The 113,134-nt window shown below is 72.6% G+C and carries 100 protein-coding genes and 2 pseudogenes (2 of these 102 running past the window's edge); 54 read left to right on the forward strand and 48 right to left on the reverse strand.

What is annotated here, in order from left to right:
• Positions 1 to 16, reverse strand: the 5' end (the start) of a protein-coding gene (locus DMA15_RS04250; protein WP_125511323.1) for a GNAT family N-acetyltransferase. The gene continues 539 nt to the left of window position 1, outside the view; the window shows 16 of its 555 coding nt (coding positions 1-16); it begins with the start codon at positions 14 to 16; the stop codon falls past the left edge of the window.
• A gap of 70 nt (positions 17 to 86) precedes the next feature.
• Between DMA15_RS04250 and DMA15_RS04255 the strand changes: the two genes are divergently transcribed.
• Together DMA15_RS04255 and DMA15_RS04260 are read left to right on the forward strand one after the other, a co-directional pair.
• On the forward strand, positions 87 to 479 hold the full coding sequence (locus DMA15_RS04255; protein WP_125511324.1) for a VOC family protein: 393 nt from the start codon (positions 87 to 89) through the stop codon (positions 477 to 479).
• A 178-nt stretch (positions 480 to 657) separates the two neighbouring features.
• Complete coding sequence (locus DMA15_RS04260; RefSeq protein WP_125511325.1) at positions 658 to 2,010, forward strand: NAD(P)/FAD-dependent oxidoreductase; 1,353 nt, start codon at positions 658 to 660, stop codon at positions 2,008 to 2,010.
• On the opposite strand, the gene DMA15_RS04265 is transcribed toward DMA15_RS04260, so the two are convergent.
• The 6 genes from DMA15_RS04265 to DMA15_RS04290 all read right to left on the reverse strand — a co-directional run bounded on the left by DMA15_RS04265 (position 1,996) and on the right by DMA15_RS04290 (position 9,722).
• On the reverse strand, positions 1,996 to 4,317 hold the full coding sequence (locus DMA15_RS04265) for a penicillin acylase family protein (RefSeq protein ID WP_125511326.1): 2,322 nt from the start codon (positions 4,315 to 4,317) through the stop codon (positions 1,996 to 1,998). The genes DMA15_RS04260 and DMA15_RS04265 overlap by 15 nt on opposite strands.
• Positions 4,314 to 5,825 carry a sodium:solute symporter family protein gene (locus DMA15_RS04270; RefSeq protein WP_125511327.1) on the reverse strand — a complete coding sequence of 504 codons (1,512 nt, stop codon included), beginning with the start codon at positions 5,823 to 5,825 and terminating at the stop codon, positions 4,314 to 4,316. The genes DMA15_RS04265 and DMA15_RS04270 overlap by 4 nt, the downstream gene beginning before the upstream one ends.
• Entirely contained in the window at positions 5,822 to 6,145 is a 324-nt protein-coding gene (locus DMA15_RS04275) for a DUF3311 domain-containing protein (protein WP_125511328.1), read from the reverse strand. The genes DMA15_RS04270 and DMA15_RS04275 overlap by 4 nt, the downstream gene beginning before the upstream one ends.
• 95 nt (positions 6,146 to 6,240) lie before the next feature.
• Entirely contained in the window at positions 6,241 to 7,008 is a 768-nt protein-coding gene (locus tag DMA15_RS04280; protein WP_125511329.1) for an SDR family oxidoreductase, read from the reverse strand.
• 57 nt (positions 7,009 to 7,065) lie between these two features.
• Entirely contained in the window at positions 7,066 to 8,511 is a 1,446-nt protein-coding gene (locus tag DMA15_RS04285; protein WP_125511330.1) for an aldehyde dehydrogenase family protein, read from the reverse strand.
• Positions 8,508 to 9,722: a M20 family metallopeptidase gene (locus DMA15_RS04290; RefSeq protein WP_125511331.1), complete on the reverse strand. Its 1,215-nt coding sequence runs from the start codon at positions 9,720 to 9,722 to the stop codon at positions 8,508 to 8,510. The genes DMA15_RS04285 and DMA15_RS04290 overlap by 4 nt, the downstream gene beginning before the upstream one ends.
• Before the next feature lie 177 nt (positions 9,723 to 9,899).
• On the opposite strand from DMA15_RS04290, the gene DMA15_RS04295 reads away from it, so the two are divergent.
• On the forward strand, positions 9,900 to 10,688 hold the full coding sequence (locus tag DMA15_RS04295; protein WP_125511332.1) for a FadR/GntR family transcriptional regulator: 789 nt from the start codon (positions 9,900 to 9,902) through the stop codon (positions 10,686 to 10,688).
• A gap of 18 nt (positions 10,689 to 10,706) precedes the next feature.
• Here the strand turns inward: DMA15_RS04295 and DMA15_RS04300 are convergent, their stop codons facing one another.
• Together DMA15_RS04300 and DMA15_RS04305 are read right to left on the reverse strand one after the other, a co-directional pair.
• Positions 10,707 to 11,243, reverse strand: coding sequence for a MarR family transcriptional regulator (locus tag DMA15_RS04300; protein ID WP_125511333.1), 537 nt, complete (start codon positions 11,241 to 11,243; stop codon positions 10,707 to 10,709).
• Entirely contained in the window at positions 11,240 to 13,012 is a 1,773-nt protein-coding gene (locus DMA15_RS04305; RefSeq protein WP_125511334.1) for an FUSC family protein, read from the reverse strand. Before DMA15_RS04305 ends, DMA15_RS04300 begins: the two co-directional genes overlap by 4 nt.
• A 202-nt stretch (positions 13,013 to 13,214) precedes the next feature.
• Here DMA15_RS04305 and DMA15_RS04310 point away from each other — a divergent pair, with 202 nt between their 5' ends.
• Positions 13,215 to 13,781, forward strand: coding sequence for a DUF5134 domain-containing protein (locus DMA15_RS04310; RefSeq protein ID WP_125511335.1), 567 nt, complete (start codon positions 13,215 to 13,217; stop codon positions 13,779 to 13,781).
• Between the two features lie 115 nt (positions 13,782 to 13,896).
• On the opposite strand, the gene DMA15_RS04315 is transcribed toward DMA15_RS04310, so the two are convergent.
• A complete protein-coding gene (locus tag DMA15_RS04315) occupies positions 13,897 to 14,538 on the reverse strand; it encodes an HAD family hydrolase (RefSeq protein WP_125511336.1) in 642 nt (213 codons plus the stop codon).
• A gap of 174 nt (positions 14,539 to 14,712) precedes the next feature.
• On the opposite strand from DMA15_RS04315, the gene DMA15_RS04320 reads away from it, so the two are divergent.
• From DMA15_RS04320 to DMA15_RS04340, 5 genes are all read left to right on the forward strand, one after another.
• Positions 14,713 to 15,648 (forward strand): M56 family metallopeptidase, encoded by a 936-nt coding sequence (locus tag DMA15_RS04320; protein WP_125511337.1) that lies wholly within the window; start codon positions 14,713 to 14,715, stop codon positions 15,646 to 15,648.
• Positions 15,649 to 15,835: 187 nt separating this feature from the next.
• Positions 15,836 to 16,558 (forward strand): phosphatase PAP2 family protein, encoded by a 723-nt coding sequence (locus DMA15_RS04325; RefSeq protein WP_125511338.1) that lies wholly within the window; start codon positions 15,836 to 15,838, stop codon positions 16,556 to 16,558.
• Positions 16,555 to 17,250, forward strand: a complete 696-nt coding sequence (locus DMA15_RS04330) for an HAD-IA family hydrolase (RefSeq protein WP_125511339.1) — start codon at positions 16,555 to 16,557, stop codon at positions 17,248 to 17,250. The genes DMA15_RS04325 and DMA15_RS04330 overlap by 4 nt, the downstream gene beginning before the upstream one ends.
• A 202-nt stretch (positions 17,251 to 17,452) precedes the next feature.
• Complete coding sequence (locus tag DMA15_RS04335; RefSeq protein WP_125511340.1) at positions 17,453 to 18,109, forward strand: TetR/AcrR family transcriptional regulator; 657 nt, start codon at positions 17,453 to 17,455, stop codon at positions 18,107 to 18,109.
• 64 nt (positions 18,110 to 18,173) lie between these two features.
• Positions 18,174 to 19,544, forward strand: a complete 1,371-nt coding sequence (locus DMA15_RS04340; protein WP_125511341.1) for an FAD-dependent oxidoreductase — start codon at positions 18,174 to 18,176, stop codon at positions 19,542 to 19,544.
• Between the two features lie 30 nt (positions 19,545 to 19,574).
• Here the strand turns inward: DMA15_RS04340 and DMA15_RS04345 are convergent, their stop codons facing one another.
• A complete protein-coding gene (locus DMA15_RS04345) occupies positions 19,575 to 19,937 on the reverse strand; it encodes a helix-turn-helix transcriptional regulator (RefSeq protein WP_125511342.1) in 363 nt (120 codons plus the stop codon).
• Between the two features lie 160 nt (positions 19,938 to 20,097).
• Between DMA15_RS04345 and DMA15_RS04350 the strand changes: the two genes are divergently transcribed.
• Entirely contained in the window at positions 20,098 to 21,177 is a 1,080-nt protein-coding gene (locus DMA15_RS04350; RefSeq protein WP_125511343.1) for an NADH:flavin oxidoreductase/NADH oxidase, read from the forward strand.
• A gap of 36 nt (positions 21,178 to 21,213) precedes the next feature.
• On the opposite strand, the gene DMA15_RS04355 is transcribed toward DMA15_RS04350, so the two are convergent.
• The 4 genes from DMA15_RS04355 to DMA15_RS04370 all read right to left on the reverse strand — a co-directional run bounded on the left by DMA15_RS04355 (position 21,214) and on the right by DMA15_RS04370 (position 25,346).
• Positions 21,214 to 21,597, reverse strand: a complete 384-nt coding sequence (locus DMA15_RS04355; protein ID WP_125511344.1) for a VOC family protein — start codon at positions 21,595 to 21,597, stop codon at positions 21,214 to 21,216.
• 89 nt (positions 21,598 to 21,686) lie between these two features.
• Positions 21,687 to 22,502, reverse strand: coding sequence for a transporter substrate-binding domain-containing protein (locus DMA15_RS04360; protein WP_125511345.1), 816 nt, complete (start codon positions 22,500 to 22,502; stop codon positions 21,687 to 21,689).
• A 76-nt stretch (positions 22,503 to 22,578) separates the two neighbouring features.
• Positions 22,579 to 24,150 carry a M81 family metallopeptidase gene (locus DMA15_RS04365; protein ID WP_125511346.1) on the reverse strand — a complete coding sequence of 524 codons (1,572 nt, stop codon included), beginning with the start codon at positions 24,148 to 24,150 and terminating at the stop codon, positions 22,579 to 22,581.
• Positions 24,147 to 25,346: an ROK family protein gene (locus DMA15_RS04370; RefSeq protein WP_125511347.1), complete on the reverse strand. Its 1,200-nt coding sequence runs from the start codon at positions 25,344 to 25,346 to the stop codon at positions 24,147 to 24,149. The genes DMA15_RS04365 and DMA15_RS04370 overlap by 4 nt, the downstream gene beginning before the upstream one ends.
• Positions 25,347 to 25,563: 217 nt before the next feature.
• Here DMA15_RS04370 and DMA15_RS04375 point away from each other — a divergent pair, with 217 nt between their 5' ends.
• The 9 genes from DMA15_RS04375 (at position 25,564) to DMA15_RS04415 (ending at position 36,303) form a co-directional block, all read left to right on the forward strand.
• The gene (locus DMA15_RS04375; protein ID WP_125511348.1) at positions 25,564 to 27,414 is read left to right on the forward strand and encodes a peptide ABC transporter substrate-binding protein; all 1,851 of its coding nucleotides are present in this window, start codon (positions 25,564 to 25,566) and stop codon (positions 27,412 to 27,414) included.
• Positions 27,415 to 27,521: 107 nt separating this feature from the next.
• Complete coding sequence (locus DMA15_RS04380; RefSeq protein ID WP_125517282.1) at positions 27,522 to 28,460, forward strand: ABC transporter permease; 939 nt, start codon at positions 27,522 to 27,524, stop codon at positions 28,458 to 28,460.
• On the forward strand, positions 28,457 to 29,362 hold the full coding sequence (locus tag DMA15_RS04385) for an ABC transporter permease (protein WP_125511349.1): 906 nt from the start codon (positions 28,457 to 28,459) through the stop codon (positions 29,360 to 29,362). The genes DMA15_RS04380 and DMA15_RS04385 overlap by 4 nt, the downstream gene beginning before the upstream one ends.
• A 17-nt stretch (positions 29,363 to 29,379) precedes the next feature.
• On the forward strand, positions 29,380 to 31,425 hold the full coding sequence (locus DMA15_RS04390) for an ABC transporter ATP-binding protein (protein WP_125511350.1): 2,046 nt from the start codon (positions 29,380 to 29,382) through the stop codon (positions 31,423 to 31,425).
• Complete coding sequence (gene mmuM / locus DMA15_RS04395) at positions 31,380 to 32,318, forward strand: homocysteine S-methyltransferase (RefSeq protein ID WP_125511351.1); 939 nt, start codon at positions 31,380 to 31,382, stop codon at positions 32,316 to 32,318. The genes DMA15_RS04390 and mmuM overlap by 46 nt, the downstream gene beginning before the upstream one ends.
• A gap of 132 nt (positions 32,319 to 32,450) precedes the next feature.
• Positions 32,451 to 33,536, forward strand: a complete 1,086-nt coding sequence (locus DMA15_RS04400; protein ID WP_125511352.1) for a sialidase family protein — start codon at positions 32,451 to 32,453, stop codon at positions 33,534 to 33,536.
• 33 nt (positions 33,537 to 33,569) lie between these two features.
• Positions 33,570 to 34,247, forward strand: coding sequence for a uracil-DNA glycosylase (locus DMA15_RS04405; RefSeq protein ID WP_125511353.1), 678 nt, complete (start codon positions 33,570 to 33,572; stop codon positions 34,245 to 34,247).
• The gene (locus DMA15_RS04410) at positions 34,244 to 35,263 is read left to right on the forward strand and encodes a BadF/BadG/BcrA/BcrD ATPase family protein (protein WP_240659673.1); all 1,020 of its coding nucleotides are present in this window, start codon (positions 34,244 to 34,246) and stop codon (positions 35,261 to 35,263) included. Before DMA15_RS04405 ends, DMA15_RS04410 begins: the two co-directional genes overlap by 4 nt.
• A 95-nt stretch (positions 35,264 to 35,358) precedes the next feature.
• Positions 35,359 to 36,303, forward strand: a complete 945-nt coding sequence (locus DMA15_RS04415; RefSeq protein WP_125511354.1) for a hypothetical protein — start codon at positions 35,359 to 35,361, stop codon at positions 36,301 to 36,303.
• A gap of 95 nt (positions 36,304 to 36,398) precedes the next feature.
• Here DMA15_RS04415 and DMA15_RS04420 read toward each other — a convergent pair whose 3' ends face one another.
• Positions 36,399 to 37,436 carry a lactonase family protein gene (locus DMA15_RS04420; RefSeq protein ID WP_125511355.1) on the reverse strand — a complete coding sequence of 346 codons (1,038 nt, stop codon included), beginning with the start codon at positions 37,434 to 37,436 and terminating at the stop codon, positions 36,399 to 36,401.
• Positions 37,437 to 37,842: 406 nt separating this feature from the next.
• Complete coding sequence (locus DMA15_RS04425; protein ID WP_125511356.1) at positions 37,843 to 39,354, reverse strand: FUSC family protein; 1,512 nt, start codon at positions 39,352 to 39,354, stop codon at positions 37,843 to 37,845.
• A 292-nt stretch (positions 39,355 to 39,646) separates the two neighbouring features.
• On the opposite strand from DMA15_RS04425, the gene DMA15_RS04430 reads away from it, so the two are divergent.
• Complete coding sequence (locus tag DMA15_RS04430; protein ID WP_125511357.1) at positions 39,647 to 40,672, forward strand: HAD-IIA family hydrolase; 1,026 nt, start codon at positions 39,647 to 39,649, stop codon at positions 40,670 to 40,672.
• Between the two features lie 27 nt (positions 40,673 to 40,699).
• Here the strand turns inward: DMA15_RS04430 and DMA15_RS04435 are convergent, their stop codons facing one another.
• A complete protein-coding gene (locus tag DMA15_RS04435; RefSeq protein ID WP_125511358.1) occupies positions 40,700 to 41,641 on the reverse strand; it encodes a polysaccharide deacetylase in 942 nt (313 codons plus the stop codon).
• A 250-nt stretch (positions 41,642 to 41,891) separates the two neighbouring features.
• Between DMA15_RS04435 and DMA15_RS04440 the strand changes: the two genes are divergently transcribed.
• Both DMA15_RS04440 and DMA15_RS04445 read left to right on the forward strand, forming a co-directional pair.
• On the forward strand, positions 41,892 to 43,112 hold the full coding sequence (locus tag DMA15_RS04440; RefSeq protein ID WP_125511359.1) for a M20 family metallopeptidase: 1,221 nt from the start codon (positions 41,892 to 41,894) through the stop codon (positions 43,110 to 43,112).
• Positions 43,109 to 43,633 carry a GNAT family N-acetyltransferase gene (locus DMA15_RS04445; RefSeq protein WP_125511360.1) on the forward strand — a complete coding sequence of 175 codons (525 nt, stop codon included), beginning with the start codon at positions 43,109 to 43,111 and terminating at the stop codon, positions 43,631 to 43,633. Before DMA15_RS04440 ends, DMA15_RS04445 begins: the two co-directional genes overlap by 4 nt.
• Before the next feature lie 218 nt (positions 43,634 to 43,851).
• On the opposite strand, the gene DMA15_RS04450 is transcribed toward DMA15_RS04445, so the two are convergent.
• Entirely contained in the window at positions 43,852 to 44,910 is a 1,059-nt protein-coding gene (locus DMA15_RS04450; RefSeq protein ID WP_125517286.1) for a hypothetical protein, read from the reverse strand.
• Between the two features lie 421 nt (positions 44,911 to 45,331).
• Between DMA15_RS04450 and DMA15_RS04455 the strand changes: the two are divergent.
• The 7 genes and pseudogenes from DMA15_RS04455 to DMA15_RS04485 form a co-directional block, all read left to right on the forward strand.
• Positions 45,332 to 46,561 (forward strand): annotated as a pseudogene (locus tag DMA15_RS04455) (MFS transporter); the annotation flags it as partial.
• A gap of 569 nt (positions 46,562 to 47,130) precedes the next feature.
• Positions 47,131 to 48,138 (forward strand): pyridoxal-phosphate dependent enzyme, encoded by a 1,008-nt coding sequence (locus DMA15_RS04460; protein ID WP_276314388.1) that lies wholly within the window; start codon positions 47,131 to 47,133, stop codon positions 48,136 to 48,138.
• Positions 48,135 to 49,055: a diiron oxygenase gene (locus DMA15_RS04465; protein WP_125511362.1), complete on the forward strand. Its 921-nt coding sequence runs from the start codon at positions 48,135 to 48,137 to the stop codon at positions 49,053 to 49,055. The genes DMA15_RS04460 and DMA15_RS04465 overlap by 4 nt, the downstream gene beginning before the upstream one ends.
• A 39-nt stretch (positions 49,056 to 49,094) precedes the next feature.
• Complete coding sequence (locus DMA15_RS04470) at positions 49,095 to 50,096, forward strand: ornithine cyclodeaminase (protein WP_125511363.1); 1,002 nt, start codon at positions 49,095 to 49,097, stop codon at positions 50,094 to 50,096.
• A gap of 33 nt (positions 50,097 to 50,129) precedes the next feature.
• Positions 50,130 to 51,170 (forward strand): ornithine carbamoyltransferase, encoded by a 1,041-nt coding sequence (locus DMA15_RS04475; RefSeq protein ID WP_125511364.1) that lies wholly within the window; start codon positions 50,130 to 50,132, stop codon positions 51,168 to 51,170.
• Positions 51,171 to 51,234: 64 nt separating this feature from the next.
• On the forward strand, positions 51,235 to 52,137 hold the full coding sequence (locus DMA15_RS04480) for a methyltransferase domain-containing protein (protein ID WP_125511365.1): 903 nt from the start codon (positions 51,235 to 51,237) through the stop codon (positions 52,135 to 52,137).
• Positions 52,138 to 52,194: 57 nt separating this feature from the next.
• A complete protein-coding gene (locus DMA15_RS04485) occupies positions 52,195 to 53,346 on the forward strand; it encodes a hypothetical protein (protein WP_125511366.1) in 1,152 nt (383 codons plus the stop codon).
• On the opposite strand, the gene thpD is transcribed toward DMA15_RS04485, so the two are convergent.
• From thpD to DMA15_RS04505, 4 genes are all read right to left on the reverse strand, one after another.
• A complete protein-coding gene (gene thpD, locus DMA15_RS04490) occupies positions 53,306 to 54,235 on the reverse strand; it encodes an ectoine hydroxylase (RefSeq protein WP_240659674.1) in 930 nt (309 codons plus the stop codon). The two genes, DMA15_RS04485 and thpD, sit on opposite strands and share 41 nt — an antisense overlap.
• A gap of 102 nt (positions 54,236 to 54,337) precedes the next feature.
• A complete protein-coding gene (locus DMA15_RS04495; protein ID WP_125511367.1) occupies positions 54,338 to 55,228 on the reverse strand; it encodes an amino acid ABC transporter permease in 891 nt (296 codons plus the stop codon).
• Complete coding sequence (locus tag DMA15_RS04500) at positions 55,225 to 55,872, reverse strand: amino acid ABC transporter permease (protein ID WP_125511368.1); 648 nt, start codon at positions 55,870 to 55,872, stop codon at positions 55,225 to 55,227. The genes DMA15_RS04495 and DMA15_RS04500 overlap by 4 nt, the downstream gene beginning before the upstream one ends.
• Positions 55,873 to 55,893: 21 nt before the next feature.
• Positions 55,894 to 56,778: a glutamate ABC transporter substrate-binding protein gene (locus DMA15_RS04505; protein ID WP_125511369.1), complete on the reverse strand. Its 885-nt coding sequence runs from the start codon at positions 56,776 to 56,778 to the stop codon at positions 55,894 to 55,896.
• A gap of 340 nt (positions 56,779 to 57,118) precedes the next feature.
• Here DMA15_RS04505 and DMA15_RS04510 point away from each other — a divergent pair, with 340 nt between their 5' ends.
• The 4 genes from DMA15_RS04510 to DMA15_RS04525 all read left to right on the forward strand — a co-directional run bounded on the left by DMA15_RS04510 (position 57,119) and on the right by DMA15_RS04525 (position 61,396).
• Positions 57,119 to 57,883 carry a hypothetical protein gene (locus tag DMA15_RS04510; RefSeq protein WP_164551691.1) on the forward strand — a complete coding sequence of 255 codons (765 nt, stop codon included), beginning with the start codon at positions 57,119 to 57,121 and terminating at the stop codon, positions 57,881 to 57,883.
• A 156-nt stretch (positions 57,884 to 58,039) separates the two neighbouring features.
• Positions 58,040 to 59,455, forward strand: coding sequence for an MFS transporter (locus tag DMA15_RS04515; protein ID WP_125511371.1), 1,416 nt, complete (start codon positions 58,040 to 58,042; stop codon positions 59,453 to 59,455).
• Entirely contained in the window at positions 59,442 to 60,437 is a 996-nt protein-coding gene (locus DMA15_RS04520) for a zinc-binding dehydrogenase (RefSeq protein ID WP_125511372.1), read from the forward strand. Before DMA15_RS04515 ends, DMA15_RS04520 begins: the two co-directional genes overlap by 14 nt.
• Positions 60,434 to 61,396, forward strand: coding sequence for a Gfo/Idh/MocA family oxidoreductase (locus DMA15_RS04525; protein ID WP_125511373.1), 963 nt, complete (start codon positions 60,434 to 60,436; stop codon positions 61,394 to 61,396). The genes DMA15_RS04520 and DMA15_RS04525 overlap by 4 nt, the downstream gene beginning before the upstream one ends.
• A 10-nt stretch (positions 61,397 to 61,406) precedes the next feature.
• Here DMA15_RS04525 and DMA15_RS04530 read toward each other — a convergent pair whose 3' ends face one another.
• The 8 genes from DMA15_RS04530 to DMA15_RS04565 form a co-directional block, all read right to left on the reverse strand.
• A complete protein-coding gene (locus DMA15_RS04530; RefSeq protein WP_125511374.1) occupies positions 61,407 to 62,606 on the reverse strand; it encodes a galactosyltransferase-related protein in 1,200 nt (399 codons plus the stop codon).
• A 76-nt stretch (positions 62,607 to 62,682) separates the two neighbouring features.
• The gene (locus tag DMA15_RS04535; RefSeq protein ID WP_125511375.1) at positions 62,683 to 63,966 is read right to left on the reverse strand and encodes an extracellular solute-binding protein; all 1,284 of its coding nucleotides are present in this window, start codon (positions 63,964 to 63,966) and stop codon (positions 62,683 to 62,685) included.
• 79 nt (positions 63,967 to 64,045) lie between these two features.
• Positions 64,046 to 64,795, reverse strand: coding sequence for a class I SAM-dependent methyltransferase (locus tag DMA15_RS04540; RefSeq protein WP_125511376.1), 750 nt, complete (start codon positions 64,793 to 64,795; stop codon positions 64,046 to 64,048).
• Between the two features lie 44 nt (positions 64,796 to 64,839).
• Positions 64,840 to 66,519, reverse strand: a complete 1,680-nt coding sequence (locus DMA15_RS04545) for a WD40 repeat domain-containing protein (protein WP_125511377.1) — start codon at positions 66,517 to 66,519, stop codon at positions 64,840 to 64,842.
• Between the two features lie 3 nt (positions 66,520 to 66,522).
• On the reverse strand, positions 66,523 to 67,974 hold the full coding sequence (locus DMA15_RS04550) for an MFS transporter (RefSeq protein WP_125511378.1): 1,452 nt from the start codon (positions 67,972 to 67,974) through the stop codon (positions 66,523 to 66,525).
• Complete coding sequence (gene ribA, locus DMA15_RS04555) at positions 67,971 to 68,627, reverse strand: GTP cyclohydrolase II (protein ID WP_125511379.1); 657 nt, start codon at positions 68,625 to 68,627, stop codon at positions 67,971 to 67,973. Before ribA ends, DMA15_RS04550 begins: the two co-directional genes overlap by 4 nt.
• Before the next feature lie 68 nt (positions 68,628 to 68,695).
• Positions 68,696 to 70,048 (reverse strand): hypothetical protein, encoded by a 1,353-nt coding sequence (locus tag DMA15_RS04560; protein WP_276314327.1) that lies wholly within the window; start codon positions 70,046 to 70,048, stop codon positions 68,696 to 68,698.
• Positions 70,038 to 71,192, reverse strand: coding sequence for a glycosyltransferase (locus DMA15_RS04565; protein ID WP_125511380.1), 1,155 nt, complete (start codon positions 71,190 to 71,192; stop codon positions 70,038 to 70,040). Before DMA15_RS04565 ends, DMA15_RS04560 begins: the two co-directional genes overlap by 11 nt.
• Positions 71,193 to 71,536: 344 nt before the next feature.
• Between DMA15_RS04565 and DMA15_RS04570 the strand changes: the two genes are divergently transcribed.
• Positions 71,537 to 72,685: a dihydrofolate reductase family protein gene (locus tag DMA15_RS04570; protein ID WP_125511381.1), complete on the forward strand. Its 1,149-nt coding sequence runs from the start codon at positions 71,537 to 71,539 to the stop codon at positions 72,683 to 72,685.
• A 39-nt stretch (positions 72,686 to 72,724) separates the two neighbouring features.
• A complete protein-coding gene (locus DMA15_RS04575; protein WP_125511382.1) occupies positions 72,725 to 73,540 on the forward strand; it encodes a formylglycine-generating enzyme family protein in 816 nt (271 codons plus the stop codon).
• Positions 73,541 to 73,842: 302 nt separating this feature from the next.
• On the opposite strand, the gene DMA15_RS37000 is transcribed toward DMA15_RS04575, so the two are convergent.
• Together DMA15_RS37000 and DMA15_RS04585 are read right to left on the reverse strand one after the other, a co-directional pair.
• Positions 73,843 to 76,155: a glycosyltransferase family 39 protein gene (locus DMA15_RS37000; RefSeq protein ID WP_206302659.1), complete on the reverse strand. Its 2,313-nt coding sequence runs from the start codon at positions 76,153 to 76,155 to the stop codon at positions 73,843 to 73,845.
• Positions 76,156 to 76,317: 162 nt separating this feature from the next.
• Entirely contained in the window at positions 76,318 to 80,136 is a 3,819-nt protein-coding gene (locus DMA15_RS04585) for a WD40 repeat domain-containing protein (protein WP_240659675.1), read from the reverse strand.
• A gap of 280 nt (positions 80,137 to 80,416) precedes the next feature.
• Here DMA15_RS04585 and ppk2 point away from each other — a divergent pair, with 280 nt between their 5' ends.
• Positions 80,417 to 81,340, forward strand: coding sequence for a polyphosphate kinase 2 (gene ppk2 / locus DMA15_RS04590; RefSeq protein ID WP_240660158.1), 924 nt, complete (start codon positions 80,417 to 80,419; stop codon positions 81,338 to 81,340).
• 114 nt (positions 81,341 to 81,454) lie between these two features.
• Here the strand turns inward: ppk2 and DMA15_RS04595 are convergent, their stop codons facing one another.
• The 4 genes from DMA15_RS04595 to DMA15_RS04610 all read right to left on the reverse strand — a co-directional run bounded on the left by DMA15_RS04595 (position 81,455) and on the right by DMA15_RS04610 (position 83,353).
• Positions 81,455 to 81,844 carry a VOC family protein gene (locus DMA15_RS04595; protein WP_125511384.1) on the reverse strand — a complete coding sequence of 130 codons (390 nt, stop codon included), beginning with the start codon at positions 81,842 to 81,844 and terminating at the stop codon, positions 81,455 to 81,457.
• Between the two features lie 78 nt (positions 81,845 to 81,922).
• Complete coding sequence (locus tag DMA15_RS04600; RefSeq protein WP_125511385.1) at positions 81,923 to 82,354, reverse strand: peptidoglycan-binding domain-containing protein; 432 nt, start codon at positions 82,352 to 82,354, stop codon at positions 81,923 to 81,925.
• A 58-nt stretch (positions 82,355 to 82,412) separates the two neighbouring features.
• Positions 82,413 to 82,874 (reverse strand): hypothetical protein, encoded by a 462-nt coding sequence (locus DMA15_RS04605; RefSeq protein ID WP_125511386.1) that lies wholly within the window; start codon positions 82,872 to 82,874, stop codon positions 82,413 to 82,415.
• Positions 82,871 to 83,353 carry a hypothetical protein gene (locus DMA15_RS04610; RefSeq protein WP_125511387.1) on the reverse strand — a complete coding sequence of 161 codons (483 nt, stop codon included), beginning with the start codon at positions 83,351 to 83,353 and terminating at the stop codon, positions 82,871 to 82,873. The genes DMA15_RS04605 and DMA15_RS04610 overlap by 4 nt, the downstream gene beginning before the upstream one ends.
• A gap of 221 nt (positions 83,354 to 83,574) precedes the next feature.
• On the opposite strand from DMA15_RS04610, the gene DMA15_RS04615 reads away from it, so the two are divergent.
• From DMA15_RS04615 to DMA15_RS04625, 3 genes and pseudogenes are all read left to right on the forward strand, one after another.
• Complete coding sequence (locus DMA15_RS04615) at positions 83,575 to 84,543, forward strand: AraC family transcriptional regulator (protein ID WP_125511388.1); 969 nt, start codon at positions 83,575 to 83,577, stop codon at positions 84,541 to 84,543.
• A 44-nt stretch (positions 84,544 to 84,587) separates the two neighbouring features.
• Positions 84,588 to 85,226, forward strand: a pseudogene (locus tag DMA15_RS04620) (dioxygenase); the annotation flags it as partial.
• A 106-nt stretch (positions 85,227 to 85,332) separates the two neighbouring features.
• Positions 85,333 to 86,847, forward strand: a complete 1,515-nt coding sequence (locus DMA15_RS04625) for an FG-GAP-like repeat-containing protein (protein WP_125511390.1) — start codon at positions 85,333 to 85,335, stop codon at positions 86,845 to 86,847.
• 84 nt (positions 86,848 to 86,931) lie between these two features.
• Here DMA15_RS04625 and DMA15_RS04630 read toward each other — a convergent pair whose 3' ends face one another.
• Positions 86,932 to 87,888, reverse strand: a complete 957-nt coding sequence (locus DMA15_RS04630; protein ID WP_125511391.1) for a GNAT family N-acetyltransferase — start codon at positions 87,886 to 87,888, stop codon at positions 86,932 to 86,934.
• 168 nt (positions 87,889 to 88,056) lie between these two features.
• Positions 88,057 to 88,473, reverse strand: a complete 417-nt coding sequence (locus DMA15_RS04635) for an ATP-binding protein (protein ID WP_240659676.1) — start codon at positions 88,471 to 88,473, stop codon at positions 88,057 to 88,059.
• Between the two features lie 306 nt (positions 88,474 to 88,779).
• Here DMA15_RS04635 and DMA15_RS04640 point away from each other — a divergent pair, with 306 nt between their 5' ends.
• The 6 genes from DMA15_RS04640 to DMA15_RS04665 all read left to right on the forward strand — a co-directional run bounded on the left by DMA15_RS04640 (position 88,780) and on the right by DMA15_RS04665 (position 95,299).
• Positions 88,780 to 89,955 (forward strand): alpha-hydroxy-acid oxidizing protein, encoded by a 1,176-nt coding sequence (locus DMA15_RS04640; RefSeq protein WP_125511392.1) that lies wholly within the window; start codon positions 88,780 to 88,782, stop codon positions 89,953 to 89,955.
• 88 nt (positions 89,956 to 90,043) lie between these two features.
• Entirely contained in the window at positions 90,044 to 91,564 is a 1,521-nt protein-coding gene (locus DMA15_RS04645; protein WP_125511393.1) for an MFS transporter, read from the forward strand.
• A gap of 164 nt (positions 91,565 to 91,728) precedes the next feature.
• Complete coding sequence (locus DMA15_RS04650; protein WP_240659677.1) at positions 91,729 to 93,096, forward strand: ricin-type beta-trefoil lectin domain protein; 1,368 nt, start codon at positions 91,729 to 91,731, stop codon at positions 93,094 to 93,096.
• 111 nt (positions 93,097 to 93,207) lie between these two features.
• A complete protein-coding gene (locus tag DMA15_RS04655; RefSeq protein ID WP_125511394.1) occupies positions 93,208 to 94,020 on the forward strand; it encodes a hypothetical protein in 813 nt (270 codons plus the stop codon).
• Between the two features lie 62 nt (positions 94,021 to 94,082).
• Entirely contained in the window at positions 94,083 to 94,568 is a 486-nt protein-coding gene (locus tag DMA15_RS04660) for an Lrp/AsnC family transcriptional regulator (protein ID WP_125511395.1), read from the forward strand.
• A 47-nt stretch (positions 94,569 to 94,615) separates the two neighbouring features.
• The gene (locus DMA15_RS04665) at positions 94,616 to 95,299 is read left to right on the forward strand and encodes an HAD family phosphatase (RefSeq protein ID WP_125511396.1); all 684 of its coding nucleotides are present in this window, start codon (positions 94,616 to 94,618) and stop codon (positions 95,297 to 95,299) included.
• Positions 95,300 to 95,458: 159 nt separating this feature from the next.
• Here the strand turns inward: DMA15_RS04665 and aspA are convergent, their stop codons facing one another.
• Positions 95,459 to 96,862, reverse strand: a complete 1,404-nt coding sequence (aspA, locus tag DMA15_RS04670; protein ID WP_125511397.1) for an aspartate ammonia-lyase — start codon at positions 96,860 to 96,862, stop codon at positions 95,459 to 95,461.
• A 104-nt stretch (positions 96,863 to 96,966) separates the two neighbouring features.
• Entirely contained in the window at positions 96,967 to 98,004 is a 1,038-nt protein-coding gene (locus tag DMA15_RS04675) for an asparaginase (RefSeq protein ID WP_125511398.1), read from the reverse strand.
• Positions 98,005 to 98,145: 141 nt separating this feature from the next.
• On the opposite strand from DMA15_RS04675, the gene DMA15_RS04680 reads away from it, so the two are divergent.
• The gene (locus DMA15_RS04680; protein WP_125511399.1) at positions 98,146 to 98,601 is read left to right on the forward strand and encodes an Lrp/AsnC family transcriptional regulator; all 456 of its coding nucleotides are present in this window, start codon (positions 98,146 to 98,148) and stop codon (positions 98,599 to 98,601) included.
• Between the two features lie 162 nt (positions 98,602 to 98,763).
• Positions 98,764 to 99,819: a chitinase gene (locus DMA15_RS04685; RefSeq protein WP_206302913.1), complete on the forward strand. Its 1,056-nt coding sequence runs from the start codon at positions 98,764 to 98,766 to the stop codon at positions 99,817 to 99,819.
• Here the strand turns inward: DMA15_RS04685 and DMA15_RS04690 are convergent.
• Positions 99,723 to 100,619 carry a lysophospholipid acyltransferase family protein gene (locus DMA15_RS04690; protein WP_240659678.1) on the reverse strand — a complete coding sequence of 299 codons (897 nt, stop codon included), beginning with the start codon at positions 100,617 to 100,619 and terminating at the stop codon, positions 99,723 to 99,725. The two genes, DMA15_RS04685 and DMA15_RS04690, sit on opposite strands and share 97 nt — an antisense overlap.
• Positions 100,616 to 101,374, reverse strand: coding sequence for a GNAT family N-acyltransferase (locus DMA15_RS04695; protein ID WP_125511400.1), 759 nt, complete (start codon positions 101,372 to 101,374; stop codon positions 100,616 to 100,618). The genes DMA15_RS04690 and DMA15_RS04695 overlap by 4 nt, the downstream gene beginning before the upstream one ends.
• Positions 101,375 to 101,990: 616 nt before the next feature.
• Between DMA15_RS04695 and DMA15_RS04700 the strand changes: the two genes are divergently transcribed.
• Together DMA15_RS04700 and DMA15_RS04705 are read left to right on the forward strand one after the other, a co-directional pair.
• Positions 101,991 to 103,235 carry a CaiB/BaiF CoA-transferase family protein gene (locus DMA15_RS04700; RefSeq protein ID WP_125511401.1) on the forward strand — a complete coding sequence of 415 codons (1,245 nt, stop codon included), beginning with the start codon at positions 101,991 to 101,993 and terminating at the stop codon, positions 103,233 to 103,235.
• A complete protein-coding gene (locus DMA15_RS04705) occupies positions 103,232 to 104,404 on the forward strand; it encodes an acyl-CoA dehydrogenase family protein (protein WP_125511402.1) in 1,173 nt (390 codons plus the stop codon). Before DMA15_RS04700 ends, DMA15_RS04705 begins: the two co-directional genes overlap by 4 nt.
• 27 nt (positions 104,405 to 104,431) lie before the next feature.
• On the opposite strand, the gene DMA15_RS04710 is transcribed toward DMA15_RS04705, so the two are convergent.
• From DMA15_RS04710 to DMA15_RS04720, 3 genes are all read right to left on the reverse strand, one after another.
• Positions 104,432 to 104,992 carry a YbaK/EbsC family protein gene (locus DMA15_RS04710; protein WP_125511403.1) on the reverse strand — a complete coding sequence of 187 codons (561 nt, stop codon included), beginning with the start codon at positions 104,990 to 104,992 and terminating at the stop codon, positions 104,432 to 104,434.
• A gap of 44 nt (positions 104,993 to 105,036) precedes the next feature.
• Complete coding sequence (locus tag DMA15_RS04715; protein ID WP_125517301.1) at positions 105,037 to 105,621, reverse strand: XRE family transcriptional regulator; 585 nt, start codon at positions 105,619 to 105,621, stop codon at positions 105,037 to 105,039.
• 169 nt (positions 105,622 to 105,790) lie between these two features.
• Complete coding sequence (locus tag DMA15_RS04720) at positions 105,791 to 106,528, reverse strand: DapH/DapD/GlmU-related protein (protein WP_125511404.1); 738 nt, start codon at positions 106,526 to 106,528, stop codon at positions 105,791 to 105,793.
• A gap of 178 nt (positions 106,529 to 106,706) precedes the next feature.
• Here DMA15_RS04720 and DMA15_RS04725 point away from each other — a divergent pair, with 178 nt between their 5' ends.
• Entirely contained in the window at positions 106,707 to 107,240 is a 534-nt protein-coding gene (locus DMA15_RS04725; protein WP_125511405.1) for a gamma carbonic anhydrase family protein, read from the forward strand.
• Between the two features lies 1 nt (position 107,241).
• Here the strand turns inward: DMA15_RS04725 and DMA15_RS04730 are convergent, their stop codons facing one another.
• A complete protein-coding gene (locus DMA15_RS04730; RefSeq protein WP_125511406.1) occupies positions 107,242 to 107,907 on the reverse strand; it encodes a DedA family protein in 666 nt (221 codons plus the stop codon).
• Between the two features lie 126 nt (positions 107,908 to 108,033).
• The gene (locus DMA15_RS04735) at positions 108,034 to 108,492 is read right to left on the reverse strand and encodes a DUF4442 domain-containing protein (RefSeq protein WP_206302660.1); all 459 of its coding nucleotides are present in this window, start codon (positions 108,490 to 108,492) and stop codon (positions 108,034 to 108,036) included.
• A gap of 81 nt (positions 108,493 to 108,573) precedes the next feature.
• Between DMA15_RS04735 and DMA15_RS04740 the strand changes: the two genes are divergently transcribed.
• The 4 genes from DMA15_RS04740 to DMA15_RS04755 all read left to right on the forward strand — a co-directional run.
• A complete protein-coding gene (locus DMA15_RS04740; protein WP_125511407.1) occupies positions 108,574 to 109,545 on the forward strand; it encodes a hypothetical protein in 972 nt (323 codons plus the stop codon).
• Between the two features lie 65 nt (positions 109,546 to 109,610).
• Positions 109,611 to 110,552: a hypothetical protein gene (locus tag DMA15_RS04745; protein WP_125511408.1), complete on the forward strand. Its 942-nt coding sequence runs from the start codon at positions 109,611 to 109,613 to the stop codon at positions 110,550 to 110,552.
• A gap of 100 nt (positions 110,553 to 110,652) precedes the next feature.
• Positions 110,653 to 111,753, forward strand: coding sequence for a hypothetical protein (locus DMA15_RS04750; protein WP_125511409.1), 1,101 nt, complete (start codon positions 110,653 to 110,655; stop codon positions 111,751 to 111,753).
• Between the two features lie 122 nt (positions 111,754 to 111,875).
• A protein-coding gene (locus DMA15_RS04755) for an MFS transporter (RefSeq protein ID WP_125511410.1) crosses the window boundary here: on the forward strand, positions 111,876 to 113,134 show its 5' portion. 76 nt of this gene lie beyond the right edge of the window; 1,259 of the gene's 1,335 nt are visible here — the first part of the coding sequence; it begins with the start codon at positions 111,876 to 111,878; its stop codon lies beyond the right edge, outside the window.

A 113,134-nucleotide genomic window follows, 5' to 3' on the forward strand; every position in this document is an offset into this window, starting at 1 on the left:
GTGGGGCGGTGTCCATCGACTTCTGGCTCCGATCTGGCGCGGCCTGCTGCTCCGCCGAGCCTAACGCGCCGCTAAGGTGCGTCCGCATGGTGCATGTACTGAGCAGCAGGACCCTTCTCCACCCCACAGACCCGGAGCGTTCGCGCGCGTTCTACGGCGGCGCGCTGGGCCTCGCCGTCTACCGCGAGTTCGGCACCGGACCCGAGCGCGGGACCGTCTACTTCCTCGGCGGCGGCTTCCTCGAACTCTCCGGCCGCTCCGAGACCCCGCCCCCGCCCGAGCTGCAGCTGTGGCTCCAGGTCCCGGACGTCCACGCGGCCCACGCGGAGCTTGCCGAGCGCGGCGTGGAGGTGGTCCGGCCGCCGGTCAAGGAGCCGTGGGGCCTGATCGAGATGTGGATCAAGGACCCGGACGGCCTGCGGATCGCCCTCGTCGAGGTTCCGCACGATCACCCCATCCGCTACCGGCCGGGAATCTGAGCCGGGGCGATCAGGCCGTGTGAAGCACGTCACACGATTCATCCATTCCGGATGCAGGGGTACAAGGCCACGGGTACGGTCCGCAGAAGATCCAGAAGATCTTCCGGCGGCCCCGGCGGCGCCGACAGCCGCGACACAGCCCTGAAGACGATCTCCCACAGTCTTGGAGTGACATCACATGGCAGCTCCCCGGATCCTCATCGTCGGCGGCGGTTTCGCCGGCATGGAGTGCGCCCACAAGCTGGAGAAGAAACTCGCGCCCCACGAGGCGGAGCTGCGGCTGATCAGCCCGATGGACCACCAGCTCTATCTGCCTCTGCTGCCGCACGTCGCCTCCGGGGTGCTCACCCCGCAGTCGGTCGCGGTGCCCCTGCGCCGGATGCTGCGCCGCACGGCCATCGTGCCGGGCGGCGCCATCGGCATCGACCCCAAGGCGAAGGCCGTGATCGTCCGTAAGATCAACGGCGAGGAGGTCGTGGAGCGTTACGACTACCTGGTCCTGACCCCGGGCAGTGTGACGCGCCAGTTCGACATCCCCGGCGTCGACAAGTACGCGGTCGGCGTCAAGACGCTCGCCGAGGCCGCCTGGATCCGCGACCACGTCATCTCCCAGCTGGACCTGGCCGCGGCCAGCTCGCACCGCGAGGAGCGCGAGCAGCGGCTGCAGTTCGTGGTGGTCGGCGGCGGTTACGCGGGCGTGGAGACGGCCGCGTACCTCCAGCGGCTGACGTGCGCCGCCGTCAAGCGCTACCCGGGTCTGGACGTCTCCCAGATCAAGTGGCACGTGGTGGACGTCGCCCCGAAGCTGATGCCCGAGCTGGGCGAGCGGCTCGGCGAGAAGGCGATGGAGATCATGCAGCGCCGCGGCGTGAACGTCTCGCTCGGGGTCTCCGTGGCCAAGGTCACCGAGGACACCGTCACGCTCACCGACGACCGCGTCCTGCCGTGCCGCACGCTGATCTGGACCGCGGGGGTCGCGCCGAGCCCGCTCATCGCCACGCTCGGCGCCGACACCAACAAGGGCCGCCTGGTCGTCAGGCCGGATCTGACGGTGCCGGGCCTCGACGGGGTCTTCGCGCTCGGCGACGCGGCGGCCGTGCCCGACCTCGCCAAGGGCGGCGACGCGGTCTGCCCGCCGACCGCGCAGCACGCCATGCGCCAGGGCTGGGCCGCCGCGAAGAACGTCCTCGCGGCGCTGCGCGGCTTCCCGCTCACCGACTACCGGCACAAGGACATGGGCCTCGTCGTGGACCTCGGCGGCATCCAGGCGGTGTCGAAGCCGCTGGGCGTGCAGCTGACCGGGCTGCCCGCGCAGGTCGTGGCGCGCGGCTACCACCTGGGGGCGCTGCGCACGCTGACCGCCCGCTTCCGCACGGCCGCCAACTGGGGGCTCAACGCGGTCGCCGGCGACGACTACGTCCGCACCGGCTTCCAGGCCCAGCGGCCCGCCACGCTCAAGGACTTCGAGATGACGGACGCCTATCTGTCGCGGGAGGAGATCGGCGCGCGGGTGGCCTCAGCCGGGCTGTGACCGCCCCGCGGGCCGCAGGGTGAGGGTGGCGACCGTGTGCTTCTCCACCCGCGGCCGGGAGTAGAGCAGCGGGAAGGAGCCGTCGGCCGCCCAGGCGTCGAACAGGTCGGCGTAGTGCGGGCTGCGCGGATCGCCCGACTGGCCCGGGGAGTTCATCGCCACCGAGTTGTCCCAGGCGCCGACGTCCACGACCAGGCGGAAGGTGGCGCCCGTCGTCTGCCGGAAGCCGGGGCCGTAGGCAGCGGCGCCGACCGTGTCGCCGCTGCCGCCGCGCGGGGCGGGCCCCACGGACGCCCACGGCGGGGCGGGGCGGCCGTCGAGCAGGGCGGCGACGGGGTGGTGCGGGTGGGCGTGCAGGAGCGCGCCCCAGGACCAGTGGGCGGGGTCAGGGCCGAGCAGCGCGGAGACTTCGCCGACCGCGGCCGTCAGCGTGGCGTGCAGCAGGCCGGGGTCGGGGTCCGCGGCGAGCAGGGGCAGATCGACGCGGGGGTCGGCGGTGGCGTCCCCCACGGGCAGGATCCGCGCCAGTGCCCCGGGGCCGTACCCGGCGGCGCCCAGTGCCCGGTTCAGCAGGGCGGGGCGCAGGTGCCGCCGGTACCAGACCTCGAAGAGCGCGGCCGCCGCGGAGTGCGGCGCCAGGCGGGTGTCCCAGCCGCGCAGCAGGTCGAGGGCGGCGGCGACGGTGGCGTCCTGGCCGCGCACCCCGGCGAGCAGCGCCTGGACGCGGCGGGCGGGAAGGCTGACGTAATCCGTCTGGAGGCGTACGCAGTCCTCGACCGTCCAGTCGTCGCGGGCGGCCAGTTCCTCGGAGATCCGCTCGTGGCGCGTGGGGGCGTACCAGTCGTACGTGACGGTCTTGAGGGCGCTCGGGTAGTCGGGCGGCAGGTTCATCTGGTTGGCCGTGGCGAACCAGCCCTGCTCGGGGTCGCGGGCCGAGGGCAGTTCTTCGCTGTCGAGGAAGCCGTCCCATTCGTAGCGCCCGTCGCCCGGCACCGGGAGCGTGCCGTCCCATCCGCGGCGCACCGGGACGCGGCCCGCGGGGTGCCAGCCGATGGTGCCGTCGGGGGCGGCGTAGACCTGGTTCTCGCCGGGCGCGCCCCAGCGGCGCATCGCGGTGACGAAGGCGTCGGGGTCGCGGGCTGCCAGGTAATCCATGCTGCCGAGGTAGGGGGCCATGCCGGGGCCGAGCCAGGCGGCGCGGACGGCGAACGCCGCGTGGCGCTCGGGGTGTTCGCGGATCACGGGCCCGTGCCGGGTGAACCACAGCTCGGCGGTGACCGGTTCGCCGCCGCGCACCGGGATCTCCTCGGTGACCAGGGTCATCGGCTCCCAGCGGTCCTGGTACCAGTACTCGTGCGGATCGGCGGGGTTGGTGCGGTAGACGTACAGGTCCTCCTGGTCGATCGGGAAGATCGTCAGGCCGAACGCGAGGTGGCCGTTGTGGCCGATGGAGATGCCGGGCAGGGCGGGCTCCCCGGCCCCGATGACGTCGATGCCGGGGGCGGAGAGGTGCGCGAGGTAGCGCAGGGCGGGCAGGGTGATGCCGCGGTGCGGGTCGTTGGCGAGCAGGGGGCGGCCGGTGGCGGTGCGGGAGGGGGCGATGACCCAGTTGTTGGAGCCGTCGAGGCCTTGGCGGGGTGCCGTGCCCGCGGCCCATGGCGGGACCGTCGCGAGGGTGTAGACGCGCAGCACGTCGTCGGGGATGACGGACAGGTCGAGGCCTTCGGGGACGCGCAGCCGGTGCGGACTCGGTTCGCGGGGCCTGCGCAGCTCCTCGGCGTCGGGGCCGTGGTCGCGCAGGGTGAGGGCGCGGGCGACCTCGTCGTGGAGGTTGTACTGGAGGCCGTGGCTGCGGATGCGGGCGACGTCGGACGGGTCCCAGTACGCCGGTTCGTACCCGAGCAGGCCGAATTCGGGCGGGCTCTGGGCGGGGTCGCGGCGGCAGAGCGCCACGTAGGCGTTGATGCCGTCGACGAACGCGGTCGTGACGCGCTCGGTGCCCTCGCCGTAGGCCCGCCATTCCTCGGCCATGTCGCCGCGGTAGAGGAAGAGGCGGGCGGCGCGGTCGTGTTCGGCGTAGGCGTCGCCCAGCACCTCGCCGAGCAGGCCGAGTCCGCGGCGCCGCCACAGGTCCAGCTGGAAGAGGCGGTCGCGGGCGGCGTTGAAGCCCTGGGCGAGGAACAGGTCGTCCCGCGAGGCGGCGTACAGGTGCGGGACGCCCCACCGGTCGACGAGGATCTCCACCGGCTCGGCGAGCCCGGGGACCTCGAACTCGGTTGCTCCGCTGCCGGTACCGGTATCGGTCATCGGCCTGCCTCCACCTTGACGTGTTCGACCGCGGGGCGCGCGGGGGCCGGGCCCGGGGCGAGCCAGGTGACCGCCACCGTCACCGCGAGGTTGGCGGCGAGCGCGATGATGCCGCCGTTGATGCCGTGGTACGGGTCGTTCTCGGTGCCCCACAGCCCCAGCATCACCGCGAGGCCCACCAGCATCCCCGCGACGGCTGCCCGCGCCGTCAACCGGCGCCAGTACAGGGCGAGGAGCACGACGGGCACCAGCTGTGCCAGACCCTCGTACGACAGGACGGACAGTTCCACCAGGGTGTTGGGGTAGAAGAGGCTGCCCGCGAGCGCCACGAGTCCGGCGAGGACGCATACCGCCTGGGAGAGCCGCTTGGCGCGGATGTCACGTGCCTCGTCCGAGGCGGCGGGGGCGGGTCGCCCGCGCGGGTCGGAGCCGTTGCCGCCGCCCAGGACTGTGCGGCCCCACAGCGTGCCGATGGACAGCATGAAGACGCTCATCGGGACGATGGCCGACAGCGCGCCCGCGACCCCGATGACGGCCACGACGGGCGCGGGCAGCGAGTCCGTGACGAGGCGGAAGAGGGCGAGGTCGGGGTTGCCGAGGGTCGGCAGCACGAAGAGCGCGGTGGCGCCGACGACCATCGGCACGAAGAGCAGCAGCTGGTACCAGGGCAGCAGGAGGGCGTTGCGGCGCAGGGCGTTGGGGCTCTTGGCGCTCAGATAGCCCGCGACCGTCGTGGGGAAGATGGTGATGGTCACGGCGTTGAGGACGACGGTGCTCAGGAACCACAGCGAGTCCCGCCCGCCCGATGCGTGCCCGGGGAAGGTCAGCCACTCGGGCTTCTCGGTCACCATGCGCTGCATGAGGTCGCCGACGCCGCCGAGGTAGTGCGTCGGGATGTAGACGGCGAGGAAGACGACGGCGAGGATCACCAGGACGTCCTTGAAGGCGCTCACCCAGGCCGAACCGCGCAGCCCGGAGACGAGGATGAACACCTCGGCGACGACGAAGGAGATGACGGCCGCCACCTTCAGGTCGACGCCGCCGTACGTCATGGCGTTCACGACCACGCCCATGCCCTGGATCTGCACCTGGATGTAGGGCACGATGAAGAGCGTCGCGACGACCGCCACGAGGATGCCCACCGGCCGTGACCGGAAGCGGAATTCGGCGATGTCGGCGATCGAGATGAGGCCGTGCCGGGAGGCGTACGTCCACAGGGCGGGGCCCACGACGTAGGCGACGGCGAAGCCGACGGTCAGATAGGCGACGAGGTAGAGGATCGGCGCGCCGAAGGAGTACGACCAGCCGGCCGTCCCGAGGAACGAGAAGCTGGTGTACGTCTCGCCCGCCATCAGCAGCCAGATGAAGAGCACGCCGAGCCCCCGGCTGGACACGGACCACTCGGCGAGGCCCTTGGACCTGCCGCGCGCGCTGAGCACGCCGATGGCGATGGTGGCGACCATGGCGAGCCCGAAGACGGTGGTCGCGATCGCGGCGGACCCGCTCATCGGCCCTCTCCCCGGGGCGGGTCGAGTGCGTCGTCGTCGGCGGGGATCGGCTCGACCGCGTTCAGCCGGTAGGCCGGGTCGAGGCGGGCGGCGAGCCAGATGACGAGAGGGCTGACGATCGTCGCGGCGATGACCCAGGCGAGCAGGAAGGGGACGCCCAGGACGCGCGGCTCGACGCGGTTGGCGACCAGCGGCGCGGCGCCGTAGAGCACGAGGGGCACGAGCAGCAGCCACAGGGAGGGGCGGGCGGCGCCGCGGAGACCGGGCAGGCCGTCGAGGGGGTCCGCCGGGGGCGGGCCTGGGTTCTCCGGGCGGGACATCGTGCTCCTTCTCGGTCATGCGGGTCATGCAGGTCGTGCGTGGCGTGCGTGCCGTGCGTGCCGTGCGTGCCGTGCGTGTTGTACGTGGGGGGGCGTCACACCGAGGGGTCGTACCGCCCGTCGACCGCGGTCCAGCCGCCGTCGACGGTCAAGACACTGCCGGTCACGAAGGTAGCCGCGTCGGAGACGAGGTAGGCGACGGCCCCCGCGATCTCCTCGGGCCGCGCCCACCGCTTCAGCGCGGAGGCCTCGGCGTACGCCGCGAACCAGGCCGGGTCGGCGGCGATCTGATCGGTCAGCGGGGTGCGGACGACGCCGGGCGCGACGGCGTTGAACCGCACCCCCTGCGGCCCCCACTCGGCGGCGGCCGTCCGCAGGAGCTGGATGAGCCCGGCCTTCGACGCGGCGTAGGCGCCCTGCCCCGGCTCGACCTGGAAGGCCCGCATCGACGCGAACCCGACGACACTCCCCCGCCCGCGCGCGGCCATGCCGGGGGCGACGGCCTGGATGAGCGTGAGATAGGCGCGCAGATTGAGCCCGATGACCCGGTCGAACTCCTGGAGGCTGTAATCGGCGAGGCGCTTGCGGACGTTGACGCCGACGGTGACGACGAGTCCGTCCAGCGGGCCCCACGCGGCGACCGCCTCCCGCACGGCTTCGGGGTCCAGGACGTCGAGGGGGCAGGGGGTGGACCCGGGGGCCAGCCGTGCCGTCTCCGCCGCGCCCGCCTCGTCGCGGTCGGCGACGATGACGTGCGCGCCCTGCGCGGCCAGCGCGCGCACCGACTCGCGGCCGATGCCGCTCGCACCGCCGACGACCGCGACGCGGCGCCCGTCCAGGCGGAACAGATTGGCGTACTCCATCGTGTCGCTGCCTCTCTCACTCGCCGGTGTCACCGGTGGCGGGTGCGGGCCGGCCGCTCAGGGCCGGACGACCGCCATCCGGGTCACGGTCAGTTCCTCGATCGCGAAGCGCGGGCCCTCGCGGCCGACGCCCGAGGCCTTCACCCCGCCGTAGGGGGCGATGTCGCTGCGGTAGCCGGGGACTTCGTTGATCACGACGCCGCCCGCCTCCAGCTCCTCCACCGCGCGGAAGGCGGCGCCCAGATCGCGGGTGAAGACCGCCGCGTGCAGGCCGTAGCGGCTCGCGTTGACGACGTCGTACGCCGTCTCCAGATCCGGCACCGAACGCAGACAGACCACCGGGCCGAAGATCTCCTCGTCCCAGGCGGGCTCCCCGTCCGGCACGTCCGCGAGCAGCGTCGGTGTGAGGCAGCGGCCCTCCCGCGTGCCCCCGGCGACCACGCGGGCGCCCGCCGCCCGCGCCCGCCGGATCCAGTCGGCGACCCGCTCGGTGGCCGCCTCGTCGATGAGGGCGGAGACCCGGGTGGCCGGATCGCGCGGGTCGCCCACGACCACCGTCCGCAGCCGCTCCGCGAGTTTCCTCTCCAGGGCCTCGGCGACCGCGTCGACGGCGACGACCCGTTGCACGGAGACGCAGGCCTGCCCGGACGCGTAGTACCCGCCGCGCACCACCGCGTCCGCCGCCGCGTCGAGATCGGCGTCCGCGGCCACGACGAGCGCGGCGTTGGAGCCCAGCTCCAGGACGACCTTGCGGGGCGCGGCGTCGCGGGCGATGCGGTGGCCGACGGCCGCCGAGCCGGTGAAGGAGACCGCCGCGACCCCGGGGTGCGTGGTGAGGGTGCGGCCCACCTCCGCGCCCCCGGTGACCAGTTGGACCGCTCCGACGGGCGCGCCCGCCGCGGCGAGGCGTTCGCGGACGAGGTGGACGAGGCGCAGGGTGGCCAGCGGGGTCGACGGGGCCGGTTTGACGATCACCGGGCACCCGGCGGCGAGCGCGGGTGCGATCTTGTGGGAGGCCAGCAGCAGGGGGTAGTTGAAGCCCGCGATGCCGACGACGACGCCGACGGGCCGCCGCGTCCAGAACCCGAAGAGCCCTTCGCCGGACGGCTGGACGTCGAGCGGCACGGTCTCGCCGTGCAGATGGGCGACCTCGTCGGCGGCGGCCTGCCAGGTGGCGACGGTCCGCAGCATCTCGATGTCGCAGTCCACGCGCGGCTTGCCGGTCTCCAGGACCAGCAGGTCCACGAGTCCGGGCAGCTCGTCGGCGAGCGCCGCCGCGACGTCGGCGAGCACCTGCCGCCGTATGTGGGAGGGCAGTGCGCCGACCGTCTTGCGCAGCCCGGCGGCGTGCTCGACGGCCTGCCGGGCGAGTGCCGCGTCGCCGACGGGCGCGTGCGCGAACTCGCTGCCGTCGTAGGGGAAGGTGACGGCACGGCGGCCGGGCGCGGGGACCCAGGAGTCCCCGACGGGCAGTCCGTCCGGGGGGAGGGTGTACGTCGTCATCGGGCGCCCCCGGTGAGGAAGGCGTGGGCCGCGGCCGCGTACACGCGCGTGTACTCGCCGATCTCGCGCACCTCGACGTACTCGTCCTTCTGGTGGGCGATCCACTTGCCGCCGGGGCCGTAGACGACGGTGGGAAGACCAGCGTCGCGGGTGAGGATCGTGCCGTCCGTGGTGCCGGGGACGGCGCCGAACGGTGGCGGGGCGCCGTGGACCTGGCGGTGCCCGGCCACCAGCGCGCTCACCACGGGGTGGTCCTCGGCGATCTCGACGGCGGGCCGGTCGTCGACCACGGTCAGACCGATGTCCACACCCTCCGTGGAGGCCGCGGCGCGCGCCGACTCCCGTACGCGGTCGATGAGTTCGGCGTGGTCGGTGCCGGGGATCGTGCGTATGTCGACGCCGACGACGCCGTGCGCGGGGATGACGTTGAGCTGGTCGGGGTCGCCGCCGAGCAGCACGGTCGGGGTGACGGTGACGCGGCCCGCGTGGGGATGGGTGCCGTAGCGCTCCCGCGCCCACGCCTGGACGTCCGCGAGCGCGTCGACGACGCGGGCGCCCGCCACGATCGGGCTCCTCGCCTCCTGCGGCATCGCGCCGTGCGCCATGACGCCGTGCAGGTCGAGGCGGAGCCGGATGCCGCCGCGGGCGGAGGTGCACACCTCGTACCCCTCGGGTTCGCAGACGATGACGGCGTCCACGGACCGCGCGAGCGGCGACGCGGCGAACGCCTTCGCGCCGAGCATCAGCCCTTCCTCGTCGCAGAGCACGCCCACGACGATCCGGCCGGGGAAGGGCCCGGCGAGCTGGAGGGCGCGTACGGCGTGGATCATGGCGGCGACGCCGGACTTCATGTCGGCGGCGCCGCGTCCCCAGAGCTTGCCGTCGCGGATCAGCGCCCCGTACGGGTCGACGCTCCAGTCGGCCGGGTCGCCCTCGGTGACGACGTCGATGTGCCCCTCGAACATCAGGGTCGGCCCGTCGCCGCCCCCGCCCTCGACGACGGCGACGGTGTTGGGCCGTCCCGGGGCGACCTCCACGACGTCGTACATCCACCCGAACGTGTCGAAGAGGCGCTGGACGAGGAGGGCGGCGGGCTGTTCGACCTCGGTGGCGCCGGTGGCGTTGACGGTGCGCAGCCGTACCAGATCCTGGGTGAGGGCGATGGCGGCATCGGTGTCGACGTCGGGGACGGTCGGGGGTGCGGTGGCCATGGAGAACCTCCAAGTCGTCCGGCTGACCGCGTGGTCGACCGTCGGCGCCGCTCGGGGCGCGTCCTCCGGTCAGCTGGTCAGACCAGTTGAATTCCCGTACTCTGCCCGCACGTTCAGACCCGGGTCAACCGTCAGATCTTGGTCGGCCCGCGGCTATCAGCCACCGTGGAGGAGGACATGGCCGCCGACGACGATCTCTTCAAACCCGTGCGGCCCATGCGTGCCTACCAGCGCGTGGCGGAGCAGATCGAGGAGCGCATCCTCAGCGGTGAACTCCCTCCGGGGGCGCGGCTTCCCGGGGAGCGCGAGCTGGTCCGGCGGTTCGGTGTGGGGCGCTCCACGGTCCGCGAGGCGCTGCGCGTGCTCCAGTCGACGGGGCTGATCCGCTCGCGTCCCGGTGATCCGCTGGGCGCGGAGGTGCTCGGCGTCTCGACCGGGAACCTGAGCCAGGCGCTCGGCCGCCTCACCCGCTCCGGTCTCTCCTCGCTCGGTGAACTGGTGCAGTTCCGCATGGTGCTGGACGCCGAGAGCAACCGTCTGGCCGCGCGTCTGCACACCGAGGACGATCTCGTACGGATGCGGGAGCGGATCGCCCGCATGGAGGAGCTGAGCGCGTCGCCCGCCTCGCTGCGCGCCTTCAGCGAGGCGGACGCGCTGTTCCACCGCGCGATAGCGGAGGCGAGCCGCAACACGCTGCTCGGCCTGTGCGCGCGTGCCGTGCACGAGGCGGTCGTCGAGGTCATCGAGAAGAAGATCGCGGGGGTGGCGGACCCGGCGCCGTGGATGCGCCGCTCGGTCGCCCACCACCGCGAGGTCCTCGCGGCGATCGAGGCGGGCGACAGCGCGGGGGCGGCCCGCCTCGGCCGGGCGGCCCTGTACGAGTACTACGCGGAGCACGTGGAGCCGGAGACCAGACGGCTGCTGACGGCGGCGACCGCCGACGACCTGCCCGGCCCGGGGCCTTGAGCCACGCCTGGGCCCGGCTCAGCCCCTCCGTACGCCGAGGCGCCCCTCCAGTTGGGTCAGCAGATCGCCCAGGAGTCCGCTCAGTTGGCCCTGGTCGTCGGCATCGAGGGTGGACAGGACCACCGTTTCGTACGCGAGCTGTTCCGGGAGGATCCTGTCGACCAGGTCGCGGCCCGCTTCGGTGAGCCGGACATGGGCGACCCTGCGGTCCCTCGCGTCGGCCCTGCGGTCGACCAGTTCCCGCTCCTGGAGCTGCTTGAGCCGCTTGGTGACCGCGGCGCCCGAGGAGAAGGTCTCGCGGGCCAGCTCCCCGGGTGTCAGCTCGTGCCCCGTGCGGCGCAACGCGCCGAGCAGGTCGAACTCGGCGCGGGTCAGGCCCGCCCGGCGCAGCGGGGCGTCCTCGGCCTGCTGGAGGAGGGCCGCGCAGCGGTTGATGCGGCCGATCACCTCCATCGGCCCGGTGTCGATGTCGGGGCGCACCGCCTGCCACTGCCGCACCACCGCGGCCACGGTGTCCCCACCGAGGCCCGCCACCGGACCGTTCTCTGCTCTCATGCTCGTGCGCCCTCCCAGGCGTCGGCGGCCTCCGCGCGGGGCCGCGTCCCCTGACCGTTCTCGTCACTTCGTCGTCGGACCGTCGCCGCGAGCGTACGGTGTCCGGCGCGTTCGGCCGCGATCACCCGCTGTTCCGGCAGGGCGCGCGGCCACCACTCCCCCGCGGCCGCGTCGGCGGCGGCGCGCAGTTCGACGAGGGCGGCGGTGAGCGCGCGCCGCGCGGGTTCGACCGTGCCCGCCCGGGCGAGGCCGGCCTCGGCCCGCTCCCTGGCCCGGTCCACGGCCTCGACGGCCTGTTCGATCTGGTCGGCGGCGCGCCGGTTGGTGACGAGGACGGCCGCCACGACGCCGAGCACGGCCCCCACGAGCGTGTCCACGACGCGGTCGAGAATCAGCTCGCCGGGCTGCTGGAACCGTGCGAACTCGGTGACGAGCAGCGCCATCGGCGTCACGCATACGGTGCCAAGCCAGTAGTTCCGGCTGATCAGCGCCTCCGCGCCGAAAGCGAGGGCGAGGCAGCTCACGATCAGTTCCGCGTGGCCGAGGTGGGCGAACGGGGCGATGGCGGCGAAGGCGAGCACGCCGACGAGGTTGCCGACCACGCGCTGCACGCCCCGGTTCCAGGTGAGCGTCACGTTGGCCTGGTAGAGGGAGGCGGCGGTGACCAGGGCCCAGTAGGGGCGGCCGACGCCGAGTGCGAGCGACCCGTATCCGGCGAGCGCGCAGCCCAGGGCGGTGCGCAGCGCGATGGGCAGCAACGGGGAGCCCGGCGCGAACCGGCGCCACAGCGGCACCTTGGGTCCGGCGAGCTCCGCGGCCACGCCGAGGAGTTCGTCGCGCTCGCCGGGGCGTACGTCGCCGGGACGCGGGACGGCGCCGGTGCCGCGCAGCCCGGCAGCCCAGGAGCGCAGCGCCGCGGGGTCGGCGGCGGTGGGCGCGGCCAGGGCCTCCTCGGCGCGGATGACGAGGCGGGCCAGGGCGCGCCGGGCCTCGACGGTCCTGGGCCCGGTGGCGAGCAGCGACTGCCAGGCGGCGTGCACGGCCCCGGCCGCGGCGGCGCGGGCCCGTTCGACGGCGGGCCCGGCCTCCGCGGCCTCGGTGTCCCCGGCATCCGTGGCCTCGGCGGCGGTCTCGGCGGTGACGGTCTCGGCGTACGCGGCGACCGCGGCCAGGGCGCGCGCGGTGGCCCGGCGCTCGGGCCCGTGCGGCCGTACGAGCGCGGGTGCCATGCCGACGAGCCAGGCCACGGCACCTCCGGCGAGGGTGAGCGCGAGGTGCCCAGGGACCTGCCCGAGGTCCTGCGGGGCGAAGAGGGTGGCCGAGCTGATGAAGGTGAAGATCAGATGGCCGGGCGGTCCGATGCGGGTCGCGTCGCACACCGTCTTCTGCGCGGCGGCCAGCAGCGCGCCGACGGCGACGAGGATCACCGCGGAGCCGGTCAGCGAGGCCGTGACGAGCGCGGCGGCCACGCTCGCGGACATCCCGGCGACGACCCAGGCCAGGGCGCGCGTCCTGGCGGCGTACGGGAGGTTGTGGGCATACAGGGCGCAGAACGAACCGGCCATCGTGTACATCACGAGGTCGAGCCGGCCGAGGGCCAGCAGCGTCAGGTTCGGTATCGCCGTGGCCACGACCACGCTGCACGCGGGCTTGAACCAGATGTCCGACGGCTTGCCCGGGCGCAGCACCCCGGCGAGCGGGAGCCGCCGGAGACGGACGGGACGGGTGGGGCGGGGGGAAAGGTGCGGGGACGGCGGCGTACTGCTCATACCTAAAACATTAGCAAGTGTTTTACCCACAAAAGACCTGCTCCGCCGAGCGGCCCCGTCCCGCCTCACCGAACGGCACGACCCGCTCCACCGCACGGCGTCTCGCTCCCCCTGTGCGCCCCGTGCACCCCCGTGCGCTCGCGTACGGCTTAGCGAGCCTGGGCATCGACCCGACGACACCGTCGACAGGGGGAGGTGCGCGGTGCACGGACCGGCGCAGGCCGCCTGGCTGCTCGTCGCGCTCTGCGCGGCGACCGGGGCCTACTGTCTGCTGCGGATGCGCAGCCGGATCGAGGAACAGCGCCGCACCGCGGGCGGCGAGGCGCTCATGGGGTTCGGCATGGCGGTGATGGCCGTGCCCGCCGCGGTGATCGCGCTGCCGCGCTGGGCCTGGCTCGGGTACGCCGCGGTGTTCGGGGCGGCCGCGCTGCACGCGCTGTGGACGGCACGCGCCAACCGTCACCACCTGCACCATCTCGTCGGCGCGTGCGCCATGGTCTATATGTCGCTCGCGATGATCACGACCCCCGGTGCGCACGCGGGTCACGGGGGCGCGGGCCTGCCCGTGCTGACCGGCGCCCTCCTGCTCTACTTCGCCGGGTACGTCCTGTGGTCCGGAGCGCGCCTCGCCCCCGCGGGGACCGTGGCGGCGGGCCGGGGTGGCAGCGGCGGCCCGCCTGCCCTCGGCTGGGGCGACCGGCCCGAGCTGGCGCTGGCGTGCAGGCTGTCGATGGGGATCGGCATGCTGGCGATGCTGCTGACGCTCTGACCGCGCCCGGAGCCGCCTCGCTGACCGCGCCCGGAGCCGCCTCGCTGACCGCGCCCGGAGCCGCCTCGCTGACCGCGCCCGGAGCGGCCTCGGCGCGCGCTCCCCGGCCGGGGCCTCAGTGGCCGATCAGCGCGGCCAGCGCCGTGAGGCTGTCGATCTGCCAGTCCGCCGCCTCGGCCACGGCCGGGTCGTCCGCCCACAGGTGCCCCCACGGGCCGCGGCGGATGTGCGCGGTGCGCAGCCCCGCCTGCTTGGCGGGGAAGACGTCGTGCGCGGGGTGGTCGCCGACGTACAGCGTCTCGCGGGGCCCGGCCTGGGCCACTTCGAGCACCCGCGTGAAGAAGGCGGGGTCCGGCTTGGCGACGCCCCAGTCGCCCGAGGTGACGACGAGGTCGGCGGGCAGGTCGAGGTCGCGCAGGAGTTCGGCGGCGCGCGCGGTCGCGTTGCCCGCGACGATGACGCGGACGCCGAGCTTGTGCAGACCCCCGAGGGCGGGCCGCACATCGGGGTAGAGGTCGCTCTCGGCCAGGTGCTCGCCGCGGCCCGCCGTCTCGCGGGCGTGGTAGGCGGAGGCGATGTCCATGTCCGGGCTGATCAGCCGCAGCGCGTCCTGGCTGTCCCCGCCCTGTGCGACGACGGCGCCGACGAGCGCGGAGACGGTGTGCCGCGGCATCTTCAGCCAGTCGGCCCAGGATGCCCAGTAGCGGTCGTCTTTGGTGAGGGTCTCCCCCACGTCGAACACGATGGTCTCGATCATCGTCCGACACTACGGCGTCCCCCGGCCCGCGCGGTGGCCGCCACTCGGCGGCGGCACGGAGCGACCCGATCGTGGCCCTTTTCGTACCCGACGTGCCCACATCGGCCGTGGCGTCCATCACTTGAGGAGGCAGCCCATACCCCTCGGCGGCCCGGCCCTCATAGGCTGGGCGCCATGATGGTCCCCGTCGCACTGTTGCTGCTGGGCGCCCTGACCGCAGTCGTCGCCCCGCGGATGCTCGCGCGGGCCGACTGGCCGGAGCGCGAACCGGTGGTCGCGCTATGGGCCTGGCAGTGCGTGGTGGCGGGCGTCCTGCTCTGCTGCGCGCTGTCGATGACGCTCAGCGCGGCCGCCGCGTGGCAGGCCGTGCGCGGCCATGTCTTCGCGCCCGCGCCGCACGCCGTGGTCGAGGCGTACGCCCTCCAGGCACCCGGCCCCTGGGCCGCGGCCACCGCCGTGGCGCTGGCCTGCGGCGGGGTGTGGACCGCGGCGATGCTGACCCGGGAGATCGCCCTGACGCGCAGCCGCCGGGCCGGGCGCCGCGCCGAACTGCTCCTGCGCGCGCCGCTGTTGCCCGGCGAGGAGCCGGGCGCCGACCGGCTCGTGGTCCTGGAGGGTGAGCGCCCGGACGCCTGGTGGCTGCCGGGGCAGGCGCCCCAACTGGTCATCACCACGGCCGCGTTGCGTCGCCTGAAGGGCCGTCAGCTCGATGCCGTGCTCGCGCACGAGCAGGGGCACGCGCAGGCGCGGCACGACTGGCTCCTGCACTGCTCGGGGGCGCTGGCCGCGGGATTTCCGCAGGTACGGGTCTTCGCCGCGTTCCGCGATCAGATGCACCGCCTGGTGGAGCTGGCCGCCGACGACGTGGCGTCCCGCCGCTTCGGGCGGCTGACGATCGCGCTCGCCCTGGTCGAATTGAACGAGGACCGCGGTGTGTTCGGCCCCTGCCCGACCCCGCAGGCGCACGTCCCGCACCGCGTCCACCGGCTGCTCTCCGCCCGCCCGCGCCTCACCGCGGCCCGCAGAGTGCGCCTGACGGCCACCGCGGCGCTGGTCCCGGTGATCCCCGTCCTGGTCACCTTCGTACCCGGCCTGCGCGCGCTGGGCTAGGTCGGGCTCTGCCCCCTGGTCCGGCCCGCCCCTTCGCGGCGGCCCTGCGCGCCTCCGGCCAGGTCCGGCGGCACTCGCCATGAACGGCCCCCGTCCTCGTGGGTACCCGGCGTCGAGCCGTGCCCGCTGCCGCCGCGCCGTGGCACGGAGATGGTTTCCATCCTCTTCCGTCGGCGAGGATCCCCTTATGCACCCCCCGTCACTCGACTCCCCGACCCGACCGCCCACCTACCGGGCCACGCTCGCCGCGGCGCTGTTCTGCGTGCCCTCCGTCCTGCTGCTCCTCCTCGTGGAGTTGGAGTGGGGCCCGCTGATCTCGCTCGACAAGGGCATCGCCCGCACCACGCACCGCTGGGCGCTCGCCGACCCGGAGCTGACGCGGACCAGCCGGATCCTCACCGACTGGGTGTGGGACCCATGGACGATGCGCGCACTGTGCGCGGTGGTCGTGATCTGGCTGGTGGCGCGCGGTGCCCGCTGGCTCGCGCTCTGGCTCGCGGGCACCTGCCTGGTCGCCTCGGTGGTGCAGCAGTCGCTCAAGGCGGCGGTGGACCGCCCCCGTCCGGTGTGGCAGGACCCGGTGGACATGGCGCACTACGCGGCGTTCCCCTCCGGTCACGCGATGACGGCGGCGGTCGTGTGCGGGCTGCTCCTGTGGCTGCTGCGTCTGTACGGGGTGGGCCCCGTGGCCTGGCGCGTGGCCGTGGTCCTCGCCGTGCTCTCCGTGGCCGGGGTGGGAGTGACCCGCGTCTGGCTCGGCGTCCACTGGCCGTCGGACGTCCTCGGCGGCTGGCTGCTCGGCGCCCTGACGGTGGCGCTGGCCATCGCGACGTACGCGTACGGGCCCGGCAGGCGGCGCGCGAGCGGCCTTGACCGCCCGGCGGAGGCTCCCGGAGGATCCGGCCCATGACGATCAAGGGCGTGCTCTTCGACTTCTCCGGGACCCTGTTCCGCATCGAGCCCACCGAAGCCTGGCTGCGCGCCGTGGCCGGCGAGCTAGGGGTGCCGCTCGCCGACGGGGAGTTGGCACGGGCGGCGGCGGGCCTGGAGCGGGCGGGGGCGATGCCCGGCGGGGCCCTCCCGGTCGCGGTGCCCGCGCACCTCGCCGAGCTGTGGGCGCACCGCGACCGCAGCGCCGAGCAGCACCGGGCCGCGTACACGGGGGCCGCCCGCGAGGTGCCACTGCCGGATCCGTGGCTGTACGACGCGCTGTACGAGCGGCACATGACTCCGGAGGCCTGGCGTCCGTACGGCGACGCGGCGGAGGTGCTCGCCGGGCTGCGCGAGCGGGGTGTCCGGGTGGCGGTGGTCAGCAACATCGGGTGGGACCCGCGCCCCGTCTTCCGCGCCCATGGGCTCGACGCGTACGTCGACGCGTACGTCCTGTCGTACGAACACGGCGTCCAGAAGCCGGATCCGCGCCTGTTCGCGCTGGCCTGCGAGGCGCTGGGCGTCGACCCCCGGGACACGCTGATGGTCGGCGACGACCGGCGGGCCGACGGCGGCGCGGCCGGGCTCGGCTGCGCGCTGCACTTCGTCGACCATCTGCCGGCCGACCGGCGCCCGGACGCCCTGCGGCCGGTGCTCGACCTCGTCGGGTGAGACGCCGAAAGGGCGGGCCATGAAGGCGCAGGCGCCCCTTGCGGCCGGAACCCCGGCCGCGGAACCACCTGTGAGCAGGCAACACTCCCCCGCGGTGTTGCCTGCCCCAGGCAGGATCGACCCACGCGGGACCCCGCGAAGGGCCCCGTACGGGACTCACTGAGTATATTGGCTCAGAGCCAGTCAACGCAGGAGTTACAGAATGTCCCCGCGTAGCCCATCGGTCAATGAAGAGTTGCGCAGGCGTTCCCGCGAGCGGTTGTTGCAGGCCACGGTGGAGCTGGTGGGCGAGCGGGGCTACGAGGCCACGACCCTCGGCGACATCGCCGACCGGGCGGGCGCGGCCCGCGGTCTGGTGTCGTACTACTTCCCCGGGAAGCGTCAGCTCCTCCAGTCGGCCGTGCACCGGCTGATGCACCGCACGCTGGACTCCGCGCTGGAGCGGGAGCCTCTCCCCGAGAGTGGCGGGGAGAGGCTGGCGCGGGCCATCGACGCGATCCTGGGCCTCGCCCGCGATGAACCGCTGCTCATGCGCACCCACATGGCCGGGATCCTCCAGGCCGAGGGCTTCGTGCAGTGCCCCGAGCAGCGGCGGCTGGCCGAGCTGCTGCGCGAGACCGTCGTGCGGTACGGATCGGGCGACGTCGACAGGGACTATCCACTTCTGCGCGCCCTGCTCATGGGCGCGGTCTTCGCCCTGCTCATCCCGGGCGCGCCGATGCCGCTCGCGACGCTGCGGGCCGAACTCTTCCAGCGGTACGGCCTGGACTGGGGGCTCGGCGTCCCGCCCAGCGGCGCGCCACCCGCTCCCGGCACGGAAGGCCGGCCCGAGGGGGAACAGGCGGGCCGGGCACCCTGACAGCGGGCACTCCGGGTGCGATCCTGAAACCGTCCCGGGGTCGCCTCGCGGAGGGAGCACCACCGTGCTGCACGTCGCCGTCGTCGGTTCGGGTCCCAGCGGGGTGTACGCCGCGCAGTCCCTCGTCGAGCAGGACCGGGTGCCGGGGGTGCGGGTCGATGTGCTCGACCGGCTGCCCTGCCCGTACGGCCTCGTGCGCTACGGCGTCGCGCCGGACCACGAGAAGATCAAGTCCCTCCAGAACAACCTGCGTACGGTCCTGGAGCACGAGCGCGTGCGCTTCCTCGGCTCCGTCGAGATCGGTCCCGGCGCCCTGCCCCCGGCCCGGCTCCTCGGCCTGTACCACGCGGTGGTCTACTGCGTGGGCGCGGCGGCGGACCGCAGGCTCGGGGTGCCGGGCGAGGATCTGCCGGGCAGTCATTCGGCGACGGAGTTCGTCTCCTGGTACAGCGCGCACCCCGACGTGTTGACGGACGGGTTCGAACAGGACGGTTTCGTACGGGGCGTGGAGTCGGCCGTCGTCATCGGCGTGGGGAACGTGGCGGTGGACGTCGCCCGGATCCTGGCCCGCGGCGTGGCCGAGCTGCTGCCCACCGACATGCCGGACGCGGCGCTCGGTGTCCTCGCGGGGAGCGGGGTGCGCGAGGTGCACATGGTGGGGCGGCGCGGCCCCTCGCAGGCGCGGTTCACCACGAAGGAGCTGCGGGAGCTGGGCTCGCTGCCGGACACCGAGGTCGTCGTGGACCCGGCGGAGCTGGCGCTGGATCCCGCGTACGCCGACCCGTCCGCGCTGCCCGCCGCGAACCGCCGCAACATCGAGGTGCTGCGCGGCTGGGCGGAGCGCCCCCCGCGCGGTCTGCCCCGGCGGATCCGGCTGCGCTTCTTCCTGCGGCCGGTGGCCCTGACGGCCGGGGCGGCGGGCCGCGTCGCCGGGGCGCGGTTCGAGCGCACACTGCCGGACGGCCGGGGCGGGGTGAGCGGTTCGGGGCGGTACGAGGACATCCCGGCCCAGCTGGTCCTGCGCTCGGTGGGCTATCGCGGGGTGCCGCTCGCGGGGCTGCCGTTCGACGCGGAGCGGGGCACGGTGCCGCACGCGGGCGGGCGGGTGCTGCGGGACGGGGCGCCGTCGCCGGGCGAGTACGTCGCCGGGTGGATCAAGCGGGGCCCGACCGGTGTCATCGGCACCAACCGTCCGTGCGCCAAGGAGACGGTGCGGTCGCTGCTGGACGACGCCCCCGATCTCGTACGCAGGGACGTGCCGGAGGATCCGCTGGCGGGGCTGCGCGCGGCGGGTCTGCGGCCGGTGGAGTGGCCGGGGTGGCTGGCGATCGAGCGCGCGGAGGCCGCGCTGGGGCGTTCCCTCGGCCGGGGCGTGGTGAAGATCCCCGACTGGGCGGGGCTGCGGCGGGCGGCGCAGGAGCAGGAGCAGGGGTAGGAGCAGGGGTAGGGGCAGGGGCAGGGGCAGTCAGGCTTCGTCGGTGCCGAGGCGCTCGGCCTGGCGGGCGGCCGCGGCGAGGACGCTGTCGAGGAGGCCGGGGAAGAGCGCGTCCAGGTCGTCGCGGCGCAGCACGCTCAGCTTGGCCGTGCCCCGGTAGATCTGCCGGATCACGCCGTTCTCGCGCAGCACCCGGAAGTGGTGCGTGCTCGTCGACTTGGTGACGGGCAGGCGGAAGTGCGAGCAGGGCAGCTCGGCTCCCTCCTCGCGGGCGAGGTCCCGGACGATCCGCATCCGCATGGGGTCGGCGAGGGCGTGCAGCACCGCTTCGAGCCGGATCTCCCCCGGCTCGGGGTGGGCGAGCGTCCTACCGCTCGCGGTGGCGGTCGTCATGACGGCTCCCCTTCGTCCGGTGTGCCCATTTGGGCCGGTGCTCTCTGGCCTCATTGTACGAGAGTCGCCGTAGTTCGTCGGTCATCGTAGTTTGACAATCGCCGTACTACGAGGTCTATCGTACGAGCAGCCCACAAGACCGTGAGGAATGGAGTCCGCCATGAGCGCCCTGTTCGAGCCGTACACCCTGCGATCGCTGACGATCCCGAACCGGGTCTGGATGCCCCCGATGTGCCAGTACTCGGCGCTTCCGGAGGGGCCGGACGCGGGTGCCCCGCTCGACTGGCACTTCGCGCACTACGCGGCCCGTGCCGCCGGTGGCACGGGCCTGATCATCGTCGAGGCGACCGCCGTCAGCCCCGAGGGCCGCATCAGCCCGTACGACCTGGGCATCTGGAACGACACCCAGGTGGAGGCGTTCCGCCGGACGACGGCGTTCCTCAAGAGCCAGGGCACCGTCCCCGGCATCCAGATCGCGCACGCCGGACGCAAGGCGTCCACCGGCCGCCCCTGGAAGGGCGGCGCCCCGGTGGGCGCGGAGGAGTACGGCTGGCAGCCCGTCGCGCCCAGCCCCCTCGCCTTCGACGAGCGCCACCCCGTGCCCACGGAGCTGACCGTCCAACAGATCCACGAGATCGTCGGGCAGTTCGCCGAGGCCGCGCGACGCTCGCTCGACGCCGGTTTCGAGGTCGCCGAGATCCACGGCGCGCACGGCTATCTGATCGGCGAGTTCCTCTCGCCGCACAGCAACAAGCGCACCGACGCGTACGGCGGCTCGTACGAGAACCGCACGCGGTTCGCCCTCGAAGTGGTCGACGCCGTACGGGCCGTGTGGCCCGAGGACAAGCCGCTGTTCTTCCGCATCTCCGCCACCGACTGGCTCCAGGAGGCGGGCTGGACGGCCGACGACACCGTCCGCTTCGCGACGCAGCTCAAGGAGCATGGGATCGACCTGCTCGACGTGTCCACGGGCGGCAACGCGGCGGGCGTCCGCATTCCCGTCGAGCCGGGCTACCAGGTGCCGTTCGCCGCGCGGGTGAAGGCCGAGACGGAGCTGGCGGTCGCCGCGGTCGGCCTCATCACCGAGGTGGAGCAGGCCGAGAAGATCCTGGCCAACGGCGAGGCGGACGCGGTCCTGTTGGGCCGGGAGCTGCTGCGTGACCCCTCGTGGGCGCGGCGCGCGGCGCGCGAACTCGGCGGCGAGGTGCGGGTGCCGGACCAGTACCACCGGTCGGTCTGAGCCCGCTCCGGCCGCTCACGCGGGGCGTCACGCGGGTCACTCGGGGATGGCCGCCAGCGTGAAGGAGTGCCCCGCCGGGTCGGAGTAGGTGCGCGTGTCCCGCGGGCCGCTGTTGTTCTTCGTCTCCACCGGGCGCGCGCCGAGACCGATCGCCTCGCGCTCCGCCTCGTCCATGTCGTGCCGGGCGACCATGATCCTCAGGTGCGCCTGCTGGGAGTCCTCGGGGCGGGGCCAGCTCGGCGGGATGTAGTCGCGCTCGCGGTGCACGGCGAGGCAGACCCCGGCGTCGTTCGTGACCTCGACGTAGTCGGGGTCCTTGCTCAACTGGACCTCCGCGCCGAGCAGTCCGGCGTAGAACTCGGCCAGCTGCTCGGGTTCCGAGCAGTCGAGGACGAGTACGGTGCGCTTCTCTACGGTCATGGTGTGCGGGTCCCCCGCGCCGCCCCCGCCAAACGGCGGTTTCCCCCGGCGCGGCGGCGGAGACCGGCTTCACGGCCTCGCGGGCGGCGTCACTTCATCCACTCGGCCTCGTAACTCGCGTACGTCCCGTCGTGCGTGGCGAGGTGCACGAACTGGTCGACGTACGCCTTGAATTCGTCGTCGCCGCGCGGCATCGCGTACGCCTTCTCCGAGAAGGTGAAGGGCTTGTCGGGGTGGAGGGAGCAGAGTTCGGGGTGGATCCTCGCCTGGTAGCGGGTCTCGCTCGCGTCCGTCATCATCACGTCCGCCCGGCCGTCGACGATCTCCTGGAAGATCGTGGTGTTCTCCGGGTGGAGCGTGAGCGTCGCCTGCTTGATGTTCGCGCGCGCGAACTGTTCGTTCGTGCCACCGGGGTTGACGATGACCCTCGTGCCCGGCTTGTCGATGTCCTTCAGCGTGCCCGCGCCGAACCCGCCCTTGTCGGCGCAGCGCACGATCGGTGTCTTGCCGTCCTCGCGCGTGGGCTCGCTGAAGTAGACCTGGCGGGCGCGCGGCAGGGTGATCGAGACGCCGCCGACGCCGATGTCGCAGCGGCGCGCGGCGACGTCCTTGGTGAGGTTCGCCCAGCTCGTCCTCACGAACCTCGGCTTGGCGTCGAGGCTCTTGGCGAGGTCGCGGGCCATCTTGATGTCCACGCCGCTGTACGTCTCGTGCACCGGGTCCAGCTTGGTGAAGGGCGCGTAGTCGCCGGTCGTGCAGACCTTCAGTACGCCCTTCCGCGGCACGGAGTCCAGGAGGCTGCCGTGGTGGCGGTCCGGGCGCGCGCCCGCGTCGGACGAGGCGGGCGCGGCCGCGGTGAGGGCCAGCAGACAGCCGAGGGCGGACAGGGCGGCGGCACGCTTCACGGGGACTCCTCTGCGCTACGGAGGCGGCTCGAAGGGATCACCTTCGCAGACCGGTTCCCGTGGGCGCACCCCCTTCTCACACAGCGAGCGGTGGCAGCCGGACCGGGGTCAGATCGGGTGCCCCGTCGGCGTAGGCGTCCTCGTCGAGCGGGTACAGCGGCCGCTCCACCCGGTGGTGTCCGAGGCGCGGCAGATCCTGGTCGACGCCGCCCGGGGTGAGGGCGAGCAGCCAGTCCGCCGCCATGTCGTACAGCTCGGGCTCCAGATAGCCGATCTTCACGGCCACGATGTCGTACGTACGAGGGTCGATGCCGAGGCCGCCCTCCCGTGGGCCCATGAAGTCGGCCAGTGTGTGGAACGGCTTGCGGCGTTCGACGAGGATCACGGTGAGGCCGCCGGTGCGGACGGCCGCCATGTCGACGCCGCGGTCGTAGGCGCCGCCCTCCGCGCGGTCCTTCTGGTCGGTGGCGCGCTGCAACGCGATGACGGTGCCGTTGAGTTCGTACGGCCCGCCGTGGCGCGGGTCGACCTTGCCGCCGACGCTCAGCGCGACCTCCGCGCCCACGCCCGCCACGAAGCAGCGGGCGACGGCGGCCGGGTCGGTGATGCCGGGGTGCAGGGCGCTGACCCGCCCGGAGCGGATCGCCTCGTTCTCCAGGAGCTTGCCCAGCATGTACGCGAGGTCGCCCGCGCCGCCCGCCGTCGGGTTGTCGCCCGAGTCGCTGATCAGGAAGGGCCGCTTGCCGGAGGCCACGGCCCGCTCGACGCACTCCTCGGCGCTGCCCGTCGGGCCGACGAAGACGAAGTCCCGGCGGGCGTCCCAGTAGCGGCGGGCGAGCTTCCCGGCCTCGGCGGCGGCGAGTTCGGCGTCCTCGCCGGTGACGACGATCGCGGCCCTGCAGCGCGGTTCGTCGGCCCAGGCGTAGCCGACCCACAGCGCGGCGTCGAGGAGGCCGGGCAGCTTCTCGATCTCGGCGAGCGAGGCATAGAGGGACTTGGCGGGCTCCAGGCGGGTGCTGGTCTTCTCGCCGGGCAGCAGCACCGGCACCTGCACCCAGGCCCGGTGCGGGCGCGTGCCGTCGCGCAGGCAGCGCACGAGGTTGCGGGCGGCGCGCTCGCGGGTCTCCCAGGCGTCCTCGTGCGGGGCGAGGCGGTGGGCGGTGAGCAGGTCGACGGGCTCGGCGAAGCGGCGCGAGACGTTGCCGTGCAGGTCCATGGCGGCGGAGATCATCGGGCGGCCGGTGCCGTCCGGGGTGCCGACGGAGTCGAGGGCGGCGCGCACCGCTTCGGTGAGGTCGGCCTCGGCGTCGGTGAGCCCGATGACGCTCATCGCGCCGTGGATGTCGTGGACGAGGCCGTCGAGCGGGCCCGCTGCCCTGATGCGGGTGACCAGTTCGTCCTTGAGGGTCAGATACGACTCGGCTTCGACCGGACCGCCGGGCAGCGAGGTCGCGTGCAGCAGGGGCACCCATTCGACGGCCGCGGCGAAGTCGGAGTCGGGGCGCGTCCACGTGTAGCGGTCAAGGAGGTCCTGGCCGCGGGTCTGGCGGAAGTCGTCCGTGGTGGAGCGGTGCGGGCAGAACGTGGAGGACTCGATGCCGATGCCGCCGATGCCGATGCGCAGACGGCGGGTCGCGGTGGGGGTCATGCGGGTGCGCTCTCTTCCTGGGCCGCGGGGGTGGCAAGCGCGGCCGGGGTGGTGGGCAGGTGGGTGCGCAGGGCGGTGAGGCCCGCGCCCAGGAGGCCCGCGTCGACGCCCGTGACGGTGGTGGTGATCTCCAGGTCGGCGGTGGCCAGCGGCAGGCACCGCTCGTAGAGCACGCCGCGCACGGCGGCTACCAGGGGTTCGGCGGTGGCGAGGACGCCGCCGAGCGCCACGGCCTGCGGGTTGAAGAAGTTGACGACGACGGACAGGACCGTGCCGATGTGCCGGCCGGCGGTGCGGACGAGGGTGGTGGCCCGCGGGTCGCCGTCCGCGACCAGGCGCAGCAGGTCGCTGGTGTCGGCGACCTCGACGCCCTGGAGGGCGAGTTCCCTGATGAGGGCGGCGCCGCTCGCGACGGTCTCCAGGCAGCCGATGTTGCCGCAGCTGCACGGGCGCTCGCCCGCGGCGTCGACGCGGACGTGGCTGATGTCGCCCGCGCTGCCGTTGGCCCCGTCGTGCGGGCGCCCCGCGGAGATGATGCCGCTGCCGATGCCGCGCCCGGCCTTGACGACGACGAGGTGGTCGAGTCCGGGGCGGGCGACGCGGTGCTCGCCGACCGCCATCATCGTCGCGTCGTTCTCTACGGTGACGGGGATGCCGAGGCGCTCGGCGAGGACGTCCCGGAGCGGGTAGCGGTGCCAGCCGGGCATGCGGGACGGGCTCAGGACGCGGCCCGTCGCGGGCTGCACCGGGCCGGGGAAAGCGACGCCGAGCGCGCGTACGGCACGGCCCTCCTGGTGCTGGCGGGCGACGAGCCGGTCGACCTGGCCGCAGAGCCAGTCGACGGCGGACTCGGGTCCCGCGGTGATGTCGTGCGGCAGGTCGACGGCGTCCGAGACGGTGCCGCCGATGTCGACCACGCCGAGCCGTGCGTGGTGGCTGCCGAGGTCGGCGGCGACCGCGACGCCGCCGTGCGCGGCGACCCGCAGGAGCCTTGGCCTGCGCCCGCCGCGCGAGGCACCTTCGCCGGACTCGCTGAGGAGCCCCGCGTCGACCAGTTCCTGCACCCGCAGGGAGACCGTCGAGGGGGCGAGGCCCAACTCGCGTACGAGGTCGGCCCGGGAGGTGGCCGCCCCGGAGGAGACCAGGTGGACGATGTGCTGTGCCGACCCCGGTTCGCCTAGTGGTGTTCCGGCCATGGCGCCCCCAGTTGCTGGTTGTTGCTTCGATCTGTTTGTTCGACAACCAGACGAACACTAGGTCTCACCGAACCAAGTGCGCCACCCACAAAGGGTTTTGCGCTTCTCATCGAATGAACCTATTGACTTGTTTTTCGCGTGCGGCCTAGCGTTCGGGCGCCGCCCCGTCGTTCTCCGGCCCGGGGGCAGGCCCCGTCCCCCTTGGAGGCCCATCGCCATGCGTTCACTCAGGTCCGCGGCGGCAGTCCTGCTCACCCTCACGGCGGTGACCGGCTGCACCCGCGAGGGCGGCCGCATCGACATGGGCCCCACCGGCGGCACTCCCGTCGAGGGCGGCACGGTGACGATGGCGCTGCCCCCGGCCGCCACGCCCAACTGGATCTTCCCGATCGGCGCCCCCGGTTACGGCGGCTCGTACAACAGCGGGATCTACTCCCTCTTGTTCACGCCGGTGTACGACGCGGTGCAGGAGAAGGGGAAGGCCGGGCTGGCCTCGCACGGGCCGGGCACGCTGGGCCTTGAGCCGGCGTACAGCGACGACAACAAGACGGTGACGGTACCGCTGCGCGAGGGCGTGAAGTGGTCCGACGGGAAGCCGGTCACCGCCCGCGACCTGGAGTTCTGGTTCCGCCTCGTCAAGGCCAACAAGGCGGAGTGGGCGGGCTATTCGGTCGGCACCATGCCCGACAACGTCAAGCGGTTCGAGACGCTCGACGACCACACCGTGCGGCTGCACCTGACACGCGCGTACAACCCCGACTGGTTCACCGCCAACCAGCTCACCCTGCTGCGGGCCCTCCCCCAGCACGCCTGGGACGCGAAGACCGACGGCGGACCGATCGGTGACTGGGACCGCACGGCCGAGGGCGCCAAGGCCGTCTTCGCCCGGCTCATGAAACATGCGAAGAGCCTCGGTTCGTACGGCTCCGACCCGCTGTGGAAGACCGTCAACGGCCCGTGGAAGCTCGCCGGCTGGCGAGACAGCGGTCAGGTCACGATCGTGCCGAACGAGAAGTACACCGGGCCGGAGTCGGAGCGCCCGCACCTGGACAAGGTGGTCTTCAAGCCGTTCACGACGGCCGACTCCGAGTACAACGTGCTGCGTTCGGGCGGCGTCGACTACGGCTACATCCCGCCCTCGGTGATGGCGCAGAAGGAGAAGTTCGAGGGCAGGGGCTACCGGGTCGACCCGTGGGAGGGCTGGGCGGCGACGTACATCGTCTACAACTTCAACTCCACGCACGCCGGGCCGATGATGGATCAGCTCTACATCCGGCAGGCCATGCAGCACCTCGTCGACCAGGAGGCGATGAGCGACGTCATCTGGCAGGGCAGCGCGACCCCGACGCTCGGCCCGGTGCCGGCGAAGCCGAAGAGCCAGTACCTGTCCGAGGCGATGGAGGAGAACCGGTACCCGTACGACGTGGCGAGGGCCCGGCGCCTCCTCGCCGCGCACGGCTGGCGCGCCGAGGACGGCACGGCCCGCTGCGTACGCCCCGGGACGGGCGAGGACCAGTGCGGCAAGGGCATCGAGCAGGGCACGGCGCTGGAGCTGACCCTGCTCTCCCAGTCCGGCTCGACCGAGACGACGAACATGATGCAGGAGCTGAAATCGTCGCTCTCCAAGGCCGGGATCGACCTGACCGTGCGTCAGCAGCCGCTGAACTCCGTCCTCGGCAGCTCCGTCCCGTGCCGGGCGAAGGACCCCGGCTGCGACTGGGACATGTCCTTCTTCGGGACGGCCGGCAGCTGGTACTACCCGCTCAACCCCAGCGGCGAGCAGCTCTTCTCGACCGGCGCCTCCGCCAACTTCGGCAACTACAGCGACAAGAGGGCCGACCGCGTCATCCGGGCGGTGCAGTACTCCCCCGACATGAAGGCCGTGCACGAGTACGGCGAGTACCTCGCGGAGCAGCTTCCGGTGATGTGGATGCCCAACCCGGCGTATCAGGTCTCGGTGATCCGCAACGACCTGCGCGGCGTCTCGCAGAATCCGACCGTCAGCTTCGCGCCCCAGCACTGGTACTACGTCAAGAAGCACGCCGAGCGGAAGGGTGCTGAGAAGTGAGCGGCAGCAGCAGCCCCAGCGGCTTCAGGAACCCCGTCGGACTCAAGAGCCCCGTCGGCTTCAGGGACCGCGCCGGTTTCAGGGGCCTCACCGGCTTCCCCGGCTTTCTGGTCAAGCGCCTCCTCCAGGCGGTCGTCGTCCTCTTCCTGGTCTCGGTCATCGTCTTCGTCCTTCTGCACCTGCTGCCCGGCGGCCCCGCGCGCGCCATCCTCGGCCCGAAGGGCACCCCGCAGCAGATCGAGCACTTCAACCACCAGCAGGGGTACGACCGTTCCCTGCCGACGCAGTACGCGATGTATCTGAAGCGGCTGCTCACGGGCGACCTCGGTGAGTCCTTCAAGCTCAACTCGCCCGTCCTCGACCTCCTGAAGCAGCGCCTGCCGAAGACCCTGCTCCTGACCGTCCTCTCCACCGCCCTCGCGGTGGTCGTCGCGGTCCCGCTCGGTCTGCTCCAGGCGGTGCGGCGCGGCAAGGCGTCGGACTACGCGCTGACGGGGCTCGCCTTCCTGATGTACGCGACGCCGGTGTTCTTCCTCGGCCTCATCATGATCATGCTGTTCGCGCAGGTCATGCCCATCTTCCCGGCGGAGGCACCGCAGGGCGAGACGGTCGGCGAACTCCTCGGCGACGTCACGGGGCTGGTGCTGCCCGTGGTCACCATGGCCTTCGGCATCATCGCGATGTTCAGCCGCTATATGCGCTCGGCGGTGCTCGACAACCTCACCGAGGAGTACGTCCGCACCGCGATGGCCAAGGGCCAGTCGAGCCGCCGGATCATGGTCAGGCACGTTCTGCGCAACGCGCTGATCCCCCTCGCGACACTCCTCGGCCTCTACCTCCCGACCCTCTTCAGCGGCGCCCTCATCGTCGAGTCGATGTTCAACTACCCGGGCATGGGGCTGCTGTTCTGGAACGCGGCGCAGGGCTCCGACTTCCCCGTCCTGCTCGGCGTGACGCTCGTCGTCGGAGTCGCCACCGTCGTCGGCTCACTGCTCACCGACGTCCTGTACGCCGTCCTCGACCCCCGGATACGGAGCGTGGCATGAGTACCACGGCAGCCCCCGTCACCGCCCCCGGCCAGGAGGAAGCGGCGCCGGCCACGCCCTCGCTCGCCCGCCGCACCCTGCGCGTCTTCACCGGCAACAAGCTCGCCCTCACCGGCGTGGTCGTGCTCGCCCTGCTGCTCGCGTTCAGCTACCTCGGCCCGCTCCTGCACTCCACCGAGCAGATCCACACCGACCTCTCACGGGCGAACCTCCCGCCCGGCAGCCCGGGCCATCTCCTCGGCACCACCGACCTCGGCTACGACATGCTCGGCCGGCTGATGGTCGCCGGGCGCACCTCGCTCGAGATCGGCCTCGCGGCGGGCCTGTTGGCGACGCTCTTCGGCACGGTCTACGGCGCGATCGCCGGGTACTTCGGCGGCTGGGTCGACGCCACGATGATGCGGGTCACCGACGCGGCGCTCGCCATCCCCGCGATGTTCCTGCTCGTCGTCGTCGCCGCGATCGTCACGCCCGGCAAGGGCGTCCTCATCATGATCATCGCGGCGGTCGCGTGGCTGTCCCCCGCCCGCCTGGTGCGCGGCGAGGCCCTGGCGCTGCGCGACCGGGAGTACGTCCAGGCCATGCGGATGATGGGCGGCGGCGGGGCCCGGGCCGTCTTCAAGCACATCGTGCCGAACGCCATCGGCACGGTCATCGTCAACTGCACGTTCCAGATCGCCGACGCGATCCTCTACGTCAGCTACCTCGCCTTCCTCGGCCTGAGCATCCCGCCGCCCTCGGCCGACTGGGGCTCGATGCTGTCCGCCGGCATCACCTACACCCAGAACGGCTACTGGTGGCTGATCTTCCCGCCGGGCATCGCGATCGTGCTGGTCGTCGCCGCCTTCAACTTCATCGGCGACGGACTGCGGGACGCGTTCGAAGTGCGGCTGCGGAAGTGACCAGGGAGAGCAGACAGATGACCGAGCCCCTCCTCACCATCGACGGCCTGCGCGTCGACATCGCCTCGCGCGAACGCACCGTCCACGCCCTCGACGGCGTCTGCCTCACCCTCGCCCCCGGCGAGGCCCTGGGCATCGTCGGCGAGTCCGGCTGCGGCAAGACCATGACCGCGCTCAGCGTCCTCGGCCTGCTGCCGCCGGGCGGCGAGATCACCGGCGGACGCGTCCTGTTCGACGGCCGCGACCTCGCCGCCGCTCCCGCGCCCGTCCTCCAGGACGTACGCGGGGACGCCATCGGCATGGTCTTCCAGGACCCGCTCACCTCCCTCAACCCCACGATGACGATCGGCGCGCAGGTGGCCGAGCCGCTGCTCCTGCACCGTCCGGACATCGGCAGGAAGGAGGCGTGGGCGCGGGCCGAGGAGATGCTGCGCCTGGTCGGCATGGCCCATCCCGCCGAGCGCATGAAGGCCTACCCCCACCAGCTGTCGGGCGGCATGCGTCAGCGCGTGGCGATCGCCATGGCCCTGGTCTGCGAGCCGAAGCTGCTCATCGCGGACGAGCCGACCACCGCGCTCGACGTGACGACGCAGCACCAGATCCTGGAACTCGTCGACGACCTGCGCTCCCGCCTCGGCATGGCGATGATCCTGGTCACCCACGACCTGGGCGTCATCGCCCACCGCGTGGACCGGGTCGCGGTGATGTACGCGGGCAAGGTCGCCGAGGAGTCGGACGTACGCGACTTGTTCGCGCGCCCGCGCCACCGCTACACCGAGGCGCTGCTCGCCGCGCTGCCCGAGCGGGCGGCCGCCAGCGGCACCGAACTGCACACCATCCCCGGCCTGCCGCCGAACCTCGCGGCGCGCCCCACGGGCTGCCGTTTCGCGCCGCGCTGCACCTTCGCCACCGAGGAGTGCCGCGCGGAGGAGCCGCCGCTCGCCGATGACGAGGTGCGGGGCGCGGAGCACCGGTTCGCGTGCTTCCATCCCGTACCGGACGAGGCCGCCTCGCAGGACGAGGTCGTGGTCCCGCCGGCCGTTCCCCCGGCCGCCGCCCCCGGGGGCGTCCTCCTCGAACTCGACGCCCTGGTCAAGGAGTTCCCGCTCAAGGGCGGCCCGTTCTCGCGCGGCCGGGGCACGGTCAGCGCGGTCGGCGGGGTCTCGCTCACGATCCGCGAGGGCGAGACGTACGGCATGGTCGGCGAGTCCGGCTGCGGCAAGACCACGCTCGGGCGGATCGTCGCGGGCCTGGAGGCCCCGACCGCCGGTGCGGTGCGCTTCGGGGGCGCCGATCCGTCGCGGATGCCGCGGGCCGAGCGGCGCGCGCACCGGCGCCGCGTCCAGCTGATGTTCCAGGACTCGACCGCCGCGATGGACCCGCGCATGCGGGTCGGCGAGATCCTGCGCGAGCCGCTGGTGATCCAGGGCGTGGGCGGCCGCGCCGAGCAGGAGGCGCTGGTCGCCGAACTCCTCGACGCCGTCGGTCTGCCGCGCGGCGCGGTGCACCGCTACCCGCACGAGTTCTCCGGCGGCCAGCGGCAACGCCTGGGTCTGGCGCGGGCGTTGACGCTCTCGCCCGACCTGGTGGTCGCCGACGAGCCGGTCTCCGCGCTCGACGTGTCCGTGCAGGCACAGATCCTGAACCTGATGCGGCAGCTCCAGCGCGAGCGCGGCCTGACCTATCTGTTCATCTCGCACGACCTGGCCGTCGTACGCCATCTGGCGGACACGGTCGGCGTGATGTACCTCGGCAAACTGGTGGAGTCGGGCCCGGCCGCACAGGTGTACGCGCATCCCCTGCACCCCTACACACGCGGCCTGCTCGACACCGTCAACCTCCCCGACCCGCAGGCCGCGTCGGGCACGCAGCCGGCGCCCCTGGAGGGCGAGACCCCGTCCGCGGCGCGGCCCCCTTCGGGTTGCCGCTTCCGCACCCGCTGCCCCCTCGCCCAGGAGGTGTGCGCGACGGCCGAGCCGCCCGTGACCACGCCGAACGGCCCGGCCCACCAGGTGGCATGCCACTTCCCCCTGGCCGCGCCTCGGCTAGCGTCGGCGGTGTGAGACTCCCCGATGTCCTTGCGCAGCGCCCGGTCGTCCTGGACGGCGGCCTGGCCCACCAGCTGGAGGCCGCAGGCCACGACCTGAGCGACGCCCTGTGGTCTGCGCGGCTGCTCGCCGACGAGCCCGCGGCGATCGAGGCGGCCCACCGCGCGTACTACGAGGCGGGCGCCGAGGTCGCCATCACCGCGAGCTACCAGGCGACGTACGAAGGGTTCGCGCGGCGCGGCATCGATGCGCGCCGCACCACCGAACTGTTGTGCCTGAGCGTGGAGTTGGCGCGTCGCGCCGGGTCCGGGCTCGGCCGTGAGGTGTGGGTGGCCGCGTCGGCGGGCCCCTATGGCGCGATGCTCGCCGACGGCTCCGAGTACCGGGGGCGGTACGGCCTCACCGTCGACGAGCTGGAACGCTTCCACCGGCCCCGTCTGGAGACCCTCGCCGCGGCCGACCCGGACGTCCTGGCCCTGGAGACGGTCCCCGACGCCGACGAGGCCCGGGCGCTGCTGCGCGCGGTGCGCGGTCTGGGGGTGCCCGCCTGGCTGTCGTACAGCGTCGCGGGCGGCCGCACGCGCGCGGGCCAGCCCCTCGACGAGGCCTTCGCGCTCGCCGCCGACGTGGACGAGGTGATCGCGGTCGGCGTGAACTGCTGCGATCCGCGCGAGGCCGCCGCTGCCGTCTCGCTGGCCGCGCGTGTCACCGGCAAACCCGTGGTCGTCTACCCCAACAGCGGGGAGGAGTGGGACGCCGGTGCCCGGTCCTGGCGCGGCCCCTCGCGGTTCGCGGCCGGTCAGGTGGAGGGCTGGCGGGCGGCGGGGGCGCGGCTCGTCGGCGGCTGCTGCCGGGTGGGGCCCGCGGTGATCACGGAGATCGCGCGGGAGCTGACGGCGTCGGACTGAGGCCGGGCAGCTGGGGCCGGAAGGCCGGGACACGGTGGTGACCTGCGGGAACGCCGCTCGGGAGGGTGACTGTCAGTGGCGGGGTGCAGACTGGCAAAAGCCTGAGACAACGACGTCCCGGAGGTGGCCGCCATGGCCGATGTTCTGCTCACCGTAGGCACCCGCAAAGGCCTGTTCATCGGCCGCAGGCGCGAGGGCGCCTGGGAGTTCGACGACAGTCCGTACTTCAACGCCCAGGCGGTGTACTCCGTCGCGATCGACACCCGGGGCCGCACGCCGCGCCTGCTCGTCGGCGGCGACAGCGCGCACTGGGGCCCGTCCGTGTTCCACTCCGACGACCTCGGCCGGACGTGGGCGGAGCCCGCCAAGCCCGCCGTGAAGTTCCCCAAGGACACCGGGGCGTCGCTGGAGCGGGTGTGGCAGCTGCACCCCGCGGCCGCCGAACCGGACGTGGTGTACGCGGGCACGGAACCGGCCGCGCTGTACCGCTCGGAGGACCGCGGCGAGAGCTTCGCGCTCGTCCGTCCGCTCTGGGAGCACCCCACGCGCTCCAAGTGGGTGCCGGGCGGGGGCGGCGAGGGGCTGCACACCGTCCTGACCGACGCCCGCGACGCCCGCGCGGTGACGGTCGCGGTCTCCACCGCCGGGGTGTTCCGCACCCTCGACGGCGGCGACAGCTGGGCCCCGTCGAACAAGGGCGTCTCCGCGGTGTTCCTGCCCGAGCCGAACCCCGAGTTCGGGCAGTGCGTGCACAAGGTCGCGCGGGACGCGGCCGACCCGGACCGGCTGTATCTGCAGAACCACTGGGGGGTGTACCGCAGCGACGACGCGGGCGCGCACTGGACGGACATCGGCGGCGGCCTCCCCTCCGACTTCGGCTTCGCCGCGGTCGCCCACCCGCACCGCGGCGGCACGGCGTACGTCTTCCCGATCACCGCGGACAGCGACCGGGTCCCCGCCGACCGCCGCTGCCGCGTCTACCGCACGGCGGACGCGGGCAAGAGCTGGGAGCCGCTCAGCGCGGGCCTGCCCCAGGAGGACCACTACGGCACGGTGCTGCGGGACGCCATGTGCAGCGACGACAACGACCCGGCGGGCCTCTACTTCGGCAATCGCAACGGCGAGGTGTACGCCTCGGCGGACGACGGCGACAGCTGGCGGCTGCTCGCCTCGCACCTGCCGGACGTGCTGTGCGTGCGGGCCGCGGCCATCGGTTGATCGACGCCGCCGCTACGGCAGTAGGGTGACGCCGTGGCACCACGACCCTTGCATGAGATCGTCGAAGCCGGCTGGGCCAAGGCCCTGGAGCCGGTGGCCGAACGGATCGCCGGGATGGGGGACTTCCTGCGCGCGGAGATCGCCGCGGGACGCACCTATCTCCCGGCGGGAGCGAACGTGCTGCGCGCGTTCCAGCAGCCCTTCGACGACGTCCGCGTCCTGATCGTCGGCCAGGACCCCTACCCCACGCCCGGTCACGCGGTGGGGCTCTCGTTCTCGGTCGCGCCCGACGTGCGGCCGCTGCCCGGCAGCCTCATCAACATCTACCGCGAGATGCACACCGACCTGGGCCTGCCCCCGCCGTCCAACGGCGACCTCACACCCTGGACCCAGCAGGGCGTCCTGCTCCTCAACAGGGCGCTCACCACGGCCCCGCGCAAGCCCGCAGCGCACCGCGGCAAGGGCTGGGAAGAGGTCACCGAGCAGGCGATCCGGGCACTGGCGGCGCGCGGGAAGCCGCTGGTGTCGATCCTGTGGGGGCGTGACGCGCGCAATCTGCGGCCGCTGCTCGGGCAGTTGCCGTCGGTGGAGTCCTCGCACCCCTCCCCCATGTCGGCGGACCGCGGCTTCTTCGGCTCGCGCCCCTTCAGCCGGGCCAACGACCTGCTGGTGCGGCAGGGGGCGCAGCCGGTGGACTGGCGGCTGCCGTGACCGGCGCGGCGCGGGCGCTCACCGGCGCGGCGTGGGTGCTCGGCGTCGACTCGGGGGGCTCGGGGCTGCGAGCGGCCCTCACCCCGGCGGACGGCACGCCCGGCCGGGGCCAGACGCTCTCGCCGGAGCCGGTCAGCTCCACGGAACCGGTGCGCACCGGGGCGCGTGGCATCGACGCCGGGCACTTCATGGAGTGCGTCCTGCCCCTGGCGAGGGCGTTGCTGGAGCGGGCGGGCGGCGGGCGGATCACGGCCGTCGCCATCGGCGCGACGGGAATGGCGACCCTCGGTGAGGAGCTGCGCGCCGAGCTGCCGTCCGCGCTCGAAGAGAGCCTGGGCGTACGGCGCCTGGCGCTCGCCGCCGACGCCGTCACCGCGTACGCGGGCGCGCTCGGCGAGCGCCCTGGAGCGGTCGTCGCCGCGGGCACCGGCATGATCGCGATCGGCACGGACCTCATGGCCTGGCGCCGCGCCGACGGGTGGGGCCATCTGCTCGGGGACTGCGGAGGCGGCGCCTGGATCGGCCGCGCGGGGCTCGAAGCGGCGCTGCGGGCGCACGACGGCAGGCGGGGCGGTTCCCCGGCGCTCCTCGCGCGCGCGGAGAAGTTGTTCGGGCCGCTGGCCGGGCTGCCGGGGCAGCTCTACCCCCGCGCCGACCGGCCCGCGGTCCTCGCCTCCTTCGCGCCCGAGGTGGCCGGCTGCGCGGCGCGGGACGCCGTGGCGTCCGGCATCCTGCGGGACGCGGCGCGCCACATCGCCGAGGCGGCCGCGGCCGTCTGCCCGCCGTCCGGGAGGTGCGAAGTCGCCCTCACCGGCGGCCTGTTCAAGATGGGCGAGCCGCTGCTCGCCCCGCTCCGCGAGGAGCTTGCCGGTCAACTGCCGCACGCACGGACGGTTCCCGCGGCCGGTGACCCGCTGGCCGGGGCCCTGCGCATGGCGGCCGATGCCGCCGGGGGCCGGTTGCGGCTGCCGCTCGACACGGGCCTGCTCTCCGTCCACGGAGAAGGCGACAGTTGACCTCTACGTAATTCATCAGACAAAAACGGACTTATACCGCCCACCCGTACCCTCCCCGAACAGCGGGGCTCCGCAAGCCAGTAGCATGCGGGCGCATGAGCTCCCCCACTGGGCCCGCATCCGGCCTGCCCGTACGAATGCCGCGCCCCCGTCAGCCGGGCCGGCACCGCCGTCCGGAGCCCGTCGCGGCTCCTGAGGGCGCGCCCGCACTGGTTCTCGCCGTGCCGGGCGCCCCCAGCACCACCACGCGCAGCCTCGCCGAGGAAGTCGTGAGCATCGCCCGCTCCGAGCTGCCCGGCCTCGACGCCAGAATCGGTTACGTCGACGGTGCGGAGGACGCCACCGTCACGTCCTTCCCCGAGTTCCCCTCGCTCAGCTCCGTGCTCGCGCACGCGAGCGCCGAGCGCGCCGCCCGCGTCGAGCGTGCCCGCGCCGCCGGTGCCGAGGTGGCCGAGCCCGACGGTCCCGTCGCCGTGGTCGTGCCGCTGCTCGCGGGCCCCGACAGCGCGCTGATGCGCCGCATCCGGCAGGCCGTCGTGGAGAGCCGCGCCGCCGCCGAGCTGACCGATGTGCTCGGCCCGCACCCGCTGCTCGCCGAGGCCCTGCACGTGCGCCTCTCGGAGGCCGGGCTCGCCCGCGCCGACCGCGCCCGCCTGTTCACCGTGGCCACCGCGGCGGACGGCATCGTCCTCGCCACGGTCGGCGGCGAGGAGGCGGTGCAGGCCGCCGGGATCACCGGCATGCTGCTCGCCGCGCGTCTCGCGGTGCCGGTGATGGCCGCCGCGCTCGACGAGGAGGGCGCCATCGCGGCCACCGCCGAGCAGCTGCGCGGTTCGGGCTCGGCCCAGCTGGCGCTCGCCCCGTACCTGATCGGCCCCGAGCTCGACGCGGGTCTGCTCGACGCGGCCGCGAAGGAGGCGGGCTGCTCGGTCGCCGAGCCGCTCGGCCCCTACCCGGCGATCGGCAAGCTGGCGCTCTCCAAGTACACGACGACGCTCGGCATCACCCCGCAGCAGCCCTCGGGCGCGCCGGTGCACTGAGCCGTTTTTCGTCCGTACGCCGATGGGCCCGCCCCGATGTGGGGGCGGGCCCGTTCGCGTACGTACCGTCCGCGTACGCGGCCGTGGGGGCCGCCTCAGTTGAAGATCACGCAGGAGGCGGCCGGTGCCTTGATCGAGCCGGACCTGCGCGGGATCCCCGTGCCGTGGTCGATCGTGAACCAGGTGACGTCGCCGGAGCGCTCATTGGCGGCGTACAGATGGCGCCCTGACGGATCGATGGCCAGGTCACGCGGCCAGTGCCCGCCGCACGGCACCGTGGCCGCCAGCCGCGGCGCCTCGCCCGCCTCGTCGAGCGCGAGGACCGAGATGACGTCCGCGCCGCGCGTGGCGGCCCACAGGAACCGCCCGTCGGGCGCCACGACGACCTCCGAGGGGAAGACGTCGCCGTCCGGGGCGTCGGCGAGGACCGCGACCTCGCTGAGCGGCTTGAGCGTGCCCTCGTCGGCGTCCCAGGCGCAGACGGTGAGTGTGGGGGTCAGCTCGTTGAGGACGTACGCGCGGTCGCCGCGCGGGTGGAAGGCCAGGTGACGCGGCCCGGAGCCGGGGCGCAGCGCCACCTCGCGGTGGAGCGTGAGCCCGCCCTCCCCGAGCACGCACACGCGCACGGAGTCCGTGCCGAGGTCCACGCTGACGGCCCAGCGGCCGCTCGGGTCCGCCACCACCTGGTGGGCGTGGGGGCCCTGCTGGCGCTGCGGGTGCGGTCCGGAGCCCGTGTGCCGCAGCTCGCCCGCCGGGGCGGCAAGGGTGCCGTCGGCGCGCAGCGGGACGGCGGTGACGCTGCCCGAGCGGTAGTTGGCGGTGAGGACGTGGCCGTCGTGGAGGGCGAGGTGGGTGGGTGCCGAGCCGACCGGCACGGGGCGGCCGGCGAGTTTCGGCTTGTCCCCTTCGAGCCGGTACGCGGCGAGGGCGCCGTCCGAGGTCTCGCTGACCGCGTAGAGCGTGTCGCCGGTGGGCGCCAGGGCGAGGTAGGACGGGTCGGCGACCGCGTCCGTGGCGCCGAGGACGGTGAGCGCGCCGGTGTCCTCGTCGACGGCCGCGGTGAGGACACCGAGGCCCCCGGCGGCGGTGAAGGATCCGATGTACGCCCGTCCGGCGCGGTTGCCGTCGCCCACTGCTGTCCCCTCTCGACCGGAGCGGCGCGTCCGTGGCGGCGCTCGTGCGGCCGACGCTAGCAGGGGGTCTAGACCAAGCGCGGGTGGCGGGCGCCGGGCGTACCGGCCGGGGCCGCCGTGTCGCGGGGCACGCGGGCGTGGAGCAGTCGTGTCACAGGTCACGCGGGAGAGGGGCGGCCGGTCGGAACAATCGGGTCCGGTCGGCCGTTCCTACAGGTGTGGCTGCGGAGGGGACAGTGTCCCCGGGCCTCACCTATAGCCCATGGGGACGATCGTTCGGCTGAAGCCCCATGGAGCCTTTCGCCGAGAGGCGACCGCCCTCCGCGTGCCGCCTTCGACGACCCCGGCTGGTCTCCCCCGTCCAGCCGGGGTCTTCTCATGTCCCGGCGCACTCGCCGGGTGGCGCTCAGGCCCCGATCAGCGGGGTGCGGGTCGGGCTGTGCAGGGGGTCGGCCAGCTCCGCGAGGGCCTTTTCCAGGCCGTGCAGATGGGCGAGCGCGGGCTCGACCACGGCGCCCTGCGGCACGGCGGCGGGCCGCACCTCCCGGCCGCGGGCGCCCTGTGCCGGGGCCGTCAGCGCCTCCACCGCGACCTCCACACGCCAGCAGGCGGCGGCGAGCCGGTCGTCGTGGGACGCCTCGGGGTCCGCGGCGATGGAGGCGAGGCCGCGGACCTGGCGGGCGCAGTCGTCGAGGAGCAGGAGCACCTGGCGTGCCCGTTCCTTGCGGGCGCGCAGCGGGCTGAGCGGGTGGACGAGCGGGGCGAGGGAGAGCCGTACCTTCCCCAGGAGCTGTTCCAGTTCGGCGACGCGGGGCGCGGGGTCGGCCGTCTCGGAGCCCGCGAGGCGAGCGGCCGCCTCCGCCGTGCAGGTGTGCACGCACCGCAGGGCGCGCTGGATCCAGGCGTTGGTGGTGGCGTGGGTGGTGACGGGCAGGACGAGCAGGACGGCGAGCGCGGCGCCGAGCGCCCCGACGCCGGTCTCGGCGACGCGCAGGGCGAGCAGGGCCGGGTTGAGGACGCCCAGGAGGCCGTAGAGGACCCCGGCCATCACCGTGACGGCGAGCATCATCCACGTGTAGGAGACGGCTGCCGTGTAGAAGATCCCGAAGACGCTGATCGCGACGATGATCGCCGAGGGCACGGGCGCGCCGTGCAGCGGGACGGCGACGACGAGGCCGAGGGCGATGCCGATCACGGTGCCGAGCACCCTGCGGAAGCCGCGGACCAGGGTCTCGCCGCTGGACGCGGTGTTCACGAAGACCCACCAGGTGGCGCCGACGGCCCAGTACCACCGCTCGTCGGAGAGCACCTGCCCCACGGCGAGCGCGAAGGCGCCGCCGGTGACGGCCTGGATCGCCTGGCGCGTGGTGGTGCGGGCGAGGCCGGTGCCGGCGGGCGCGGCGGGGATGACGGGGGGCGGCAGCCGGCGCTCGTAGCACCAGGCGGCGAACCGCACGGCCGAGGAGGCGCACAGCGACAGCAGGACGGCGGCGTACAGCTCGGGGAGCTGCGCGGGGACCGTGTGCAGGAACTGCGTGGCGAAGAACATCATGAACGCGAAGACGCCCAGCGAGTGCCCGCGCGGGCCCCACCGCCGCGCGTAGACCCCGGCGCCCATCACGGCGAGGAAGGCGACGTCGCGTGCGACGGGCACGTCGTGCAGCCCGGCGGCGAGAGCGAGAACCGGAAAGCCGACGACCGGGAGCAGGGCGGTGGTGGCCGCCTGGGCGCGTACGGTCGAGTCGGTCACGGTGAAGAGGGCGAGCAGCGCGGCGAGCCCGCCGGTGATCGCCGCCACCAGCGAATGCCCGGCCAGGCCGCACACCGCTACGGCCAGCGCGATGCCGAGGACGGCCCGCGACGCGAAGCGCAACCGCGTCCGCCCCGGATCCGGCGCCACGAACATCCTCTTCAGCACGGCTGTCCCGCCCCTTCCCTGAGCTGCCCAATATGTCCGCATGAAAAAGGCGCCACGGAAACCCGCAGCGCCATCGACAGACCCATCACACCATCCGGACACCCCATGGCTCAACCGGATGTGATCTGACTGTGCCAATGGCCCACCTCTTTTCACCCGCTCGGAGCTGCGGGAAGGCCAACGGATCACACCGGTGCCGCGCCCGCTCCCCAGTCGGGGGCATTGTGCGTCTTGTCCGCCCTTGTCATGATGGCGCCTGCCGAGCGGTCTCCGACTGACCCAGGACGGTGCCATGACCCGGCGGTTGGCCGTGGACGACGAACCCCTCCCTCTCTTGCTGGCACAGGAGTACGACGCCGCGCTCCTCGATCTCGACGGCGTCGTCTACGTGGGTCCGTACGCGGTGGAGCACGCCGCGCCGTCGCTCGCCCGCGCCGAGGCCCTCGGCATGCGTCTGGCCTACGTCACGAACAACGCCTACCGAACGCCCCTGGCGGTCTGCGAGCACCTGCGCGGGCTCGGTCTGCCTGCGGCGGAGGACGACGTCGTGACCTCGGCCCAGGCCGCCGCCCGCCTCGCCGCGGAGCTGCGGCCGCCGGTCGTGCGGGTCCTCGCCATCGGCGGCGAGGCGCTGCTGGCCGCGTTACGGGCGCACGGCCTGGAGCCCGTCCGTTCGGCCGACGACGAGCCCGACTGCGTCGTCCAGGGCTTCGCGCCGAGCGTCAGCTGGCGCGAACTGGCCGAGGCCTCGTACGCCGTGGGACGGGGGCTGCCCTGGATCGTCACCAACGCCGACCCGAACGCGCCCACGCACCGGGGCACGGCGCCGGGCAACGGCGCTCTCGCCGACGTGGTGCGGGCCGCCACCGGCGCCACCCCCATGGTCGCGGGCAAACCGTCCGCCGCGCTGCTGCGGGAGGGCGCCGCCCGGACCGGCGCCCGGCGCCCCCTGATGGTCGGCGACCGGCTGGACACCGATGTGGAGGGCGCGCGCAGAGCGGGGTTCGACAGCCTGCTGGTGCTCACCGGCGCCACCACGCCGCGGGAACTGCTCACCGCCCCCGAGTCCCGGCGCCCCACCCATGTGGCGGCCGACCTGCGCGGACTGCTGGCTCCCGCGCGCCACGTCGAGGAGGACGCCGGAGGTCATCGGTGCGGTGGCTGGCGGGGCAGGGTGCGCGACCGCGAACTGACGCTGACCGGGCGAGGGGACCCCGGGGACGCCTTGTGGGCGGCGTGCCGGGCCGCGTGGTCGGCGCCCGAACCCTTCTCCACGGCGACGGCCTTGGCGACGCTGGCCCGGTGCGCGCGGGTGTGACACGTACTCCCTGGGCGTCCAACCCGCTCACGCCGCGGGAAGGCCGTCACCTAGCGCCGCCTCCCGCCGCACATGGTCGGCGACCTGCGCGTGCGTCGCGTACCAGACGTCCTCGTGCCCGCAGACGTGCTCCAGCAGCTGCTGCAAGACGACGGCCCGTGACCGGTGGCCGATGACGTGCGGGTGCATGGTGATCTCGAACAGCCCGCCCTCGGCGTAGGCGGCGTCGAACTCGTCCTGCCACAGCCCCAGTACGTGGCGCGGCACCGTGTACGGGCGTACGGCGCTGTAGCGGTCCATGTTGAAGTAGACGGCGTCGTCCCGGATCCACTCGGGCGGTATCTCCACGAGCCCCGTCGGCTTCCCGTAGGAGAGGATCTCGTACGGGTCGTCGTCGGCCATCAGGGAGGAGTCGTACGACAGGCCGAGTTCGAGGGTGATGTCCAGCGTGTGCTCGCTGAAGTCCCAGGAGGGCGTGCGGATGCCCACCGGCCGCTGCCCGGTGATGCGTTCGAGAACGTCCGCGCAGCGGAAGGCCAGCTCCCGTTCGTCGCGGCGGCCGAGTTCCATGTTCCGCTCGTGGATCCAGCCGTGGATGGCGACCTCGTGACCGCTCTCCACGTACCCCCGGGCCTCCCCCGGGCGAAGGAGCGCGGAGACGGCCGGCATGAAGAACGTGGCGGGCACGGCATACCGTTCGAGCAGCCGGAGGATACGCGGAACGCCCACGCGGGCCCCGTACTCGCCCTGCGAGAGCTTCCCCGGCATCACCTCTCCGTCCCGCAGCGGAATCGTCTCGTGGTCGGGGTCGAAGGAGAACGCCACGGCGGCCCTGGCACCCTGCGGCCACCGGGCAGGCTTGAGGCCACGCCCGGCGCGCACCCGCTCGACATGCCCGCGCCACTCCTCCTCCGGCCACTGCCAGGGGGCCCGTGGTGCCGTCCCGTTCTCCGCGCCGGACTCGGTCATGGCCGTCCCTCGCTCCTTTGCACGGCTCGGTGGGTGAGCCATAGGGGTGAGCCCGGTGGGTGGGCCATACGAGCATGCCAGCGCCCCGCGCCTCGGACAGGAGCGCGAACAGGACAACGCCTCGCGGCAACACGCTGACCGAAACGCGGACTTCGGCGAAGAGGCCATCTGCCCGGGAGCCGGACGGTTTGCCTACTGTTGTGGCGTCCTGTTGTGGACCCGGCGTTGTTGTCGTGGAGGAGAGTCGCTCATGCGGAGCGGTGACGTGACCCTGGACGAGGCCCGGCGCTTCCTGCCCGACGCCGTGGCGTTACGCCGTTCCCTGCACGCCCGGCCGGAGATCGGCCTGCACCTGCCGCAGACCCAGCAACTCCTCCTGGAGGCGCTGGACGGGCTGGGCCTGGACGTGCGCACCGGCCGGCGGCTGTCCTCGGTGACCGCGACGCTCGACGGCCCGCGGGAGGGCCCGGTCGTCCTGCTGCGCGCGGACATGGACGCCCTGCCCCTGACCGAGGCCACCGGCCTCGATTTCGCCTCACGGGTCCCCGGTGCCATGCACGCCTGCGGCCACGACGCCCACATGGCCATGCTGGTCGCCGCGGCCCGGCTGCTCGCCGCGCGCCGCGACGATCTCGCCGGACGCGTGGTGTTCATGTTCCAGCCCGGCGAGGAGGGCCACCACGGCGCCCGCCACATGATCGACGAGGGTCTGCTCGCCGGGGACGGCCGCGAGGTGGGTGCCGCGTTCGCCCTGCACGTCATGCCGGGGCTGCCGAGCGGTGGCCTGTGGCTGCGTCCGGGCCCGCAGATGGCCGCCTCCGACAAGGTGCGCATCGTCGTCCGCGGCCGTGGCGGGCACGCCTCCTCGCCGCACACGGCGTGCGATCCCGTGCCCGTGGCCTGCGAAGTCGTCCTCGCCCTGCAGACGGCGGTGACCAGGACGGTCGGCGTCAGCGACCCGGCCGTCCTCACGGTCAGCACCCTCTCCGCGGGCTCGATGCCCGGCATCATCCCGGAGACGGTGGACCTCGCGGGGACCCTGCGCACCTTGTCGCGCGAGACACGCGCACAGGTGCACGAGACGATCGCCCGGGTCGCCCGAGGCGTGGCCGAGGCCCACGGGGCGACGGCGGAAGTATCGATCGAACAGGGCTATCCGGTGACCCGCAACGACCCGGCGTTCACCGACTTCGTGCTGCGTACGGCGGCGCGGGTGCTCGGCGCCGAGCACGTCCACGTACTGCCCGCTCCGGCGATGACCGCCGAGGACTTCTCCTACGTCCTGGACGCGGTACCGGGCGCCCTCGCCTTTCTGGGGGCGTGTCCGCCCGGACTCGAACCGGGGCACGCTCCCGCCCTGCACTCCGACCGGGCGGACATCGACGAGGACGCTCTCGCGGCGGGGATCGCCTGTCACGCGGCCGTGGCCCTGCACCGGCTCGGCGCCGCCACCGAGGAGCGTGTGTCATGAGTGACCTGCGGATCCGCCCCGCACGCCGCGACGAACTGGATCGCGTGGAGGGCCTGTGGCTGGAGGCGAGCCGCTGGCTCGCCTCCCAGGGGATCGACCAGTGGCAGTACCCGCCCCGGCGGTGGCGCATGGAGGGGGCCATCCTCGCCGGTGACTGCCATCTCGCCTTCCGGGACGGCCGACTGGTGGGGACGGTGACCGTGGAGCGGCAGGCCGACCTCGAATGGTGGGCGGACGACGAACCCGATTCGGCTCTGTACGTCCACGACCTGGTGGTGAGCAGAGTGGCCGCCGGGCAGTCGGTGGGCGCGCAGTTGCTGAAATGGGCGGGCCGGCTGGCAGCGCGGGGGGAGAAACCCTGGCTCAGGCTGGAGGCGTGGAAGTCCAACCACCTGCTGCACCGCTACTACCTGAACCAGGGGTTCGAGCTGCTGCGGATCGTCGATCTGCCGCACCGCAATTCCGGTGCGCTGTTCCAACGGCCCACAGGTGTCGCCGTCGCTCCAGGGCGCGAGGGGTGACGGCTCGCTCTTCGTACTGTCCCACTTGTTAACCCGTATTGATTCATCCGCGAGTTGACGGAGTAACGGGAGAGAGACTGGAGGGAGCAAGGCTTGTTCGCGACCGCAATGTGCCGCCGGGTGCCCGGAGGATCGGCCTCCGTTCGGCGGACGCGGTGCGCTCCACCATAAGGAGCCGTCTCATGGGGCATTCGTATCTCGACCGGCCGGCCGTGGTGTCAGAGGGACGCGGTGACTTTGCGGACCCGGTGGCGGTCCGTCTCGGCGATGATGAGGTCGCCCCCCTGTGTCACGCGCACGGCCCGTGGATAACGCAGCAGCGCTCCGGCGGCCGGGCCACGCTCCCGGTCGTCACCGGGAGGTCCGCCTGCCACCGTCGTGATGCTCCCGTCGGGCAGGACGACGCGGACGCACTCGTTGAGGGAATCGGCCACGTAGAGATTGCCCTCGCCGTCCAGGTCGACGCCGCGCGGCTGGTGGAGCGGGCTCTCGGCGGCCGGCAGAACACCGGCTTCGTACCCGGGTTTCCCCGTTCCCGCCACGGTGGTGACCAGGCCGTCGGGCGACACCACGCGCACCCGGTTCGACCAGCAGTCGGCGATGTACAGGCGGCCCGCGGCGTCCGTGACGAGGTCGATGGGGTGGTGCAGGTCGCTGTCGACGGCCCGTACGCCATCGGGCCCGAAGCCGGGTTCTCCGGTGCCCGCGACGGTGGTGATACGGCCGTCGGCGCTGATGGCGCGGACCCGGTGCCCTTTCCACTCGGCCACATAGAGAGTTCCCGCGCCGTCCAGGGCCAGCCCCCTGGGTTCGTTGAGCGTCGCCCGGACGGCCGGGCCCCCGTCCCCGCCGTACCCGGGCTCGCCGGTCCCCGCGACGGTGGTGATGGAGCCGTCCGGTGCGATCCTGCGCACCCGGTGGTTCCAGTAATCGGCGACGTACAGATGCCCCGCGGTGTCACAGACCAGGCCCCCGGGCTCGTTGAGCGCCGCCCTGGCGGCCGGGCCCCCGTCCCCGCCGTACCCGGGCTCGCCGGTCCCCGCGACGGTGGTGATGGAGCCGTCCGGTGCGATCCCGCGCACCCGGTGCCCTTTCCACTCGGCGACGTACAGAGTGCCCGACGCGTCGACGGCCAGGGCCCGGGGCTGGTTCAGCGCCGCCCGGACGGCCGGGCCGCCGTCTCCCCGTGAACCGGCCTCGCCGGTGCCCGCGAGGGTGAGGATGACACGGTCCGCGAGGTGCGCGGCCCCGGTGCCCGTACCTGTACTGCCCGTCATACCCGCCTCCTGGCCAAGCGTGGGAACGCAATTCCGCTGTGGATTCGAGCGATATCGCGGATCGTCGACTCACCGTAGAGACCGTTTGCCGGCATGGATAGAGAGCCCTTGATCAGGGTCGGGCGATTTCCGGTCACCGGCCGCACGGTTCCCGTCGACCGATTTTCGCTCACCGGTAGGAAAACAGAGGGGCCCTGGTGCAGTAGAGGGGCTGTCGTTAGAATTGGTGAAATCGTGCACAGGCCGTCTCAGGGACCGTTGATGATGCTCCAGAAGATATGACCCACCGCTCTCGATCATCGACGGAGCGGTCAGCGGTGTGACACCGAAGCGGAGTGGATGTCCCGCCGGTCATGCCGGATCGCCCGCACCCACTCGGCCCGGAGTACCACGCGTTCGCGGGCCATTCCCGGGGACTGGCATGAAAACTCTCCACGCATACCGCAGCTTTCCGCTCGCGGTACGGCTGCTGTTCGTCAATCAATTCGGGGTGGACATCGGGTTCTACCTCCTCATCCCTTTTCTGGTGACGTATCTCGGCCATGACCTCGGGCTTTCGGCCGCCCTGGTCGGGCTGATTCTCGGTGTGCGGAACCTCAGCCAGCAGGGCCTGTTCGTGCTCGGCGGCTCCGCGGCCGACAGACTCGGCCCCCGAGGCGTGATCATCTTCGGTTGCATGCTGCGCACGGTGGGGTTCGCGCTGTTCGCGGTCGGTTCCACCCTGCCGCTCCTGCTCGCCGCCTCCGCGCTGAGCGGTCTTGCCGGGGCGCTGTTCTATCCGGCGGTGCGGACCTTCCTCGCCCAGGAGGCCGGGCACCGCAGGGCCGAGGCCTTCGCGCTGCTCAACGTCTTCGCGACCGCCGGTTCGCTGCTGGGCCTGACCCTGGGCGGCGTGCTGCTCCTGGTCGACTTCCGCCTCTGCGCCCTCGTCGCCTCCGGGGTGTTCGCCGTGCTGTGCGTGGCCCAGATGTTCGCGCTGCCCGCGCGCCGGCCGCCCCGTCGCAGCACCACGGTCCGCAAGGACTGGCGGGAGGTCCTGGGCAACCGGACCTTCATCGCGTTCGCCGTGGCCATGGCAGGCATGACGAGCCTGGAGAACCAGGTCTATCTGCTGCTGCCCGAGGGAGCCCGCGCGGCGACCGGACGCGAGGAGGCGGCCGGCGCGGTGCTGGTGATCGGGGCGCTGGCCAACATGGTCTGGCAGCTGCGCGTCACCCGGGCGCTGGCACGGCGCGGCGGCGGCCCGGAGTGGATCACCCGCGGCATCGTCCTGACGGCGTTCGGTTTCGTGCCGCCGCTGCTGGTGTGCGCGGCCGGGACGCCGGACGACTGGGGCGCGGCGGTCCGGAACGCCTGCCCGGTGATCGCCGGGGCGCTGCTGGTCTATTTCGGCATCATGATCGTGCATCCCCTGGCGATGGAGTTGGTGCCACGGTTCGGCCCGGCCCGGTTGACCGGCACCTATTTCGGCATCTTCTACGTCTTCTCCGGGCTTGCCGCCGCCGGAGGCAACGCGCTCGTGGGCTGGACCCTGGACCTCGGCAGGCAGACCGGCCTGACCGTGCTGCCCTGGCTGTGCTGCCTGGGTCTCGGCCTGATCTCGGCGACGGCGGTCGCCTGGCTGCACCGCACACGCGCGCTCCCCGCCCCGGACGCGGCGCGGGTGCCACCGCAGCCGTCCGGGCACGACGGCGCCACCCGGCGGCGCACGCCCGGGAGCCGCCCGGACGGCTCACGGCGCTGCCCGTCGCCGTGCCCGCTCGCGCGCGGAAGGACCCGGGCCACGCCGTACGTGCCGCGCCACTGCACGACGGCTCGCCCGGTGCTCCGCTGCGGGCAACGCTGCTGCGGGAGGTGCTGCCGCCGCCCGAGGCACCGGGGCGCGTCCTGGTGGAGGTCGATGCCCTGGCGGCTCGGCCTGCGGCCCGGGTGCGGGTACTGCCGTGCGCCCGCGTCGGCCCGGCGGCGTACTTAGTGCGCCCTCCGGCGCCGACTGTCCGGCGGCACACCGAAAGCCCAGGAAAAACAGGGATCACCACGGCATCACTATTGGCATATGCCGTCAATGAATGGCCGTGACATCAAGATGTGGCGCATTCCATTCCTTGTGCCGCCGCGAACGTGGCCATAGCCTGGAAAAAGTCCGGCTCGGCGAGGCAGTGCTGCCACGGAGGTGTCTTGGAACTCTTTCCGGATCAGTCTCCTGACAGCTCGGATTCAGTGAGCAGTTCCTGGTCTCCAAGCCCGGTGGTTCCGCTGGGCATCGTATTCGACGACGTGCCGAGAACGATCTGGCTGAAACTCGAATCACATAACCCCTACGGTTCCATAAAAGGGCGCACCGCATTCGCACTCTGGCAGAGCGTCAAGGACCGTATTGATCCCCGAATCGGCTTGATCGAGTCGACGTCGGGAAATCTCGGTCTCGCGCTGGCCGGTTTGGCCGCATCCTTGCAGGTCCCTTTCACCGCCGTCGTGGACCCCCGGGTGAGCCCCTCGGTGCGGAACACCATGCGCGCCCTGGGCGCCAGAGTGGTCACGGTCGACCGGCCGGACGGAGCCGGTGGGTTCCTGCTCAGCCGCCTCGCCCATGTCGGGCAGCGGGTGCGCTGCGAACCGGGGCTCGTATGGCCGAACCAGTACACCAACCCCGCCAACCCGGCCGTCCATGCCCAGTGGACGGCGCCGGAGCTGCGTGCGCAGCTGCCCGCGAGGCCGATGAGCGTCCTGGTCGCGGTCTCCACCGGTGGCACGCTGGCGGGTTTCCGGGACTACGTGGTCGCCCACGAACCGGCCTGGGAGCTGGTGGGGGTGGACGTCGTCGGCTCGGTGGCCCTGGGCGACGCGCACGGTGAACGTGTGCTTTCGGGAATCGGGGCGAGCCGCAGGTCAACCTTCCTGCCCCATGGGTACCGACCGGCCGTGCACGTCGATCCGCCGGAAGCGGTCAGCGCGTGTCTGTGGCTCGAGGAGACGACCGGGATCGCCGTGGGCTCCAGCTCCGGCGCGCTCGTCGCGGCGGCTCTGCGGCTGTTTCGCGAAGGCCCCGGACGCACCGACGTCGTCTGCGTGTGCCCGGACGGCGGGGACCGCTACCTCGACACCGTCTACTCACCGCTGTGGCGCTCCCAGCACGCCCTGACCCCGGTCGACATAGCCGACGGCGTCACCACCTCGGGCCGCCCCGGCCCGGTGGCCCCCGTCCAAGGTGAGGTGACGCTGCGTTGAGCACGGGCGAGAGGGACTGGTACCGGCGTGCCGGGGTGCGCGGCGGCCCCCGGCGCCGTCTGACGGACGAACTGGAGACCGGGCGGACCTTCTTTCCGACGGCTCTGGTGCCCTACCTGGACCACCCGCGGGTGGTCGAACTCGGCGAGGCGAGCCGGCGGGAACTCCTCGCCCGGCACCTCTTCCAGTACCTGGACTTCACGGCCCAGTTCGAGACGCGCGTGGTGAACCGTGCCACGGAACGCATCGCCGGCAACCGGTGCGGAGTCGAGACGGACGCCGAGGTCCGGCTGGACGCGTACCGCATCTACTGCGACGAGGGGTACCACTCCCTCTACAGCTTCGACGTCGTCCAGCAGGTCGCCCGCGCCTCAGGGGTGGCGCCGCTGCCCTACGACTTCGGGCCGTTCCTGCAACGGCTCGACGCGGTCGGGACCGAGGCGCTGCCGTACGAACCGGCCCTGGCCCAGCTGCTGCAGGTCGTGGTCTTCGAGACGCTGATCACGGCGGTGCTGAGCGACATCCCCAAGGACCGCGATGTGCTGACCGTCGTCCGGGACATCGTCAGGGACCACGCCAAGGACGAGGGCTGGCACCACGTGTTCTTCTCCCACTTCTTCCGTGAGCTGTGGACCCAGGAGTCCGCCCGGTCACGTGGCCGCATCGCGCGTTGCCTGCCCGATCTGATCCGGTGCAGTCTGCTCCCCGACCTGCGGCCCGTACGCGCGTCGCTGGCCGCCGCGGGACTCGCGCCGTGGGTCGTCGAGGACGTCGTGCACGACTCCTATCCACCGGCCTCGGTCGACCAGGGCATCCGCAGGGCGTCCCGGCACGCCGTGCGGCTCTTCGAGGAGGTCGGGGCCATGGCAGTGCCGGGCGGTGCCGAGGCGTTCGAGGCCGCCGGTCTGCTGCCGTGAACCGCACGGGCCGACGACCACACAGTCCGAGAGGCGACGATGGCGGAGCAACTCCTTTTTCTCGACAGGGAAGCGGTGCTGGCGAGCCTCGCGCACGTGGACGCGTGCGAGGAGGTCGCACAGGTGCTGTGCCGGCATGCCGAGGGCCGGGTGGAGCTGCCCGCCGAGGGCTACCTTCCCTGGGCCAACGGCGAGGGGGCCTACTGCCGTTCGCTCGCCATGCTCGGGGCGGTGGAGGTCGACGGCGGTTCCCCGCTGCGGGGCATGAAGCTCATCAACGCCGCGACGAGCAACCCGTCCCACGGAAGGGAGCGGGCCGCGGGCCTGATCATGCTCTTCGACCCGGATACCGCCCGGCCGCACGTGCTGGCCGAGGCCGGGTGGCTGAGCGCGACCCGGACGGCCGCCTACACGATGGTCAGCCTGCGCCATCTCGGCCCCGAGCGGTGGGACGCGACCACGTTCCTCGGCTGCGGCATGCTCGCCCGTGTCCATGTCGGGCTGCTGGCCACGGCCTTCCCCCGCATGACGCGCGTACACCTCTACGACACCGAGCCGCGGCGCGCCGAGGAACTGGCCGGCTGGATCCGTGAGCGGCACCCGCACTTCACCGTCCGCGTGGAGCCGGGCGCCCGGCCGGCGGTGGCCGCCGCGCAGGTGGTGGTGACGACGACCACCGCCGACCGGGGCTACCTTCCGGCGGCGTGGCTCGCGCCCGGCACCTTCGTGGCCCATGTGTCGCTGGCCGACCTGCTGCCCGACGCGTTCCTGGAGGCGCAGGGGGTGTTCGTGGACGACGTCGCCCTGGTGGCCGACAACCCGCGCAGGATCCTGGGGCGGTTGATGCGGGAGAGCCGGATCACGGCGTTGAGCGGCACCCTCGGTCAGGTCCTCATCGGCGAGCGGCCTCCCGTCCGGCCCACCGCGTCCCACGTCATCAGCAACCCCTTCGGCATGGCCGTCCTGGACGTCGGGCTGCTCGGCGCGGTGCACGAGGCCGCCGTCCGCCTGGGCCTCGGCCAGAAGCTGACCCTCTACTGAACCGAGCCCTGACCCTCCGCTGAAAGGGACCGCATGGACGACGTCTTCTCCCGGCCCGGCCCCGCTCCCGCGCACGGCCTGTTCTCCCTCGCCGAGTTGGAACCCGCCGTGATCGGAGAACTGGCCGCGAGATCGGTGGAACTCTTCCGGGACAAGGAGGCACACGACCGGCCGCTCGCGGGCAGCGCCGCGGGCATCCTGTTCACCAGGACCTCCACCCGCACCCGGACGGCCTTCACCGTCGGTGCCATCCGGCTGGGCGCCGTCCCCGTCACCTACGGCCCTCAGGATCTCCAACTGAACACCGGTGAGTCGGTGGCCGACACGGGGCGCGTCCTGGGCAGCATGCTCGACCTCCTGGTCGCCCGCACCTCCGGCCCGCTGGACGAACTGCGTGAGCTGTCCCGCCAGGGCGGCCTGCCGGTGATCAACGCGATGGCGGCCGAGGAGCACCCCAGTCAGGGCCTGACCGACCTCGCCACCCTGCGCCTGGCGCTCGGGGACCTCACGGGCGTGAGCCTGCTCTACATGGGCGAGGGCAACAACACCGCCGTGGCCCTGGCCCATGCCCTGGCGGCCGTACCGGGGGCCCGGGTCACCTTCAGTACGCCGTCCGGCTACGGGCTGCCCGACGAGGAGTTGGCGAGGGCGTCGCGCCGAGCCGCGACGGTGGGCGCCACGCTGGAGGAGGTGCACGACCCCGCGCTGCTGCCCGACCGGGTGGACGTCGTGTACACCACGCGCTGGCAGACGACGGGCACCTCTAAACCGGACGCCGACTGGCGTGAGACGTTCCGTCCGTTCCACGTGGACGCCGCCCTGCTCGCCCGCTGGCCCGAGGCCCTGTTCATGCACGACCTGCCCGCCCACCGCGGGGACGAGGTCGCCGGTGAGGTCCTGGACGGGCCGCGCTCCCTGGCCTGGACGCAGGCGGCCATGAAGCTCGCCGGGGCCATGGCCGTCCTGGAGTGGGTGAGCGGCCCGGACACCGACGTCAAGCGCGGCCGGGACACCGACGTCAGGCGCGGCCCGGACACCGACGTCAGGCGCGGCCCGGACACCGACCGGAAATGACGTGCCGCGCACCGCACACCGCGCACCCTTCCCCGCCCACCCCCGCACGGATCGAGGTCCTGCCATGAAGCCGACCCGTGTCACCGCCTACCGGCATCTGACCCCCCATGACCTGACCCCGCCCTCGTCCTCGCACGTCTTCTTCGAACCGGCCGACACGGAGATCGGCGTGTGGGTGGCGCAGGACCTCATCGACGAGGGCTGCGCCGTCCTGGACCTCGGCTCCGGCAGCGGCGCCGCCGCGGCGGCCATGGCCCGCGCGGGAGCGGCCCGGGTCCACGGCGTCGACTCGGGGGAACACACCGTGGCGTGGGCGCGCCGGCACTACGCCGCGTACGACGGCGACCGCCCGGTCACCTTCGCGCTCGGCGACTTCACCGCGCTCTCCCCCACCGAGCTGCTGGCCACGGCCCCGGTCCCGCTCCGCCGCCCGCTGGTCGTCACGAGCAATCCGCCGTACGTTCCCCTCTCGCCCCGGGTCGACGCCCTGCGCCGGTCCGTCGGCGGGGGGACGGACGGGCTGAAACTGATACCCGCGGTCATCCGGCACGGCCGTGCGCTGGGAGACGGCCTCGGCATCACCATCGGCAGCTACTCCAGTCCCCGCAAAGCGGTCGACATGCTGGAATCGGCCGGTTTCACGGTGCACGCCGTCACCCTGTGCCCGCTGCCCCTCGGGGAGTTCACCCGGGACCACCCCGACCAGATGCTCCTCCTGGAGAAGCAGGACGAGGCGGTCCTCTGGCGCTCGGGTCCATATCCGCCCGCGTACTTCATCGTCGGCCTGGCCTGCCGCAAGGGCGGTGAGGACCGGCTGACCGGCGACGGGCTGATGGAACTCCTGCGTACGGCCGCCCGTTCCCGCACCACGCGTCTGGAGACCCTGGACGAAGCGGCCTTGCCGCACTGGCCGGGTCTGGTCCGCGTCGTGGATCTGCCCACGCCCGCAGTCCGCCGGCACTGGTGACCTCCGCCCGCCCGCTCCCGGGGCACGTCGTGCCCCCCGCACGCAAAGAGGCCGTTCATGAACACCGCCCGGATCGCGCCCGTCTCGCCCGTCAGCGTCACCACCGGTGCCGTCGAGCACAGCGTCGACTTCATACGTCCACGGCTGCTGGCGAGCGGGCACGGCCGGGTGTCCCTGTATGCCGGCGTGCAGATCAACGGCGCCCCACACCTGGGCACCAGCGTCATGCAGACCTCCGCGTTCCTGCTCGCCCGGACGGCCCGGGAGAAGTTCGGCGTCGACGTGACACTGCGGTTCGGCGCGCTGGACAACGCGGCCTGCGAGACGCGCCGGTGCCCGCGCACGGGAACCCGGTACGAGCGTTCCTTCCGCCATGCCCTGGGCGGTGAGCGCATACAGGAACTGATCCGGACGTACTACGGAGGCTTCTTCGCCGCGCTGTCCGCGATCACGGGCGTCCCCCACGAGATCGAGACCTACACACAGCAGCAGAGCCGGCCGGAGTTCCGGCGGGAGTTCCTTGAGTCGCTGACCCGGATGGACGCCCTGCGGTGGGTGCTCGCGCCCTCGCACGGCAAGGTGCCCATGAGCCCTCCGTGCCCGCGGTGCGGCTGGGCGCAGAAGCAGGGCGAGCACACGGAAGTGCTTACGGCCGGACCCGACCACGCGGAGCTGGCTGCGGTCTGCCTGGACCACGGGGGTTACGTGGCGCGGGTGCGCGCCGACGGGGCGAGCGGGGCGGAGGGGGGCGACGAGACCGGCGGGGCGTACGAGGCGTACATCGGCTCGGGCACGCTCCACCGCAACCTGCTCAAAGAGCGGGTGGCCGCGCGGGAGGACGCGCTCGCCGTGGTGGTCAAGGGAGCCGACTGGGCCGCGGGGTGCCGTCTGCTCGACGAGGCGTTCCTCTGTTATCCGCAGGCGGTGCTTCCCGCGCGCCTGTTCACCCCGGTGGTGCTCTCGGCGTCCGGGGCCAAGCTCTCCAAGTCGCTCATCCGCGCGGGCAGGACGGAGGCGACGGCGGGCAGCGAGCCCTGGATGCTCGACGCGGGCGCCTGGCCCGGGACGGTCGAGGAGTACGCGCGGCTGCTGCTCGGCCTGGTCAAGCTGATGCTGTCCGAGCCGCGCCACTTCGAGCGCGGCTACACCACGCTCGAAGTGGCGCGGCTCATCGACGCGGCAGGTCTGCGGATCGGGGCACCGGCGTGAAGTCCCGGTCGGCGAGGTATCCCGGGCGTGCTTCCGGAGCCGCGTACGGCGTGGTCAGTGGGTTGTCGACGCTGTTGTAGACGACGAAGAGGTTCGTCCTGGCGAACGGAGAAACGTTTCCTCCGGAGGCGTGCAGGCAGTTGCAGTCGAACATGACCGCGGAACCGGCCGCTCCGGTGAACTGGCGGATGCCGTGGCGTTCGGCCAGTGCCGTCACCGCGGCACGGTCGGCCGGGCCGGCCGGGAGGTTCTTTCCCAGCAGCGAAAGCTTGTGATAGCCCGGTGGCGTCTGGCCGACGGAGGGTACGAAGGTCCGCTGGGACCCGGGGATGATCATGAGCGGGCCGTTGAAGGGGAGGTTGTCCGTGAGGGCGACGGAGAAGCTCAGCGCGCGGGGCGCGGGCATGCCGTCCTCGGAGTGCCAGGTCTCGAAGTCCGAGTGCCAGCCGAACTTGGAGCCGTCGAAGGCCGCCTTGTAGTTGATCCTGCTCTGGTGGACGTAGACGTCCGAACCGAGGACCTGTCGAGCGCGGTCGGCGAGGCGGCCGGAGTGGACGAGGCGCCTGAAGACCTCGCTCAGCCGGTGCACCTCGAAGACGGAACGGATCTCGTCGGAGTCCGGTTCGGCCACCACCCGCTCAGAGGAACGCAGTGCGGGCTCGGCTGCCATGCGGCGCATCTCCGCACGGCACTCGCGGGCTTCGGCGGGGTCGAGGAGCGCGCCGAAGGCGAGGAATCCGTCACGGTCATAGGCGGCCACCTCCTCGGCGGAGAGCGGGCCTTCTTTCCCGTCGCCCCACACCACCGGATGGTGACGCTGAAAGGGCGCCGACCTGGTGACGGAACGGGTGGGGTAGAGATCGTCCACGAATTCGACAGATTCGGTCACAGTGATTCCTCCGCAGCCGGGCAGTGGATACGTTTTCCCTGCCCGTGGCATCCCCGAAGAAACTCTCCTGAGACCGCGCCCGTCGAGTCCGCGCCATTCCTGTCACGAATTGCGTGCCGCGAGGTGCCGGGCCACACGGGAAAGAAGGAGACACATGATGATGTACAGCGAACCGACCACGCAGAGAACGGGGAGGTAGGGGTAGCCGGAAGGAGTCGCCGTGTTCTGCGCCAGGAGTTTTCCCGCGTAGAGAAGCTCCTCGTACATGATGAAGAAGCCGAGCGAAGTGTCCTTGAGTGTCACCACCATTTGGCTGATTATGCTCGGCAACATGGTCCGCACCGCCTGCGGCATGACCACCGCCGTCATCACCTGCGTCTTGCGCATTCCCAGCGCGTACCCCGCCTCGAACTGGCCTCTGGGAACGGCTCCGACTCCCGCCCGCAGGATCTCCGCCTGTGCCGCACCGTTATAGAGGGCGATACCGATCACCAGGGCCCACAGCGTGGGGCTCCCAAAATTGTCCGCCACCCATCCGCCCGGGCTCCCGAAGTCCCTTCGCAGGACGTCGGCGACAGTGGTGACGTACGTACGCAGAAGGTCGGTGGCGTACAGGGCGAAGACCGTGATGATCACCGGAACCGCGCGGAAGAACTCCACCAGCGCCCCGGCCGGCCAGCGCAGGACGCGATGTGCGGAGAGTCGCCCGGCCGCGAACAGGAAACCCAGTGCCAAGGAGAGCACCACGGAGAGGACGAACGCCTTGAAGGTGTCCACCACGCCGGCGAGGATGCGCAGCTGCACGCCGCGATATTGGAATGCCTCCCACATCCGCGCGTCGAACTGCCCGGCGTCCGAGAACCGGAGGAAGGCCCAGCAGACAGCGCCCCCGGTCACCAACGCCACCAGCACCGCGTACCAGGTGTGGCGGCGGCGGGCGCGCGGGCCCGGGGCCTCGAACAGGGCGGACGCCGTCCGGGGACCGGACTTCATCCCGGCACCGCCAGACGACGCTCCAGCAGATGGAAGCCGGTACTGATCACCGCGATCAGCACCAGGTAGGCGGCGGTCACCCACAGGAAGACGAGCGCGACCGCGTATCCGCGCTCCACCAGGGTCTTCTCGGTGCTGAACAGTTCATAGACGCTGAAGCCACCGGCGAGCGCGGAGTTCTTCACCAGAGTGATCACGACATTGCCCAGCGGGGGGACCGCCGCCCGCCCGGCCTGGGGAAAGACGATCAGTGCCGCCGTCTGCGCCGTGGACATGCCGAGGCTGCGGGCGGCTTCGGCCTGTCCCAGCTCCACGGCATTGACGCCCGAGCGCAGCGCCTCGCACACGAACGCGGACGCGTAACCGCCCATCACCAGTACGGCGAGCGTGAAGTATCCCGCTTCGGTGAGGCCCAGCATGGGCAGCCCGAGCGTCACACCGAAGAAGAGGACGGTGAGCGGGGTGTTGCAGAGCACCGTCACCACCGTCGCGCCGAGGCCGCGGCAGAGCGGCACCGGACTGACGCGGAAGGAGACGAGCACGATGCCCAGGGCGAAGGCGAGCAACGTGCTCAGGCACATCAGTCGGACGGTGCCCACAAAGCCCTGCCAGAAGAGACCGGCGTTGTCGGTCAACACCTCCATGGGCGCCTCCAGGCTGAGGGATCAGTACCGCTGCACCGGTGGTGGAGTCGGCGCCGGGACACCGGAACGGCCGAGGGTGGCTTGGTACGCCCGGAGCCAGTTTCCGTTGCGGACGTGGTGTTCGAGAGCGTCGTTGACGGCGTCGCGAAGAGCCGCGTCCCGCCGTCCCAGTCCCACCCCGTAGGGCTCCTCCGAGAAGGGCCGGCCGAGGACGCGTAGACGTCCCTGGTTCTGCGCGGCGTAACCCTTCAGGATCGTGTCGTCGGCGGTGACCGCGTCGACCACGTTCATGATGAGATCCTGCACGCAGTGCGCATAGCTGTCGTGGGAGACGACGGTCGCCCCGAATTCCGGCTTGCGGATGCGCTGGAAAGGGGTCGATCCGGTCACCGTGCAGACTTTTTTGCCGCGCAGTTCCTTTGGGCCACCGATGGTTCGATTGCCTTTGTCGACCAGCAGGTCCTGCCCGCCCAGATAATAGGGCCCCGCGAAGGAGACGTGCTTTTTCCTTTCACTGTTGATCGTGTAGGCGCCCACGTACAGATCGACGTCCCCCTTCGCTATCGAGAGCTCCCGCACTTGCGGGGCGACCGTCTTCCACTCGATCTCGTTCGGCGCGAATCCCAGATATGCCGCGACCATTTTCGCGATCTCGACGTCGAATCCCGAGCGCTGTCCCGTCACCGGGTCCTCGAAGCCCATGAAGGGGTGGTCGGACTTGACGCCAATGGTGAGGGTCTTCTTCGCGATGGCGCGGGAGTCTTCTCCGACGGGGTACTCAAGGCGGGGAGCGCTCGCCGTCAGCGCTCCGACGCTGCCCGGAACACTGCCTTCTCTTCCGCACCCACCCAGAACAGGGAATAACAGCAGTATCAGGAGACTCAGGCGACGAACCCGTGCTCCCACCTTCCCTCCTCAGGACGATGTGGGGCGTGCACCGGAATGAAAGCAGTGTCCCGCTCAGTTTAGCGACGCTGATGTGCCGCGCTACCCGGCGTCTTTCGGCTCCCCCGGGTCAGCCGGTCTTCCGCCAGCTGCCTCCCTTCTCTAGGCGGTAGGCCCCGGTGAGCCGGCGCTCGTCGGCGCCGGTCCGCGGCGTGACGCCTGAGGGGGCGGGGGTGGTCGGCACGCGGTGTCCTCAGTCCCGGGCCGGGGGCTTGTCGGCGGTCAGCGGGACGGTGCGGGTCCTGACGCCCTAGCAGGCGGCGGCACTGGGCGACGGCTCCGCCGGCACGCTCGGCACGCAGTGCGGACCTGGGGCCTCAACCACAAGGGCCAACTCGGCACCGGCACGGGCAAGAGCGACGAGACGAACGAGAACCACAACACCCCGGTCGAGGTCCCGGGCCTCACCGACGTGGTCAGGATCGCCGCCGGTTGCGACTACAGCCTCGCCGTGAAGTCCGACGGCACGGTATGGGCCTGGGGCGACAACTCCAAGGGCCAGATCGGCATCAACAAGGACGACTCCGACGTGGCGTTCAGCAACAAGCCGGTCCAGGTCCAGGGTTTGCCCACGAGCCAGAGCGGCTCGGCCGACCCGGCCGGGCCGGGCGGAACGGAGACCGGGACGGGCACGGGCACGGGGACGGGCACGGCCGAGGGAACGGGTCCTGGCGTGCAGGACATCGTCGCCGGTTACGACCACGCGTACGCCCTCTACTCCGACGACAAGGTCTACGGCTGGGGCAACAACGAGAACGGGCAGCTCGCCGACGGCACGACGATCAACCGGACGAGCGCGCACGAGGCCATCGAACTGCCCTCGGTGAAGGCGATCTCGGCGGGACGCGGGTACGGCCTCGCCGTTCGCACCGCCGGGAGCGGCGCCAGCAACGACATCATCAGCTGGGGCCTGAACGACCACGGCCAGCTCGGCGGAGGCGACGACCACACCCATGACCTCACCGACAACGACGAGTTCGTCACGGTCTTCCCGCAGGAGGCGGAGACGGCCAACCCGTTCACCCGCGTCACCGCGGGCAACAGCCAGTCCGGCTACGCCTACTGAGTAGGCCCGACCAGTCGCGCCCGGCGCGGGCCCGCCCCTCCACACCCAGTGGCGGGGCGGGCCGCACGCCGGGCACGATGATCTGATTGACGCGGCGAACGGGCTGTGCGAGCCTCCCGGTGATCCATCTCCGGGAATGCCGCCAGGAGGGCGTCGATGACCAGCACGGTGGCGCCGCCGGGGGTGCTCTCCCCTCCCTACCGTGCCTGCACTCTCGCACTGAGCAGCACCTTCGTACTGGTCGCCTTCGCCGGCCTCGCGCTGAGCACGGTGATGCCGATCGCCGTCCAGGAACTCGACGGACTGGGCCTGTACGCCCTCGCGTTCGGCGGCTTCCTCACCACCGGCATCATCGGCACCGTACTGGCGGGCGGCTGGGCCGACCGGCGCGGACCGGCGCCCGCCCTCTGCGCGGGGCTGCTCTGCTTCGCGGGCGGCGCGCTGCTGTCCGGGCTCGCGGCCACCATGCCCGTCTTCCTGGTCGGCAGGTACCTCCAGGGGTTCGGCGGCGGCGCGGTGACCGTGGCGCTCTACGTGGTCGTCGGCCGCGCCTATCCGACCGAGCTGCGTCCCCGGATGTTCTCGCTGATCACCGCGTGCTGGATCGTCCCGTCCATGGTGGGGCCGCCGGTCGCGGGAGCCGTCGCCGAGAGCCTGTCGTGGCACTGGGTGTTCCACGGCATCGCCTTCCTCGCCGTGCTCGCCCTGGTGCTGCTCGCCCGGCCGCTGTCACGGCTGCGGACGGTCGGCTCCCCGGAAGAGGAGGGCGGTGACGCGGAAGACGGGCCGGTCAGCGGCCTTCGGGTGGTGCCCGCGCTCGCGGTGGCTCTCGGCGCGGGTCTGCTGCAGTACGCGGGCACCCCGTCGGCCCCCTACCGCCTGCCGGCGGCGGCCGTCGGCCTCGTACTCCTCGTCGTCCAGCTGCGGCCGCTGCTGCCCGCGGGCACCCTGCGGGCGCGGCGCGGCATCCCGTCCCTGGTGCTGCTGCGGGGCGTCGCGGCGGGCGCGTACTTCACCGTCGAGACCTACATCCCGCTGATGCTCGTGAACGAACGGCAGTGGTCGCCCGGGGCGGCGGGCATGTCGCTCACCGGAGCGGCGCTCACCTGGTTCGCCGCCTCTTGGCTACAGGGTCGCCCCCGGCTGCCCTGGCCGCGCGAGCGGGTCGTCCTCGTGGGTGCGCTGATCCATGGCGCGGGCGCGGCCCTGACGCTGAGCGGCACCCTGCGGGCGATGCCCGCGGTGACCGTCGCCGTCGGTCTGATGGTCGCGGGCTTCGGGATGGGGCTGCTGCTCCCCGGCGTCGGGGTCCTCACCCTCGAACGCTCGCCCACGGACCAACAGGGCCGGAACTCCGCCTCGTTGCAACTGTCCGACAGCCTGTCCAGCGTGCTGCTCGTCGTGCTGTGCGGGGCCCTGTTCAACATGGCCCATGTGCGCGCCGGACAGGACACCGCGGCCTTCGCCGCCGTGTTCGGCACCGCCCTCGCGGTGGCCGCCGCGGCCGGACCGGTCGCCCGCAGGATCACCCCGCCACCACACCCGGAGGAGAAGAACCTTGCGACGCTATGAGCTGGTGGGCAGGCGCGACATCCGTCTGGTCGCCGACGCGCCGGTACCGGTGCCCGGCCCCCTGGAAGTGCTGGTGCGGGTGCGGGCGTGCACCGTGTGCAACCGCAGCGACCTCGCCTATTACCACTACTACGGGCTGCGCGAGCACTGTGCCCAGGGCTGCTACGGCCACGAGGTCGCCGGAGTGGTCGAGGCGGTGGGCCCCGGCGTGACCCGGGTCGCGCCGGGGCAGCGCGTCTTCGTCCGTACGCCGCTCACCACCGGCTACGCCGAATTCGCGCTGGCCCGTGAGATCGCCGTGGGCGCGCTGCCGGACGCGGTGCCCTTCGAGCAGGGCGCGATCCTGCAACTGCTCCCGCTCGCCGTGCACGCCACCCGCGGGGTGCGGCTCGGGGACCGGGTGGCCGTCGTCGGGCAGGGCCCGGTCGGCCTGATGGCGCTGCGGATGGCCGCGCTGCGCGGCGCCTCGCACCTCACGGCAGTCGACCTGGACGACTGGCGCCTGGAGCGCTCGGCTCTCCTCGGCGCCGACTCGACCCGGCGGGTCGACGGCAGCGCGGCCCAACTCGCTGACGTCGGCGGCGATTTCGATGTGGCGATCGATGCCGTGGGCACCCCGACCACGCTCAACGCCTGCGTGGGACTCGTACGGCAGAACGGGCTCGTCGTCATGCTCGGCACCCACCATGTGGACACCCACGTCACCGTCGACCTGGTGACCTGGGAGCGCAAGGGCCTGCGGGTGCACAGCTCGGCCGAGCCCGTCGACACCGCGCGCGCCGAGGCCCTGCGGACCGCCGAACGGCTCGCCGGTACCCGGGAGTTGTACCTGCCCGAGATCCTGACGCACACCTACGCCCTGGAAGACCTGCCCAAGGCCATGGAGCAGCTGTCGGCGAGCCGCGCCCTGTACCCGGACGCCGGGGTGTCCCCGTACGACGGCCCGCCGCGCGAGACGCTGAAGGTGGCGATCGTGCCGTGAGGTGGGGTGTCGCCGGGTACGGCGACCTCGTGACCCGCCGCGTGCTGCCCGCTCTGCGCGCGCTGGGCGAGGAGCCCGTGTTCCTGTGGGGGCGCGATCCGCTGCGCGCGGCGCGGATCGCCGCGCGGTGGGAGATCGCGGGGTCCGGCAGTGATCCGCGGGGTCTGTCGGCGGGGACGGACGCGGTGTACGTCGCGACGCCCGTCGTGCACCATGTGCCGCTGGCCGCGGCGGCGCTGGACGCCGGACGCGCCGTACTGATCGAGAAGCCCCTGGCGGGCTGCCTGCGCCCAGGGGTCGACGGCCTCCCCACAGACATGGGGCGGCCGGGCGCGGGGGTCGCGTACTACCGCAGGCTCGCCCCCGTACTGCGGGAGGTGCGCCGGGAGTTGGCCGGGTGGGAGCCGGACCGGGTGGAGGTGCGCTTTCGGTGTGCGTTCGAGCCGGGGCCCGACCACCCGATGCGCTGGCGGACCGACCCCGCGGTCTCCGGTGGCGGGGTGCTCGCCGACGCGGGCTGCCACCGCCTGGACCTGCTCCTGGCCGTGTTCGGGCGCCCGGCGGCGGTGGCCGCACGGCTGGCCGGGCACTTCGACGCCGGTGCCGAGCGCCGCGCCGAGGTGGAGCTGAGCTGGTCGGGACTGCGCGCGTGGTGCCTCTTCGAGTGGAGTGCCGAGCCGCCGGTGGACCGTATCGCGTTCCACGGCGGCGGCCGCTCCCTCGTACTGGACCCGCTGGACTCCGGCCAGTTGCTCGCCACGGGCCCCGAGGGCGAGCGGCGGCTGCGGCGTGAACCGGACGCCAACCCGCATCTGCCGCTGGTCGCCGACTTCGTCGCGGCGGTCGCGGCCGGGCGGCCACCGGTGTGCCCGGTGGCCGAGGCCGCGCTCGTCGACGATGTCATCGTGGCGGCGTACCGTTCGCACGCACTGGGCGGCAGCCCGGTCGTCGCCTGGTAGGCACCGGCCCTCAGGTGGTGGCGGAGGTGAACTTCCCCAGGTCGCCGTATCCGTGCCCGCCGGTCCAACTGCCCAGCTCGATGTGGGCGTTGAAGGGCCGACCGTCGTCCCGCGTCATCGCCGGCCGGGGGTGGTCGAGGTGGAGCAGCACGTCGTCGTAGCGTCGCAGCGGGGCGGCGGCGGCGAGGCGGGCGACCACGTCGTCGTCCTCGCCGCCCCACCCCTCGTACCGCTCGTCGAAACCGCCCACCGCGTGGAAGACGTCGGTGCGCAGCCATACGCAGCCGCCGGGCGGCTCCCGCAGCAGCAGGCCGCGCAGCACGGACGGCGGCACATCGGCGGCGCCGCCGTCGTTGCGCAGACCGATGGCGCGCAGGGTGGACGGCGCGTCGAGCGAGAGCGACCAGCGGAACGGCAGGTGGGTGCCGTGCCCGTCCTCGCGCAGCCGCGCCGTGTTGCGGGCGACGAAGTGCCGGTCCACGAGGATGTCGGCGTCCAGGACGCACACGTACCCGCCCTCGGGCACCGCCTCCCGGGTCGCCTCCATGACGCCGACGTTGACCGCCCAAGCCTTGTTGAACAGGCCGTCCTTGCGGGCGAAGACATACCGGTCCGCGACGCCGTCCAGCGCCTCGCGGGTGCGGGGCTCGCCGTCGGTCTCCACCACCGTGACCCGGTGGCCGGGCCCGCCCTCCTGGTCGGCGAGGGCCCGCAGACAGGCGAGCAGGTTCCTGGTCCGTGTGCCGCCCGCACGGTCCCGGAAGGGGATCACCACCTGGACGTCCCCGGTGCCGGGCCGCGGCCGGGTGCCGGGCGCCCTGGGTGGAAGCGGTGGCGGCTGTGCGGTGTAGTCGGCGCCGAGGTGGTAGTCGATCCAGATGTGCCGGTCCGCCTCGGCCACCGCCGCCGCCAACTGTCCTTGTTGCTCCGGGTGTTCGCGGAGCAGGGCGGTGAGGCCCCCGCGCAGGTCGTGCTGTGCGGCGGCGCGGGTGGGGTCGGCGAGGACGTCCTCGTACGCCGCCCGGGCCGCGCCGGTGACGAAGGCGGCGAGTGCGGCGTCGACCGTACGGTAGTGGTCCTCGCTCTTGGCCCAGTAGTCGGCGGCGATGGCGGGCACGGCCGGGTCATGGGCGAGCACGGCGTAGGCGGTGAGCCGTTCGGCGAGCCGGTCGGCGGTCGGCGGGGTCGGCTGCTCGGGTGGTGTGGGCACAGGTCTGCTCCGATCGGCGCGGTGGGTTACAAGTAGCGGGAGCCGCGCAGGTGTTCGCGCAGGGGGACGGGGTCGCTCATCGATGCCCCTCGTTCGCCCCGTTCAACCGCTCCTCGATGATCCCGTTCGCTCTCCTGCCCGCGGCCCTGACGGGGGCGCCGGTGAGCACCTCGGTGAGGAGGGTCTTGACCGGGTTCGGCTCGGCCTCCACCAGCGGCCAGCGGGGATCGACCGGAGTGGTGTGCCCGTTCTCGGCGGCCCGCGCCTGCACCTCGACCACCGGGTTGTCGACCTCCTGCGCCAGCGCGAGCCGGTTGGGCAGGGTGCCGTTCGCCTCCGCGACGAGCTTCTGCGCCCTGGGCCCGCTGAGCCGTGCGACCCAGTCCGTCGCCAGCGCGGGCTGTGCGCTGCGGGCCGACACCGCGAGGTTCGAACCGCCCAGGAAGACGCTGCCCGGTCGGTCCTTCGAGAGTCCCGGCACCGGGAACATGCCCAGCTTCCCCTTGAGTTCGGGGTTGATCCGCTCGGCGTCGGCCAGTTCCCAGGGCAGCCCGACCATCTGGCCGACCTTCCCCTTGGCAAGCTCCTCGTACTGCAGCGGGTGCGCCTCGTCCCGGTCCTTCGGGGCCTGTGACAGGGACTGGAGCGTGCGGTAGTACTTCAGCGCCGAGGCGGCCTCGGGGGTGGCGAGCCCGCCGTTCCAGCGGTTGCCGTCGTGCGTGGCGAGGCGGCCGCCCCGGTCGTGCAGCAGGCCGGAGAGCACGTACCAGTTCCGGCCCGGCAGGTAGAGCGGCTGGAAGCCGGGGTCCTGCCGGTGCGCCCGGGCCAGCGCGCGCGTGGTGCGCAGCCATTCCCGCTGGTCGCGGGGGACGGTGAGGCCCGCCTTGGCGAAGAGGTCCGTGCGGTGGATCACGACGCGGGAAGCGGCGTACAGCGGCACCCCGTACTGCCGCCCCTGCCAGTTCCCCGACTCGCGCAGCGACGGTATCCACTGCTCCGAGCCCAGCTCGCCGGCGCGCGCGCTGAGGTCTTCGAGCAGGCCCGCGGAGGCGAGGGAGGGCGTCGTGGTGGTGCCGGTCTCCACCACGTCGGGGGTGTCGGCGGAGCCGAGCGCGGTCTCGAGGCGCTCCTGGATGCCGACCCAGCTCTGCAGCTGGACGTCCACCTCGACGCCGGGGTGGGCCGCCTCGAACTCGTCGACGAGCTGGTCCACCATGGGGGTGGGCACCGAGCCCCACATCAGCCAGACCCGCAGGCGCTGGGGCGCGGTGTCCGCAGGTGCGGCCGAGGCGTGCGCGGTGAGGAGGGTCAGCAGCAGGGAGGCGGCCAGCGCCCCTATGTACCGGATACGTCTTGTCATGTGGTCTCTCGTCAATTCCTGTCGAGGGAGTCGTCAGCGGGCCGTCGAGGGTGCCGTCAGCGGGCCGTCGAAGGAGCCGTCAGCGGACCGGCTTCTCCGCGCGGAGCGTGAGGTACATGGGGACGGCCCGGCGCGCGGTGCAGGTCCCGGGGTCCTGGAAGTTGTCCGGCACGGGCCGGCCCTCCGAAAGGCCGGTGAGGGTGAGCCCGGCCTCCAGCAGGTCCCGGACATAGGTCTCGACGGTGCGGTGGACCTTGCGCACGGAGGAGTCCAGCCACTCGCAGGCCCGCTCCCCCTCGTCGAAGTAGCCGCGCACCCGCATCTCCGACGGCACGCCGTCGTGGAAGTCGCCGTCGTAGGCGCAGGTCACCACGGGGTGTTCGACGGAGAGCACGAACCGCCCGCCGGGGGCCAGGGCGGTCCGTACCTCGCGCAGCAGCGCCGGAAGGTCGTCCAGGTAGTGCACCACCATGCGGGCGGTGACCGCGTCCCACGCCCCCGGTTCACGGCACGTCCAGGCGTTCAGGTCGGCGCGCTCCAGCATCGCCGGGGCCAGCCGGGCGGCCGCCGCCGCGAGCATCCGTTCGCTGCCGTCGACGCCGTGGTAGCGGACCGCGCCGGCCCGGAGCGCGGCCTCCCCGAACTTCCCGTCCCCGCAGCCGAGGTCGAGTACCGAGCGCCCCTCCAGATCGCCGAGGAAGGCCAGGACGTACGGCTCTTCGAGGGTGGCGTTGCCCTCGTCGACGACGGCCCGGGTCTCCTGGTAGCGGGGAAAGACCTCGGGCGCGTCGTAGAAGTCGGGTCCGTATTCGAAGGTCGCGGTGGACATGGCTCTCTGCCTCTTCCTGTTCTTCCCGGCGGATGGAGGGTGGTTCAGCGGGACACGCGGTAGACGCGGCCGTCGTACGAACCGGCCAGGAAGCACTCCGTGTCCGCGTCGTAGAACAGCGAGGAGATGCCCGCGGTGGTGACCCGGGTGATCGTGCTCCAGGCGTCGGCCCGCACGTCGTAGACGGCGACGAGCCCGTGGTACGAACCGGTGGCGACGTACTGCCCCTCGGGGTCGGCGGCGACGCACTTGATGGAGTGGTCGTGCGGGGTGGCGATGACCGTGGGTGTGAAGCCGCGCCACAGCCGCAGCTTGTAGTCACGGCTCACGCTGGCGAAATCGCCGCCGGGCAGCGGCGCGCAGCCGTTGGCGATGCGGTCGTGCGCCTCGGGGACGTGGTGCACCTGAGTCAGCTCGTCGACGGAGAACCAGGTGGTGCTCGCGTCGGCGCAGACGGAGAAGATCCGGCCGTCCGAGACGGAGATGCCCTTCACGGCGTTCTGGTGCAGCTGGAGCGTCGCCTCGTGGCGGACGGTGCCGTCGGGTGCGACGGAGAGGACGATGCCCTCACCGGTGTACGCGCCGATGACGACGTGCGGGACGCCGTCGCGTTCGAAGGCCGCGCCGCAGTTCAGCGGTGAGCGGTGCTGGTACAGCACCTCGCCGGTGAGCGCGTCGAAGACCTTGCCCATCTGTCCGCCGGTGAACACGCGCCCGGCGGCCGGGGTGAGGAAGTTGCACAGGCTGCCCGTCTCGCTGTGCCGTTCCCCGTCGATCCACAGCACTCCGGCGTCGCCGATGGTCAGGGTGCGGCCCCCGCCCACGGTGACGGCGTTGACGCAGGGGGTCTGCTCCACGCCGTCGAGGCTCCACTCGTCGGCGCCGATCCGGTACGTCGCGTACGAGGATCCGAAGGTGGCGAAGGCGAGGGTGTCGCTGTCGAGGAAGGCGCACGACCGCGGCCAGACGTCGGAGGGCAGGGAGGCCTCGGCGACCTGGGCGAGGTCCTTGGAGGTGTCCCATACGCGCAGGGTCCGGTCGTAGCTGAGGCTCACCAGGAGGTTCCGGTCGGCGTTGTGGACGAGGCGCTTGATGCCGGCCTCGTGGGCGGGGCGGGTCTCGGTCCGGTCACCGGTGATGACGATGATCTCGCCCTCGTCGTTTCCCGCGTAGATCACGCCTTCGCGGGTGATGGCGACGGTGTCGGTCTCGACGCCCGCGAGGTCGACCTCGCCGATCATGCCGCCGCCCGCCAGGGACCAGCGCTTGATGGTGCCGTCATCGCTCGACGACACCAACTCGTCGGCGCCCGCCGCCCATTCGACCGAGATGACGTCGGCGGTGTGCCCCTCGAACGTGGTGAGCAGCGCCCCGGTGAAGTCGTACACGCGGACGTGGTGGTCGCGGGACGCGGTGGCGATCAGCTCCTTCGTGGGATGGAAGACGGACATCTCGACGTCGTCCTTGTGGTCGGAGAGAACGGCGACCAGGTTCAGGTCGGGGAGCGACCACAGGCGGGCGGAGTAGTCACTGGAGGAGCTGACGAGGTAGCGGCCGTCCGGGCTGAACGAGGTCTGGTTGACGAGGTGGTCGTGGTTGACCCGCGTGAGCGGCTGCTTGGTCGCGGCGTCCCAGAGGATGAGCTGGTTGTCGTAGCCGGCCGTCGCGACGTACCGCGTGCCATGGGCGGCGACACCGCTGATGGGGCCGTAGTGGCGAATCATGGTTCATTCCTCTTTCTCGTGTGGTTCGTCGTGTGGCTTCTCGTGTGGTTTCTCGTGTGGGGCGGCGGAGACCGGGGCATGCGGGTGGTCGGTGGCGAGGTCCTCGGCCCGGGGGCTGCCGAGCAGGTCGGGTGCCAGCCGTCCGGTGAGCCGGTAGCCGAGCCCGCCCAGCGCGACGAGGGCGGCGAGGACGGCCCACAGGACCGCGCCGTGCCTCTCGATCAGGGCGCCGACGAGTGCGGGGCCGGTCACCGCGGACAGCGTCCAGGTGAGGTTGAACAGGGCGAGGAACCGGCCGCGCGCCCGCGGTGGGCCCGCGGTCGCGGAGAGGGCGACGGCGGCCGGGGTCGCGGCCATCTGCCCCGCGGTGAAGAGCACGACCGCGAGGATCACGGTCACGATCGCGGTCCTGCCGCCGAGGGCCGGGACCGCGGCGAGCAGGCCGACGGCGCCCAGGATCAGGACGGCCGCCCAGGAGATGACGCGGCCGCGTCCCACGGCGCCGAGCCTGCTGGTCACGTACGTCTGGCAGCCGACGATGAGCAACGAGCTGAGCATCAGCGTGGTGGAGGGCAGCCAGGCGGGCAGGTCCCGCACCTCCACCAGGTAGACAGGCAGGATGACAGTGGGGATGAGCCAGCCGAAGGTGAGCGCGGCCTGGGAGGCGAGCAGGCAGAGCAGCACGCGGTCCCGCAGGATCGTTCCCCAGCCCGCCTGCGGCTCCGTGGTCTCCTCGGCGGTCCGGCCCGTGGCGGCCGGGTCCCCTACAGGCGGCCGCGCCGCGTCCTCGCCCGGTGGGGGCCCGTCCCCGTGCGGACCGGACCGGTCCCCGTGCGTACGAGGCCGGGTGGGCCGCATGAAGAGCAGGGCCGTCAGCACGCTCGTGCCCGCGTTGAGGACGACGATGAGTACGGGCGCCCCGGACCACCCCGTGGCCAGGACGGCTCCGCCGGCCGCGCCGCCGAGCGCGATGCTCGCGTTCTTGCCCGCGGCGGTGAAGGCGTACCAGCGGTCCAGCTCCGCGCCCTTGGCGAGGTCGGCGACGAAGGCGGGCCATGACGCCCAGTACAGACGCTCCGCGCAGAGCACCACGAGCATGCTCGCCACCAGGGAGGGCAGCGATTCGACCAGGAGGTAGCAGAGGTAACCGGCGGCGGCCAGCACGTTGTTGGCGACCAGACAGGCGCGCGGGCCCCAGCGGTCCACGGCGCTCCCCGCCAGGGGCGCGAACGGCACGGACAGCAGCGTCGCCACACTCGTCCCCCACCCCACCTGGGCCACCGTGAGGTCGGTGCTGAGGAGGAAGAAGAGGAACGACAGCGGGATGAACATCCCCACGCCGAAGGTGTCCAGGGACGTGGCCGCCACGATGCGCCCGTGCCCCGTCAGGTCCGGCAGCCCCAGGCGTCGCCGCCACTGCCCGGCCGTACTGTCCGGGCGTACCGGCGCTGTCATGCCTGGGGTGTGCCCGTCAGGGCGATGTGGTGCCCGGCCCGCACCTTGGCCTCGATGTAGCGCCGATTGCTGTTGTGCAGGAATACGCCGGTGTGCCTCAGCTCCTTGACCGTGATGCCGCAGGCCGCCAACTGCACCCCTTTGTCGGGGTTGTTGGTGAGGAGCTGGATGGAGGTGACGTCGAGCGCCTTGAGCATCTGGGCGGCGACCCGGTAGTCGCGCAGGTCGGCCTCGAAGCTCAGCTCGCGGTTCGCCTGGAAGGTGTCGAGGCCCTCGTCCTGCAGCAGGTAGGCGTCCAGCTTGTTGTAGAGGCCGATCCCTCTGCCTTCCTGTCTCAGATACAGCAGGATCCCGCCCTGCTCCGCCAACAGGGCGAGGGCTTCCTGGAGTTGGGGGCCGCAGTCGCAGCGCCCGGAGCCGAAGACGTCCCCTGTGAGGCACTCCGAGTGGACCCGCACCGTCGGTACCGGCTCGTGCTCGTCACCGAAGACCAGCGCCAGATGTTCGCGGTCGTCGAGGAGGCCGGAGAAGGTCATCATGCGGGCCGTCACAGGGCCCGCGCCGCTCTCCACCGGCACGGCGACCTCGGCACGGACGGTGCAGTGCGGTACGTCGATCTGGTGATTCTCTCCGGCGGGTACAGCCGTGGTCATCGCATTCTCCATCCGGTGTTGTGCTGGTCATCCGGTGTGGTGCCGGTCGTGTGCGGTGAACCGTCCGGTCACGCGGCGTCCGCGAGGGACGGGTCCTGCCAGATCCGCTCCGCCGCGGGAAGGGTGGCGAGCCGTTCGGCGGGGACCGGGGGCGGCGGCCCGTAGGCGCGGCGGTCGCCGAGGCCCGCGGCGAAGCCGTGTTCGGCAAGGGTCGTCAGCCGGGCCGCGTGCAGCTCGGTCCACAGGCGCTGCTCGGCGGGGAGCGCCGTGCCCCCGAGGACCAGGCTGCGCAGTGCCACCCGTACGAGCCTGGGCGACGGCGGGCCGTGGGGGTGCGGGTGTGGCGAGGTGTGGGCCCCCAACACGTAGGCGCAGTACCAGACTTCCTCGCAGAGCCAGAGCAGGCCGTCGGGGGCCTGGAGTCCGGCGCGGGCCGCGTCCCAGTGCGTCAGGCTGCGCCCGGCCATTCCGGTGTCCGCCAGGTAGGTGCGCAGGGGAATGAAGCGCGGCTCGCCGTTCGGGGTCCCCGCCTGGCCGGTGAGGACGATGTGGGCTCGTCCGCGCAGGCGGTGTACGAGTACTCCGGGCAGCCGGGGCGGTCCGCTGGGCGCGTTCTGGGCCTCGGGGCGGCCCGCGTCCACGGGGAGGCCGTGGTCGGAGACGTCGTCGGCGAAGCAGGCCGAGTGCCGGGGGCCGTAGGTGTCGTTGCCGATGAGGCTGGGGTGCCCGGTGTGCTCGACCAGGTGCGGCACGGAGATGAGCACCTGCCGTCCGCGCGCGCCCAGTTCGCGGGCCAGGACCACGTCGTCGGGTTCGGGATCCGCCCCGTCGGGGTGGGTGGCGCGGAGCAGGGCGGTCACGTCCCGCCTCGGCAGGAGCAGCGCCAGAGTCGGTGTCCACTCTCCGGGCACGGCGGGCACCCAGCGTTCGTTGCGGAGCGCGGCAGCCCGCGTCGCGGCCCCGTTCCACGAGTCCCAGTTCGCGTAGAAGGCCAGGGGGGTGTCCGGGTGTTCGCGTACCGCCGACTCGACGCGCTCGATGAAGTCCCGGCACAGCTCCACGTCGTCCTGGAGCACGAGGTGGTGGGTGGCGTCGGGGCGGATCGCACCCCAGGCGGCCCACGCGGTGCGCAGCGTCGTCGGCGGGCCGTCCGGCCGCGGGTCGTGGACGGTGCGGGCGCCCCACCGGCTCAGTGCGCGCGCCAGCCGCGCGGCCTCCGTCCGGCGGCGGGGGTGGGCCATCACCGCGGCACTGATCACGGCACGGGGGGTGACGGGCACGGCCCCGGTGGTGTCAGTGGGGTCGATGGTGTCGGTGGAGTGAGTGGGGCCAGTGGGGTCGATGGTGCCGGTGATCTCGGTGGCACCAGTGCTGTAGGCGCTGTAGGTGCTATTGGTGCTGTCAGCGGCGTCACTGGTCATGTGGGCGCACCTCCGCTCCGGCAGGCCCGGTCCCGGAGACCGCGCGGACGCTGTGCCAGCCCCGCTCCCCCCGCGCCCACTCCCACAGGGCGCGGTACACCGCCGCGGAGCCGACGAGGTGCCACGGCACGACGAGCGCCCAGGCCAGCCCGTCCGCCCGGTCGCGGTACTCGGCGTTGCGGCGCGCCCCCAGGACGCACAGCGCGTCGGCGACGAGCAGGCCGGCCGTCAGCCGGCGGGCGCGCGGGGAGACCGTGGCGGCCGCGGCGAGAACCGGCAGCGCCGCCCTGGCGGCCAGGCTTCCCACGGTGACCGCCCCCAGGACGCGGCCCCGTGCGGGGAGTTCGGACCAGTTGACGGCAACGGCCCGCAGCTGTCCGCGAGTCCAGCGCGCCCGCTGGCGCAGGGCGGCGTCGGCGCGCTCGGTGGAGCTGACGCCGGACGGCGTGCGCAGGAAGCCGGTACGGACGCCGTGGCCCATCAGCCACAGTGACCAGTGGTAGGACTCCTCGACGTCGTCCGAGCGGATGGGGCGCACCCGGTCCCAGGTGGCCGCCCAGGCGTAGACGGAACTTCCGGCGACCACATGGACCCCGGCCGACCTGGCGAGTCCGCGCACGGAGGCCTGCCACACGGCGTCCTCGGCCGCCCTGACGCGGGCGGTGAGCCGCACCCCGCGCTCGCTGACCTCATCGGCCTGCACCAGCGCGTAGCCCTGCTCCAACGCCCATACGGCTTCGGCGGGTTGGCCGGGACCGGGGACGACATCGGCGTCAACGACGGCGATCACCTCACCATCGGCGTACGGGAAAGCGTGATTGAGCGCGGCGCCCTTGGGCCGCATGCTCGGAAGCCTCAGGATCTCCCAGTCGAGATCGGGACGGTCCACGGCCGCCCTGACCCGCACCGCCCGCTCCCAGTCCTCGGCGCCGCCCGGCCCGTCCTCGACGAGCCACAGCACCTGGAGCAGTTCCGGGGGGTAGTCCAGCGCCGCCACGGCGCGGGCCGACCGGGCGAGAGTGGCCTCCGTCTCCCGGTAGAAGGGCATCAGCAGGGTCAGCCGCCGGGAGGGTCGCCACCGCGCGGGCAGCCGGTCCACCGCGTACGGAGCCACCGGCCAAGTGGGAACCAGAATGTCGGTCATATGCACTCTGGTCTCAAGAGAAATGGAGACACTTTCTTTTCCTTCCGCAGGAGAAGAAACGCTTCGCCGGGCAATGAGAAATGCAAGATCATCCGCTGGCGCCCCGAAACCTAGCACCCCGTCTCAACGTCTTGTCAACCTTGAACATCGAACAACTCCACAGCGGAACCAGGCTGGTTGACCGGCCAGTTGGACGACTCTAAGGTGATCCGCCGCCTTACGAACCGACCGCCAGGGGCGCAGTTCTGAACAACTCGGACAACCACCAGGACCTTTTACAACAACCTTTTAAAACAACCCTTCAATAAGTTGCCGATTCCGCTTCCGGAAAGGAGCTGCGTTTCATGGCCCGGCCTCACGTCCTTCTCTCGGCTGCCGTGTCGTTGGACGGCTGCCTCGACACCCGCCCCGGTGAGGGCAGGCTGCTGCTGTCCGGCGAGGAGGACTTCGAGCGAGTCGTCTCGGAACGTGCCTCCAGTGACGCCGTCCTGGTGGGGGCGGGGACGCTCCGCGCCGACGATCCCCGTCTGCGCGTGCGTGCGCGGGCCCCGCGCGAGCACCCCTTGCGCGAGCACCCCTTGCACGAGCACCCCTTGAAGGTCACCATCACCCGGAGCGGCGACCTCGATCGGGCCTGGCGGTTCTGGCACCACGGCGGGCCCAAGGCCGTGTACGCGGTCGGCGCCGAGGCCCGGCGCAGAGCCGTGGCGGCCCTGGGCGACCTCGCCGAGGTGTACGAGGTGACGGGCAGCGGCACTTGGGAAGCCGTACTGGACCACCTCCACACGCTCGGAGTGCGGCGGCTGATGGTGGAGGGCGGCGGGCAGATCCACACCCAGCTGCTGCGGCAGGGCTTGGCCGACGAGCTGCAACTCGTCGTCGCACCACTGCTCGTGGGGCAGGCCGACGCGCCGCGCATGCTGGGGCCCGGCCCCTATCCGGGCGGCCCGCCGCACCGGCACACCCTGGTCGACACCCGGCGGATCGGTGACGTGGTCCTGCTCCGGTACGCGCTGAACCGGCGCCCCGGCACCGACGAAAGGGCCACCGCGGCGGACCTGGCCTGGCTCGCGGAGGCCTGTGAACTGGCCGCCCTGTGCCCGCCTTCGCGGAGCGCGTTCTCGGTCGGCGCGGTCATCGTCGCGGCCGACGGGGAGAGGCTCGCCCAGGGCCACTCCCGCGAGGGCGGCGACTCGCGCGTGCATGCCGAGGAGGCCGCGCTCGCCAAGGTGGCGGGCGATCCGCGACTGCGCGGAGCGACGATCTACAGCAGTCTGGAACCCTGCGCCAAGCGTGCGTCGCGTCCCCGCTCGTGCGCGCGGCTGATCATCGACTCAGGTCTCCGGCGGGTGGTGACGGCCTGGCGCGAGCCCGACACGTTCGTTGTCGCGGCCGACGGGGCCGGACTGCTGCGGGCCTCCGGTGTGTGCCTGGCGGAGATCGAGCAACACGCCGAAGCGGCGCGGGCGCCCAACGCGCACTTGCCGCAATGACTCCGGCCGGCGCGCACTGAATCGAACCGAGGAGAAGCCATGCAGAGGGAGCAGGTCACGCAGGTGGGGCAGGCGGGGCAGGTAGAGCAGGTGGGGCAGGTAGAGCCGGCGGACTGGGTCGAGATCCCGGCCGGGTTGCTGCGCCGGGGCACCCCGGCCGACGAGATCCCGGAGGTGGCGCGCCGCTATGCCGACACCGGCGTACCGGTGGAGTGGTATAGGAAGGAGGCCCCGCGCACGGAGATCCGCCTCCCGGCGTTCCGGATCGCCCGCACCCCGGTCACGGTCGGCCAGTGGACGCTCTTCGCGGCGGCCACCGACAGGCCGATTCCGCGGGCGCCCGCGGACCACCCGGTCGTCGGGGTCACCTGGGAGGCGGCGACGGCCTACTGCCGGTGGCTCGGGGAGCGGCTCGGCGGCCAAGAGGTGCGACTGCCCACGGAGGACGAGTGGGAGCGCGCCGCCCGGGGCGACGACGGCCGGGAGTTCCCCTGGGGCGCGGAGTACCGCACGGGACTGGCAAATCTGGTGGACCTCGGCATCGGCACCACGACGCCGGTCGGTTCGTTCCCCGAGGGCGCGAGCCCGTTCGGAGTGCTGGACATGGCGGGCAACGCCGACGAGTGGACCTCCACGCTGTACGCCCCCTACCCGGGCGCTCCCGACGACGTGCCGAGCGTCGAGGACTGGGCGTACGATCCGCACGTCACCCGGGGCGGAGCCTTCCGCCACGACCGGGATCTGGCCCGGTGCGCCCGCCGACACGGCGTCTACGAGCGGGACTTGACGGAGATCGGCGTGGGCTTCCGCCTGGCGGCACCGGCCGAGCGGTCAGCGCGAGGACGCGCCGGCTGACCGGATGGCGTGGGGCGCGCCGGTGGCGCGGGTGGCGTGGGGGTGCGCTGGCTGACCGGGTGGCGTGGGGCGCTGGCTGACGCGGGCGGCGTCGGGGCGCGCTGGCTGACGCGGGCGGCGTCGGGGCGTGGTGCGTCGGTGCGTCGGTGCGTCGGTGCGTCGGTGCGTCGGTGACATCGTGGCGGCCGCCCCGGTGTTGGCCGGGACGGCCGCCGCTCCCCCGTTTCCCCCGTGTCCCCCGTGTCCCCCGTGTCCCCCGGTCTTTTGGCCCCTTGGTCTCATGATGAAGCGTCGTACGCAGGTCAGGGCTTGCCCGCGTCCGTCGCGTCCGCCGCGCCCACCGCGTCGTCCGCGGCACAGTGGTAAAGCGTCGGCGAGCGCCCCTCACCGGCGCGACCCTCGGCGCCGTAGGTCGCGGGATCGACCTCGGCGCATGCCGACCTCACCCATGCGCTGATCTTCGAGTTCTTCGCTCCCGCCTCGCTGGCCAGCGCGAACCTGACGTCACCGGTGGCGACGAGTTCCTGGTACTCGGCGAGCGAGAGGGCGTCGCCGTGCATGCCGGCGACGGGAAGGACGGGCACGACCTTGGCATAGATGTACGGGGCCGCACCCATCGCTGTCTCGGCGGACATGGCGTATTCCGCGTCGCCCTTGTGCTTCTGCACGTAGGCGAGGAGCTTGCTCTCCGCGGCGGTCAGCGAGGTGCTCGTGCCCCGCCCGAAGAGCCTCCCGGTGCCCGCGCTGTCGGGGCGCGGACCGGCCGACGCGTCGAACGCCGAGCCCGCGTAACGCTCGTTCAGCACGGACAGGGACCATGCCGTCGGCGCGGCGAACATGGCCACACACCCCGCCAGCAGCCCGACGATCCCGGCCCGGCGGACGTTCCCCGGCGGGAAGCCGAGGGCCAGGACGGCGACGAGCGTGGCCACGGCGACGAGAGGGATGAGCCAAGGAGCGAAGTCCGTGTAGTCGTAGGCCAGATGGACCGTCCAGGCGACTTCGAGGGTGATGGCCGCGGGCAGCACCCAGGCCCTTCGGCCACCGGGCGAGACTCGGTGCGCGCGCCACAGGGCGACGGTCCCGGCGGCGGCCAGCGCGGCGATCGGAGGCGCGAGGATGGACAGGTAGGCGGTGTGGAAGAGGTCGCCGAGGGCGCTGAGCACGAAGGCCGCCGTGACCAGCCAGCTGCCCCACATCAGGAATCCCGCGCGGGCCGGATGGGTGCGGACGCTCCCGCGGTACGTCGCGAGGCCCATGACCAGGGCGATCACGGCGAGCGGATAGAGCCAGCCGATCTGCGGGGCCAGGGGGTTGCGCAGGAGCTTGAGCCAGAGGGAGGCGTCGGAAATGGGCTTCGAAGGCCCCCAGGTGCCACCGGGATGCCCCTGCTGCCCCTGCTGTCCTTGCTGCCCGCCTTCGGCTCGCCCCTGCTGCCCGCCTTCGGACTGCCCCTCACGCCCCTGCTGCCCCTCTTCGGGAGCCCCGCCATCCGTGCCACCACCCGTGCCGCCGGGAGGCGCGCCGGACGGTGCGGCCGTCGTCGGCTGCCGCCCGGCGCCTCCCTTCTCGGCGCCCCCCTTCTCCTGGCCGCTCCCGGGCTGCCCCGGCCCACTGCTCGCGGGCGGGGCCGTCGGCGCGCTCCGTGCACCGTCCTTGTTGCCGCCTCCGTCGCCGCCTCCGTCGCCATGACCGGACGCGGACGCTCCGTGCGCGGCGCCGGACGCGACCGCTCCGCCATCGATCAGCCCGGCGTGTACGCGGTTGAAGCCGTTGTAGCCGAAGACCATCGCGGCGGCGCTGTTGTTGGTCGAACCGTCCACGTAGGGGCGGCTGTCCGCCGGAGTGAAGGTGAGCAGGGCCACCCACGACAGCGACACCGAGAAGAGCACCACGCCCGCCACCGCCAGCCGGCCGAGGCGCTGCTTCATGTGCGCCGGAGCCGCCACCAGGTATCCGACGAAGAAGGCGGGGACGGCGATCCAGGCCTCCATCATCTTCATCTGGAAGCCGATGCCGATCCACAAAGCGCTCAGCAGCAGCGGCCTGAGCCGGGCGGTGCCGACCGCCTTCTGATACTGGTCGGCGGCGAGCACCAGGCACATGGTGAGTGAACCGTCCGGCATCGCGTGGCCGAACATCGAGGCCGCCACGGGCGTGACCGTGAGCAGGCCGGAGGCGAGCAGCCCGGCGGCGGGCCCCTGCCAGCGGCGTACCAGCCGGTACATCACCAGCACGGAGATCACGCCCATGACGCACTGCGGCAGGGTCAGGGCCCAGTCGTGGAAGCCGAAGATCCGTGCCGACAGGGCCTGCGGCCACAGGAAGCCGCCGATCTTGTCCATGGTGAGGGTCGCGGCGGGGTCGACGGTGGTAAAAAGGAACGCCTTCCAGCTCTCGGACATGCTGCGGGCGGCCAGGGAGTAGTACGGGGCGAACCCGCTGCTGGTGATGTTCCAGGCGTAGAGCAGCGCGGCGAGCGCGGCGATCCCCAGGAGTCCCGGCCGGGCCCAGCGCGGCTGGTCCGGCGGCGAGCGCCAGAACCGTCCGCGGCGCGGCGGCGTCGGGGCAGCCGAGGGCGCGGTCCTGCTGGAGGTGCTGGTCAGAGACGTCATGGTCGCTGCTGGCTCCTTGCTGGCTCCTTGTTCCCGGACACGGCCGCCAAGTGGTCGACGTCTCGTTGTCTACCGGCCCTCGGTTGTCCGGCGCCGGGGACCCGGCACCGGACAACAAGCGCCGGACAACCTCCGGTGTCCGGACCGCTCCTGTCGGCCGCCTCAGCGCGTGCACGCCCGGCGCGGTGACTGCTGGTAGGGGTCGTGCAGATACCGGGCGCGCTCCTCGGGGCTGAGGTCCCTGCGCAGGGACCGGCAGATCCTGCTGATCGCCTCGTCGGCGCTGAGGAGCACGTCCCACAGGCGCAGCGCGCCGTCGTCGCCGCCGCTGGCGACGGTGCGGCCGTCCGGGCTGAACGCCACCGTCCGGACCGGGTCCGCGTGGCCGGGCAGCATGGCCTTCTGCAGGCGGGTGGAGGCGTCCCACAGCCGCACCACCCCGTCACGGCCGCTGCTGGCGACCGTGCGGCCGTCGGGGCTGAAGGCCACCGCCTGTGCGCCGCGCCGGACTCCGGTCAGCTCGCCCCGGGCGCGTCCTGTCGCCGCGTCCCACAGTCGCACTATGCCGTCGTCGCTGCCACCGGCGACGGTGTTCCCGGCCGGGGCGAAGGACACCGACCGCAGGGGGGACTTGGCTCCGCCGCGGACACCGGGAGCGCCACGGGCGCCGCGGACCCCCCGGGCCTCGCCGGTGGCCGTGTCCCACAGGCGCAGCGTGCCGTCGAGCCCCCCACTGGCCAGGGTGCGTCCGTCGGGACTGAACGCGACCGACGCCACGGCTCGCCGATGCCCCGTCAGCACCTTGCGCCGCTCACCGGTCGCCGCGTCCCACAGCCGTACGGTCCCCTCGCGTCCCCCACTGGCGACCGTACGGCCGTCCGGACTGAACGCCACCGACTGCACGCCTTCCTGATGAGCCCTCAGCACATCCCGCTGCTCCCCCGTGACCGTGTCCCACAGCCGTACGGTCCCCTCGCTCCCCCCGCTGACGACCGTGCCGCCGTCCGGACTGAACGCCACCGACCGCACGGCCCCCTCGTGCCCGTCGAGCGTGGTGCGCACCCTGCCGGTCACCGCGTCCCGCAGCCGTACCGTCCCGTCGTCCCCGGCACCGGCGACCCTGCGGCCGTCCGGGCTGAACGCCACCGTGTTCACCGCGCCCCGGGGCCCGCTCACCGTGATGCGCGCCTTGCCGGTGGCGACGGCCCACAGCCGTACGGTCCCGTCGCGCCCCCCGCCGACCACCGTGCTGCCGTCCTGGCTGAACGCGACGGACCGCACCCCGCCGCCCTGCCCGCTGAGCACGGCACGCCGCTCCCCGGCCGCCGTGTCCCACAGCCGTACGGTCCCGTCGAGGCCGCCGCTGACGACCATGCGGCCGTCGGGGCTGAACGCCACGGACTCGGCGTCACGCCCGTGTTCGGTGAGGGTCACGCGGTCCTCGCCGGTCTTCTTGTTCCACAGTTTCACCGCGCCGTCGCGGCCGCCGGTGGCGACGGTGCGGCCGTCCGGGCTGAACGCCACCGCGTTGACGGGCCCCTTGTGCCCGTCCAGCGTGGTGCGCGTCCTGCCGGTGTGCGGGTTCCACAGCCGCACGGTGCCGTCCTCGCCCCCACCGGCGAGCGTGTCGCCGTCGGGGCTGAACGCCACCGTCCGCACGACACCCCGATGTCCCGTCAGCGGTCGCATGTGCTCGCCGCTCGCCATGTTCCACAGCCGTACCGTGCCGTTGCGCCCCCCGCTCGCCACCGTGCGGCCGTCCGGGCTGAACGCGACCGACCGCACCATGCCCTGGTGTTCCGTCAGCACGGCCCGCTGCTCGCCGGTCCGCGTGTCCCACAGCCGTACGGTCCCGTCGTGACCGCCGCTCACCACCGTGCGGCCGTCGGGGCTCAACGCGACCGAGTTCACCACCCCCTTGTGCCCCTTGAGGGTGGCGCGCGCCCGGTCGGTGGCCGTGTTCCACAGCCGTACCGTGCCGTCGTGACCGCCGCTCGCCACCGTGCGGCCGTCCCTGCTGATGGCCACCGAACCCACTTCGCCCTTGTGGCCGGTGAGCCGCTGCTGGAGAGGGCGCGAGGCCGCGGCCAGGAGGCTGGTGGTGGCCTCGGCGGTGGGGCGGATCCGGTAGGCGTAGACGGCCAGGAGCGAGGCCAGGTCGGACTCGTCGGCGAGGAGGATCGACGCCTGGGCCGCGAGCTGGCGGGACAGGGCGCTGCGCTGTTCGGCGACGGCCTCGCGACGGTGGCCCTCACTGGTCCGGTACTGGTCCCAGGCGATCAGGCCCGAGACGAGGGCGATGACGAGCAGCACGGAGAGGGTGACGGTGAACCGGCGCAGGCGCCGCGTGGTGCGGGCCGCGGCGCGCCGCTCGCGGTCGCGGGCCGCGGTGCTCGCGGCCAGGAAGTCCCGTTCCAGCGCGGTCAGGGTGCTCTCGGGCGCGAAGTGCTCCTCGGCCGCCGCCAGCCGCGTGCCGCGGTACAGCGCGCCCGGGTCCCGGCCCTCACGGTCCCAGTCGGCGGCCGCCTCGCCGAGCCGCTGGTGCAGCAGCAGCCCCGCCCGGTCCTCGTCGATCCAGTGCCGCAGCCGTGGCCAGGCGTGCAGCAGCGCCTCGTGGGTCAGTTCGACGGTGTCGGTGTCCAGGGTGATCAGCCGGGCGCGGGCCAGCGCGTCGACGACCGCCTCGACGCCGGCCCGGTCCTCGCTCAGGGAGTCCAGGTCGGCGCGGGCCAGGCGGCGTCTGGTGGCGTCCGCGTCCTCACCGATCGCCACGAGGCGCAGCAGGACGGTACGGGCCAGGTGCCGCTGCTCGTCGGTGAGCCCGGCGTGCACCGCCTCCGCGGTCTGGGCGAGGGCGTGCCGGATGCCGCCCGCGGCCTCGTACCCGGCCAGGGTGAGGGTGCTGCCGCGGCGGCGCCGCCAGGTCTCGCGCAGCGCGTGGGAGACCAGCGGCAGCACCGTGGCCCTGCCGGTGGCGTCGGCGATGACACGGGCGAGGAGCGCCCCCTCCACGGTGCAGTCGGCGCGGGCCGCGGGCCTGCTGATCGCGCGGCGCAGCTCGTCGGTGGTCATCGGCCCGACGAGCAACTGGGCGTCGCGCAGGGCCTCGACGAGGTCGGGGTGCTGGGCGCAGCGCGCGTAGAAGTCGGCCCGCACGCCCAGGACGACGCGGGTGCGGCTGTTGGCGGCCTGGGCCGCGGTGAGCAGCGCGGCGATGAACCGGGCGCGTTCGTCGGCGTCGGCGCAGAGGGTGAACACCTCTTCGAACTGGTCGACCACCAGCAGGAGTTCGGCATCGGGCGACGACCGCTCCGCCAGCGCCTTGAGCACGGTGAGGTGCAGGGCCCGGGGGTCCGTCGCCAGCTCCCTGTGCAGGGCGGTGGCCGAGCCGCCGCTGACGGCGGCGAGCCGGGCGGCGCACTCCTCCAGGGGGTGGGCGCCGGGCGCGAGGAGGAGGGTGGCCCACTCGGTGGCGGACCCTTCGTGGACGCGCGGCAGCAGACCGGCGCGCAGCAGCGAGGACTTCCCCGCCCCCGAGGCGCCGAAGACGGCGAGGAAGCGGTGGGCGCGGACCCGGTGGACCAGGTCGTCGGTCAGCTGCTCACGCCCGAAGAACCAGGCGGCGTCCTCCTGCTGGAACGCGGCGAGCCCCACGTAGGGCCCGCGCTGCTCACGGTCCCCGGCGTCGGATGGTTCCGCTTCGGTCGCGGCGGCGGCGAGCCGGGCGCTGAGGGCGTGCCACCGGGCCTCCCACGCGGTCGCGTCCCCGCCGCAGGCCCGTACGTAGGCGAGCGTGACCGGCAGACTCGGCAGCCTGCGGCCGCCCGCCGCGTCGGCGAGCGTCGTCGACGAGTAGTGGGCGTCGCGCGCCAGCTGCCGGTAGGGCGGGCTGCCCGCCTTCTCCCGCATCTTCCGCAGGTCGGCCGCGAACGCGGTCAGCTCGCCACCGTCGGCCTCCAGCGGACGTTCTCCGCGCGGCACAGCTACCACCCCCGGCCCGCCGTTGCTCGGAATGTCATTGTCCAAGGCGGACGGCCGCACTCCAGCCACCGGATCCGGACAACCCGCTTCCACCCGGCGGGGCGTCCCGGCGTCCCGCCGCCCCGGTTGGGGCGGTCTCCGCGCGGTTGCAGCTTGATATGGGGGTACACAGGTTTACTCGGGGACGAGCGACGGCGCGACGAGAGGAGACGATGTGGCATCGGACGAGGCTGAGGCCGCGGCGGAGGCAGAAGCGGCGGCGGAGGCCGAGGGCGAGCACCTGCTGGACGGGCTGCGGGTGGACGAGGCCCGGCCCGAGCGTCCGGTGCTGCTCGACAAAGAGGGGGAGCCGCTGCGGACGTGGCAGGAGAACTACCCCTACCGGGAGAAGCTGCGGCGCGGGGCCTATGAGCGCCGCAAGCGTTTCCTCCAGATCGAGCTGCTGAAGCTGCAGAAGACGGTCCGCGAGCAGGGGCAGCGCATCGTGATCGTCTGCGAGGGCCGGGACGCGGCGGGCAAGGGCGGCACCATCAAGCGCTTCACCGAGCGCCTCAACCCGCGAGGCGCTCGCGTCGTGGCGCTGGACAAGCCCACGGAGCGCGAGGCGGGCCAGTGGTACTTCCAGCGATATGTGGCGCAGCTTCCGTCGGCCGGGGAGATCGTCTTCTTCGACCGCTCCTGGTACAACCGCGCAGGCGTCGAGCCCGTGATGGGCTTCTGCACCCCGGAGCAGCACCGCCAGTTCCTCCAGCAGGCCCCGCTCTTCGAGAAGATGCTCACCGATGACGGGATCGTACTGATCAAGTTCTGGCTCTCCGTCTCCCAGGCGGAGCAGCGCACGCGCTTCGCGATCCGTCAGGTGGATCCCGTGCGCCAGTGGAAGCTCTCCCCCACCGACCTGGCCTCCCTCGACCTTTGGGACGCGTACACCAAGGCCAAGGTGGAGATGTTCCGGGCGACGGACACGGTCCATGCCCCGTGGTCGGTGATCAAGTTCAACGACAAGCGCCGGGGCCGTCTGGAGGCGATCAGGCACCTGTTGCTGCGCATGGACTACGAGGCGAAGGACAAGGAGGCCGTGGGCGAGGCGGACCCGCTCATCATCGGCCCGGCCGACACGCTCCTGGAGGCGGGCGAGGACCCCACGGACCTGTCCCCCAGCAGGATCGCCCACTACGAACAGGGGCCCGGCCAGCATCCGTGACGCGGGCCGGCCGGCATCCGTGCCGCGTTCCGGCCCGCGTCACGGCGCGTGGGCCGGAATCCGGCGGTGGACCGAACATCTCGCGTACGAAGGCCCGGGTTTCGGGCCCCGGCGTCACGCGTCCTGCGGATACCAGCGCAGCTCCACGGTGTTGCCGTCCGGGTCCCGCACATAGAGGGAGAGCGCGGTGCCCCGGGCGCCGAAGCGCTCGCCGGGGCCGTCCAGCACCTCGAAGACGCCGGAGTCGATGACCTCCTGCCAGTCGAGGGGCTCGACCACCAGGCAGATGTGGTCGACGTTGGAACCCTCCGTCCGCCCCTCGGGCGCCTCGACGACGTCGATGATGGTGGTGGGGCTCACCCGCACGGACGGGAAGGGCGCCTTGCCGGCCCGCCACTCCTCCACCCGCACCGGTTCCAGCCCCAACGCGCCGGTGTAGAAGGCGAGGGAGCGCTCGATGTCGGCGACGTTCAGGACGAGATGGTCGAAGGCGATCACGCGCATGGGTCTCTCCACGAGGTTCTGGCACCGGGGCGCCGCTGGTGTACGGCCCGGGGGGCCTGCCCCGTCCGCAGAGACACCCTACGGATGCAGCGCCGCCCAGGTGTTGGGGCCGACGAAGCCGTCGGCGGTCAGGCCCACGCTCTGCTGGAAGTTCTTGACCGCGGCCAGGGTGGCGTCGCCGAAGATCTTGTCGACGGTGACGCTCTTGTAGCCGTAGACCTTGTTCAGGATGCACTGGAGGTGTCCGACGGCGTCGTTCGCGTGGCCCTTGCCGAGTTCCGGGTGGGTGCCGGTGTAGGGGCAGTAGCGCCACTCCCCGCCGGTGGCCTGCTGGACGCGCGCGCCGGTGCCGGACGCGGCCGTTGCGCCGCTCTTCGCGGAAGGGCTGGCCCCGGCCAGCGCCACGGCGGGGCCTGCCAGCAGCGCGCAGCCGAGCAGCGTGGCGGCGAGCGTACGGGCGCTGCGGCGCCGGTCGGGGCGGCTGGGGCGGTCGGGTCGGTGTGAGGTCACGGTGAACTCTCCCGGACGGTGGTGGGCGTACGTGGGTGGGGGAAGCGAGCGGAGCGGCTCAGAACCACGGGCAGCGGGGCAGCCCGGGGTAGGGGTGCTTCTGGGTCTCCACGACCCGGGCCGGGACCATGCCCCAGCCCTTGATGCCGGGCAGGCTCACGACCTCGTCGCCCTGCGTGTAGTACCAGACCTTGTTCCCGTCGGGGGCGGCGTCGCCCTCGGTCCAGCACACGAACCAGCTCGGCGAGAGCTTGAGGCGGCCGGTGACCGGCGCGTTGAAGGCGGGGCGGCCGAACGTGTCGGAGACGAGGTTGTCGCAGTACAGGTCCAGGCTGAAGGCGTTGCCCAGGGTGTCCCTGTGCGGCTGGTTCTGCCGCAGCGAGCAGGTGGCCGCCGCGTCGGCCGACCCGGCGCGGGGCGCGGCCGGACTCGCCTGGGCGGCCGGGCCCGGCGCGGCGGCGAGGGTCAGACAGAGCGCGGCCCCCGCGAGGGCGGTGCGGCGCTTTCCCCGGGCGCTCATGACCACGTGCACTGGTCGAGGCCCGGCACCGGGTGCGTGGCCGAGGCGAGTTCGGCGGCCGGGAGGTAGCCCCAGCCCTTCGCGGTCCTGCTGCCGGAGACCGTGTCGCCCTGCGTGTAGTACCAGATGTCCCCTCCCTGGTACGGGCTGCCGCGCTTCCAGCAGACGAACCAGCTGGGAGAGAAGGCGATCTGGCCGTTGACCGAACTCTCGGTCGTGGACTGCACACGGATCGAGCCGGTGTTGTGCGGACACACCACGTCCCCGAGGAAGTGCATCCCCGTCCAGTCGGTGTGCCGTGCGTCGGCGCGCGTCTGGCAGCCGGCGGAGGCGGTGGCCTGTGAGGCGGGTGACACGGTCAGGGATACGGCGCAGGCGACGGCGCTCGCGAGAAGCGTCCGTCGGACCGGCCCGCCCCAAATGGGGTTCCTGCCGGGCGGGTTGTGGTTCCGGGCGTGTGCGCGTGGTCCGACGGGCATGTCGCAGTCTCCTGGCGGCTTGATTCCGTATCGTTCCGCTGTGGCGCGTACGCGTCCGATCGTGGCGAGCGGCGCTGACACGTCCCTGACGTCGGCATGATCTTCGTACGGCATACGGGTACGCGCGTTCCGGCCACGGAGCGCTCGTCCCCTCCCCGGCGGTGACCGCGCGTGCCATCGTGGCGGCCGTGGCGGACGGCGTCGGGACGAGGAGCGTACGCATGCGCACAACGGTCTTGCCCGGTGAGGGGAACAGCGGGGAGCCGACCGGCGCGGGCATGCCGACGCACCGCCTGGAGGTGCCGATGCCCAACGCGCTGCCCTTCGCCATCGGCACGTTCGACACCATGGGTCCGATGGCGCGGGCTCCGTTCCCGCACCGGCACACCTTCCACGAGATCGTCCACGTCACCGGCGGCACCGGCAGGCACGTCGTCGACCTCACCGGCTTCGCGCTGCGGCCGCCCAACCTCTGCTTCATCGCGCCCGGTCAGGTCCACCACTGGGAGGGCGTCACCGGCCTCGCGGGGCACGTCATCCTCTTCACCGACGACTTCCTCCTGGACCATCCCGCCGACCGGGACCTCCTGCGGGGGCTCGCCGAGCGCTCCTGGCTCGAACTGCCCGACGAGGCGGCCGAGCGGACCGCGCGGCTCGTCGCCGAACTGGACGGCGAGTACCGCACGGGCGCCGAGGGGTTCCCCGGCGTGCTGCGGGCCCTGCTGCACATCCTGGTGGTGCGCGCCGCGCGGCTGCCCGCGCGGCAGCCCGCCGCCCTGCCGCCGCCCTCACGGCCCGGCTCGGTGGCCGCGGAGTTCGTGGCGCTGCTCGGCACCCCCGAGGGCCTGCTCGGCACCCCGGCGGGCGCCCCGCACTCGGTGCGCACCTGCGCGGAGCACCTGGGTGTCTCGGTGAGCTATCTCAGCGAGGCGGTGAAGGCGTCCACCGGCCGCACCCCCGGCGAACTGATCCGGCAGGCCCGGGTGCACGAGGCCAAACGCCTGCTGCTGCGCACGGAGTTGTCGGTGCGTCAGGTCGCGGCCCGGGTCGGGTTCGGGGATCCGGCGTACTTCTGCCGCTTCTTCCGCCGCGAGACCGGCGCGAGCCCCGGGGACTTCCGGCGCGGCACCGGCGATATTCACCACGACCACCGGCTCCAGTCCATCGCCCGGCCCCGCTCCCGCGCATAGCTTCTTAGCCGATCCGGAACCCACCCCACCTTTCAGGAGGAGCGATGGACGACGAGACCGGCACCGCAAAGGGACCGAGCCGCAAGACCGTGCTGAGAGCCGCCGCGGCGGTCGGCATCTCCGTCCCCGTGAGCCTCATGGGGGTGCCCGCCCTGGCCCGCACCGCGGGCGCGCGGGGCGAGGCACCGGCGCTGACACCGTCCTGCGACGACGGTGACGACCCGACGCCGCCGCAGATGGAAGGCCCGTACTTCAAGCCCAACTCCCCGCGGCGGACCTCGCTCCTGCAACCGGGGACGCCGGGAACGCGGCTGACCGTCACCGGATACGTCTTCGGACGCTCCTGCCGACCGATACCCCAGGTCCTCATGGACTTCTGGCAGGCCGACACCTATGGGACGTACGACAACGCGGGGTACCGCTTCCGCGGGCACCAGTACACCGACGCGTCCGGCGCGTTCCGGCTCACCACGGTCGTGCCCGGCCTCTACCCCGGCCGCACCCGCCATCTGCACGTCAAGGTGCAGGCCCCGGGGCGGCCGGTGCTGACGACGCAGCTGTATTTCCCCGGTGAGCCGCGCAACAACACGGACCCGATCTTCGACTCCCGGCTGCTGATGAACGTGCGTACCGTCGGGAACGCCAAGGAGGCCGACTTCGACTTCGTCCTCAACGTGCCCCAGTGATCGGACGGTTGCGGGGAGTGCCGCACCGCAACGCCGTACAACCTTCGGGGATGGTCACAGGTCGTCTGAACCGCACAGCCGATCTTTGACCAAGGGAAGTCGTATGCCGCGCAGCAGCCGAACAGTCCGTCTCACCCTGCCCCTCGTCGCCGCGTCCCTGCTCGTGGGCGGCGGCCTCTCGGCCCTCGCCCTCGGGCAGGGCAGCGCGGGGGCCGCCGCCGGCGCGGGCCGCGCGGACGTGGCGGCCAAGCCCTCGGACGACTTCAACGGCGACGGGTACGCCGACCTCGTCGTCGGCGCCTCCAGCGGCACGGTCTCCGGCAAGGCCGAGGCGGGGTACGTGGTGGTGACGTACGGGTCGAAGAACGGTCTCGACCCGGCCCGCAAGAAGGTCATCAGCCGCTCCACGAGCGGGGTGCCCGGCGCGGCCACGGCGAAGCAGCACTTCGGTGCGACGTTCACCAAGGGCGACCTGGACCGCGACGGTTTCGCGGACCTGGTCGTCGGCGTGGGCGGCAGGGACGCGTCGGAGGGCTCGGTGATCCTGTGGGGTTCCGCCTCCGGCCTGACCGGCGGCACCAGGATCGCGACCTTCGGCCGGTCCCCGCAGGCGGGGGACTTCGACGGCGACGGCACCACCGACCTCGCCCTGTTCGCCGGGGTGCCGTCCTACGGCGACGACCCGGCCTCCCAGCCGGCCCGCCTCTGGAAGGGCCCGATCGCGCGCACCGGGACACCGGCCAAGACCCTCGACTTCATGGACAAGTCGCAGTGGGACCGGGGCAGCGACCAGCGCCCCGACCCCACCTGCGCGGACCTGGACCGGGAGTGTGAGAACGGCCCGCGGAGCCTGTCGGGTCCGGTCGCCCCGGAAGCCGTCGGTGACCTCAACGGCGACGGGTACGACGACATCGCCATGGACCGCTATGCCGGCGACGGAGAGTGGGGCTGGGGTCTCCTGTACGGATCGCCCACGGGCTTCAAGCGCGAACGGGTGCACGGCGGCTCCGGTGCGATGGCCATCGGCGACATCAACGGCGATGGTTACGACGACCTGGTGAGAGGCGACTCCGACTACCCCGACTACAACTCCAGGGTCTACGTCTCCTACGGTTCGGCGGACGGCCTCAAGGAGCCGGCGCAGAAGTTCGACCAGAACACGCCGGGCGTGCCGGGCGCCGAGGAAGAGGGGGACAGCTTTGGCAGGTCGGTGGCCGTGGGCGATGTGACGGGCGACGGATACGCCGATGTGGCGGTGGGCGCCGTGGGCGAGGACGTCGGCACCGTCGCCGGCGCGGGCTCGGTCGTCCTGCTGCGGGGCAGCGCCGACGGCCTCACCGGCGCCGGGGCCCAGGTCTTCCATCAGAACACCGCGGGCGTCCCGGGCGTCGCCGAGAAGGACGACCTGTTCGGGTCGGCCACCGCGCTGCTCGACGTCACCGGTGACGGCCACGCCGATCTCGCCGCTTCCGCCGTGTCGGAGAACGCGCGGGCCGGCGCGGTGTGGTCGCTACGCGGCACGGCCACGGGCCTGACCGCCGCCGGCTCGGTCGCCTTCGGCCCCAAGGACGTCGCGGCCCCGAACACCGCGGCGCAGTTCGGCAGCCCCCTGCGCTGACCCCTGGGGGGCCGGTACTTCGCGCCGCCCGCCCGTGGGGCGGGCGGCGCGCTTGCACCCGGTCCGAGATCACCCCCGTGGGTCTCAGACCGGGCGGATCAGCTCCCACGTGTCGACCGCGTGGTCGAGGGCCATGCCGTGGCGCTCGTAGAGGGCGAGCGCGCCGCTGCTGTTGTCCGTGTCGACGCCGAGGCCGATCCGGTCGCGGCCCGACCGCGCGTAGTGCCCGAAGGCGTGGCGCAGCAGGTGGCTGCCGATGCCTCGGCCGCGGGCCTCGGGCAGGACGCCGAGGTTGCCGATCCAGGCCATCGACGGGCGGTCGTCGTGGGTGCGCAGCACGGCCGCGTCGCCGACGCCGTCGACGTGGGCGATCCAGATCAGCGACCAGTCGGCGCGCTCGGCGTCGATGTCGTCGAGCCACTGGGGGTAGCTGCGCGGCTGGAAGTCGAAGTGCTCGGTGAAGCACTCCTGGAGCAGTTGGTGGGCGCGCCTGCGGTCCTCTTCGGCCGAGCAGTCCCGCAGCGTCACGCCGGCCGGGGGCTCCGGGAACGGGTCGCTCGCGGCGGCGATGTGACGGGCCATCACGTGATAGCGCCGCACGGTACGCCAGCCTCGTGCGCTCAGCGCCGAAAGGTCCATGGTGGGCGTGGTGTTGAGGTGCAGGTGCAGCACGGCGCGGGCCGCTCCGTTGGCCGCGGCGCGCTGTGCGGCGCGGTCCTCCATCAAGTCGAAGAGGTGCAGGGCGCCTTGCGGCCGGCCGGGCAGCACGTAGTGGTCGACGTCGATCCGCTCGCCGCCCGACTCGTCCCACAGCAGGGCGTATCCCACGAGGCGCTCCCCCTCGAAGAGCAGCCAGGAGTCGCGCTCCAGGTCCACCTCGGGGTGGTTCAAGTCGGCGCGCACCTCGGCCAGTTCGGTGTCGGCACGGCCTGTCTCCAGCAGGTCGACCTCATTGAGCAGCGCGCACACCACAGCCGCGTCGCCGGGCGTCGCCGCCCGCACGGTCAGACCGGGCGGCGGCGTGAGAGAGGTCGTCGTCATGCGCCCACTCTCCGCTGCCGCGCCCTGTGCCCGCAACGGACTTTTTCCCGGCACCCGCCGGGCCGCCGGGCGGTCGGCGCCCCCTGCTGCGCGGGTCCGTCCGCTGCCCCCGTCAGGCCAGGCGGTCCCGTCAGGTCAGGCGGACCCGAGGTCGGGCGGTCCGTCAGGTCAGGCCAGCACCGCCCGCACCGTCTTGCCGCCGCGGCGCGCGGTGACGACCTCCAGGCGGTGGGTGAGCTGGCGCACCATGGCGAGCCCACGGCCGCTCTCCCGTTCACTGCTCGGTTTGCGCACGCGTGGGCGGACCGGGCTCGTGTCGTACACCTCGACGATCACCCGGTCGCCGGAGACCTCCACGCGCAGGCGGCAGCCGCCGCGCGCGTGCTGGACGGCGTTGGAGACCAGCTCGGAGACGACAAGCGCGGCGTCGTCCACGCGCTCGGCGGTCAATTCGGTCTTACGGCGGTGCGGCCTGACAAGGAACGCGCAGGTCAGCCTCCGTGCCCGCCCCGCCGAAGCGGCTTCCTGCGGCAATGCGTACTCCACCCTGGCGGTGGGCCGATGGGCGCGCTGGTGCGCACGCATGGCAACTCACTTCCCCTCCCTGGAACAACCGGTACACCCGCGATCTCTGTCGCCACCGGGGCCGCGGCGTGTCTTGCGCGACCGGTCCTGCCCCACGGTGATGCCCCACTCGACTGATCGCCAATCCGCCCGTCCAGTGCGCCCTACCGCACCAGGCGGATACGCCCTCACCCCCGCCCCGGTGGCTCTTGTTGTTGTCATGTGCCCCGGTCGTGGGCGTTGACGTTGACATCGGGATCAAAAAACACTGACCCGGGCCGCCCTCTCGCCCGGCCGACCCGATCCGCCCCCGGAAAGGCCGCCCCCATGAACCAGCCGCCCCGCCCCTACAAGGACTACCAGGACGAGATCTACCTGGACGGACTTCGGGGCGTGGTCCCCGAATTCCCCATGACATACGCCGAGTTGGAGTCCCGCGCGCAGTCCGCGCTGCCGCCGTCGGTCCTCTCGTATGTCGCGGGCGGCGCCGGGGACGAGCGGACGCAGAACGCGAACGTCACCGCGTTCGACCGCTGGGGGCTGATACCTCGGATGTTCGTCGGCGCCTCGCGGCGCGACCTCTCCGTCGATCTGTTCGGCATGACACTGCCCTCTCCCCTGTTCATGGCGCCGATCGGGGTCCTCGGGATCTGTACGCGGGACGGGCACGGCGACCTGGCCACCGCGCGTGCGGCGGCGAGGACCGGGGTGCCGATGATCGCCTCGACGCTGTCCGCCGACCCGATGGAGTCGGTCGCCGCCGAGCTGGGGGAGACTCCCGGCTTCTTCCAGCTGTACACGCCGACCGACCGCGCGCTCGCCGAGAGCCTGGTGCGCCGCGCCGAGCAGTCCGGGTTCAAGGCGATCGTCGTCACGATGGACACCTGGATCACCGGCTGGCGCCCGCGCGACCTGGCCACCTCCAACTTCCCCCAGCTGCGCGGCCACTGCCTGGCCAACTACACCAGCGACCCCGTCTTCCGCGCCCTGCTATCCACCGACCCCGAACACGACATGCAATCCGCGGTCATCAAGTGGGTGCAGGTCTTCGGCAACCCGCTCACCTGGGACGACCTGCCGTGGCTGCGCTCCCTCACCTCGCTGCCGCTGATCGTCAAGGGCCTGTGCCACCCCGAGGACGTCCGCCGCGCCAGGGACGGCGGGGTGGACGGGATCTACTGCTCCAACCACGGCGGCCGCCAGGCCAACGGCGGGCTGCCCGCGCTCGACGTGCTGCCCGCGGTCGTCGAGGCCGCCGACGGGCTGCCCGTCCTGTTCGACTCGGGGGTGCGCGGCGGAGCGGACATCGTCAAGGCGATCGCGCTGGGCGCCTCCGCGGTGGGCGTCGGCCGTCCGTACGCGTACGGCCTGGGCATCGGCGGCACCGACGGCGTCGCGCACGTCCTGCGCTCGCTGCTCGCCGAGACGGATCTGCTGATGGCCGTCGACGGCTACCCGACCCTGGCGGACCTGACCCCGGAGGCGCTTCAGCGGGTCCTCTGACTGGACGGTCACGGGCAACGTGATCATTGGACACCTACACGTTTCATGTGAGACATTGATGTCTCATTCGAACTTGGAGTGTTCCACCATGACCCCGCAGCGTGACGCACGGCGCTGGGCCGTCCTCGCGATCCTCTCCGGCAGCCTGCTGCTGATCGCCATGGACACCACGATCCTGAACGTCGCCTTCCCCTCCCTCGTCACTGATCTGCGGCCCAGCTCCGTGCAGCAGCTGTGGATCATCGACGTGTACGCCCTTGTGCTGTCCGGACTCCTGGTCACCGCGAGTGCCCTGGGTGACCGGTGGGGACACAAGCGGCTGCTCCTGATCGGCTTCGGCGTCTTCGCCCTCGCCTCGCTGCTCGCCGTCTTCGCGACCGCTCCCTGGCAGGTCATCGCCGCCCGCGCACTGCTCGGCGCGGGTGGCGCGGCGATCATGCCCGCCACCCTGTCGATCCTGCGGCACGTCTTCACCGACGCCCGCGAGCGCGCCCTCGCCTACGCGGTGTGGTCCGCCGTCTTCGGCGGTGGCATGGCGTTCGGCCCGGTCGTCGGCGGACTGCTCGTGGAGCACGACGGCTGGCACTCCGCGTTCCTCGTCAACATCCCCGTCGCTCTGGTGATCATCGCGCTCGGCGCGTGGATCCTGCCCGAGTCCCACCAGCCCCGCGAGGGCCGCTGGGACTGGTGGGGCGTGGGCCAGTCGGTCCTCGGCATGCTCGCCCTGGCGGGCGGCATCAAGCAGCTCGGCAAGGGCGGCCCCGCCGACCCCGTGGCCTGGGCCCTGCTCGTCGTCGCCGCGGTGACGCTCACCGTCTTCGTCCGCCGCCAGCTGCGCCTGGAGCACCCGCTGCTCCAGGTCCGCCTCTTCGCCTCGCGGCCGTTCGCCATCGCGGCGGCCTCGATCTTCCTCGGCATGATCGCGCTGGGCTCGGCGCTGTTCCTGATCACCCAGTGGTTCCAGTACGGGCAGGGCTATACGCCCCTGGAGGCGGGCGTCCACCTGCTGCCCGCGCCGCTGGGCCTCGTCCTCACCTCGCTGGTGACCCCGGTGCTGATGCACCGGCTGCCGATCCGGCACGTCATGGGCGGCGGACTGCTGCTGATGACCGCGGGCCTCGCCCTGCCGTGGCTGCTGCAGCTGTCGGGGCCGCTCGGCTACGGCGACATCGCCGTGGCACTGGCCGTGCTCGGCTGCGGCGTCGGCATCGCGACGACCGCCGCGTCGGTGACGCTGATGGCCGCCACCCCGGCGAAGGACGTCAGCGGCGCCGCGGCCGTGGAGGAGACCTGCTACGAACTGGGCGCCGCCATGGGCGTGGCCATCCTCGGCAGCGTCGCCACCGCGCTGTACCGCGTGAACCTCCCCGACCTGGGCCTCGCGGACGACACCTCGGCGGCCGTCGGCGACTCGATCGGCGAGGCCGCGCGGGTGGCGCACGAGCTGACCGGGCCCGCGGGCAACGCCCTGCTCTCGGGGGCGGCCGAGGCGTTCACCTCCGGGATGACGCCCACGTTCCTGATGGCGGCCGCACTGCCGCTGGCCGCCGCCGCGCTCACCTGGGCGAAGATCCCCAAGGGCCTGCGGCCCACGGAGGACGCGCACTGAGCCGGTGGTGGCCCGGCGCCCCGAGCGGCGCCGGGCCGCCACCCAACTGGCACCATCGGCCCCTCACTTCACGCCTATCATCTGTTCGACCCCGGGACGCCCCAGCGGCGGCCCCGGGGTCGACACATGTGGTGCCGCCTTCGCAGCGAGAGGACGACGGGGACTTGAGTTCGATACGGAAGCGCTCCGCCCGCAGACGCCGCAGGGCCATGGCCGCCGTCGGCGCCGCCGCGGCCGTCGTGGCGGGCCTCCAGCTGTCGCCCACCGCGTTCGGCACCGACGACGCCGCCGACGCCGACAACAAGGAGCGCGCGGCCCCGCGCCGGACCGCCGCGCCCACGCGCGGGGCGGCGAGCCACGCGGAGCGGCAGGACTTCGGCTTCTCCGCCTCGGACGGCACGCGCTTCAAGGACGGCGTGATGTCCCTGGAACCGGCACCCTCCGCGCGCCCGACGCCCTCAACGCCGTCGACGGCTACGCCCCGGCGCGTCGCGGCCGCCGCCCCGCACGGCGAGGGCTGGCAGTCGGGCGGCGCGGCCAAGCTCCTCGGCACCGGCTACACCATCAAGTTCTACGACGAGAGGGCCGCGGACTGGCTCGGCCCCTACGTCAAGAGGTCGGCCGCCGAGCTGCGGCGCGTCACCAACCTGCCGATCACCGTCGACACCCGGCCGGTCGGCTGGGACTACGTCAGGCCCAGGGGCGAGGTCGTCGTCGGCCTCCTGCGGCGTCCGTGCGTACCGCCCGCCGACGGCGGCAGCGCGGGCTGGAAGGTCGTACGCGACGGATCGGGCAGCAAGAATCTGAGCTGCGGCTTCTACGCCTCCTCCCTCCCCGCCACCGTGACCAGCGGCCACGCCTACATCGACGACGAGTTCTTCACCGCGGCCGGCAGGCCCGCACCCGCCATGGGCGAGACCTATCTGCGCAACCACATCAGCCACGAGCTGGGGCACACGATGGGCCTCGCGCACGCCAACCGCAGCGCGGCGCGCGGCGACTGCGTCAAGGGCACCGACTCCGGCCAGCTCCCGGTGATGTGCACGCCCGCCAACGCCTACCAGGACAAGCGGGCAGGCGCCTATGTGCAGCAGTACGACGTGCAGGGCCTGCGCCATCTGGCGCGCGGGGGCGGCGCCGCGCTGCCCCCGCAGGGCAAGATCACGGGCATCGGCCGCAAGTGCCTGGACGTCAAGGGCGGCAAGGCCGCCAACGGCACGCCGATCCAGCTGTACGCCTGCAACGGCGGCGTCGCCCAGTCATGGATCGTCCAGAAGGACGGCACGTTCCGCGCGCTCGGCAAGTGCCTGGACAACTACCGCAACGCGCGCACCGACGGCAACAGGATCGGCCTGCGCGACTGCGGGGGCGGCGCGTCCCAGCGCTGGTCGGTGAGTGCGGGGGGCCAGATCGTGCACGCCGCGTCGGGCAAGGTCCTGGAGGTCAGGGGCGGCAGCACCGCCAACGGCACCAGGGTCCAGCTGCACGCGCCGAACGGGAACAAGCGCCAGGTCTGGGTCACGCCGAGGTAGCGCCCCCGACGGCACACGGTCAGCGTCCGGTCTGCGCCCGGTTAAGATCGCAGAAATTGGGCTCGACCAGCGAGGAAACGAAGAACTGTGCAGGTCAAGGGGAGGGACATCGTGACGGCGGCCGTGGGGGCGGCGCTCACGATGGTGTTGGCGGGCTGCGGTGGCAATGGCGGCGATGACCGCTCGGGCGCGGGCCGCGACCAGGGCAAGGCCGCGCAGGACGAGCGGAAGGACGCCCGCGCCGTTCTGACGGCCGCGGCGAAGAAGACGGCGGCGCAGTCCTCGTACAAGACGGTCCAGACCGGGCAGGGCGGCACCGACCGCGCCGAGATGCTGTACCAGAAGAAGCCCGCCGCCTCGGTCATCAAGGCGGAGGTCTCGAAGTCCGCGGCCAACCCGAACGGCGTCAGCCACATGCTCTCCACGGGCGGCTCGACGTATGTGAAGACGGACAAGGTGCCGGGCAAGAGCTGGTACAGCATGGATCTCGGCGGGGGTGAGGACGGCGGCGGCGCCCCGCGCGCGGCCGGGTACGTCGCCGAGTTCGCGGGCGCGCTCGCCGCGACCGAGTCCACCGAGTGGGTCGCCGAGGAGAAGGCGGGCGGCCGGACCGCCGACCACTACCGCGGCAAGGTCGTCCTCGACGAGCTGGCGAAGTACACCGGCCCGGCGCTGTCGAAGGACCGCAGGGACCTCTACGTCACGATGGCGAAGAAGCAGGGCATGAAGTCGGTCGTCATCGACATGTGGGTCGGCAAGGACGATCTGATCCTCAAGTCGCGGGAGACCGGCGAGGGCAAGAAGGGCCGCGAGGTGATCAACGAGGAGTACTCGGACTTCGGCGCCGTGCCCGCGATCTCCGCGCCGCCGGCCGGGTCGGTCGCCACCTGGGACGAGTTCATCGCGGCCCAGGCGCGGCCGTAACGGACCGCCCAGCGGCTACAGTCACCAGCGATCAACCTCGCTCACCTGGGAGTACCTCGGACATGGCCGTCGACGAACTCGACACCCGCATCCTGCGGCTCCTCCTCGAACAGCCCCGCACCAGCGTGCGCGAGTACGCGCGCGTGCTCGGCATCGCGCGGGGCACGCTCCAGGCCAGGCTCGACCGGCTTGAGCGGGACGGGGTGATCACCGGCACGGGCCCCTTCCTCTCCCCCGCGGCGCTCGGCCACCCGGTGCTCGCCTTCGTCCACATCGAGGTCACCCAGGGGTATCTGGACGAGGTGGGCGACGCGCTCGCGGCCGTACCGGAGATCATCGAGGCGCACTCGATCACGGGCGGCGGCGATCTGCTGACCCGTGTCGCGGCGCGGGACAACGGCCATCTGGAAGACGTCATCCAGCAGTTGATCAAGCTGCCCGGGGTGGTCCGTACGCGGACGGAGATGGCGCTGCGGGAGCGGGTGCCGCACCGGCTGCTCCCGCTCGTCGAGTCGGTCGGCAGGGCGGCGGCCTCCGGGCAGCGCTGAGGCCCTCCCCCACTGCGACGACCTGGGGCTTTGGCATCCTGGACGGCATGAGCAGCTTCGGCAGGACCTCGGTCATCTTCGATCTCGACGGCACCCTCGTGGACAGCGAGCCCAACTACTACGAGGCCTCGCGGGCCCTTCTCGCCGAGTTCACCGGCCGGGAGTACACCTGGGCCGACAACGAGCAGTACGTGGGCATCAGCTCGCACGAGACGCTGGCGCAGTGGCGGCGGGAGTACGGGATCGACGCCTCGGTGGCCGAGCTGATCGCCGACCTCGACCGCCGCTATCTGGAGCTGGCGCGGGCCGGGACGCACGTCTTCCCGGAGATGCGCGAGCTCGTCGAGCGGCTGCACGAGGCGGGCGTGCCGATGGCGGTGGCGTCGGGCTCGTCCCGCGCGGCCATCGAGGCGATCCTCGCGGGCACGGGCCTGGACGCCCGGCTCACCACGCTCGTCTCCGCCGAGGAGGTGCCGCGGGGCAAGCCGGCGCCCGACGTGTTCCTCGCGGCGGCCGCGCTGCTGGGCGCGGACCCGGCGGACTGCGTGGTCTTCGAGGACGCGGCGCCGGGAGCGGCGGCGGCGAGGGCGGCGGGCATGCGGTGCGTCGCGATCCCCTACGTGTCCACCCACGCCGACGACCCGGCGTTCGCCCACGCGGAACTCCTGCTCCCCGGCGGCCACCCGGATTTCACGGCCCAGGCGGCACTGGAGGTACTGGGACTCGGTTAGGGGCGCGGGGGCTCTGTAGGAGGCGCGGGGGGCGCCCCGTAAGGGGCGCGGGGCTGTGACATATGCGGCTCCGCCGCGCGGGCGCGACCAGCAGCAGGCGCCCCGTAAGGGGCGCGGGGAACTGCGCGACCAGCCACGACCAACCCGCAGCGAAGAAGATCAGGCAGCCCCCGCCACCCTCTCAGGAGTAAGCAGCTCCGCCAGCCGCTCCGGAGGCAAAAGCCCCTTCTCCAGAACGAGTTCGGCAACCCCGCGCCCCGTGACAAGCGCCTCCCGCGCAATCTCCGTAGCGGCCGTATACCCGATGTACGGATTCAGCGCGGTCACCAGACCGATCGAGGTCTCCACAGAGGCCCGCAGCACCTCGGTGTTGGCAGTAATCCCCTCCACACAACGCTCGGCAAGCGTCAGACAGGCGGCCTTCAGCGAGGTGATGCTCTTGGCGAGGGAGTGCAGGATGACCGGCTCGAAGGCGTTGAGCTGAAGCTGACCCGCTTCCGCGGCCATGGTGATGGTGACGTCGTTGCCGATGACCTCGAAGCAGACCTGGTTGACGACCTCGGGGATGACCGGGTTGACCTTGCCCGGCATGATGCTCGAACCGGCCTGCACGGGCGGCAGGTTGATCTCGTTGAGCCCGGCACGCGGCCCGGACGACAGCAGCCGCAGGTCGTTGCAGCTCTTCGACAGCTTGACGGCGATCCGCTTCAGGACGCCGGACAGGTGGACGAAGGCACCGCAGTCCTGGGTCGCCTCGACCAGGTTGGCGGCGGTCACCAGCGGCATGCCGGTGAGCGCGGCGAGGTGGCGGCGGGCGGTCTCGGCGTATCCGGCGGGGGCGTTGAGCCCCGTGCCGATCGCGGTGGCGCCGAGGTTGATCTCGTGGATCAGCTCGACGGCCTCGGCGAGCCGCATGCGGTCCTCGTCGAGCATCACGGCGTACGCGGAGAACTCCTGGCCGAGCGTCATCGGCACCGCGTCCTGGAGCTGCGTACGCCCCATCTTCAGGACGTCCCGGAACTCCAGGGCCTTCGCCGCGAACGCGTCCTGCACCACGGACATGGCGCGCAGCAGCCCGTGCACCGCGCTGATCGTCGCGACCTTCACGGCGGTCGGGTAGACGTCGTTGGTGGACTGGCTGAGGTTGACGTCCTCGTTGGGGTGCAGGTGCTCGTACGCGCCCTTGGGGTGGCCGAGGAGTTCCAGCGCGCGGTTGGCGACGACCTCGTTGGCGTTCATGTTGGTGGAGGTGCCCGCGCCGCCCTGGATGACGTCGACGACGAACTGGTCGTGCAGGTGCCCGGCGCGGATCTCCCGGCAGGCGGCGGCGATCGCGTCGGCCTTGGCCTTCGGGAGCAGACCCAGCTCCTCGTTGGCGCGGGCGGCAGCCTCCTTGACGGCGGCGAGGGCGTCGATGAGCTGCGGGTACACGGAGATCGGGATGCCGGTGATGGGGAAGTTCTCCGTGGCGCGCAGGGAGTGGATGCCCCAGTACGCGTCGGCGGGAACATCACGCTCACCGAGCAGATCGTGCTCACGGCGCAGGGCGGGGCTGGTGCTCATGGTGCTGCTTCTCTTCCGGGGCCAAAGCGCCCCGTAAGGGGCGCGGGGAACTGCGCGACCAGCCACATCCGGCCCGCAGATTGGTACGTGTTCCAGCGCAACGCTCAGGCAGCCGCAGCCGCACCCGCCCCGGCCGCATCCAAGACCCCCGAACCCTCACCGACGACCCGGCGCAGAAGAGCCGCACGCTCCCCCGGCCCTGAGGCCGAGAGAAGCGCCGCGAGCACAGCGCTCCGCGCCTGCCCCGCACGCAACGTGCCGGTCAGCACGGCCCCCGCCCCCGCGAGATCAACGGCCCCACCGTGCGTATAGATCTCGGTGACGGGCCCCGCGGGCACACGCGTGGTGAGCGCCACGAGGACGCCCCGCTCGACGGCGTCCGCGACGGCGGCGACGAACTCCGGGGTCGCGTTGCCCGCGCCGGTGGCGACGAGCACGATGCCCTGGGCGCCCGCTCCGACCGCCGTCTCCACGAAGAGCGGGTCGGCGTCGACGTGGTGCATGACCATGTCGACGCGGGGCAGCGTGGCGGTGGTGGCGGGCAGCGGCAGCGGTTCGGGGCGCTCGGGGCGGTGCGCTATCGAGACCTTGCCGAAGCCGACCTTGCCGACGGGCGGTCCGGAGGGGTCGGCGAAGGCGTCGGCGGCGAGGGTCTGGGTCTTCATGGTGCCGCGCGCGGCGTGCACCTTGCCGTCGAAGACGACCAGCACACCGAGGTCGCGCACAGTTGCCGCGGTGAGCAGCGCGTCGTACAGATTGCCGGGCCCGTCGCCGTCCTCGGCGCCGAGCGGCTTCTGCGCGCCGGTGAGGACCACCGGGCGGGGGTCGTGGTGGTGCACGTCGAGCAGGAAGGCGGACTCCTCCAGGGTGTCCGTGCCGTGGGTGACGACGATGCCGTCGACGCCGGGGTCGGCGAGTACCTCGTGCACGGTGTGCAGCAGGGTGAGCTGCTGGGCGGAGGTCAGCCGCGGGCTGTTCACGTTGAACAGGTCGATGACCTCGGAGGTGATGCCGTGGGGTATCGCGGCCGTGGCCATGACCTCGCGGCCGGGGGCGTCGGCGGCGAAGCCGGTCCCCTGCCAGCGGCTGGCGATCGTCCCGCCGGTGCTGATGACGACGATCCTTCGCGCCTGCGCTTCCACGTCTGCGTACCTCCCAGGAATCAAGAGGTTCAACAGCCCCCCGAGCGGTGGCCGACCTCCACGCAACGATAGATCGAACACCGCGCAATGTGTTTGCCGAATTCCGCTCGTCACGCAATACAGAGGGTGGATAATTGCGCCATGGACGCGATCGATCGCAATATTTTGCGCGAGCTTCAGAACGACGGACGGCTGACCAATCAGGAGCTGGCCCAGCGGGTCGGCCTCAGCGCGTCCCCGTGCATGCGGCGCGTACGCCAGCTGGAGCTGGACGGCGTGATCCAGGGGTACCGCGCGGTGGTCGACCCGGAGGCGCTCGGCCGGGGCTTCGAGGTGCTCGTCTCCATCGAGGTGCGGCGCGACCGGGAGACGGTCGAGGCGTTCGAGGCGGCGCTCCAGGAGATCCCGGACGTCATCGAGGCGTACCGCCTGTTCGGCAGCCCCGGCTGCCTGCTGCGCATCGCCGTCGCGGACCTCGCGGCGTACGAGCGCCTGTGGATCGAGCGGCTCACGGCGCTGGCGGGCGTCACCGAGGTCAACTCGCAGATCATCATGAAGCGGATCAAGGAGCCGAGGGGCCTGCCGGTGGACGGCTGACGGCCGGCCCTTCGCGGGGGGGGCGCCTGGCCGCGACCCGGGCCCCCGACTTCCCCGCCCCTCTTTGGTACAGACCTATTGACGGCTGGTCCAGTCCTTCCTAGCGTGACGCAACGCACCACGCACGTCTCCTCCCCCCTCGCACCCAAGGAGCACAGCGTGATCGGTCGGACGTTACGCCTGCTGGGAACCGCCCTGGCAGTGGCCTGCGCCGCACAACTCCCGGCCGCCGCGGCGGCTCCCCCCGCCCCCTCCACTCCCCTCGCCGACACCTGCGCGGTCAAGTCGAAGCCGACGGGCAAGGTGCTCCAGGGCTACTGGGAGAACTGGGACGGCGCCGCCAACGGGGTCCATCCGCCCTTCGGCTGGACCCCGATCACCGACTCCCGCATCCGCCAGCACGGCTACAACGTGATCAACGCCGCCTTCCCCGTGATCCGCTCCGACGGCACGGTCCTGTGGGAGGACGGGATGGACTCGACGGTGAAGGTCGCGACCCCCGCCGAGATGTGCCAGGCCAAGGCGGACGGCGCCACGATCCTCATGTCCATCGGCGGTGCCACGGCCGGCATCGATCTGAGTTCGAGCCGGGTCGCCGACCGCTTCGTCGAGACGATCGTGCCGATCCTGAAGAAGTACAACTTCGACGGCATCGACATCGACATCGAGACGGGCCTCGTGGGCAGCGGCAACATCAACCAGCTCTCCCCCTCCCAGGCCAACCTCGTCCGCATCATCGACGGCGTCCTCGCGCGGATGCCCGCGAACTTCGGGCTGACGATGGCCCCGGAGACGGCGTACGTCACCGGGGGCAGTGTCACGTACGGCTCGATCTGGGGCGCGTACCTGCCCATCATCAAGAAGTACGCGGACAACGGCCGCCTGTGGTGGCTCAACATGCAGTACTACAACGGCAGCATGTACGGCTGCTCCGGTGACTCCTATCCGGCGGGCACCGTCCAGGGGTTCACCAAGCAGACCGACTGCCTCGACAAGGGCCTGGTCATCCAGGGCACGACCATCAAGGTCCCCTACGACAAGCAGGTCCCCGGCCTGCCCGCCCAGCCCGGCGCGGGCGGCGGCTATATGTCACCGAGTCTCGTGGCCCAGGCGTGGAACCACTACAACGGCGCCCTGAAGGGCCTGATGACGTGGTCCATCAACTGGGACGGGTCGAAGGGGTGGACGTTCGGGGACAACTTCAAACGGTTGACGTAGGCCGTGTCGGACGGACCGGCCACCGAGCGGTGCGCGGCGGCGGCAAGCTCCCGCCGGTCCGTGCCCCGCAGCGGGGCGTGCGCCGTGATCCGGACGGTGAGGCCGCGGGCGGCGGCCACGCGGCGCAGCGAGGCGGTGAACTCCTCGTCGCCGAGGAAGGCGGCCGCGGCGCTCGGGGCGCCGCCCTGGCGGTAGGCGACCGTCACCGGGCGCACGGGGGCGCCCGCGTCGGCCGCGGCCTGGAAGACGGCCCGCCGGAAGCGTCCGCCCCCGGCGGAACACCAGGTCGTCGCCTGAGGGAAGACGAGAACGGACGTGCCACCACGGAGCGCCCGCGCCAACTCCCCCACCGTGCGAGGGAGTTGGCGCGGGCTGCCGCCCCTGTCGATGAACCGCGTCCCCGCCCGCCGGGCCAGCGTGCCGATCACCGGCCACTGGCCCACCTCCCGTTTGGCGAGGACGCTCACGGGCTCGACGGCGAGCAGCGCGACGGCGTCGAGCCAGGAGATGTGATTGGCCACGACGAGCGTGCCCACGCCGCCGTCCCCCGCGCTCAGCCGCTCGGCGGAACCCGCCTCCAAACGCACCCCGAGCGCGCCGAGCGCCGCCCGCGCCTCACCGCGCAGGACCCGGGGGTCGGCGAGCCGGTCGCCCCGCGCGGCGGCCCGGGTGAGGGTGTACGTCAACGCGGCGTACCGGCGCGCGAGTTCGCCCAGCGGGACGCGCGGTCCCCGGTCGGCGGCGCAGCTCGCGGGGCAACCGCGGTCGACCGCCCACGGACTCGACGCCCTCATCGTCATCGCCCGTCCTCACCGAGGAAGAAGCGGCGGTGCCGTGCGCTGAGGCGTTCCGTGTCGAGCAGCACGAAGAAGTCCGCGACATCGAACTCCGGGTCGTGCGCGGGGGCGCCGCACATCCACGCGCCGAGCCGGAGGTAGCCGCGCAGCAGGGGCGGCAGGTCGGCGTAGGCGGGGCGCTCCGGGGCGGGCGCCGTAGGGGTCCAGGGGCGCCGGGGGTGCACGCGCAGCTCGGGCGGCGCGGCGTGCTTGGCGGTGCCGAGCAGCCAGGCGCTGGACGCGGCCCGCCCGCCGTCGGCCAGCGGCACGGAGGCGCAGCCCGCCAGGTGGCGGTGGCCGGAGAGCAGGACGTAACGGGCGAGCGCGGACCACATGAGGTTGATGACCGCCCCGGAGCGGTGGTCGGGGTGGACGCAGGAACGGCCCGCCTCGACGGTGGAGGACCGCAGACCGCCGAGCGCGCGCAGATCGAACTCCGCGTCGGAGTAGGACCGCTCGGTCCGGCCGGGCGGGATCAGCCGATAGGTGCCGACGACGTCACCGCTCGCGGTGTCGGTGACGATGAGGTGGTCGGCGAGATCGTCGTAGTCGTCGACGTCGTGGCCGGGCAGCGGCGTGTCGAGCACCGCGCCGAGCTCCTCGCCGAACACCCGGTGGCGCAGCCGCTGGGCTGCCCTGATCTGGTCGGTGGTGTGCGCGATGGAGGTGACGTACGAGCTGGAGCTGTTGGCCGTCGAAACGAGGGATGTCGAGGACATGACACTTCCGTTCTCGGTTCGGGGTGGGGAGGTGCGCGCGTTTCCGTCGGCGAAGGAAGGGGGAGAGGGAGGGACGACTAAGCGAGAAAGGGGTACGGGGGGAACGAACCGGACCGACCACCCGCCCGCCTGCGACGCGGCACGCTCAGCACGGTGCCGCCCCCGCCTGAACGACGCGCCTCGCCCGCGCATCCCCCGCAAGTCCGCCGCGCGACGAGAACCCCCCACGCCGGCCCCGCAAGGCGACCAAGCCCCACCAGGGGCGCTGGGGACAGCGTGAGCAACCCCCACCTCCGCGGTCGAGAACGGCAACACGCCCCGTCAGGGGCGCGAGGAACTGCGCGACCAACCCCCACCCACCCGTGCTCGACAACAAGGATCGGACCCCGTCAGGGGCGCGGGGAACTGCGCGAGCAACCACGACGCACCCGCACCCAACAACGACGATCAGGCCCCGCCAGGGGCGCGAGGAACTGCGCGACTCCCCCCACCCACCCGCGGTCAAAAGCGGCGCCCCCGCCCCGCAAGCGGCACCGCACCGCAAAAGGCGCCGACCTCGGCCGGGGCTGACCCCGCCCCATTGACCCGCCCCCACCCCAGACCATACAAACGCCGCATGCCACCTCCCCTCCCCGAACAACCCCCTGCCCCCCTCCCCACCCCCGATCCCCTCCCCCTCCCCCTCGCCGGCATCACCGTCGTCAGCCTTGAGCAGGCCGTCGCCGCGCCCTTCGCCACCCGGCAGCTCGCCGACCTGGGGGCGCGCGTGATCAAGGTAGAGCGCCCCGGCGGGGGCGACTTCGCGCGGCGGTACGACACCACCGTGCACGGACAAGCCAGCTATTTCGTCTGGCTCAACCGCTCCAAGGAATCGCTCACCCTCGACCTCAAGTCGGAGCCCGGCAGAGAGATCCTGGAGGAGCTGCTGGCGGGGGCGGACGTGTTCGTGCAGAACCTCGCCCCCGGCGCCGCCACCCGCATGGGCCTCGGCGCGGACGAGCTGCAGGCCCGCCACCCCTCCCTCATCCCCTGCACCGTCAGCGGCTACGGCACGGACGGCCCCTGGGCGGACCGCAAGGCGTACGACCTGCTCGTGCAGTGCCAGACGGGGCTGCTCCAGCTCACCGGCACCCCGGACGAGGCGGTGCGCGTCGGCATCTCGGTGGCGGACATCGCGGGCGGGATGTACGCGTACAGCGGCATCCTCTCCGCCCTGTTCACGCGGGCCACGACCGGCCGCGCGCCCACCGTCGAGGTCTCCCTCTTCGACGCGCTCGCCGAGTGGATGAGCCAGCCCGCCTACTACACGCGGTACGGCGGGACCCAGCCGCCCCGCGTCGGCGCCAGGCACGCGACGGTCGCCCCGTACGGACCGTTCACCGCGGCCGACGGCAAGGACGTGCTGCTGTCCGTGCAGAACGAGCGCGAATGGGCCGCGCTGTGCACGGAGTTCATCGGCCGCCCCGAGCTGGCGGACGACCCGCGGTTCGCCACGGGGTCCGACCGCGTGGCGCACCGTGAAGCCCTGGACGCGATCATCTCCGTACGCTTCCTGGAACTCGGCGGCGAGGAGGCGATGAAGCTGCTGGATCAGGCCAACATCGCCAACGCGGGCGTCAATTCGGTCCACGAGTTCCTCGACCACCCCGTGCTGACCGAGCGCGGGCGCTGGCAGGAGGTCGGGGTGCCGGGCGCGCCCTCTCCCGTGCAGGCGCTGCTGCCGCCCGCCGACCTCTCCGGGGTGGCCCCGCGCATGGACCCCGTCCCGGCGGCGGGCGAGCACACCGAGGCGATCCTCGCCGAGCTGGGGCGCGGCCCCGACGCCATCGCGCGGCTCCTCGCGGAGGGGGTCTGCCGGTGAGCGCCCTCGACAGCCTCTGCCCGGCCGAGCAGCTGGTCGTCACGACGGTACGGGAGTTCGTGGACCGTCAGGTGCGGCCTGTCGCCCAGGAGTTGGAGCGCACCGACACCTACCCCGAGGCGCTCATCGAGAGGATGAAGGAGCTCGGCGTCTTCGGGCTCGCCGTGCCGGAGGAGTTCGGCGGCACGGCCGTCTCCACCCCGTGCTACGTCCTGGTCACCGAGGAGCTGGCGCGCGGCTGGATGAGCCTCGCGGGCGCGATGGGCGGGCACACGGTCGTCGCGAAGCTGCTGCTGCACTTCGGCACCGACGCGCAGAAGCGCCGCTGGCTGCCCCGCATGGCCACCGGTGAGGTGCGCGCCGCGATGGCGCTGACCGAACCGGGCGGCGGCTCCGACCTCCAGGCGCTGCACACGGTCGCCCGCCGTGACGAGGAAGGCGGCGGATACGTCGTCGACGGCGCGAAGACCTGGATCACCAACTCCCGCCGCTCCCAGCTGATCGCGCTGCTCTGCAAGACCGACCCGGACGCCGAGCCCCGCCACCGTGGCATCTCCGTCCTGCTCGTCGAGCACGGCCCCGGCCTGACCGTCTCGCGCGATCTGCCGAAGCTCGGCTACAAGGGCGTGGAGAGCTGTGAGCTGTCCTTCTTCGGCTACCGCGCCCCGGCCGACGCGCTGCTCGGCGGCGTCGAGGGCGAGGGGTTCGGGCAGATGATGCGGGGCCTGGAGACGGGGCGGCTCCAGGTCGCGGCCCGCGCGGTCGGCGTGGGGCGGGCCGCGTTCGAGGACGCGCTGCGCTACGCCCAGGAGCGCGAGTCGTTCGGCGTGCCGATCTGGCAGCACCAGTCCATCGGCAACTACCTTGCGGACATGGCCACTTCGCTCACCGCCGCCCGCCAGCTCACCCTGCACGCGGCGCGCGAGGCCGACGCGGGCCGACGCGTCGACATGGAGGCGGGCATGGCCAAGCTCTTCGCGTCGGAGGCGGCCATGCGGATCACGCTGGACGCGGTCCGCATCCACGGCGGCAACGGCTACTCCACCGAGTTCGACGTCGAACGCTACTTCCGCGACGCGCCGTTGATGATCGTCGGCGAGGGCACGAACGAGATCCAGCGCAATGTGATCGCGCGTCAACTCGTCGCGCGCGGCGGCCTGGACGCCTGACCGCCGGCCGTCACCGTCATCCCGGGGTCAGGCCGCGGTGCCGAGGCCTTCGATGACCACCGCGTTCGGCAGCCCGGCGAAGACCTTCCCGGGCACGATCAGCTTGCCGCGGCGGCTTCCGCTGCCCACGAGGACGTACGGCAGATCGGCGACGGCGGCGTCGACGAGCAGCGGCCACGCGGCGGGCAGCCCGATCGGCGTGATGCCGCCGTACTCCATGCCGGTCTCGCCCGTGGCGGTCTCCATCGGGGCGAACGAGGCCTTGCGGGACCCGAGTTGGCGGCGCACGACGCCGTTCACGTCCACCCGCGTCCCGGACAGCACGACGCACGCGGCGAGCGTGGTCCCGCCGCCGCGCTTGCCCGCGACGACCACGCAGTTCGCGGACTGATCGAGCAGCTCGGGGCCGTAGTGCTCCAGGAAGGTGGCGGTGTCGGCCCACCGCGGGTCGGTGTCGACATGGATCAGCTCGTCGGCGGGGACGGGCCCGCTCCAGCCGCGTACGGCTTCCGCGACGGGCGCGACCAGCTGGCCGAGGACCTCGGGGGCGGGGTGGACGACATCGAAATCACCGAGAGGAGCACGCATGGCGGCACGCTAACAGCCACCCGCGCGCGGGACACCGAAAGCCCTCAGTACGAAGCCGCGTGGGCGGGCGGCACCGAGACCGACATCGTCATCTCGACGGGTTCGGCACCCTTGTTGTGGTAGCCGTGCGCCACGTTGGCCTCGAAGGTGGCGGCCGAGCCCGCCGCGACGACGTGCTCGACGCCGTCCACGACGAGCGTCAGTTCGCCCCGCGAGACGTGCAGCAGCTCGACCGTGCCCGGCGGGTGCGCGTCGGAGTCGCTGCCCTCGCCCGGCATCAGATACCAGGACCACAGCTCGAAGGGCCCGTGCGCCTCGGCGCCGACGAGGAGCGTGGTGCTGCTGCCCGCCTCGGTGGACCACATGCGGACCGACTGCTCCGGCGGCACGAGACGGACGTGGGGCCCCTGTTCGTAGTCGAGGAGCGTGGTGATGCTGACGCCCAGCGCGTCCGCGAGCTTCACCGTGATGCCCACACTGGGGTTGGTCCTGGCCTGCTCGATCTGGATGATCATGCCGCGGCTCACACCCGCGCGGGCCGCGAGGGCGTCGAGGGTGAAGCCCCTCTCGTTGCGCCAGCGCTTGAGGTTGCGCGCGAGCGACTGGGTGAGCTGGTCGAGGTCCGACACATTCCGTCCAATATCTTGGATGCCGAAGTTCACGGTGCCGCACTACGGTGTGGTGCACCTGATGGTTCCGGATGGTTCACCACACTGTACTGCGGGGTGCGGCCCCGTCCGCGGCGCCAAAAGCCCCCGGGACCGCCGGACCGCGACCGCGGGCGGCGCCCCGCCCTGCTCAGGTCTCCCCCAACTCCCCCAGGGCGATCAGCTGTTCCGGCGTGATCCCGTCGGGAATCGGCACGGGCGCGGGCGTACGCAGAGGCGGCTGCCAGCCCAGATCCGCGTCCCAGGTACGTACGACCCGGGCCGGCGCCCCGGCCACGACGGCGTGATCGGGCACCTCGCCCCGCACGACCGACCCCGCCGCGACCACGACGTTCCGCCCGATCCGGGCCCCCGGCAGGATCACCGCGCCCGTCCCGATCCAGCACCCGGGCCCGATCTCCACGGGGTCCATCCGCGGCCACTGCTTGCCGATGGGCGTGTGCGGATCGTCGTAGGAGTGGTTGGTGGACGTCACGTACACATAGGGGCCGAAGTAGCAGTCGTCGCCGATGGTCACCGTGGTGTCCGCGATGATGTGGCTGCCGCGGCCGAGCACGACGCCGTTGCCGATGCTCAGTATCGGGTCGGGGCCGAGGTCGAGGTCCGGCATCATCCCGGCGGTGAGCGTGACGTGCTCACCGACGACGCAGTGGTCGCCGAGCCGTATCCACGGCTCCCCGAAGACCGTGCCCTGCGGGAAGGCGAGCTTCGTGCCCTCCCCGATCGCGGCGAACCGCAGCCGCCCCGGGTGAGCGGCGGTCACCGCGCCCGTGCGCTGCACCCACGCCCAGCCCGAGTGGACCGCGCGCTGCGCGAGACGGCGCGGCCCGGCGGCAAGGGATGAGAACGTGTTCCTGTTCTTGGGCACGCGCTCACGTTACTCAGTGCCCTCGGGCCCCGCAGGCCCACGGCCTGTGATCTTCACCCCACGCGGCCGCGTCCGCTCCCGCGTCCCGTACGGTGCCGTCAGGCGCGACGGCGTACGGAAGAGACGTACGGAGAAGAAGACGTACCGGGGAAAGACGTACCGGAGAAGGAGACACCCGATGAGCCACGAGGCACTCATCACCGGCATCGGCGGCAAGGCTCCGAAGATCGACCAGGACGCCTTCACCGCGCCGACGTCGGTCGTGCTCGGCGAGGTGACGCTGCACGCCGGGGCGAGCGCCTGGTACGGCGCGGTGCTGCGCGCCGACTGCGGGCCCATCGTCGTGGGCGCCGACAGCAACATCCAGGACAACTGCAGCCTCCACGTCGACCCGGGCTTCCCCCTCACCATCGGCGAGCGCGTCTCGGTGGGGCACAACGCCGTGCTGCACGGCTGCACCGTCGAGGACGACTGCCTGATCGGGATGGGCGCGACGGTCCTCAACGGCGCGGTGATCGGCACCGGTTCCCTGGTCGCGGCGCAGGCGCTCGTGCCGCAGGGCATGCGAGTGCCCCCGGGCTCGCTCGTCGCGGGCGTGCCCGCCAAGGTGCGCAGGCCGCTCACCGACGAGGAGCGCGAGGGCATCTCCTACAACGGCACGGTCTACGTCGAGCTGGCCAGGGCCCACCGCGAGGCGCACACCGGGCGGTGACTCAGTCGCCGACGGCGACGGGCTCCCGCTCGGCCGTCGCGGGTCCGGCGGCCTCCGCCTCGGCCGCCGCCTTCTTCGCCCGGCGCTTGACGAACAGCATCGAGCCGACGCCGATCAGCACGGCGATGGCGAGGCCCAGGTAGGAGAAGCGCTTCAGCCAGTCCTCGGCGACCACGCCGATGTAGTAGATGACCGCGGTGGTGCCGCCCGCCCAGACGATGCCGCCGAGGACGTTGGCGACGAGGAACTTCCAGTACGGCATCCGCAGCACGCCCGCGAGCGGGCCCGCGAAGATGCGGAGCAGGGCGACGAAGCGGCCGAAGAAGACCGCCCACATGCCCCACTTCTGGAAGGACCGCTCGCAGCTCGCGACGTTGGCCGCGCTGAAGTGCTTGGGGAACTTCCGCTCCAGCCAGGCCAGCAGCGGCCGGCCGCCCTTGCGCCCGATCGCGTACCCGATGGAGTCGCCGATGATGGCGCCCGCGGTGGCGCAGGCGCCCAGGATGACCGGGTCGATGTCACCGTGCTGGGAGGAGAGGAGCGCCGCGGAGACCAGGACGATCTCGCCGGGCAGCGGAATGCCCAGGCTCTCCAGGCCGATGACGATTCCCACCAGCGCGTAGATGCTGACGGCTGGTACGTGCTCCAGCCACTCCTGGACGTGCAACGCCGGTTCCTCCCGTAGTGCCAGTGCTTGCCCCCGGCGTGCGCGACCGGTGGGGCACGCACGCCCGCGCAGCCTACCGGGCGGGGATCACCGGGACGGAACGGCGCCGCTCACGCCCGGCCTCCGTCAGCTGGGGTCGTTGGGCCGCAGGGTCCACAGGACCGTCATCTCGCCGGTCACCGCGCCGTCCGCGCGCTGGATCTCGATCGCGACCGGGAACTCCGGGCGCTGGCCCGCGTCGAGTTCGGCGATCACTTCGGCGGCCGGGCGGCCGAGCGTGGCGGTGGCCGTCACGGGGCCCTTCGCCAGCTTCTTGTACGCGATCTCGGCGCTGACGGCGAGCGGCACCGCGCGGGAGAGCTGCGCGCCGAAGGCGGCGAGGACGATGGCGCCGCTCGCGGTCTCGCCCAGCGTGAACATGGCGCCGGCGTGCGGGCCGCCGACGTGGTTGTGGTAGTCGCTCTGGTCCGGCAGGGCCACGACGGCCTTGTCCGGCGTGGTCTCCCGGAATTCGAGGTTCAGGGTCCTGGCCATCGGCACCGTGGCGGCGAGCATCTCGCCGATCGACATCTGGTCTGCGCTCATGGCCGCGATGTTACCCATGGGTAGCCTCGATTGACCAGGGCCCTCCTCGCCGTGGATCACCGTCACCTATCGTTGGCGCCCATGTGGCATGGACAGCAGCCGCCCGGGGGCGAGCAGAACCAGCGGGGCCAGGGGCAGAATCCGTACCAGCAGCCGGGGTACCAGCAGCCCAACCCCTATGGGCAGCAGGCGCCCTGGGACGCGCCGACCATGCCCGGCGGTCCGCGGGGCACGGCACCCGGGCCGCCGCGGGGCAACGGCAGGCGGACCAAGGTCATCGCGCTCTCCGCGGCGGCGGCCGTGGTGGTGGCCGCGGGCGTCACCGGGTTCCTGGTCCTCGGCGGCGACGAGGACGACACCGCGAAGCCGGAGCCGACGGAGTCCGCCGCCTCGTCGAGCCCGTCCGGCTCCGCCGAGAACCCCCGCGCCGGAGGCGGCGATCCCGAGCCGACCGTGCCCGGCTGGAAGGTCGTCGTGAACCCGCGGCGCGGCATCGCCTTCGACGTGCCTCCCGAGTGGTCCCTGGAGTCCAGGGACTGGGCCGGTGGAGTCGTGGAGGACAAGGACGCCGACGACGAATCGGCGCCGTTCCTCGCCGCGTACGCCGCTCCCGCCTACTTCAAGGAGAAGTGGTGCGCGAGCGACAAGGACAGGGACGGGACCAAGGACTACGTTCCGCTCGCCGCGGCGGGCACCCGCGGCAACAAGGGCGCCAAGAGCACCGAGGAGATCGCGGAGAACGACGCGACCATGTGGGTCTACGGCGCCTACGCACAGCCCGACAAGAAGAAGGTCACGACGGGCTCCGTGGAGTCGTACACCACGGAGTCGGGCCTCAAGGGCAGCCTGGCGAGCGCCACTTCGACGGGCGCCGACAAGCAGGACAAGTGCGACTCCGACGGCAAGGCCACGGTGTTCGCCTTCAAGGACTCCGACGGGAAGTTCGCGTCCTGGTCCTTCCACGGGGCGAAGGGCGTGACGGGAGAGCTTCCGGACGCGACGGTGAAGAAGATCCTTTCGACCGTGCGCGAGTACGAGATGTCCGAGGACTGATCGGCGCCGACGCCCTCCGGGGCAGAGGTGATCTTGGTCGGACGGTCCCCGTATCGTGTCCGGCCATGTGGCAAGGACAGCAGCAGCACCATCAGCCTCAGCAGCCAAATCCCTATCAGCAGCCGGGATATCAGGCGCCGAACCCCTACCAGCAGCCCGTGTCCGGGCCACAGACAGGCGGGGGCGGCAACGGGGGCGGCAACAAGGTCAAGGTCGTCTCCCTCGTGATGGCGGCCGCCGTGGTCGTGGCCGCCGGCGTCACCGGCTTCCTGGTCCTCGGTGGCGAGGACGAGAAGGACCCGAAGAGCGGCGCCCCCGCGCAGGCCGCCTCCAAGGAGCCGGAGCCCGCCGCCGACGACCACGGCGCCGAGGACGGCGACAGCGGGCGCGGCCTGGACAGCGGCCCGAAACCGACCATCAAGGGCTGGCAGGTCGTGGTGAACCCCAGGTGGGGCACGGCGTTCGACGTACCGCCCGAGTGGGAGATACAGAACCCCGGCTCCGCGATCGCCTTCGAGGACGACAGGACGGGCAAGCCGCTGATGACCATGTCGGCGCCCGCCTACCTTAAGCCCACCTGGTGCGTGACCGACGACGACAAGGACGGCAGGACCGAGGACCACGAGCTGGCCGCCGTCGGCACCAAGGGCGCCAACGGCGCGAAGAGCACCGAGCAGGTCGCGGTCAACCAGGTCGCCTGGTGGGTCTACGCCGCCTACACCCAGCCGGACAAGAAGAGCTTCACCTCCGACGAGAAGGCCCAGCCGTACACCACCAGGTCCGGCATCAAGGGCAGCATCGCCCGCGCGGAGTCCACGGACTCGCCGCGGAAGGGCAAGTGCGCATCGGACGGCAAGGCGATCACCTTCGGCTTCAAGAACTCCGAGGGCGCGTACGTCGCGTGGAGCCTGTACGGAGCCAAGGGCGTCGGGGACGAGATCCCCGAGGCGACGGTGATGAAGATCCTCAGTACGGTGCGCACCCACGGCGATCCGACGGAATCCTGACGCTTTCCCCCGCTACGTCTCCCCGTCGGCGGCGGCCCGGTGCCGTTCCGGACGGACGCCCGTGGCACCCGGCGCCCGCGCCCCTCTATGGTTACTGGCCATGTGGCCAGAACAGCAGCCGCCCGGGGGCGAGCAGAACCCGCAGAACCAGAATCCGAACCCGTACCAGCAGCCGGGGTACCAGGCGCCGAACCCGTACCAGCAGCCGGGGTACCAGCAGCAGCCCGCGGGGGGCTACCCGCAGCAGCCGCCGGCGGGGGGATACCAGCAGCCGCACTCGGGCGCGTTCTCGCAGCCCGAGCAGCCGCAGTGGTCGGCGCCGACGCCGCCGCCCGGTATCCCGCAGCAGAGCGGCGGGGGCGGCCAGGGCGGTGGCGGCGGCGACAAGACGAAGATCACCGCCATCGTCGCCTCGCTGGCCGTGGTGGTGGCGGCCGGTGTCACCGGCTTCCTCGTCCTCGGCGGTGACGGGGACGATAAGGACGACAAGGCGGGCCCGGCGAAGCCCTCGAAGTCCGTGACCGACAAGCCGAGCCCGAAGCCCAGCAGCGGGGGGAACGAGCGCGGCGAGGGCGGCGAGGACAAGCCGACGATCGACGGCTGGCAGGTCGTGGTGAACCCCAAGTGGGGCACCGCCTTCGACGTCCCGGCCGACTGGAAGGTCGAGACGCCGGACACCTTCACCGGCTTCGACGACCGCAAGGACCAGGGCACGAAGACGATCATCGGCATGTCGGCGCCCGCGGTCTACAAAGAGAAGTGGTGCACGTCGGACGACGACAAGAACGGCGAGCCCGATGACACCTCGCTCGCCGTCGTCGGCACCAAGGGGCAGAACGGCGCCAAGAACACCAAGGACGTCGCGCGCAACGACTCGGCCTGGTGGGTCTTCGGCGGCTACACCGAGCAGACCAAGGCCGACAAGAAGAAGATCAAGATCGGCAAGGTGGAGGAGTACACCACCAAGTCGGGCGTCAAGGGCAGCCTCGTCACCTCCACGACGTCCGGCGCGGCCACGTCCGCCAAGTGCGACTCGGAGGGCAAGGCCACCACGTTCTCCTTCAAGAACGAGGCCGGTGAGTACGTGGCCTGGACCCTCTACGGCGCCAAGGGCGTCAAGGAGGAGGTCTCCGACGACATGGTGAAGCAGATCCTCGCCACGGTGCGGTGGAGCGAGGCGGGCTCCGAGGAGGAGTCCTGAGCCGCCACGAGCGTCTTCCCCGGGGCGCGTCCTCGGCTGCTCCCCGCGGCCGCCACCCGCACACTCTGAGCCACTGAAGAATCGGTTTGGCAAGTCGGCCCGCCGCCGGGGATAGTCCCGGGGTGACGACGACTCCCGCCCCCGCGCCGCGCCGCCGCCCCTCCTGGGCGGGGCGCAACTACACGCTGCTGACCGCCGCCGCGATCGTGACGAACCTCGGAAGCCACGGGGCGTTGATCGCGGCGGCGTTCGCGGTTCTCGACGCCGGGGGCGACGGCGGGGACGTGGGGCTCGTGGCGGCCGCGCGGACGCTGCCGCTCGTACTGTTCCTGCTCATCGGCGGCGCGGTCGCCGACCGGCTGCCGCGCCACCATGTGATGGTCGCCGCCAACGCCCTCAACTGCGTGTCGCAGGCGGCGTTCGCCGTACTCGTCATCGCGGGCGAGCCACAGCTGTGGCAGATGATGCTGCTCACCGGTCTCGGCGGCGTCGGCCAGGCCTTCTTCGGGCCGGCGGCCGAGGGCATGCTGATGTCGTCGGTCAGCGGCGAGCAGGTCAGCAGGGCGTTCGCGCTGTACCGGATGGCGATGCAGGGGGCGGGCCTGGGCGGCGCCGCGCTCGGCGGGCTGATGGTCGCGGCGATCGGCCCCGGCTGGGTGCTCGCCGTGGACGCGGCGGCGTTCGCCGTCGCCGGAGCGCTGCGTTCCTTCCTCGACGTCAGCCACATACCGGAGCGCGCGCCGGGCGGCGGGCTCCTCTCCGACCTGCGGGACGGCTGGCGGGAGTTCACCGGACGGCCCTGGCTCTGGTCGATCGTGGCGCAGTTCTCGGTGGTGGTGGCGGTGGTCGGCGCCGCCGAGTCGGTGTTCGGCCCGCTGGTGGCCCGGGACGAGCTGGGCGGGGCGGGGCCCTGGGGTCTGGCGCTCGGCGCGTTCGGGGCGGGCACGGTCGGCGGCGCGTTCCTGATGATGCGGTGGAAGCCGCGGCGGCTGCTCCTCGCGGGCACGCTCTGCGTCTTCCCGCTCGCCGCTCCTTCGGCGGCGCTCGCGGTGCCGCTGCCGGTGGCCGGTCTTGCCGCGGTGATGTTCGTCAGCGGGGTGGCGATCGAGGTGTTCGGCGTCTCCTGGATGACCGCGATGCACCAGGAGATCCCGGAGGAGAAGCTGTCGCGCGTCGCCGCCTACGACTGGTTCGGCTCGATCGCGATGGTCCCCCTGGCGACGGCCCTCGCGGGCCCCGCGGAGTCCGCGTTCGGCCGCTCCCCGTCGCTGTGGGGGTGCGCGGCGCTCGTGGTGCTCGTGACGGCGGCGGTCCTGTTCGTCCCGGACGTGCGCAACCTGACACGGCGTACGAAGGAGGCGACGCCACCGGTCCCCCCGCC

The organism is Streptomyces sp. WAC 01529 (assembly GCF_003945545.1).
Taxonomy (GTDB): Bacteria; Actinomycetota; Actinomycetes; order Streptomycetales; family Streptomycetaceae; genus Streptomyces; species Streptomyces anatolicus.

Excerpts from the sequence above, each read along its gene's own strand:
- DMA15_RS04255 (WP_125511324.1), top strand. The coding sequence starts at position 87 with ATGGTGCATGTACTGAGCAGCAGGACCCTTCTCCACCCCACAGACCCG.
- DMA15_RS04260 (WP_125511325.1), top strand. The coding sequence starts at position 658 with ATGGCAGCTCCCCGGATCCTCATCGTCGGCGGCGGTTTCGCCGGCATG.
- DMA15_RS04265 (WP_125511326.1), bottom strand. The coding sequence starts at position 4,317 with ATGACCGATACCGGTACCGGCAGCGGAGCAACCGAGTTCGAGGTCCCC.
- DMA15_RS04270 (WP_125511327.1), bottom strand. The coding sequence starts at position 5,825 with ATGAGCGGGTCCGCCGCGATCGCGACCACCGTCTTCGGGCTCGCCATG.
- DMA15_RS04275 (WP_125511328.1), bottom strand. The coding sequence starts at position 6,145 with ATGTCCCGCCCGGAGAACCCAGGCCCGCCCCCGGCGGACCCCCTCGAC.
- DMA15_RS04280 (WP_125511329.1), bottom strand. The coding sequence starts at position 7,008 with ATGGAGTACGCCAATCTGTTCCGCCTGGACGGGCGCCGCGTCGCGGTC.
- DMA15_RS04285 (WP_125511330.1), bottom strand. The coding sequence starts at position 8,511 with ATGACGACGTACACCCTCCCCCCGGACGGACTGCCCGTCGGGGACTCC.
- DMA15_RS04290 (WP_125511331.1), bottom strand. The coding sequence starts at position 9,722 with ATGGCCACCGCACCCCCGACCGTCCCCGACGTCGACACCGATGCCGCC.
- DMA15_RS04295 (WP_125511332.1), top strand. The coding sequence starts at position 9,900 with ATGGCCGCCGACGACGATCTCTTCAAACCCGTGCGGCCCATGCGTGCC.
- DMA15_RS04300 (WP_125511333.1), bottom strand. The coding sequence starts at position 11,243 with ATGAGAGCAGAGAACGGTCCGGTGGCGGGCCTCGGTGGGGACACCGTG.
- DMA15_RS04305 (WP_125511334.1), bottom strand. The coding sequence starts at position 13,012 with ATGAGCAGTACGCCGCCGTCCCCGCACCTTTCCCCCCGCCCCACCCGT.
- DMA15_RS04315 (WP_125511336.1), bottom strand. The coding sequence starts at position 14,538 with ATGATCGAGACCATCGTGTTCGACGTGGGGGAGACCCTCACCAAAGAC.
- DMA15_RS04320 (WP_125511337.1), top strand. The coding sequence starts at position 14,713 with ATGATGGTCCCCGTCGCACTGTTGCTGCTGGGCGCCCTGACCGCAGTC.
- DMA15_RS04325 (WP_125511338.1), top strand. The coding sequence starts at position 15,836 with ATGCACCCCCCGTCACTCGACTCCCCGACCCGACCGCCCACCTACCGG.
- DMA15_RS04330 (WP_125511339.1), top strand. The coding sequence starts at position 16,555 with ATGACGATCAAGGGCGTGCTCTTCGACTTCTCCGGGACCCTGTTCCGC.
- DMA15_RS04335 (WP_125511340.1), top strand. The coding sequence starts at position 17,453 with ATGTCCCCGCGTAGCCCATCGGTCAATGAAGAGTTGCGCAGGCGTTCC.
- DMA15_RS04345 (WP_125511342.1), bottom strand. The coding sequence starts at position 19,937 with ATGACGACCGCCACCGCGAGCGGTAGGACGCTCGCCCACCCCGAGCCG.
- DMA15_RS04350 (WP_125511343.1), top strand. The coding sequence starts at position 20,098 with ATGAGCGCCCTGTTCGAGCCGTACACCCTGCGATCGCTGACGATCCCG.
- DMA15_RS04355 (WP_125511344.1), bottom strand. The coding sequence starts at position 21,597 with ATGACCGTAGAGAAGCGCACCGTACTCGTCCTCGACTGCTCGGAACCC.
- DMA15_RS04365 (WP_125511346.1), bottom strand. The coding sequence starts at position 24,150 with ATGACCCCCACCGCGACCCGCCGTCTGCGCATCGGCATCGGCGGCATC.
- DMA15_RS04370 (WP_125511347.1), bottom strand. The coding sequence starts at position 25,346 with ATGGCCGGAACACCACTAGGCGAACCGGGGTCGGCACAGCACATCGTC.
- DMA15_RS04375 (WP_125511348.1), top strand. The coding sequence starts at position 25,564 with ATGCGTTCACTCAGGTCCGCGGCGGCAGTCCTGCTCACCCTCACGGCG.
- DMA15_RS04385 (WP_125511349.1), top strand. The coding sequence starts at position 28,457 with ATGAGTACCACGGCAGCCCCCGTCACCGCCCCCGGCCAGGAGGAAGCG.
- DMA15_RS04390 (WP_125511350.1), top strand. The coding sequence starts at position 29,380 with ATGACCGAGCCCCTCCTCACCATCGACGGCCTGCGCGTCGACATCGCC.
- mmuM (WP_125511351.1), top strand. The coding sequence starts at position 31,380 with ATGCCACTTCCCCCTGGCCGCGCCTCGGCTAGCGTCGGCGGTGTGAGA.
- DMA15_RS04400 (WP_125511352.1), top strand. The coding sequence starts at position 32,451 with ATGGCCGATGTTCTGCTCACCGTAGGCACCCGCAAAGGCCTGTTCATC.
- DMA15_RS04415 (WP_125511354.1), top strand. The coding sequence starts at position 35,359 with ATGAGCTCCCCCACTGGGCCCGCATCCGGCCTGCCCGTACGAATGCCG.
- DMA15_RS04430 (WP_125511357.1), top strand. The coding sequence starts at position 39,647 with ATGACCCGGCGGTTGGCCGTGGACGACGAACCCCTCCCTCTCTTGCTG.
- DMA15_RS04435 (WP_125511358.1), bottom strand. The coding sequence starts at position 41,641 with ATGACCGAGTCCGGCGCGGAGAACGGGACGGCACCACGGGCCCCCTGG.
- DMA15_RS04440 (WP_125511359.1), top strand. The coding sequence starts at position 41,892 with ATGCGGAGCGGTGACGTGACCCTGGACGAGGCCCGGCGCTTCCTGCCC.
- DMA15_RS04445 (WP_125511360.1), top strand. The coding sequence starts at position 43,109 with ATGAGTGACCTGCGGATCCGCCCCGCACGCCGCGACGAACTGGATCGC.
- DMA15_RS04450 (WP_125517286.1), bottom strand. The coding sequence starts at position 44,910 with ATGACGGGCAGTACAGGTACGGGCACCGGGGCCGCGCACCTCGCGGAC.
- DMA15_RS04470 (WP_125511363.1), top strand. The coding sequence starts at position 49,095 with ATGGCGGAGCAACTCCTTTTTCTCGACAGGGAAGCGGTGCTGGCGAGC.
- DMA15_RS04475 (WP_125511364.1), top strand. The coding sequence starts at position 50,130 with ATGGACGACGTCTTCTCCCGGCCCGGCCCCGCTCCCGCGCACGGCCTG.
- DMA15_RS04480 (WP_125511365.1), top strand. The coding sequence starts at position 51,235 with ATGAAGCCGACCCGTGTCACCGCCTACCGGCATCTGACCCCCCATGAC.
- DMA15_RS04485 (WP_125511366.1), top strand. The coding sequence starts at position 52,195 with ATGAACACCGCCCGGATCGCGCCCGTCTCGCCCGTCAGCGTCACCACC.
- DMA15_RS04495 (WP_125511367.1), bottom strand. The coding sequence starts at position 55,228 with ATGAAGTCCGGTCCCCGGACGGCGTCCGCCCTGTTCGAGGCCCCGGGC.
- DMA15_RS04500 (WP_125511368.1), bottom strand. The coding sequence starts at position 55,872 with ATGGAGGTGTTGACCGACAACGCCGGTCTCTTCTGGCAGGGCTTTGTG.
- DMA15_RS04515 (WP_125511371.1), top strand. The coding sequence starts at position 58,040 with ATGACCAGCACGGTGGCGCCGCCGGGGGTGCTCTCCCCTCCCTACCGT.
- DMA15_RS04535 (WP_125511375.1), bottom strand. The coding sequence starts at position 63,966 with ATGACAAGACGTATCCGGTACATAGGGGCGCTGGCCGCCTCCCTGCTG.
- DMA15_RS04540 (WP_125511376.1), bottom strand. The coding sequence starts at position 64,795 with ATGTCCACCGCGACCTTCGAATACGGACCCGACTTCTACGACGCGCCC.
- DMA15_RS04545 (WP_125511377.1), bottom strand. The coding sequence starts at position 66,519 with ATGATTCGCCACTACGGCCCCATCAGCGGTGTCGCCGCCCATGGCACG.
- DMA15_RS04550 (WP_125511378.1), bottom strand. The coding sequence starts at position 67,974 with ATGACAGCGCCGGTACGCCCGGACAGTACGGCCGGGCAGTGGCGGCGA.
- ribA (WP_125511379.1), bottom strand. The coding sequence starts at position 68,627 with ATGACCACGGCTGTACCCGCCGGAGAGAATCACCAGATCGACGTACCG.
- DMA15_RS04560 (WP_276314327.1), bottom strand. The coding sequence starts at position 70,048 with ATGACCAGTGACGCCGCTGACAGCACCAATAGCACCTACAGCGCCTAC.
- DMA15_RS04565 (WP_125511380.1), bottom strand. The coding sequence starts at position 71,192 with ATGACCGACATTCTGGTTCCCACTTGGCCGGTGGCTCCGTACGCGGTG.
- DMA15_RS04570 (WP_125511381.1), top strand. The coding sequence starts at position 71,537 with ATGGCCCGGCCTCACGTCCTTCTCTCGGCTGCCGTGTCGTTGGACGGC.
- DMA15_RS04575 (WP_125511382.1), top strand. The coding sequence starts at position 72,725 with ATGCAGAGGGAGCAGGTCACGCAGGTGGGGCAGGCGGGGCAGGTAGAG.
- DMA15_RS37000 (WP_206302659.1), bottom strand. The coding sequence starts at position 76,155 with ATGACGTCTCTGACCAGCACCTCCAGCAGGACCGCGCCCTCGGCTGCC.
- DMA15_RS04595 (WP_125511384.1), bottom strand. The coding sequence starts at position 81,844 with ATGCGCGTGATCGCCTTCGACCATCTCGTCCTGAACGTCGCCGACATC.
- DMA15_RS04605 (WP_125511386.1), bottom strand. The coding sequence starts at position 82,874 with ATGAGCGCCCGGGGAAAGCGCCGCACCGCCCTCGCGGGGGCCGCGCTC.
- DMA15_RS04610 (WP_125511387.1), bottom strand. The coding sequence starts at position 83,353 with ATGCCCGTCGGACCACGCGCACACGCCCGGAACCACAACCCGCCCGGC.
- DMA15_RS04615 (WP_125511388.1), top strand. The coding sequence starts at position 83,575 with ATGCGCACAACGGTCTTGCCCGGTGAGGGGAACAGCGGGGAGCCGACC.
- DMA15_RS04625 (WP_125511390.1), top strand. The coding sequence starts at position 85,333 with ATGCCGCGCAGCAGCCGAACAGTCCGTCTCACCCTGCCCCTCGTCGCC.
- DMA15_RS04630 (WP_125511391.1), bottom strand. The coding sequence starts at position 87,888 with ATGACGACGACCTCTCTCACGCCGCCGCCCGGTCTGACCGTGCGGGCG.
- DMA15_RS04635 (WP_240659676.1), bottom strand. The coding sequence starts at position 88,473 with ATGCGTGCGCACCAGCGCGCCCATCGGCCCACCGCCAGGGTGGAGTAC.
- DMA15_RS04640 (WP_125511392.1), top strand. The coding sequence starts at position 88,780 with ATGAACCAGCCGCCCCGCCCCTACAAGGACTACCAGGACGAGATCTAC.
- DMA15_RS04645 (WP_125511393.1), top strand. The coding sequence starts at position 90,044 with ATGACCCCGCAGCGTGACGCACGGCGCTGGGCCGTCCTCGCGATCCTC.
- DMA15_RS04660 (WP_125511395.1), top strand. The coding sequence starts at position 94,083 with ATGGCCGTCGACGAACTCGACACCCGCATCCTGCGGCTCCTCCTCGAA.
- DMA15_RS04665 (WP_125511396.1), top strand. The coding sequence starts at position 94,616 with ATGAGCAGCTTCGGCAGGACCTCGGTCATCTTCGATCTCGACGGCACC.
- aspA (WP_125511397.1), bottom strand. The coding sequence starts at position 96,862 with ATGAGCACCAGCCCCGCCCTGCGCCGTGAGCACGATCTGCTCGGTGAG.
- DMA15_RS04680 (WP_125511399.1), top strand. The coding sequence starts at position 98,146 with ATGGACGCGATCGATCGCAATATTTTGCGCGAGCTTCAGAACGACGGA.
- DMA15_RS04690 (WP_240659678.1), bottom strand. The coding sequence starts at position 100,619 with ATGACGATGAGGGCGTCGAGTCCGTGGGCGGTCGACCGCGGTTGCCCC.
- DMA15_RS04695 (WP_125511400.1), bottom strand. The coding sequence starts at position 101,374 with ATGTCCTCGACATCCCTCGTTTCGACGGCCAACAGCTCCAGCTCGTAC.
- DMA15_RS04700 (WP_125511401.1), top strand. The coding sequence starts at position 101,991 with ATGCCACCTCCCCTCCCCGAACAACCCCCTGCCCCCCTCCCCACCCCC.
- DMA15_RS04710 (WP_125511403.1), bottom strand. The coding sequence starts at position 104,992 with ATGCGTGCTCCTCTCGGTGATTTCGATGTCGTCCACCCCGCCCCCGAG.
- DMA15_RS04725 (WP_125511405.1), top strand. The coding sequence starts at position 106,707 with ATGAGCCACGAGGCACTCATCACCGGCATCGGCGGCAAGGCTCCGAAG.
- DMA15_RS04735 (WP_206302660.1), bottom strand. The coding sequence starts at position 108,492 with ATGAGCGCAGACCAGATGTCGATCGGCGAGATGCTCGCCGCCACGGTG.
- DMA15_RS04740 (WP_125511407.1), top strand. The coding sequence starts at position 108,574 with ATGTGGCATGGACAGCAGCCGCCCGGGGGCGAGCAGAACCAGCGGGGC.
- DMA15_RS04745 (WP_125511408.1), top strand. The coding sequence starts at position 109,611 with ATGTGGCAAGGACAGCAGCAGCACCATCAGCCTCAGCAGCCAAATCCC.
- DMA15_RS04750 (WP_125511409.1), top strand. The coding sequence starts at position 110,653 with ATGTGGCCAGAACAGCAGCCGCCCGGGGGCGAGCAGAACCCGCAGAAC.